This window comes from Azospirillum sp. FG154, from assembly GCF_057809575.1.
In genome coordinates, this window is the sequence record NZ_JBMDKF010000009.1 from 112,504 (window position 1) to 220,523 (window position 108,020).

Genomic DNA, 108,020 nt, shown 5'->3' on the forward strand with positions numbered 1-108,020 from the left:
CGCGTCCTTCTTTGATTTTTCCGAGCCGGGGGTTCTGCTGGCCGGGGATGGCGGCATGATCGTCACCGACGACCGCGATCTGGCCCACCGCCTGCGCTATCTGCGCCGCCGCGAGGTGGAGCACCGCAACACCGTCGTCATCACCCGCACCCTGCCCTGGCAGGTGGGCTTGAGCAACCTCAACGCCGCGCTGGGGCTGGTGCAGTTGAAACGGCTGCCGGAGATTCTGGCCCGCCGCAACAAAGTCATCGGCTGGTACGACGCGGCGATGGCGAGCTTTGAAGGCATCAAGCCGCCCTATCGCGGGGCGGGCGCGGAAATCGTCAACCCGATGCTCTATTGCGTGCATCTCGGCACCCGCTTCACCGCGTCGGGTCGCAAGGCGATCATCGAGGATCTCGACGGGCAGGACATCGACGCTTCCGATTTCGGCCAACCGCTGCACACCCAGCAATATTACCAGGAGCGCGGGGCCAGCCGTTCGGCCTGCCCGGTCTGCACCAAAACCGCCGACCGCGTGCTGGCGCTGCCGCTGCACCACGCGATCACCGAGGATCAGGTCGCCTTCATCGTCGAAACGCTGAAGGACGCCACCGTCAACACCGGCGCCGGGGCGGCGATTTACCTTTAAAGGGGATTCTTCATGACCGACACCGCGCTTGCGCCGGACGCCGATTCCGTCACGGTCGCCGACACCGCCGCCGCCATCGCCAGCATCGCCGCCGCGTTGAAGGCCAAACAGGTGGTCCCCTATCTCGGGCCGGGGGCCTTCGCGCTGCTGTCCCCGGACGATTGCCCGATCCCGCGCAATTCGGCGGAGCTGACCCAGCGGCTGAACGCCAAGGTGACGGCGCCGGGTCGCTTCCGCACCAATTTGACGGCGGTCGCCCAATTCATCGAAACCCGCCGCCACCGCAAGACGCTGGACGCCATCCTCAACGAGATTTTCAGCCAGACGGTTCCGCCGACGCCCGCCCACCGCTTCCTCAGCGCCATTCCAACGCCGCCGTTGATCGTCGACGTCTGGTACGACAACGCGCTCGACGCGCTGCTGACCGCCGCCGCCAACCGCCGTTGGGGGCAGATTCAGGGGCTGTCGCACCCGCAATCAACCGGCGAATGGGTGAAATATTACGCCGCCGACGGGTCGGAAACGACCGCCGCCGCCGCTGAAGCCTGGGACACCGTGCTCTACAAGCCGTCCGGCGCGGTGACGCCAGCCGGCAATTATCTGATTTCCGACAGCGATTTCGTCGAACTGTTGACCGAAATCGACATCCAGACGCCAATCCCCCCGGTGGTCAAGGACCGGCGCGCCGGGCGGCATTTCCTCTATCTCGGCTGCCGCTTCGACCATGAGATCCAGCGCACCTTCGGCCGCCAAATCTCCAAACGCTCGACCGATCAGCATTGGGCCGTGATCCAGGGCGAATTGTCGAAGAACGAGGAGCGCTTCCTGTCCCAAATGGGCATCCAGCGCCTGGACCTACCGCTCGACGTCGCGGTGGAGATGTTGCAGGGGGCGTTGGGGTGAGAGCGCCGCTTTCCCCCTCCCCGGCCCTCCCCCGCTCACGCGGGAGAGGGAGCATGCGCTTTGCCACGATACGCTTTGCCAAGATACGGCGGAGTTCCCTCTCCCGCGAAGCGGGGGAGGGTTAGGGAGGGGGCGACGGATCAAGCGCTTGGTCAAACCCCCGGCCCCGCGACGAGCGCAAGACCGGGGCGCGTCCGCTTTTTACGCGGCCACGAGCAGATCGGCGATGGCCTGATCGGCCTTGGCGAAAGCCGCCGCCTTGGCGTCCGGCCCCATGCCGACGCCTTCGACGCGGATGAAGGTCACGTCGGTGATGCCGAAGAAGCCGAACACGGTGCGCAGATAGGCTTCCTGGTGATCCAGACCGGCCAGCGCCGGGTTGGTCGAATAGACGCCGCCACGGCCCGAGGCGACGATGACGCGCTTGCCGCCCGCCAGACCTTCCGGCCCCTTTTCGGTGTAGCGGAAGGTGCGGCCCGCCTGGGCCAGACGGTCGATCCACGCCTTCAACTGGGTGGGAACCGAGAAATTGTACATCGGCGCGCCGATGACGACGGTGTCGGCGGCCAGGAACTCGTCCACCAGCTCGTCGGTCAGGGCCAGTTCGGAACGCTGACGCTCGTTCAGGCCGTCGAGGTTGCGGAACTTGACGACCTGGAGCAGTTCGCCCGACAGGTGATCCGGCGGGTTGGCGGCGACGTCGCGGTAGGCCAGGGTCGCGCCCGGCTCAGCCTTGCGCAGAGTCTCGACGATGGAGGCGGTCAACTGGCGCGTGACCGAGGCGGCGCCGAGCGGGCTGGAATCGATGTGCAGGATCGTCGTCATGACGTAAGGCCTTCTGTTCGGTGGCGACCGGCGGTCTCGCCGGTCCGTTTCTGGGGCCGAACATGAACGACGAACAATGATCTGAGAAGCCAGCGGCTTAGCGACAGATCGTTGTTGAAATCACAACAATGACGTCAACGCCCCACCCGCTCCCCGGCGCGGAACACCACCATTTCGCCGGGTTTCATCACCGTCCACGCCTCGTTCACCGTCAAGGGGCGGGTGGCGACGACGGTGACGACGTCGTTCGGCGTGGTTTCCTGGGCGAAATCGACGCTCATGTCGGCGTCGAGCAGGGTGGCGGCGCCGAAGGGGGCCTTGCGCGTCAGCCAAGCCAGATGGGTCGCGCAATGGCACCACAGGTTCCGCCCGTCGCTGAGCAGCATGTTGAAAACGCCCAGCGCGCCGAGATCGGCGGCCAGATGGCGGATCAACCGCATCAGCCCGGCGGTCTTCTTGGGCGGTTCCGGGTACTGCATGCGGATCTGGTCGAGCAGCCAGCAAAAGGCGTGCTCGCTGTCGGTGGTCCCCACCGGCTCGTAAAAGGTCAGGAGACGGTCCTTGATGCCTTTGAGCTGGCCGTTGTGGGCGAAGGTCCACACCCGCCCCCACAATTCGCGGGTGAAGGGGTGGGTGTTTTCCAGCCCCACGCGCCCCCGGTTGGCGCGGCGGATGTGGGAGATCACCGTGCGGGACTTGATCGAATAGCGGCTGACCAGTTCGGCGATTTCGGACTCGCAGCTTGGCGCCGGATCATGAAAGGTCCGGCAGCCCTTGCCCTCGTAAAAGGCGATGCCCCAGCCGTCGCGGTGCGGGCCGGTCTGGCCGCCGCGCCGCATCAGGCCGCGAAAGCTGAAACAAATGTCCGTGGGCACGTTGGCGCTCATGCCCAGGAGTTCGCACATGGTGTCCTCGTGACCGCTCGTCGTCGTGAATCGTGTCGGATTCCCAGCCTACGACAGACAACGCCGCCGCGTCACCCCTTTGCGGGCACAGGACAGGGCGGCATGTGCGGACGCACGCACCCCTCCGTCGCCCCATCCGCCCCGCCATCCGCCAAACCGATCCAATCGGCGATCAGCGCCGTGTCGAATCCGCATTCGCGCCGCTCCCCCACCTGCAACAGCGGGCGGCGGATCAACAACGGGTTGGCGATCATCGCCGCCAACGCCGCCGCCTCGTCCATCGCCTCCGGCGTCACCTCCCCCGCTTTCACGGCGGGGGCGGCGCGGTTGAACCAGTCGGCCACCGGGCGGGCGCCAAAAAAGGGGCGCAACTCCTCCGCCGTCCAGGGCGCGCTCAACAGGTCGCGGGCCTCCACGCGGTGGCCGGAGTCCTCCAACCGCTTTTTCTGGCGGGCGTTGCCCCCGCAGCCGGGCTTTTCATAGAACACGACGTCGGCCATCGGATCACTCCTGTCGGAAGAGCGGCGCGCGGGCGAGCAGCGCGTCGGTTTGCTGACAAATCTCGTCGTACACTGTGCTGTCCAGCTTGCGCAGCCAGCGGCTCGGGATGTCCTCCACCCCATAGGTCGCCCCGGCCAGCATCCCGGCGATGGCCCCGGTGGTGTCGGCGTCGCCGCCCTGGTTGACGGTCTCGACCACGCAGCTTTCCACCGAATCGGTCTGGAAATAATGGTGGAAGACCGTCTGCACCGTATCGACGACGTAGGCGGTGGCAAAACCCCGGTAGGGTTGGAATTTGAATTGGCGGTGCTGGGCGATCAGGGCGTTGGCCTCCGCCCGCGCGGCGACGACGCCGCCGCCCTGGATCAGCCGGTGGACCATGCGCCCCAACGCCAGAACGGCGGCGTCGGACATCAGGTTGCTGTGGGTGATGCGCGATTGCTCGCGCGACCACAGGGCCAGCGCCGAATCGTCGCCCAGCGTCGCCAGCGCGACTGGAAGATTGCGCATCGCCGCGCCGTTGCCCGCGTGATACTCGGACTCCGGCTCCTCCAGCGTGCCGTTCATGATGTAGCGGCGGATGCCGCGCCGCGTCGTGTCGCCGACATCGACCGGAACCGATTTCAGCCAGACGGCGAACTCGTCGGCCGCGCGGCGTACGTCCCACCCCGGCCCGGCCAGGATGGCCCGGCCCAGATGCAGCGACATTTCGGTGTCGTCGGTGACTTGGCCCGGTTGCAGCTTCAGCCAGCCCCCGCCCTTGATGTGCCGGTGCACGCCATACTGGTGGGCGATCTCGCCCTTGGTGAGAAACTCCACGGTCGCGCCCAGCGCGTCGCCGCAGGCCAAACCCAGATAGGCGCCAAGCGCGCGGGATCGGATCGTCGGATCGGTCATGCCATGAGCGGGAACCTCCCGCCCTTTCCTGCTGAGCTTGAACGGGCGCGCGCGCCGCCAAGCCGTGTGGTTGTCAAAGAAGCGACACGCCCACCCGATAATCCCCGCCGATGACCAGATACTCCCCTTCGCCCTGAAAGGGGTAGCGGGGCAAAATGTCGCGGAAGAAGACCACCTTGGGCAAGGGAACCCAGGCGTCGAGGATGTAGTCGCCGAATTGCCCGGCGATGTCGCGTTGGATGGAAAAGGAACAGAGGTTGTTCAGCCGCAGCACCGCCGTGCGTTTGTCGGGCCGCGCGACGATGTGGTGTTCCTCGAAATCATTGACGCCGCGATAGAGCCGGATGTGCGACGCCCAATTGGGCATCGGCGCGTCCGGCCAGCCCCGGCGGATCGTCCATTGGCAATACTCGTACAACAGGTCGAGTTGCAGATGGATGTTGTTGTTGTGGAACCGGGTTGACAGTTTTTCCTCGCCATAGGCCGCCCAGGCGTCGGAGGCGAAGCGGCGGATCGGTTCCTTGTGATAGGTCGGCAACAGGCCGAAACGGCTTTCCACCCAGCCCTTCAGCACCGCCCCTTCGGCCCGGTTGCTGTCGAACATCCAGCCCTTCAACAGGCGCAGATAGCTGGCGCGAAAGCGCCGCTTGCCGTCCGCCCCCTCCGCCCCGGAAAAATCCGGATTCACCCCGAAACGGTCGGCCATATGCCGTTGGAAGATGTCCGAGGCGGTCAGCGCGTCAGGGGATTCGTCCAGCGCCTCGAACAGGGCGGCGTGTTCGCTGCGGGTGGCGCCGATGCGCAGACGGCGCGGCTCGTCGTTGTAGGATTCCGAACACAGGGTCGAAGCCGCGACATTGACCAGATTGGTGCGAAGCGCGCGCAGGGCCAACGGCGATTCAGGATCGACCGTCCGCCCGTTCGCGTCCCGCAGCGCCGCGCCGTCCGCCATGCCCGCTTCCTTCGGCTGAAGACCATTATTTTTTTATGGATAAAGCGAATCCACGATTCCGCCAAGAGGCCATGCACGCCACGCGCCACTCCCGCCCGTTTTTCATCGACCGCTTGCCTTGCCGCGATTGCCAGCGGACAAAGGGGAGAACATCGCGGCGGCGAATCCCGTTTTGCGGGCTGTTTGACGCCCATGATCCAACAACGCCCTCTGGCAACGTCATCAGGAAGAGCGCCATGACCGACATCGCCGCCGTGCTCCTCAAAGTCGCGCCAAACATCAAGCCGAACTATCTGGAAGCCTTCCAGCAGAGCGGCGATTTGTTCGCCCAATTCGGCATCACCACGCCGCTGCGGATCACCCATTTCCTCGCCCAGATGATGCACGAGACCGGCGGCGGGCGGGTGCTGTACGAAAGCCTCTACTACACCACCAGCGACCGGCTGCTGGCGATCTTCGGCGTCGGCAACCATTCCGCCGCCATTCGGCCTGAGGAGGTCGATGGTCTGTTGAAAAACGAACAGGCGCTGGCCGAGCGCGTCTATGGCCTTGGCAACCCGCCCAAGGCCAAGGAGCTGGGCAACAGCCGCCCCGGCGACGGCTATCTGTTCCGGGGCAGCGGGCTGCTGCAAACCACCGGCGGGTCGAATTTCCAGCGGATGGGCGACAAGGCCGGGGTTGATTTTTACAACCATCCCGACCTGATCGTCGCCCCCGAACACGCCCTGAAACCGGCCCTGCATGAGTGGGACGAGGGCAACCTGAATGCCGCCGCCGACGCCAACGACATCCGCGCCATCACCCGCCGGATCAACGGCGGCTACAATGGCCTGGACGACCGGCAAGCCTGGTTCGACAAAATTTGGCCGGAAATCAACGGCGATGACGCCGCCCCCGCGACCGGCGGCTCCCCCGCGTTGGGGGAAGATGACGGCTCCACCAAATGGCTGCAAGCGGCGCTGAACGCCGCCGGAGCCAAGCCGCCCTTGACGGTCGACGGCGTGAGCGGCCCGGCCACCACCGCCGCCATCCGCGCCTTCCAGCAAAGCGCCGGTCTGAGCGTGGACGGCATCGCCGGCCCCAAAACCCGCGCCGCCCTGCAAAGCCATGTGACCGCCACGCCGTCGGCCTGACCGCGCGGCGGTTGTTGGTCGGTTGACGTCAAACCGTCACGGCGCCTTAGGCCCGTGACGGTTTGTTGACGGCGCTGACGTCATCATCCTGGATCTGGAGGATTATCACTGATGGCCGAGCTTCGTCGAAATCGCCGCCCCACCGCGCCCGGACTGATTCTCAAGGCCCATTATATGGAGCCGCGCGCCATCAGCGTGACCGACATGGCCGCCGCCCTGGGAATGAGCCGCAAGCATGTCAGCCAGATCGTCAATGGCCACAAGAGAGTCGAACCGACCACCGCCGCCCGCTTGGCCCTGGTGCTCGGCACAACGCCGCGTTTTTGGATGAATCTGCAAGCCGCCGTCGATGAGTGGGACGCTTCCATCGAAATCGCGGGCTGGACTCCCAGCGCCATCTTCGCGCCGCCCGCGCCAACAGGAAACGACACGGCGGTTCCCGGCGCATAAACAAAGCCACCGCATCCAGACCGCGCAAACCAAAACCCAGCGTCAGACTCCCAACAGGTCACAAAAATATCCGTTTGAACCGGAGAGACTCGCTGCCCATAGTTGATGGTGCGACTCTGTCTTTCCGGTGAAACGCACATGGCCTTTTGGCCCACCAAATACGATGAGTCCCAGAAACGGCGCGGGACGGCGCGGCCCGTCAACCCCGCCCTTGCGCCCGCCATCCTTGCGCCCGCAGCCCCCCCGCCCGCCCCATCCCAACCCGACCAGCCGCCGCGCGCCATCGTCGAGGCCCGCGTCATCCTGCGCCTGAACACGCTGTTGCGCGGCGTCATCACCCCGCTGCGCGCGGACGACGTGCTGGCGTTGCTGGAGCCGCACCGCCCCCGGCTGACGCCAAAGCCGTTGAATCCGCTGGCGGGCATGGTCGGCCAGCCGCAGGGGCGGATGCACGACGCGCTGTTGCGCTCCATCGGGCAAATCATCACCGACGTGTTGCTGCCCGGCGTGCGCGATCATCTGATCGACCGGCTGGTGAAAAACCACACCCTGCGCGAAGACAGCCTGCCCAGCGCCGTTGATCTGGCCGAGGCGATGCGGGCGCTGGTCGGGCGGATGCGCGGCGGCGGGCGTGGTCATCTGATGGCCGTCGTCGCGGCGGTGGAGGCCGACGCGCGGGCCACCGCCGACCGCGTGACGCGCGAAACCGCGCCGATCGACGTCGGCGGCATCGACCGGCTCGCCCGCGCGCTGTTGCGCTTTGAGGTGCGGCGCATGGTGCTGGAGGCGCTGGGGGCGACCAGCGCCTTGAACGAGTCCGTCTATCAGGCGCGCCGCCTCGCCCGTTTCGCCCTGCGCCGGGCGACGGAGGCCATCGACGGCTTTTCCGCCGACCGGGGTTTGCGGGCGCTGCACGCCAGCCTCGCCACGCTGGCCCAGGCCGACGGGCTGATCGTCATCGCTCTGCGCAACCTGGACGACCAGGGCGAGACCAAGGAGGAAAGCGGCCCCTTCGTGGAACCCGCCGACCGCAAGGCGATGAATGATTGGCTGACGGCGGCGTGGCGTCTTTCCGACACATTGTTCGATCTTGTCGAAAAGGCGGCGGCGGGCGGCGACCTCGACGATCTGCTGTTCGCCGCGATGCTGCGCCAATTGCGCAGCCTTCATCATTTCTGCGCCGATCTGACCCATGACGGACGCCCGGCCACGGTGGACACGCTGAAAGGCCGCCTGATCGCCCGCAGCGCCGACGCCGCCCAAAGCGTCGGCGATCATCTGATCGCCACCCTGCTGGCCCGCCCGCCCGACCGGGACAAGGCCCGCCGCCTGCTGACGCGCGGGCGCATGATCGCGCAACTGCTCTACGACATGGAACAGGATGACGTGGTCGAGGATTTGGCCCTGCGCCTGCTGCTCGCCGAACAGGCGTTGGCGCAGGACGGACAGGCTTCGGGTGAAAGACCGGACAAAATGTCGGGCTTTGTCGGGGCTGTGACATACCCGACAAAGGGGTCCGACACGGCTTACCCTTAATAAATTTAATTATATCAATAGTTTAAAATTTTTCTTCGCTCTGGCACGGCGCGTGCAGTCCTGGATATCCGAAGCGGTCACGAGACAGACCGCCCCGAAATCCCAGCACCCACGACCCCAGCACAGGAGCGACATTCCATGAGCAAAGCGCCTCTGCGTCAGATCGCCTTTTACGGCAAGGGCGGTATCGGCAAGTCCACCACCTCGCAGAACACCTTGGCCGCCCTGGTCGATCTCGGTCAGAAGATCCTGATCGTCGGCTGCGACCCGAAGGCGGACTCGACCCGCCTGATCCTGCACGCAAAGGCCCAGGACACCGTCCTGCATCTGGCCGCCGAAGCGGGTTCGGTCGAGGATCTGGAACTCGAAGACGTTCTGAAGATCGGCTACAAGAACATCAAGTGCGTCGAGTCGGGCGGCCCGGAGCCGGGGGTTGGCTGCGCCGGTCGCGGCGTCATCACCTCGATCAACTTCCTGGAAGAAAACGGCGCCTACGACGACGTGGATTATGTGTCCTACGACGTGCTGGGCGACGTGGTGTGCGGCGGTTTCGCCATGCCCATCCGTGAAAACAAGGCCCAGGAAATCTACATCGTCATGTCCGGCGAGATGATGGCGCTCTACGCCGCCAACAACATCGCCAAGGGCATTCTGAAGTACGCCCACAGCGGCGGCGTCCGCCTCGGCGGCCTGATCTGCAACGAGCGTCAGACGGACAAGGAATGGGATCTGGCCGACGCGTTGGCCAAGCGTCTCGGTTCCAAGCTGATCCACTTCGTGCCGCGCGACAACATCGTCCAGCACGCCGAGCTGCGCCGCATGACGGTCATCGAATACGCCCCGGACAGCAAGCAGGCCGAGGAATACCGGCAGCTCGCCAGCAAGATCCACAACAACTCGGGCCAGGGCACCATCCCGACCCCGATCACGATGGAAGAGCTGGAAGAGATGCTGATGGACTTCGGCATCATGAAGTCCGAAGAGCAGCAGTTGGCCGAACTGGCCGCCAAGGCCGCCGCCGCTGGCGCCAGCGCCTGATCTCAGGGCTGTTTCTTGAGTGCTTGAGTACCGGCAGCCCCGCCTTCGGGCGGGGCGCCGCCTGAACACTGACCCTGCTCCCCAGCCCCGCCACGACATCGCCCCTTTTCCCTAAAAGGGCGTCCGCGAGGGAGGGACAGGTCGGTCCCGCGCTGTAGGGCGCGCTGAATCAATGCAGGAGGCTGGGCGCTATGAGCCTGTCCGAGAACACCACTGTCGACGTCAAGGCGCTGGTCAACGACGTCCTCGAGGCCTATCCCGAAAAGACCCGCAAGCGTCGCGCCAAGCACATCAACGTGCTGGAAGCCGAAGCCAAGGATTGCGGCGTCAAGTCGAACGTCAAGTCGATCCCCGGCGTCATGACCATCCGTGGTTGCGCCTACGCCGGTTCCAAGGGCGTGGTGTGGGGTCCGATCAAGGACATGATCCACATCTCCCACGGCCCGGTCGGCTGCGGCTATTACTCGTGGTCGGGCCGCCGCAACTACTACATCGGCGACACCGGCATCGATAGCTGGGGCACCATGCACTTCACCTCGGATTTCCAGGAGAAGGACATTGTGTTCGGCGGCGACAAGAAGCTGCACAAGGTCATCGAGGAAATCAACGACCTGTTCCCGCTGGTCAACGGCATCTCGATCCAGTCGGAATGCCCGATCGGTCTGATCGGCGACGACATCGAGGCGGTCGCCCGCGTCAAGTCGGCGGAAATCGGCAAGCCGGTCATCCCGGTGCGTTGCGAAGGCTTCCGTGGCGTGTCCCAGTCGCTGGGCCACCACATCGCCAACGACACGATCCGCGACTGGGTGTTTGAAAAGACGACTCCGAAGGCCGATTTCGTCTCCACCCCGTATGACGTCACCATCATCGGCGACTACAACATCGGCGGCGACGCCTGGTCCTCGCGCATTCTGCTGGAAGAGATGGGCCTGCGGGTGATCTCGCAATGGTCGGGCGACGGCACGCTGGCCGAGTTGGAGAACACCCCCAAGGCCAAGGTCAACCTCATCCACTGCTACCGCTCGATGAACTACATCGCGCGTCACATGGAAGAGAAGTACAACATTCCTTGGATGGAATACAACTTCTTCGGGCCGAGCCAGATCGCCGAATCCCTGCGCAAGATCGCCGCGCTGTTCGACGACAGCATCAAGGAAAAGGCCGAGGCGGTCATCGCCCGTTACCAGCCGATGGTGGACGCGGTCATCGCCAAATACCGCACCCGCCTGGAAGGCAAGAAGGTGATGCTGTATGTCGGCGGTCTGCGTCCGCGCCACGTCGTTGACGCCTACCACGATCTCGGCATGGAGGTCGTCGGCACGGGCTACGAATTCGCCCACAACGACGATTACCAGCGCACCCAACATTACGTCAAAGAAGGCACACTGATTTACGACGACGTGACCGCGTTCGAGCTGGAGAAGTTCGTCGAGGCGCTGCGTCCCGATCTCGTCGCTTCGGGCATCAAGGAAAAATACGTTTTCCAGAAGATGGGCCTGCCGTTCCGCCAGATGCACTCCTGGGACTATTCGGGTCCGTATCACGGCTATGACGGCTTCGCGATTTTCGCGCGCGACATGGATCTGGCCATCAACAACCCCGTCTGGGGCGTGATGAAGGCCCCGTTCTGACCAACGGCCTCTGGAAAAGGAAACATTGACGATGACCGATAACGTTTCGCAGAGCGCCGACAAGGTTCTCGATCACTACACGCTCTTCCGTCAGCCTGAATACAAGGCGATGTTCGAGCGCAAGAAGGCCGAGTTTGAATACGGCCATTCCGACGCCGAGGTCGCCCGGGTGTCCGAATGGACCAAGACGGAAGAATACAAGGCGAAGAACTTCGCCCGCGAGGCCGTCGTCATCAACCCGACGAAGGCGTGCCAGCCGATCGGCGCGATGTTCGCCGCCCAGGGCTTTGAAGGCACCTTGCCGCTGGTCCATGGCTCGCAAGGTTGCGTCGCCTATTACCGCACCCATCTGACCCGCCATTTCAAGGAACCGAATTCGGCGGTCTCCTCGTCGATGACGGAAGACGCGGCGGTGTTCGGCGGCCTGAACAACATGATCGACGGCTTGGCCAACGCCTATTCGCTGTACAAGCCGAAGATGATCGCCGTGCTGACCACCTGCATGGCCGAAGTCATCGGCGACGATCTCCAGGGCTTCATCGCCAACGCGAAGAAAAAGGACAGCGTCCCGGAAGATTTTCCGGTGCCGTTCGCCCACACCCCGGCCTTCGTCGGCAGCCACATCGTCGGCTACGACAACATGATTAAGGGCGTTCTGACCTATTTCTGGGGCGCGTCGGAGCAGTACGACACGCCGAAGAACGAGACGATCAACCTGATCCCCGGCTTTGACGGTTTCGCCGTCGGCAACAACCGGGAACTGAAGAAGATCGCCGGTCAGTTCGGCATCAACCTGCAAATCCTGTCGGACGTGTCGGACAATTTCGACACCCCGATGGATGGCGAATACCGCATGTATGACGGCGGGACGAAGATCGAAGACGTGAAGGCGGCGGTTCATTCCAAGGCCACGATCTCGATGCAGGAATACAACACGCCCCAGACCTTGCAGTTCATCAAGGAAAAGGGCCAGGACGTCGCCAAGTTCAACTACCCGATGGGCGTCACCGCCACCGACGAGCTGCTGATGAAGCTCGCCGAACTGTCGGGCAAGCCGGTGCCGGACTCCCTGCGTCTGGAGCGCGGTCGTCTGGTCGACGCCATCGCCGACAGCCACACCCACATGCACGGCAAGCGCTTCGCGGTCTATGGCGACCCCGATTTCTGCCTGGGCATGACCCGCTTCCTGCTGGAACTGGGCGCGGAGCCGGTGCACATCCTGTCCACCTCCGGCTCGAAGAAGTGGGAAAAGCAGGTCCAGAAGGCTCTGGACGCCTCGCCCTTCGGCGCGTCGGGCGCCGCCCATGGCGGCAAGGATCTGTGGCACCTGCGGTCGCTGATCTTCACCGACAAGGTCGATTACATCATCGGCAACAGCTACGGCAAATATCTGGAGCGTGACACCAAGGTGCCGCTCATCCGCCTGACCTACCCGATCTTCGACCGTCACCACCACCACCGCTACCCGACCTGGGGCTATCAGGGCGCGCTGAACGTTCTGGTCCGCATCCTGGATCGGATCTTCGAGGACATCGACGCCAACACCAACATCGTGGGCGAGACCGATTACTCGTTCGACCTGATCCGCTGATCGCTTGTTGTCCTCCCGGCGGGACGGGGCGTCCATCCCCTTGATCCCGCCGGTTCCCTGCTGAAAACCGGGGGGCGCCCGTTGAACGGCGCTCTCCGGTCTTTTTGCGTGGCGGCGAGGCGCGCGCCTGTTCGGCCCAACCCTGACTGGTCAGATGAACCGGCATCGGCGGCAACTGGGTTGACACCACCCCACGCCCGCCCAGAACGGGCGCGACGCGCAGCAGCAGGCGCGGGTTTCGCCCCCCCGGATCCGCGCGCATCTCCATGCTGACCACCAGCACCGGGTAGGTTGGCGGCGCCATCGATTCATCGCGAAAATCAAGACGCGCCACGCTTCGCCCAACCCCAGCCCCAGCCCCAGCCCCAGCCCCAGCCCAACGCACGCCCTCTCGCTCTGATACGAAACAACCGCTTCCGTCCAGAGCGTCGCGTGTTTTGCAATGCGGGAACAATTTCCCCGAACATCCACAATGGGATTCCTCAATCACAACACTGTTGATGCAGAACAAACCCTAAAGACAACAACGCAAACATCATCAAACGATTCTTACTTTTCCTCTCATTTTGCAAATTGCCTCTCAAAATGAGAATATATCTATCAATTGATATTAGTGCTTAACCTGATTGCGCCAAGCCTCTTCATATGATTTTATGGACGGACATTAAGAACACAAGCGATGCTTTGGCGAAGAGGAGTGATAAGCGCCATGTTCGGATTCATCAAATCAGTGACGGGCGCCGCCTCCGACGCTCAATCCACCCTGTCCGCGTTGGATCGGTCCCAAGCGGTGATCGAATTCAAGCCGGACGGCACGGTCCTGACCGCCAACCAAAATTTCCTCAACGCCATGGGTTACGCGTTGACGGAGATTCAGGGCAAGCATCACAGCCTGTTCATGGAGCCAAGCGTCCGCGACAGCCAGGATTACCGCGATTTCTGGAACCGGCTGAAGCGTGGCGAGTTCCAGGCCGGGCTGTTCAAGCGCATCGACAAGAGCGGCAAAGAAATCTGGCTTGAAGCGTCCTACAACCCGATCCTCGACAAAGCGGGCCAGGTCATCAAGGTCGTCAAATTCGCCTCCGACGTGACCAAACGGCAAACCGAACACGCTGATCTGTTGGGTACGGTGAACGCCGTTCAAAAATCCCAGGCGGTCATCGAATTCAAACTGGACGGCACGGTCATCACAGCGAACGAAAATTTTCTGAGCGTGCTCGGCTACCGCCTCGACGAGATTCAGGGGCGCCATCACAGCATGTTCGTCGATCCGGCGGAGCGTGACGGCGCGGCCTACCGCCAGTTCTGGGCAACGCTCAATCGCGGCGAATTTCAGGCCGCCCAGTACAAGCGGATCGGCAAGAACGGCAAGATCGTCTGGATTCAGGCGTCCTACAACCCGATCCTTGACCTGAACGGCAGGCCTTGCAAAGTTGTCAAATTCGCCACCGACATCACCGCCCAGATCGCTCTGCTCGACCAGTTGAAGCGGATGATCGACACCAACTTCGCGGAAATCGAAGGGGCGCTGGACGCCGCCCGCCATCAGGCCAACGAGGCGTCCAACGCGTCGGGCCTCACCCAATCCACCGTGCAGACGGTGGCCGCCAGCGCCGAGGAATTGGCGGCGTCGGCCAAGGAAATCGCCGACAGCATGGCGCGTTCCCAACAGGCCGCCGACACCGCCTATCGCGAAACCGAAAACGCCGACCGGGCGGCCGGGCGGCTGACCGAAGTCGCCAAGGCGATGGGCGGCATCGTCGATCTGATCCGCTCCATCGCCGGGCAGATCAATTTGCTGGCGCTGAACGCCACCATCGAAGCCGCGCGCGCCGGTGAAGCGGGCCGGGGATTCGCCGTGGTCGCCACCGAGGTGAAAAACCTCGCCAACCAATCGGCCAACGCCACCGCCCAGATCTCCAAGGAAATCGACGGCATGCAAAACGTGTCAACCGACGTGGTGGCGTCGCTGGGCACGATCCGGCAGGCCATGACCAATCTGCGGGAGTTCGTCACCGTCACCGCCGGCGCGGTGGAGGAGCAGAGCGCCGTCACCGCCGACATGTCCCTCAACATGCAAAGCGCCTCGGCCTCCGTCGGCGCCGTCGATCAGAACATCGGCTCGATCAGTTCGGCGATCACCCAGGTCTCCAACGCGGTCGCCCAAACCAAAGAGGCCGCCCATGTTCTGGCGCGCTGAGCGATAATCCGGGACAGGCGCGCGCCGTTCAGAACATCGGCGCGCGCACCTCCCGACTGTACAGCCACACCCGCATGACAGGCACCCCGACCATCACCGCCGCCACGCCATAGCGAACCACCCAGCCCGGCGCGTGCAGCGCCAGCAACGACAGAGCCAAGCCCGCGATCACGGCGATTTCGGCGTAGAGGCTGCCTTTCAGGATCGGGTTGTGGGCGTCCGCCCGCACCACGTCGCGCAGAATAGCTCCCAAGCTGGCGTTCATCATCGCGAAGGTCGGCCCCCACAATTCCAGCGGATGGCAGTTGAACTGAATGGCGGTGAACACGCCGGTCACGGTGAAGCCCGCCAACCCCACGGCGTCGAACACCACCAGCAAAGTCGTCGGTTTCAAACGCCGCGCCACATGCAGATACCAGCGCACAATGTCGAAAAAGAACAGCCAGCGCCCGCGCGCCAAATCAATCAGCCACAACCCGGCGCGGACCGCCAGCACCGTCGTGATGATCGCATACATGTAAGCCGGTTGCGCCAAGATGCCCGGCGGATTGCGCCCCGCGATCACATCCATCACCAGACTGCCGCCCAGCGCGGGCAGCCACGCCAGCACCAAGGCGCCGAAGATCGAATAGCGCTCCGCCCGCGCGATGGTGATCCCCGACAGGGCGAAGGCCACGGTTCCTATCAGGTCAAGGAACAGAAACCATGGCGCGTTGACCACCTCGCCAAACGACGCTGACGCCCCCATCGCGGCACGCTCTCCCTCAAGACGGAATGTCCATGGGACTTGCCGGGTTTTTCGGCGGCGCGTCAAGCGCTTGCGATGATTGACCTCCTCGGCGCTCCTATCCAGCGACGCCGCTGGGGGCCGTCACCGCGTGTTCCTTCAAGATGGCTTCGGACACCGACGACACCTCGACCAACTGCACCTCGTAACCCCAGAGGTTGGCGATGTGGCGCAGCACCGCCTTGGCGTCGCTTTCGTCCAGCAAGACGCCGTTGGTGACGCGGTGGTGCAGGATCAGCTTGCGGTCGCCCGCCAGATCGACGTCGACGATCTGGATGTCCGGTTCCAGGAAGCCCAAATCATACTGCCGCGCCAGCATCTTGCGGATGGAGCGGTAGCCGCGTTCGTTGTGGATGTGATCGACCAGCAGATAGGGGTCTTCGGCGTCGTCGTGCACGCTGAACAGCTTCAGCTTCCGCATCAGATGCGGGCTGAGATATTGCAGGATGAAGCTCTCGTCGCGGAAATTGGCCCAGGCCTCGCGCACCGCCGCCATGCCGTCGCCCCGCCCGGCCAGATCGGGGAACCATTGCCGGTCCTCATCGGTCGGTTTTTCAGCGATGCGAACGATGTCCTGCATCATGGCGAAGCCCAGCGCGTAGGGGTTCAGACCGGAGAACCGCTTGTCGTCAAACTCCGGCTGGAACACCACCGAGGTGTGGGAGTGCAGGAACTCCAGAAACGCCCCTTCGCTGATCTGCCCGGTTTCGTGCAGGCGGGTCATGATCTGGTAATGGGTGAAGCTTGCGCAGCCCTCGTTCATCACCTTGGTCTGTTTCTGCGGGTAGAAATATTGCGCGATGTGACGGACGATGCGCAGCAGCTCGCGCTGCCAATGCTCCAGACGCGGCGCCTTCTTTTCCAGGAAATAGAGGATGTTCTCCTCCGGCAGCCCCAGCATTTTCTTGCGCTCCGACACCGATTTGGGCGCGCGCTGACCGGCGACGGGTTTGGGGACCGTGCGCCAGAGGTCGTTGAAGGTTTGCTCCTGATACTCCTGCCGCTCGCGCTCCCGCTTCTGCTCCAGCCGCAGATCGAGCGTGCGCTTTTTCGGGTATTTGTGGACGCCCTGGCTCATCAGCGCGTGGGCGGCGTCGAGCACCCGCTCCACCGCCGCGTAGCCGTAACGCTCCTCGCACTGGCTGATGTAAGCCTTGGCGAATTCCAGATAGTCGAGGATGCCTTCCGCGTCCGTCCATTGCTGGAACAGTTGGTTGTTCTTGAAAAAATGATTGTGGCCGAAGGCGGCGTGGGCGATCACCAGCGTCTGCATCGTCATGGTGTTTTCTTCCATGATGTAGCTGATGCAGGGGCTGGAGTTGATGACGATCTCATAGGCCAGACCGCGATAGCCCTTGCGGTACAGCATCTCGTCGCGGGCGAAATGCTTGCCGAACGACCAATGCTTGTACATCAGCGGCATGCCGATGGACGAATAGGCGTCCAGCATCTGTTCGGCGGTGATGACCTCGATCTGGTTGGGGTAGACGTCGAGGCCCATCTCCTTCAAGGCGATGTGTTCGATGGCGTCGTAGACGCGCTTGACCTTGTCGTAATCCCAATCGACGCCGTCATAGAGCAGCGCGTCCGGTTTGGTGATGACAGCCGTCATTCTCGACCCTCCTCCGTGTTCAGCACGGATGACGTTCAGGCGATGATGCTCCAGGCGGATGGCGCCGCGCGTCAGGCTCCGACCTTGTCGCGGGCGAAGAGGTCGCGGAAGACCGGGAAGATCTCGCGGCGCGAGCGCACCCGCCGCATGGCCAACGGACGATCCGGCCCCTGAACCTGCTTGTAGGTCCGCCACAGCTCCGTCTCGCGGCCCAGCGCCGACAACCCCATATTGTGCTCCGCCGCCACCTCGATGTAGGCGAAATACTGGCAGAGCGGCAGGATGGCGTCACGCAGCAGCCCTGCCGATTTGGCGTTGTCCGACGACATGTTGTCGCCGTCCGACGCCTGCGCGGCGTAGATGTTCCAATCCTGCGCCGGATAGCGGTCCGCGATCACCTTGCGCATTTCCTCCAGCGCGGTGGACACCACGGTGCCGCCGGTTTCCGCCGAATAGAAGAAGGTTTCCTCGTCCACTTCTTTGGCCTCGTGGGTGTGGCGGATGAACACGATGTCCACCGCCCCATAACGGCGTTTCAGGAACAGGAACAGCAGCATGAAGAAGCGCTTGGCCAGATCCTTCATATGCTCGGTCATCGACCCGGACACGTCCATCAGGCAGAACATCACCGCCTGGGCGATCGGCTTCGGCACCGAATCAAAGCGGTTGTAACGGACGTCGATGGGGTCGATGAAGGGAATGCGTTTGGAGCGCAGGATCTGCCGCTCCAACTGCTCGCGCAGCGCCTGGATCTGCTCCAGATCCTCGCCCGCCTCCTCGGCCTCCTTCAGCAGAGCCTGAAGCTCCTGGATTTCGGCGGGTTTGGGGCGGCGCAGGGCGATGCGGCGGGACAGGCTGTTCCGCATGGTCCGCACCAGGCTGAGATTGGCAGGCGATCCCGACACCGAATAACCGGCCCGCGTCAGCGTGTGCGATTCCGTCTGCTTGACCTTTTGCTTCACCAGATCGGGAAGCTCCAAATCCTCCAGGAAGATGTCGAGAAACTCGTCGCGCGACAGGACGAAACGGAAATCATCCTCGCCCTCGCCGTCGGCGCTGCCCTCGTTGCCGCGCCCACCGCCGCCGCCGTCCGGGCGCTGGATGGTGTCGCCCTCGACATACTCCTTGTTGCCGGGAACGACGTAATCGCGCACGCCGCCGGAGCCGGAGCGGTGGAAGGAGGGTTCGCGCACGCCGCCGGCGGCGATCGTCACCTTCTCGCCATTTTCGATGTCCGTGATGCCGCGCTTGCCCGAAGCGTCGCGCACCGCCTTGACCACTTGCTCCTTCGCACGCCGCAAGAAACGCTGGCGGTTGGCCAGACTCTTGCCCTGCGGGTTCAGGCGACGGTCGATGATGTTCATCAAGGGACTGGCCCTCCCACCCGTTGCTTCACGCACCCTTGTTCCTATGTGGGGGGCGGCGGGGCGGCGCACAGCCCCACCCCGCCGCGATCCCGCAAACGCTCACCCCGCCTGCTTGACCCGCATGTACCATTCGACCAGACGGCGCACCTGCCGTTCGGTGTAACCGCGCGAGGTCATGCGGGACACGAACTCGGTGTGCTTCTTCTCCGTCTCGCCGTCTTTCTTCGAGCCGAAGCTGATGACCGGCAGCAGATCCTCGACCTGGCTGAACATCCGCTTTTCGATCACCTCGCGGATCTTCTCATAGGACGTCCAGGACGGGTTGCGCCCGGAATTGGCCGCCCGCGCCCGCAGGGCGAATTTGACCACCTCGTTGCGGAAGTCCTTGGGATTGGCGATTCCGGCGGGCTTCTCGATCTTGGTCAGCTCCTGATTCAACAGCTCGCGGTTCATCAACTGGCCGGTGTCGGGATCCTTGAAATCCTGATCCTCGATCCAGGCGTCGGCGTAATCGACATAGCGGTCGAACAGATTCTGGCCGTAGTCCGAATAGCTTTCCAGATAGGCTTTCTGGATTTCGTTGCCGATGAATTCGGCGTAGCGCGGCGCCAAATCCGCCTTGATGAACTCGATGTATTTCTTCTCCATCTCCTCCGGAAACTGCTCACGCTTGATCGACTGCTCCAGCACATACATCAGATGCACAGGATCGGCGGAAATCTCGGTGGAATCATAGTTGAAGGTGGAGGCGAGAACCTTGAAGGCGAAGCGGGTGGAGATCCCGCCCATGCCTTCGTCCACCCCGGCCTGATCCTTGTACTCCTGCATGGATTTGGCTTTGGGGTCGGTTTCCTTCACGCTTTCGCCGTCATAAACCCGCATTTTGGAATAATAGCTGGAATTCGGATGCTCGCGCAGCCGCGACAGCACCGAGAAGCGGGCCAGCATTTCCAACGTCGAGGGCGCGCAGGGCGCGGTGGCCAGATCGGAGCTTTGCACCAGCTTGTCGTAGATCTTCTGCTCTTCCTGCACGCGCAGGCAGTAAGGCACCTTGATGACGCAAATCCGGTCGATGAAGGCTTCGTTGTTCTTGTTGTTCTTGAAGGTCTGCCACTCCGCCTCGTTGGAGTGGGCGAGGATGACGCCCTGAAAGGGGATGGCGCCGATGTTTTCCGACCCGACATAGTTGCTTTCCTGCGTCGCCGTCAGCAACGGGTGCAGCATCTTGATCGGCGCCTTGAACATCTCGACGAACTCCAGCAACCCCTGGGTCGCCCGGTTCAGGCCGCCGGAAAAGCTGTAGGCGTCGGGGTCGTTCTGGCTGAAAATCTCCAGCTTGCGGATGTCCACCTTGCCGACCAGCGAGGAGATGTCCTGGTTGTTCTCGTCGCCCGGTTCGGTCTTGGTCACGCCGATCTGGCGCAGCTTGCTGGGGTGCAGCTTGACCACCTTGAAGCGCGAGATGTCGCCGCCGAACTCGTCCAGCCGCTTGACCGCCCACGGACTCATCAGCCCGGTCAGGCGGCGGCGCGGGATGTTGAAGCGGTCTTCCAGCGCCTCGCCCATGTCCTCGGGGCTGAACAGGCCAAGCGGGCTTTCAAAGATCGGGCTGATCTCCTTCCCCGCCTTCAGGACATAGATCGGGCATTTCTCCATCAGCGTCTTCAAACGCTCGGCCAGAGAGGATTTGCCGCCGCCGACCGGACCCAGCAGATACAGAATCTGCTTGCGCTCCTCCAAACCCTGGGCGGCGTGGCGGAAGAAACCGACGATGCGTTCGATCGTCTCCTCCATGCCGTAGAATTCGGAGAAGGCCGGGTAGATCTTGATGGTTCGGTTCATGAAGATCTTGCCCAACCGGGGGTCGCGGGCGGTGTCGACCACCTCCGGTTCGCCAATCGCCGACAGCAGCCGCTCGGCCGCCGTCGCGTAGGCCATGGGATCGTCGCGGCAGATCTGGAGATAGTCCGTCAGGGACATCTCGGTCTCGCGGCGACCTTCATAGGATTGCGCGTAGCGCGTGAACAGTTCGTCAGCCGGGAACATTGGTCGCTCCGTCTTATCTGATCCGATGCGTCAAGCCGTCGGTGAACCCGAACGGCCCTGGCGGCTTTCGCCGCAGTCCATGGAACAAGCCAAGAGGCAACACGGGGCGCTGTGGGCCGCGCCCCGCTCACCGGAAGAAGTCGGCGCCGTGATCCGATGGAGAACCATCCCGGCCCGGCGATGACCCAAGCCTGCGGGGTTCCCCCAAAATCTTAATCTATGGCGAAGCCCGCCCGATTCCAGGAGACGGGCCGCAATACGGCAAGAGATCCTGCGCGCCACGGCCTGTGGTTGCGGAAAACCCGAATTGGCGAGGTTTTGGTGTGTGTCACGGAATTGACCGGCGGCGTCGTCAAACGCCCATCCAGTCAGAACATGTTGCCCGGCGCGGATCGACTGGGCGCCCGTGTTCACGCCATAGCCCCCCTCAAGGTTGTTGTCCCGCAAAACCGACTGTGTCGCTGTGGTTACACCTGACTCTGCGCTGCAATGATTAACAAAAACTCGCTTTCCCGCTGCGGCTTATCCCGATCACCACGTCATTACCATGACGATGCAAGAGTTTGCCCAAAACGAGTGGGCCTGCGCGAGGCCTGCCCTTGAATGAATGGTGCGGCTCAATTCCCAACCCGCCAAGCTGGAAATTGCGGGACGGTGGGGCGCAGGCTCCGCAAACCCCTCGTCAACAGCCGTTAAAAATATTGAAAATCAATGGATTGGCCGTCTTGCCACAGGGTGGCAAAAAAAATGCTGCACCCCCGCCCCGAAACGCTTCAGCGCTCAGTTGCTGACAGACAGGCGCTCGCTCAACACGCGGCGCAGGGTGTCCGGCGTGGCGGGCTTCGCCAGAATCGCGTCGGCGCCGCTGGCCTCCGCCTCGGCCAAACGATCCTGATCGGCCCTGTTGGTCATGAACACGACGGGAAGCGCGCGGCGGCGCGGATCCGAACTGCCGCGCAGACTGCGGACGAAACCAAAACCGTCCATCGGCTGCATTTCAACGTCGCACAGGATCAAATCCGGCGCGTGAGCCTCCACGGCGGCCAGACCGCTTTCACCATCGGCCGCCTGATGAACCACCGCCACGCCCAAGCCGGTCAACATGCGGACCAGAACCATGCGCGTGAAGGATTCGTCTTCAATCACCAGCACCGACACACCGTTCAACGCATCACCCGCCGCCATGCCGTCGCCCTTTCCACAGCGGATCGTTTGCGCGCCGCCTGCGAATTTGTGTGTACGATGGCACTTTTATTCATGCAAGCGATTCGCAAGGAAAGATCGCATCATCGCCAAACCGTTGCGCGACCGGGTCCCCTGCGGTTAGATCAGGCATGAGCTTCCTTGACCACATCCGCGCCTGCAACGCGCATGACCTGTCCGGATTCCGCCGCTTTGAGCTGGATGGGCAGTCGTTGGGTTGGATTCGCCACGCGTTGGCCGAGGATCTGGCCGCCGCCCTGCCCGGCTTCGTCACCACGCCACGCCGATTGACCATGGCCCCGGAGGTCGTCGGTTTCGCCGCGCGCTCCGCCCTGCTCGACCGCGCCGCCCGGCGATTGGCGGGGCAAGGCGTCATTGCTCCGCTGCGCGGCGAGCATTATCCGGTGGGAACGGGTTGGGGCGTTCCGCCGCTGGCCCAATTGGACCGCGCGGCGGCGGCGGTCTTCGGCACGGAATCCTATGGACTGCACGTCAACGGTTTTGTGCGCGGCGAGGACGGCGGCCTGTCGCTGTGGATCGCCACCCGCGCCCGCGACCGCGCCATCGCGCCCGGCCAATACGACAACATGGTGGCGGGCGGCCAGCCCATCGGCCTGTCGCTGGCCGACAATCTGCTGAAAGAGGCGCAGGAGGAGGCGGGCCTGGACGCCGCGCTGGTTCGTCGCGCCACGCCGGTCGGCGCCCTGCGCTATTGCCTGGAAACCCCCGAAGGACTGAAGCGCGACCGCCTGTTCCTGTATGATCTGGAGCTTCCCAACGGCGTCACGCCGGTCAACACCGATGGCGAGGTTGAATCCTTTGCGCTGCGGTCGCTTGATTGGGTTGCGGAGTCCGTGCGAGAAACATTAAATTGGAAATTCAACGTAACCCTTGTAATCGTTGATTTCCTGATCCGTCATGGCTATTTGACCTCCGAGAATGAACCAGACTACTTGGAGATTATTGATAGCCTTTAGAGGAATAAGTCTATGAAAGTGGGTTACACGACGATCCTCATGATTCGGAGCCCCCTATGAACACTGAGGAAATTTTATCAAACTGGTATAATGGATGGCTTTTTTGGTCGTCTTTTTATTATATTACAGGATTTTTATCAATATTGCTTCCAGCAGTGCTGGCCGCTGGATTTCCTGAAAAAGACAAACCGAAAAGACTGGTTTCCGCCTTAATCGCCGTATTGCTTTCAACAATCGCTTGGCTTCAACCCGGCTATCGCGCCACAAAAAAAGCTGATGGACTCGCCTGCCTACGGAATTTAATTGCCACAAGCAATCTTTCCGCCCCTGAGAAATTCAAAGAATGCCTTGACGCATACAATTACAAATATGTTGAGGTCGATGTCGGCACGATTAAAGGACTGACTGAAAAATCCAGCCCGTGATTTACATGGAAAATCCGGCCATCGCCCGCACCGCCGCCGGGCTGTGGCCCTCCTCGCGCAGGGAGCGCAGGGATTGCGCCCGGTCACGCTTGGCCAACCGCTCGCCCGCCGCGTTGCGCAGCAGCGGATGATGGTGGTGGTCGGGCGGATCGAAACCAAACAGCGCCTGCAACAGCCGGTGCAGATGGGTGGCGAAAAACAGATCGACGCCCCGCGTCACCAGCGTCACCCCCTGCCGATGGTCGTCCAGCGTGACGCTGAGATGATAGCTGGTCGGCGTGTCCTTGCGCGCCAGCACCACGTCGCCCAGCAGCGCCGGGGTCGCCTCCTGCCAGCCTTCGGCGCGGTCGTGCCAGCGCAGCGGCCCGGCAAGCTTTTGCGCCTGCGCCACGTCGAGCCGCCACGCCCAGCTTTCCCCCGCCGCCATCCGCGCCGCCCGTTGGTCGTCGGACAGCGCCCGGCAGGTTCCGGGATAGAGCGGCCCGTCGGGGCCGTGCGGGGCCGCGCCAGCGCGCGCGATCTCGGCGGCGATGTCTTTCCGGGTGCAGAAACAGGGGTAAACCACGCCCATCGCCTGCAACCGCGCCAGCCCGGCGCGGTATTCCTCCAGATGCTCGGACTGGCGGCGCGGCGGCCCATCCCAATCCAGGCCAAGCCACGCCAGATCCTCGATCAGGTCGCGCTCGAAGGCCGGGCGGCAGCGGTTGGGGTCGATGTCCTCAATGCGCAGCAGAAACCGCCCGCCCGCTGACCGCGCCGCCGTCCAACCGAACAGGGCGGAATGGGCGTGGCCCAGATGCAGATGCCCGGTGGGGCTGGGGGCGAAGCGGGTGACGGGAGCGCTCATGCCCGGTTTATACCCAGCCGTCGCCGCGATGCCCATAGGGACAAAAAGGTTACACGCCCGTGAAGTTTGTCGCCGACAACACCCCAGCGTGTTGTGCCACCCTGCTCAATCCACTATATCTGTGATGGTCCTGGCGCAGCGATTCGGCGACGGCGGGGCAGAGCAGACCTTAAGATCCCGCAAGGCTGGGATCCTGTGAGGAGGGAGTGGCCGTTGGTTCCACCACCCAATCATTGTCCGGCTCTGGTGCTGAACGCGGATTTCCGTCCGCTCAGCTACTTCCCCTTGTCGCTGTGGTCCTGGCAGGAAACGGTCAAGGCGGTGTTTCTGGAGCGGGTGAACATCGTCTCGCACTATGACCGCGTGGTGCGCTCCCCCAACTCCGAATTCCGCCTGCCCAGTGTCATTTCCTTAAAAGAATTTGTTCCGGCAAGCCGCCGCCCCGCCTTCACCCGCTTCAACGTGTTCCTGCGCGACCGATTCACCTGCCAATATTGCGGGCGTCCCTTCCCGACCCACGAATTGACCTTCGACCATGTGATCCCGCGTTCGCGCGGCGGGCGGACGACCTGGCAGAACGTCATCACCTCCTGTTCCGCCTGCAATCTGGCCAAGGGAAACCAGATGCCGCAGGTTTGCGGCATGGTTCCGCTCAGTCCGCCCTTCCAGCCCAGCGCGCACGAACTGCAAGAAAACGGACGAGCCTTCCCGCCAAACTTCCTTCACGAAAGTTGGCGGGATTTTCTTTATTGGGACACCGAACTCGATCCGTTGTGAGTGGTCGGGCTGGGCGCGCGCTCCGCGTCACACCCGCTCGGCCACCCAGATGACGGCCTTGGTTCCGGCCTTGATCGCGGCGGACAGGACGGGATAGGCCGGGGCCTGTTCGGCCTCGTTGGCGAGACCGATGTCGCGGTGCTCGACCTCTTCGGCCTGGAACACGCGGATGCTGTCGGCCAGTTCCGCTTCGTCGGGGCCGAGATGCTTCAATTGCTCCTCGTAATGGCCCTCGATCACCTCTTCGACGGCGACGGTGCAGGCCATCGCCGCGCGCTCGCCCAACAGCGCCGTGCCCGCGCCCAGCAGAAAGCCGGTGAGATGCCACAGCGGTTGCAGCAACGTCGGGCGCACCTTGCGGGCGTTGAGCTGCTTTTCAAAATAGTGCAGATGCACCAGCTCCTGGTCGGCCATGTGGCGCAGCGTCTTGCCGTGCCGCCCCTTGCCCAGAACGGAAATCTGCCCTTCGTAAATGCGCTTGGCCCCATATTCCCCGGCGTGATCGACGCGGACCATGCGGGCCAGCCGCTGGCGCGGCGTCGGATCGCCGGGCAGCGACCCAACCATACGGGAAGCGGGGGAGTTCAGCGTGGTGGATTCGGTCACAATGCGGTCCTCGACACCGGGGTGCGGGTGTAGGCGACGCGGGCCGCGACGAAGGCGAACACGGCCAGCCCCAGCGAGATGACCACGTTGTAGCCCGCCATGGAAACCCCGAACAGCGACCACGCCACTTCGTCGCAGCGGGTGACGGGGGCGGCCATCACCTGGGCGCGCAACGCCTCCAGCGAATTCGCCATCGCCGCGCCGCCGCAGGACGAGGTTCCGGCCCACCAATGCTGCTCCACCCCGACGTGATAGGCGGCGATGCCCGATCCGGCCAGCAGGGCCAGCCCGCTCGCCACCAGCAGAGCGTCGCCCAGCCCCTTCCATTGGCGGAAGACCAGCGCGGCGATGGAAAACACCACCACCGCCACATAGGGCCAGCGCTGCATGACGCACAGCACGCAAGGCTGGTAATCCAGCACGAACTGAAAGAACAACGCCGAGGCCAACACGCCGACGCTGGCCAGCGCCAGCAAGATCGTCGGAAGGCGCGGATCGTCAAGGGAGTGAGGGATCGTCTTCATGCCCGACAGAGTAGCGCGCGGCGGCCCGTTCGGCCAGCGATCCGCGACGCGCGCGCCCCGCTCACCGGCATGGCTGGGTCGCCGCCGACGTCAGGGAATAGATCGGCGCGCGCCATCGTCGCCTCACTCAAAAATCGCGCATGCGCTGTTTTCCGCGCAAATTTACCCTTTGCGTTTTCCCGCGAGTGCGCTAGAAGGAGCGCCGTTGCGGGCGTGGTGGAACTGGTAGACGCGCCGGACTCAAAATCCGGTTCCGAAAGGAGTGTCGGTTCGATTCCGACCGCCCGCACCACCTTCTTCTGAATGATCGTTTGGTCGAAACGGCTTCGCCGACTGGCCCCATGGGGTTGGTCGATGGCGGGCCGTTTGGCGTTTTGGGCCTCTTTCAATCATCCCTCATCGCATCACCGCGCAAAACGGCCAGACTCGTGGCGAGGCAAGGCGCGCTCCGCCCTTGACCAATTAATTAGAAATCACTAATTTATAACCCAGCAAGACCGCAAGGCGGCCTCTCCGCCGATCACAGAAGGATGATGGTTCATGCACAAGAATTGGCCGCAAATGGCGGGTGAGTTGTCCGGCGCCATCCGCGATCTGCGCGGCGGCGCGCCCGAGGTGATGAAGGCCTTTTCCGGCATGGCGCAAGCCGCGCTGAAAGCCAACGCGCTCGACACCAAAACCAAGGAGTTGATCGCGCTGGGCATCGCCGTCGCCATCCGCTGCGACGGCTGCGTCGCCTTCCACGCCGAAGCCGCCCTGAAGCAAGGGGCCAGCCGCGACGAGGTGATGGAAACGATGGGCATGGCCATCTATATGGGCGCCGGCCCGTCGGTGATGTACGCCGCCCAAGCGGTCGAAGCCTTCGACCAGTTCGCGGCCAAAACCAAGGATGCGCCCTGACGCCAAAGCCTGAAGATGGTGCGGGCGGCGGGACTCGAACCCGCATGCCTAACGGCGAGGGATTTTAAGTCCCTAGCGTCTACCAGTTTCGCCACGCCCGCGCCTATCCACGGATCACCGGGCCGCTGCCCGCCGGGGTTGAATACAGATGCATGCAACGCGCCGTCCCGTCGTCATGACTTAGACAATTGCCGGGGGTTGGGTCAAGCCCCCCTGCGCATCCCGACGATCATTCCCATATGAGTGGGGTTGCAACCCTGGGCATGGGCATTTCGTATGGAAACGGTCGATTGGCTGTCGCTGACCGCGTTGGCGATGGTCGCCATCCTGGTCGTCCCCGGCGCGCTGCGCCACAACCGGGGCGTGGTTCTTCGCAACGCCGCGCTGTGGTTGGCGGTGATCGTCGCCCTGGTCTGGGGGTATGAACGCTTCGGGCCGTTCGGCTTCTAAAGGACGCGCGCGCCGTTCAGAGTCGCGTGTCTTCGTTCAGCGCCATGATGCCGATTCCCATGGAAACGCTGCCAAAGGTCAACATCAGGCTGGCGTACAGCATGACGACCGCCTCCACCGCGTAATCGCTGTTGCCGATCAGCGTCGCCAAATGGGCGACGTCGAACCACAGCAACCCGCTGGCCAGAACCACGGCCCCGGCGAGGCCCGCGACCAGATGGCGCAGCAGGAAAAGGATGGCGGTTTTTTCAAATGGTTTCATGGCGCGATGCGTCACAGCGGCGGCCCTTGCGTCAACAACAAGATAGGTTGGATGTCGGGGCGGACAACCCGCCCCGCGCGAATCATCCCTTGGTTCCAACGGTCACGTTCGGGGTTCCGCCCAGGCGGCGGACGATCTCGGCCAACGCGTCGGCGGCGGCGATCACCTCCGCCTCGTCGGTTCCGCGCAGCACCAGGCTGACGCCGAAATAGCCGGAGCGGAAATAGGGATAGCTCCCGATCTCCAGATTCGGATGACGGTCTTGCAGGGCGCTGAGGTCGGCGGCGATGACGCCCTCCCCCAACTCGCAAGCCACGGTGCGGGCGTGCAGCTCCGGCCCGCCGACCAGACGCGGCAGCACCCCGTCCAGCATGGCCCGCATGATGTTCGGCACCCCGGCCATGACGAAGACGTTGCCGATTTGGAAGCCCGGCGCCTGGCTGATCGGGTTGTCGATCAGGATTCCGCCCGCCGGGATGTTGGCCATGCGCAGCCGCGCCTCGTTCAACTGACCGGCGGCGTAATGGCGCTCCAGCCGGGCCACGGCCTCCGGGTTGCGTTCCAACGCGACGCCGAACGCCTTGGCGACACAGGCGGACGTGATGTCGTCGTGGGTCGGCCCGATGCCGCCGGTAGTGAAAACGTAATCATACCGGGCGCGCAGCGCGTTCACCGCCGCGACGACCTCCTCCTCGACGTCCGGCACGACGCGGGCCTCGCGCAGGCGGACACCGATTCCCGACAGGGTTTCGGCGATGTGGCCAAGGTTGGCGTCCTTGGTCCGACCCGACAGGATTTCATTGCCGATGACGAGGACGGCGGCGGTGGGGTTCATCGAAACTCTCTCCGGTGTGACATGAGGCCGGGCGGTGTGGCGCGGGGATGGGGCTTGCGCAAAGCCGGGGGCAACGGTTAGCGTCGCGCGACACGATGCGCTTTCCGACCCCTCTTCTTCAAGGCCGACTGATCCGGCGTTACAAGCGTTTCCTCGCCGACGTCGATGTCGGCGGCGAGACGATGACGGTTCACGTCCCCAACTCCGGCAGCATGATCGGGTTGGACGAGCCGGGATCGCGGGTCTGGCTGTCGCGCTCCGACAATCCCAAACGCAAGCTGGCCTGCACGCTGGAGCTGATCGAACCCAGCCCGGCCTGGGGCGCCGGGCTGGTCGGCGTCAACACCGGGCATCCCAACGCGCTGGCCGCCGCCGCCATCGCCGCCGGGACCATCCCGGAATTGGCGGGTTACGCCCGGCTGCGGCGCGAGGTGAAATACGGCGTCAATTCCCGCATCGACCTGCTGCTGGAGGACGAATCCCGCCCGCCCTGCTACGTCGAGATCAAGAACGTCCATCTGCGCCGCCCGGATCGCGGCGACGGGCTGGCCGCCGAATTTCCCGATTGCGTCACCACGCGCGGGGCCAAGCATCTGGCCGAACTGTCGGCGATGGTGGCGCAGGGCTGCCGCGCCGTGATGCTCTATCTGGTCCAGCGCACGGATTGCGCCCATTTCAGCACGGCGCGGGATCTGGACCCCGCCTATGATTCGGGCCTGCGCCGGGCGTTGGATTCCGGGGTCGAGGCGCTGTGTTGGTCTTGCGCAATCACGCCGGACGCGATTGAATTGGATCGCCCGTTGCCGTTGCGGCTATAGGCCGCATATTTGTTCATCACCTGTGATCGCTTGGTCTTGCTTGGGGGCTTACCGTCTTGGAACACAACAACGTCGAACCCAACCGCGTGCGGCTGCATGGCCCAGAAGGCTTCGAGGGCATGCGCAAGGCCGGTCGTTTGGCCGCTTTGACGCTGGATTTCATCGGCCCCTACGTCCAACCGGGCGTCACCACCGGCGAGCTTGACCGGATCCTGGAACAGTTCATCCGCGACCATGGCGCCATCCCGGCCCCGCTGGGCTATCGCGGCTTCCCGCGCGCCAACTGCATTTCGGTCAACCACGTCGTCTGTCACGGCATCCCCGGCGACAAGCGCTTGGTCGATGGCGACGTGCTGAACATCGACGTCACCCCCATCGTCGATGGTTGGTATGGCGATTCCAGCCGGATGTATCTGTGCGGAAATGTCGGGGTGAAGGCGCGCAAGCTGATCGACGTCACCTATGAATCGCTGATGCTGGGCATCGCCGCCGTCAAACCCGGCGCGACGCTGGGCGACGTCGGCCATGTCATCCAAAGCCACGCCGAGGCGAACCGCTTTTCCATCGTGCGCGATTTCTGCGGCCATGGGTTGGGTCGCGTCTTCCACGAGCCACCGTCGGTCCTGCATTTCGGCAAGCCGGGCGAAGGCGTCGTGCTGCGCGAAGGCATGATCTTCACCATCGAGCCGATGCTGAACGCCGGACGGCCCGACGTGAAGATTCTCAGCGACGGCTGGACCGCCGTGACCAAGGACAAATCCCTGTCCGCCCAATTTGAGCATTCCATCGGCGTGACCGCCGCCGGGGCGGAGATCTTCACCCTCTCCCCCGCCGGTCACACCAAACCGCCCTACCCCGAGGCGGACGCCTGAGTCGTCACTCTTTTTACGAGCGCGCCATCTGGGCGCGCTCGCACCAAGGCCGTATAGTGTCGCCACACAAACCTATGGCGATTGGGGCGATGGCGGCGGGCAAACAGAGCAAGAGCGGAACGGGAAAGCGCGCGACCGGCGGCGGTCTGGGCGACGCCGGAGTCTCGCCCGATCTGCTGGCGGAGGTGGAGGCGCGGGCGTCAACCACCGCCACAGTCCAACCGACGCCCACAGACGCCGACGACGAACCCCATCACACCGGCCACCGCGAGCGTCTGCGCAGCCGTTTCTTGGATCGGGGCGCCGACGCGTTGGCGGATTATGAACTGCTGGAAATGGCCCTGTTCGCCGCCATACCACGCTGTGACGTCAAGCCATTGGCCAAGACGTTGATTCAGGCCTTTGGCGATTTGTGGGGCGTGGTCAACGCGCCGCCCGAACGGTTGCGCGGGTTTAAGGTCGGCAAGGCGTCTATGAACAGCGACAACGCCGTCGCCACCTTGCGGGTGATTGGGGCGGCGGCCTTGCGGGCGATGCAACAGCGGGTGATCGACCGTCCGGTGTTGGCCTCGTGGCAGGCCCTGTTGGATTACTGCGCGGCGGCGATGGCGCATGAGCCGACCGAACAATTCCGCCTGCTGTTCCTCGACCGCAAAAACATCCTGATCGCCGACGAGGTGCAGCAGCGCGGCACCGTGGACCACACCCCGGTTTACCCGCGCGAGGTGGTCAAGCGCGGGCTGGAACTGTCGGCCAGTTCGGTGATTTTGGTCCACAACCATCCCACTTGGCCTTTTTGATCACGTTCAATCACGCTGCATCACCTTGAAACACAAGATATTTTTGACTTGCCGCAGAGTCGGTCATTATAGCATATTGGGGTCGGTTTTAAGGAGATTGAGGCCCTTTTTAACCCCAGTCGCCGACCCCAGGAACCCGTCGAGCGACCCCAGTTGAAAGCCGATGGAGAACTCCAGTGCCAAGCCTTACAGATGGAGAAATTCGCCGAGCCCTGAAGCAGGTGGAATCGACCGGCAAGCAGCTCAGCCTTGTCGATGGCGAGGGTCACGGAACCGGCCGGCTGGTGCTCGTGATGAAGCCCATGCCTACGCGCGTGACGGCAGACTGGATGGCGCAGCAATGGCGCGATGAGAAGCGCCTCAAGAAGAAGCTCGGCTCGTATCCCTCGATGCCCCTCAGCAAGGCCCGCGAGATATTCAACCGCGACTTTGCGGATCTGATCCAGAAAGGCCGTAGCATCAAGATTGCCGGTGACACGCGACCGGGAACCGTCGCCGACCTCTTCGAGGCGTATGTCGCCTACCTCAAGGAGGGTGGGAAGTCGTCTTGGAAGGAGGCGCAAAAGGGCCTCAACAAGATCGCCGATACGCTCGGACGCAACCGCCCGGCCCGCGATATCGAACCGGATGAGATCACAGCGATCATTCGCCCCATCTATGAGCGCGGCAAGCGTTCAATGGCCGATCATGTGCGCAGCTACATTCGATCCGCGTTTAGCTGGGGCCTGAAATCCGAGCACGACTACCGCTCCACCGCCGCGCGTCGCTTCCGGTTGACCTACAACCCCGCCGCCGGCATACCGACCGAACCCAAGACCATCGGAACACGCTGGTTGAGCGAGGAAGAGTTCGTTCGGCTCTATCGTTGGCTCGAATGCCCCGACACCCCGATTCATCCCGCCTATGCCCGCGCTGTCCAAATCATCATGCTGACCGGCCAACGGGTCGAGGAAATCGCTCGTCTGCATGTCGATCAATGGGACGCTAAGGAACGAATCGTCGACTGGACCAAGACCAAAAACCTTCAGCCGCACGCTGTTCCAGTGCCCTCGTTGGCTGCCGAACTGATCGAGTCGATTATGCCGAACGAACATGGCTGGTTCTTCCCCTCCGCCAAAGACCCGTCGAAGCCCGTCAGCCACGGCACCCTCTACAGCTTCATCTGGCGCCAACGGGATCGCGGGGTGATCCCCCATGCGACCAACCGCGACCTCCGTCGCACCTTCAAGACCCTGGCCGGCAAGGCGGGCGTCCCGAAAGAGATCCGCGACCGCCTCCAGAACCACGCCTTGCAGGACGTCAGCTCCAAGCACTACGACCGCTGGAACTACATGGTGGAAAAGCGCGCCGGCATGGCGAAATGGGACAAGTTCGTCCGTGCCATGCTCGCAAAGAAGCGCCTGAAAACGGCGGCATGAGCCTCCGCCATATCATAGGGCAATCGTTAGTGGGATAGAGGCCGTCATCGAAAGGAGACGGGCGGATGAGGCGCAGCCGGTTCAATGAGGAGCACATTGACATGGCGGAAGGCTCGGGGAAGCTATAAAGCGCCGGAGTGGGGAAAGACTGAAGGGGACGGAACCCCCTCGGCCTTTAAGTGCGTACAGGACGCGTTCAAATATCCGGCTTAACGCATCAAGTTAGATCGACACATAAGGCAACCGCCACCTTCAACACATACTACAGTATGTAATTTCATCATCTTGACACATCCCGATTTTCCCTGGATTATATCTTTAGGTATAGCGCCTACGCTCGGCGACGGGCATATGTGAAAATCAATAGTTCAAATGGATAACTATTAATTATCCCTAACGCCATGGTTCAAGAGAATGCCAGACGATCCATTCTCACATATGTCGTGGAAGGAATTTGAAGATTTTGTTATCGATCTTCTTGATCGAATATACATTACCTATGGGGTAAGAGTCGAAAAGACACCGTATCAGAACGACGGAGGTCGTGACGGCTACGGCAGTCTTTTCATTGCGCCCTTTCACCAGGACATAGGAGCAGATCTTTCTCTTGCGCTGCGTTTCTGGGCAGAAGTAAAGAAAAGATCATCCGGAAAAGTCGATATCGACGACATTGGTGGCCACCTTATTCTTGCGATTCACAGAAGTGTGAATAAGATAATATTTATCACAAATGGGAATTTTTCCGAGCGGGCCTTGCATGTATGTGCACAAGTTGGCCGCCGCCTGAATGTCGCCGTGGCTTTCATCAATGGCACAACCCTGAATCAACTGAATCATCATTATTCGACGGAGACGTCTCCGGTCCCCTCCTTTACAAGCACGAGCGAATTTCCAGGAAAACCGGATAGGACTAAAGGCCTATCTCTCCGGACCGGCTTCGTCGCCGGCCCGGAAGATGAACTCGACACGGCCGGTTTCGACTTGATGCTCGAAAGGGGGGAAATCGGATATTGGGTCTGTGAAATCTCCGGTCGGATGACGGGGCTCGACGGCGGCATCGCCCTTACCTGGCCGTCGGAAACCGACGGCGGTCTTCAGACGGCCTGCCTGTCACAGCGCCATTTCGATGTCGAAGCGCTGGACATGCTCCAACGTTTCGTCTTCGCCTGCTGGAGCAATGAGTCCGGTCGATTCGCCGCGGCCCTCCCCACGGTCATCGAAACCGGGACCGGACAGGTCCTGCCGGTAACCGTTCAACACGGTCACGGGATGCTGGTCGTGAACCAGACGATCCTGGTCGGCGACCTGCCATCGTCGCGTCTGAACATCATCGCGGACATTGAAGCCGATTTCACTCTTTCGCCGGGGCAAACCGGTGTGAGCTGCGCGATGATCGAGGCGAACGCCGGAACCGGCAAGTCCTTCCTCGTCGATCGGTTGCGGCAGAAGATCCTCAAGGAAGGCATCCGAGAGGTCCGGCTGGACGGAGAACGCCAAAGCCGGGTCGACGCGGTGGTCCAGGCCGTTCTGCGCCAGGCGTTTCCGCTTCCAGCCGATATGCTGCCTTCGGTGTCGGCCGCCGCTCTGCAGGGCTGGCTGCAGATGGCGGAGCAGCCCGATGATCCCGACAGCGCCATGGGCCGTTCGGCGGATGCAGCGGATATCATTGCCCTGATGTCCGGATCCGACGCCCAGGCGACCGATCCGGAGGTCGTCAACCTGATCGCCGCCACGCTCATCAACGCATCGGCTTCCGGCAGCGTCATGCTGACGTTCGAGGATCTGCACAAGGCCAACGCATCGGTCCTGGATTTTCTTCAGCGCCTCGTCGCCGCTCTCACGGCGCGCAAGAAAGGCAGGGTGCATCTGCTGCTCACCACCCGTCCCTACATCGCACCCGGAATCAAGGAAGGGGAGCGGGGTGAGTGGGAGAAGGCGCTGCGCGCGTTCGATTCATTCTCCGGCCGGGTTTCCATCCATCGGTTGCAGGCGCTGTCGGCACCGGAAGCTCGTGCCCTGCTCCAGGCTTCGCTGCAGCATCTGTCCGCCGCGGAGGCGGATATGATCATTGGTCAGGTCGGCACAAGTCCATTTTTCCTGAAGGAAACCCTTCAATTCCTCCGAACCACGGGCACTGTTGCCCTCGACGGCACCGGTCGTGCCTGGCTGGAACGACCGGAAGGAATCCATGATGCCGTCCGCCGCAGCGCCCTGCTGACGGCGACCGAGGCACGCTTGCAGTGGCTGGTCTCCCGGACAGGCGGTTGGCTCGAACGTTTCCTCGTCGCCGCGGCCTGCCTCGGCAAGCAATTCGGTCTTGCCGACGCGTTGGCCACCTGCAACGGCGACGGCGCGGACCTCGATCGCGGATTGAAGCTCTGCGCCGATCACGACGTCCTGCACCGCGTTCCTCGGGCTGTGGGAGAGACGGTGGCGAGTCTTTCCTTCGATCACGACCTGATCCGCATGGCGGTGTTGCGCAACGCCGGTTCGTCCTTCATTGCCGAGACGGCACAGCGGCTTTGCGACCTACCCGCCCGGCAAGCGCCGGATGGCAGCCGGCTCGTGCTGTCCTATCTGGCCGGTGTCGGTGGCACCTGCCTGCAGACCGCCCATCTGCTGCTGAAGGAAGGGAAGACCAGACGCAATCACTGGGAAACGCTCCAATATGCCCTGATAAGGGTGTCGGTGCTTTTCGCCAGCGATGGGGTCTGGCGAACGGAGACATTTCTTCGCCCGCATCTGGAAGGCTTCGACGACGCCTTTGCCTTTGTCGAGCCGCCGCGGCTGCCGCAGACCCCGGCGCCATCGGAAATGATCGGAGGCATCCTCGACCTTCTGGAACAGATGGAGCATGTCGGCATGCTCGAAAGCGAACTGTCCGCCCGGTTGATCACGCTCGGCGCTATCAAGGCCGAATACGCTGGCGACTGGCACGGACAGGCACGCTTGAAGTTCTTCGATGGCCGGCGCCTCTTCGGCCGGAACCAGTACAAGGACGCCTATGGTCTCTTCCAGGAAGCGGAAGCCGACTGGCCCGCAGGACCAGCGGCGAGCGATCCGATGCTGGCGAAAATCCGCTTGCGAATTGCCATCTGCGAACGTCACCTCGGGCGGTTGGACGATGCCCGGGCAACAATGGTGCGGGCGTTGCGCCTGCGTGGCGGCTCCGACTGGCATCTGTTCGAACAGGTGGCGGCCAATCTTGGGGCCTTCTACATGTACACCGACCAGAAGCGTGCGCAGGGCTATTGGGAAAAAGGCCTGCGTGTTGCCCGACTGTCGGGCCACGCCGACGAGCTGGTTCACTTCACCAACGATCTGGCCCATCTCAAACTGATGCAGGGGGATTATCGCGGCGCCCTGGTCAGCGTCAACGAAGTCGACGAGATGGTCCGGAACCATAGCCTGCTCAAGGAAGGGATCCGGTGCAACATCTTCCGCGGATGCGCTTTCCTTGCCTTGGGGCGCCTGTCCGCAGCCCGGCACGCCCTTGCGCAGGCCGAGGAGCAGGCTGTTGCCAACAATGATCTGCGACGCCTGTGGCGGGTGCGGGCGAACATGGGAACATTGGCCGAGCTCGAGGGCGACGCGGGGCAGGCGATGATCCGCGATCGCCAATCGCTCGTGCATATGCCGATCCACACGGAGTTTCGATACCCGATCGGCGTCCATGACCGCGGCAACCGGGTTGTCGGTGCCTTGATCAACATCGTCTCGCGGTATCGCTCCATGCCGGACGCCTACCACGCCATTCCCGACGTCCTGGGCGAGCCTGCATGGTCTGCGGCGGTCGCGCTGGCGAATGAACTGGACGGCACGGAAACCGGTTCACAGAGCTTCGCCGGCGGAATCCTGTGCCTCCATCATCCGGTCGGCGACGGCATGCGGCGCCGTTTTCTCATCACGGAATAAGGCGTCACCCCAAAGCCAGGATGAAATCCGACAGCGTGCGGCGAAGCCGTCTGGTCGACTCCGTGATCTTGCCGTGATGGACCCGCGTCAGATATCCATACACGAGGAAGCAGAGAGTCCATTGCAGGGCGGTGAGGGCGGCCCCGTCACCGTCGGTGCAACGTCGGATACCGGCGATCACGGAGGCCGCGTTGACGCCGTGATGCAGTTGATCGGCGGCGAACGTCCCAAGATCCCGCTCGCCCGCGGCGTAGACGGAATGCTCCGTGTCCAAGGTGGACAGGCCATGCTCCGACACCAGGACATGGCGCCCTTTCAGGTCGCCGTGGCAAAGGCGCAAGGGCACATCGGGGTGCGCTCCCCGCCCGGCGGGGTGCTGGAGGATCAGCAGAACCGCCGTGCGTATACGGTCCACGACGCTTGTCGGCAACGGCCATCCGGCGAGGTCCGCACTCATCAATATGCGGTGCAGTTCGGCGACCGGATGATTGGCGCGCAGCCCGAAATCTATGCCCTGGGCCCGCCGGTTGAGCGCTGCGGCTTCATCGTCCAGGGCCGCCAGGGTGTTCTCGTCCCCGCTCCGCAAGAAAATCTCCAGCGCCGTGCGGTAGCCCGCCGTGTCGACCGCCGACAGCGGAGCTTCTCCATAGGAAAAAAACCCTTCGATGAGAGGGCGCAGGTCCGGGTAGGAGGGAGCCGCCAGTTCATCGTCATTCCATGCGAAGACCGCATATCCAGCTTTGCGGTCGGCTGCAAGCAAGGATGGGACGAGGGAATTGGTGCGATGGAACAGCGTGTTGTCGACGAAGTCGCCGGCTGTCCGCCCGAAGAACGGCCGCCCCACCGGCAGGACTGCGGCGGCGAGGCTGGGGCGGTCGCGAAAAATCTTGAGGGCGAGAGGTCCCCGATCGGTGTCGATCCGGGCAACCAGATGGTAGCGGTCGGCGATCACGTTTGATCGCGAAATCCGCCGGCCGATGGCATTCTCGACGGCGGGCAGCAGCGCTTCGATGGTGGCTTCGCTAAAACGGGCGCGCAGATCCCAATCCGGCTCGCCCAGGGGAGCGGGGGGTGGATCGGTGTAGAGGCGAGCGATGCGCCCATAGGCATCGGCTTTGGAAAACGCGCTGACCGCCCATTGTCGCGCCAGTTTTCCTCGGACCTCGCGCAGGACGGGATTGCGGAGATAGAGCAACACCGCACCAGCCAACGCTTCGGGATGGTCGACCTCGACGGTGGCGCCGGTTATGCCTGCCTGGACGGTGTCACCGATTCCGCCTTGCCGCGTGCCGATGACGGGACAACCGCAAGCCATGGCTTCCACTGCGACGAGACCGAACGGTTCTCGGAACGAGGGCATGACCACGACATGGCTGCGCCGATAAATCTCCGGCAGAGCCAAGCGGGCAAATTTGCCCCAGATGGTGATTCGCCCTTCCTTGAACTCATGGTGCAAGCGTGGATGAGCAAGGACGAGGCGGCGCACATGAGGAAGTTCGTCGGCATCACCGCCGACGACCCAGACCGAGAAACGCGGCGGATTCGGTAACGAAAGCAGCAGTTCGAGCGCGTCCAGAAGTGTGGCCAATCCCTTTGCCGGATCAAGCGGGCGGCCGACGAAAGTAATGATAGGAATTATGTCATTATGGAATGAATACATCTAGATCTATTCCATGAGGTATGACGGCAATGCGGCGATGGTTTATTTCCGGGTACAAATTCATCAGATCCAGAGATTCTGACGGGCATTGCGCAATCAGAAGATCGGCTGCAGTGAAAACTTTGCTTTCGCATTCATCTCTTAAAATATCTGTGGAGCGAATTTGCTCTCCCAGAGAGCGCTTCTGCCGACCAAAGGAAAGCATATGATGAATCTGACGCAATTTCAGGGAGGCGTTGATTCGACGGCAGACCTCGCCTGCAATCCAATATTGCGAATGCAGAGCGGCGAGACCGCCGATCCGTTCCTGCAGAATAGGGCGGGTTGCCGCTTCCAACTCGTCAAGCATCGCTCCGACATCGCCGGGGGACATTTCCTGGGGAGGTCCAACGGCGACGCGGAAAATTCGGGATCGGGGCCCGAGCGTCTTGAACACCGGTTTTTGCGGGTCGTTCAAGCGGGTTATGAAAGTGACGTCAAATCCCTGGCAAACAAGGAACTCTCCAAGTTCCCGCAGCACCAGGTGGCCGCCCCCGATGCGCTTTCCTCCTGGAATGTCGAACGGATCATTGATGAAACAAACGATCGCGACGCCAATGGGATTATCCTGATTTTCTTTGTCGTCCATATTGATAATTAATAGTTATCCATCTCCTTTCATCCGCCCGATGGCCTTGGTGATGGCCGCTTTCAGACTGGCATCGGTGACCGTCGTGTAGAGCTCCGTCGTCGAAATGCTCTGGTGGCCGAGCAGGCGCTGGACGAAGCGGATGTCTACGCCGTTCTCGATCAGCCGGGTCGCTGCCGTGTGGCGCAGCATGTGGGGGGTGACGCGGCGGGACAGTTCCGCCTCGGTTGCCGCCGTGCGGACCAGGGTGCGAATGTGCTGCGTGGAGGCCGGGCCGCCTCGCGCCGTGATTACGAAGTGCTCGTGCCCCTTGCGCCGCTCTGCCGTCACTGTGCGGTAGGCCGACACCAGCGTCGCCGTCTCGTCGTCGGGCAGGAACACACGTCGCTGACGGCTGCCCTTGCCGACGACGGTCACCACCCGCTCGATCAGGTCGAGGTCGTTCAGGCGCATGCTCGCCAGTTCGCCGACCCGCAGGCCGGTGCACAGCAGGACTTCCAGCACCACCAGCGTCGTGACGGCGTCGAAGTCGGCGCGGCGGGCGATGCGCAGGGCCTTGGTCTCGGTGACGCGGCCGGACAGGCCCACGCGCTCCAGCGCCGTGCGGCGCAGGCGGCGGACCTCGTCGTCGGTCAGGTTGCGCGGCAGGCGCTTGGGCAGGCGGATGCGGGCGTCCAGCCGGTGGAAGGGACTGATCTCGATCGTCTCGTCCAACTCCAGCCAACGGAACATCACCTTCAGGCAAGCCAGCCGCCGCTTGACGCTGGTTTCCTTTAGACTGCGCGCCTCGAACAGGTGGTTGAGATAGCGGCGCAGCAAGGGCCGGTCCACAGCGGCCACCGGTGTGCCAGCCTCGGCGAAGCGCTCGAACTCGGCTAGATCGATGGTATAGGCGCGCAGACTGTGCGGCGACAGGTTCTTGGCCACCCGGCAATGGGTGAGGAAATCGGCACAGGCGCGGGCAACGTTCATAAGGGACTCACCGGAGCGGCAGAGGCACGCGCGCGAGGTCTGGCTGTTCTTCTGACGTACGTGCGTATGCGTTTTGCCCGTTGGTCTAGAAACCCATCGCGGCTCTGGCAAGGCTTAAGATTTCGTATACCTACGTTTTCTGGCATAGGAGGAGCGGGCCATCCGCGCACTCCCGCAACGCGGCGTGCAGCGGCCGTCAAGCTCCCGCAATCGGGTCGCGGTTTGCCGCCAACTCACGGACACGTTCGCCACCCAGCCGGCAGGCACTCCGTTTTCAGCCCAGTGCCGTTTGCAGGTTTTAGTGATTCGTGGAAGCCTGTTTCATGGAGGTGATTTTGGCGATGATGCTCCCTGTCCTTTCCCTCGCTCAGGTGCTACGGACGGAGTTCGAGCGTCCCAGGTCGAGCATGCGGTTGAGAGCTGCGCCGGCGATCACGACCTCGGTGGCGCGGGCGTCGGCCCAGTGGCGTCGGCCCGGTGGAATCGCTGACGGTCGCCGATAATCTGCTTGAAGCGGCCGATCTGGTTCTCAACCCGGGCTCGGATCGTGTAGCCGCTGTCCCGCAGTCAAGCCCGGCGCCCGGTCTTGACGATCGCCTGGATGTGCCGGTCACGCTGGCTTGGCGCCGTCGACGCCGTGGTGCTGGGAACCGCGTCCGCTCGCGGCGGCACGATGACGTCGGCGGCGGGATGGCGCTCATGCACGGCGGTATAGACGGTGGTGGGACGGTCGTAAGCGCCGTCCCCGGTGAACGAAGCCATCGGACCCTGGATCTGATCGAGCAGCGCCGCAACTTCGGCGGCATCGTCACGGTCGCGATCGGTCAGGGTGGCGGCGACAATCTGACCAGTGGTGACGTCGCACCTCCTGCGTCATCGCGGACAGCCACCTCATGGACTTGCAAAAGCCGTGGCGGCGCGTTCGTGAGACGGCCGGACTTGAAGGGGTGCGAATCCATGACCTGCGGCACACCTTCGCTTCCGGCGGACTGCTGGTCGGCGAGGGGCTGCCGATGATCGGCAAGCTGCTGGACACACCCAGATCCAGACGACCGCTCGCTATGCCCATTTGGCGGACGATCCGATCAAAGCCGCCGCGACCCGCATTTCCGGCAGGCTCGCCGCCGCGTTGGGAAACCCAGAAGGGTAATGAGCGTGGCCGCCCCCTTCGCGCCGGATCGGTGTGGCCGAGGGGAGTGAGAGGGCGGACGGGATTCCGGTGACGGGTTGAGAGCCGGAGGAAAGGCTTCCGGCGCCTGTCGCGGAGGTTTCCGCCATGTCCAGACCATCCGCCCCGCCCGGTGCCGACCGGGCGAGCCTGTACGATGACATCACCGGCACGATCATCGCCCAGTTGGAGGGTGGATGCGTGCCCTGGGTTCAGCCCTGGGGGACGGCGGCGGCGAAAGCGCCGCTCGCCATGCCGAAAAACGCCAGCACCGGACGCTGCTATTCCGGGATCAACGTGTTGATCCTGTGGGGCGCGGTCATCCAGCACGGCTTTCCGGCCCAGACCTGGTTGACCTTCCGCCAAGCCTTGTCGTTGGGCGGCGCCGTCCGCAAGGGCGAACGCGGCGTCACCGTCGTCTACGCCGACCGCTTCATTCCCGACGACGAGAAAAAGCGGGCGCGCGACACCGGGGACGATCCCCAGACGATCCCGTTTCTGAAACGCTTCACCGTCTTCAACGCCGCCCAGTGCGATGGGCTGCCGGACGGCCTCGCCGCCGTCGTTCCGCCTCCCCCGAGCGACCTGATCGAACCCACCATGGACGCTCTGATCCGGGCCTCCGGCATCGAGGTTCGCATCGGCGGCGACCGCGCCTTCTATGCCCCTGCTGGCGATTATGTGCAGGTCCCGCCGCCGCAAGCGTATTTTGAGCCGATCAACTGGAGTCGCACGGCGCTCCATGAATTGGGCCATGCGTCCGGCGCGCGACACCGCCTGAACCGCGATCTCTCCGGGTCGTTCGGCTCGAAAAAATACGCTTTCGAGGAGCTGGTCGCGGAGATCAACGCCGCCTTCTGTTGCGCCGCCCTGGGCATCGTGCCGACCGTGCGCCACGCCGACTACATCGGGGCGTGGCTGGATGTGCTGCGCGAGGACAACCGGGCGATCATCCGCGCCGCCTCCCAGGCCAGCAAGGCGGCGAACTATCTGCTCGGCTTCTTGCCGGAAACCGGCGTCGGGGTCCCGCTGGAACATGGGAGGGCGGCATGATCCTCCTCACCGATGATCTGCGCGCCCGGCTTCTGGCCAACGGACTTCAACCCGACACCGACCATGTCCCGGTGGTGAAATTCTTCAACCCGGTGGGAGCGGCGACCTGGCTGGCGACCGAACTCGACCAGGTTCGCGACACCCTGTTTGGCCTCGCCGACCTCGGGATCGGTTGCCCGGAACTCGGCGTTTTCAGCCTGTCGGAACTGGCGTCGCTCCGCCTGCCCTTCGGGCTGGGGATCGAACGCGACATCCTGTTCGAGGCGACCTACCCGCTGTCCGTCTATGCCGACGCCGCCCATCAGGTCGGCAGCATCATGGGCGGCATAGGCCTGCTCACCAAAGCGGACGGCTTCAGTCGAGGAGATCGATGATGCGCGTTCGCCGTTGGTCCGCAGCATTCGCCGAAGACGACACGGCGCGCGAACGCGCCGCCTTTCCCACCCAACCCTTGAGCCCCGCTCCGCTCAAGGAGACATCACGATGACCGACGCAAAGCGCTACGCCGTCGAATGCTATGGCGGTGGCGAGGGGCTTGGCGCCCCGGCCCTGGCGGTGTTCGACCTTGATCGGGAAACCGCCGCCTTCATCGTCACGATGGCCCACCTGATCAGGCAACACCAGATCTATACAATCGAACGCTATGATTTCCGGGTCTGGTACTTCGAGACCGACCCCCGCGACGATCTCGACGAACCACAGCGGACGGCGGCGGACGCTGATCCGAACCTGATCGACCTGCGGAACGACGACCAAACCCTGATGCGGTCGGAGGCTGACCGGCTTTGCGTCACGGCGGATCGTTTCCGCTTCCTGACCTATCGAAAGCACTGCGGCGAAGAAATCGAAACGGCGGGACAGTCGATCGCCACCTTGGCCGCGCATTTCAACATCCCCTGGGAGTTCGGCGACCCGGACGGCCACCTTCAGCCCAAGCACGGCGACGAGGGGCTTGCCGCTCAGGACGGCGGCGTGCTGGAGACCAACGCCCAGGACTCGCTTCACACCCTGCGGAACTGACGGAGGGCGGAGCCGATTACCAGGTTCCTTTTCCGTGCTTCCGCCCATCCACCGTTCCGGCTTTCCACGCCCTCACATCTCCGGTCCTGCGGTTTTCCGGTTCCATAGAAAGCCGCCGCCCCGCCTTCCTGGCGATCAGGGTGCGTGGGAGGCCGGAGGAGAGGGCGAGGAAGGCCGGGATTGTCGTGACGGGTTGGAGGCCGGAGGAGAGTCTTCCGTCCGCCCGTCGCGGAGTTCCACCCGATGGCTGCCGTCCAGAAGATCACTCTGTCACCCTCCCGCGACATCCCCTTCAACAAGCTGGTCCTTTCCCAGGCCAATGTCCGCCGGGTCAAGGCGGGCGTCTCGATTGAGGAGCTGGCCGAGGACATCGCGCGGCGCACCCTGCTGCAAGGGTTGAGCGTCCGGTCGATCCTCGACGCCGACGGCGCGGAAACCGGCATGTACGAGGTTCCGGCTGGTGGTCGCCGCTACCGGGCGCTGGAACTGCTGGTCAAGCAGAAACGCCTGCTAAAGACCGCGCCCATCCCCTGCGTCGTCCGCGACCGTGGCGTCGCCGAGGAGGATTCCCTCGCCGAGAACATCCAGCGCGCGCCGCTCCACCCCCTCGACCAGTTCCGCGCCTTCTTCGCCCTGCGCCAGAAGGGCCTGTCGGAGGAGGAGATCGCCGCCGCCTTTTTCGTTTCGGTCGCCGTCGTCAAGCAGCGGCTGCGCCTGGTGTCGGTGTCCGAAACCCTCCTCGACGTCTACGCCGCCGACGGCCTGTCGCTCGACCAGTTGATGGCCTTCACCATCTCCTCGGACCATGCCCGCCAAGAACAGGTGTGGGAGGCGATCCAGCGCGCCTACAGCCGGGAACCCTATCAAATCCGCCGGATGCTGACCGAGAACACCGTGCGCGCCGCCGACAAGCGGGTGCAGTTCATCGGCATGGCGGCTTACGAAGCGGCGGGCGGCGCCGTGCTGCGCGATCTCTTCCAGTCCGACGATGGCGGCTGGATCGAGGATGTGGCCCTGCTCGACCGCTTGGTCGCGGAGAAACTGAAGGCTCTGGCCGATCAGGTCGCAGGGGAGGGTTGGAAATGGGTCGCCGCCGACATGAGCTTCCCCTACGGGCACAGCCAGAATCTGCGGAAGCTGACCGGCACAGCGGTCGATCTGACCGCCGAGGAGCAGGCGGCCATCGACGCCCTCGAATCCGAACGCGCGCGGATTGAGAACGAACACGCCGAGGCCGAGGAACTGCCCGACGAAATCGACCGTCGGCTCGGCGAAATCGAAACGGCGTTGGACAGTTTCGCCAACCGACCGATCCGCTTCGATCCGAGCGAAATCCGCCGCGCCGGCGCCTTCGTCAGCGTCGGCGCCGACGGCATCCCGGTGATTGATCGCGGCTATGTCCGCCCCGACGATGAACCGCCGGTCGCCGCCGACCCCGGCGGGGAGGACAATCAGCCGGCTGCCGTCCCGACTGGAGCCGCTCCCCCATCACCCCCCGTCACCGTGGTCACGGTCGGCGGTCAGCCCGCCACGGTCGATGAGGAGGAGGACGGCGTCCTCAAACCCCTGCCCGACCGGCTGGTGATGGAGCTGACCGCCTACCGTACCCTGGCCCTGCGCGACGCCGTCGCCGAACATCCCCAGGTCGCGATGACCCTGCTGCTGCACAGGCTGGTCAGCGACCTGTTTCGCCATGCCGGATCGGGAGCCTGCCTGGACGCCTGTGTCCGCACGGTTTCCTTTCCTGCCCAGCCTGCGGATCTCGCCGACAGCCCGTCGGCCAAATCCGTCGCCGAACGGCATGCGGCCTGGAGGAGCGATCTGCCGGAGGACGATGACGCCCTGTGGAGTTGGCTCGCCGCCCTCGACGACGCCAGCCGTCTCGCCCTGTTCGCCCATTGCGTCAGCTTCGGAATCAACGCCCTGCACGAGAAGGTGGATCGCTTCGGCGGAGCGGGCCTGTCACAACACGGTCTTGACCGCCGCCTCCAGCAGGCGGAACGGCTGGCGACCGCCGTCGATCTCGATCTGGTGGACGTCGGCTGGCGCCCCACCGCCGACAATTACCTGGGACGCGTCACCAAACCGCGCATCCTGGACGCGGTGCGGGAAGGCGTCGGCGACCGCGCGGCCCAGCTCATCGAGCATCTGAAGAAGAACGACATGGCCAAGGAGGCCGAACGGCTGCTCGCCGACAGCGGCTGGCTCCCCGAACCGCTGCGGCGGAGGGATGACGACGCGCCGACGCCGGAAACCGAAGGAGAGGCCGTCACCCTGCCCGATTTTCTCACCGGCGACGACGAGGCGTCGGACCCGCCAGCCGCGTCCGACGACGCCCACAGCATCGCCGCCGAGTAACCCACCCGGCCCGGCCTCCCCCAAGGAAGCCGGGCCTTTTCATGTCCAAGGGTCCGATCATGCCCACGACCATCCAGACCATTGTCTACGCCTTCGATGAACTGTCCGACCCTGCGAAGGAAACCGCCCGCGCCTGGCATCGTGAAACCGGCCTCGACCACGCGTGGCACGAGTTCGTGTACGCGGATTTCGAGGCGGTTTGCGCCATCCTCGGCGTCAGCCTCCGAACCAGCCCCGCCCGTCTGATGGGCGGCGGGTCACGACCAGAACCGCATATTTTCTTTCGCGGCTTCTGGAGCCAAGGCGACGGCGCCTGCTTCGAGGGCACGTACGCCTACGAACGGCGCGCGCGCACCCGAATCAAACAGCATGCGCCCCAGGATCCCGAGCTTCACCGTATCGCCGACATCTTGCAGACCATCCAGCGGCGGAACTTTTACCAGCTCCGCGCCGAGGCGCGTCATCGCGGGCATTGCCATCACGAACACAGCATGGCGATCTCGGTTGAGCGCGACAGCCCGGGGCGCCAGGACATGACGGCGGACGCCGAAGAGACCATCTCGGACGCGTTGCGTGACCTCGCACGCTGGCTCTACCGGCACCTTGAACGGGAGTATGATTACCAGACCTCTGACGAGATGGTCGACGAGGCGATCCGCATTGGCGGCTACAGCTTCACCGAAGATGGTGGCCGGTTCGGATAGCGATGTGCCTGACACCATCGGACTGCACCTCATCTCGGCATCAGCAATTACGGTAATGTTTTCTGTTTCCCAACGACCAACATCTCCAGAAACCGCCCGGGAAGTCGCATTTGCGCCAGGAGCGGACTTTGAACCTCGCCGACAACCGGAAAGTCGCGCTCAGTAACTTCAGCTCCGTGCATGGTTCGGGTGTTTGAGGTTGCACTGACATTCCTTGGCAACCGGACTTTCGTGTCGGGCGCTGCTGCCAATTCCGCTAGCCCGCGCGACGTCCGCTCAATGCTATACCCCACGCGCTCGTCCAGTAGCGAAGTGATCCCGGGGGATCAGGATGAAGGCAATGATGCAATGCGGTTGCGGAAGTCCCGCAGGTAGGCTCTGGCGACCGCTGAATGGGGTGCAGTGGGCGCGGCAAGCGACTGCATCTGATCTAGTATGCGGCGCTGGAGCCGGTCGAGACGATCTGTGGCATCAGCGAGTTCTTTGCGTTCAACCGTAATATTCACCGCCGCGAGGTCGCGCGACACCTCACTGATGTCCAGAAACACGCTTTCGAGAAAGCGGAGTTGCTGCAGCAGCCGTGCGCGCTCCTGAACGAGGCGAAGGCGGTTCAGGCCGTACACCTGAATTGATACGGCTCCGCGCACGCTTACCCCGGCAGCGGCGGCGTGGCCGGCGATAGCAGCAGCATCCTCGACCGTTCGTGGCAGAATCAGAGGTCCTGCCGCCGCGCCAACTGTTGGCGCCGGGTAGATTACCCCTGCAGCGCGGTCGCCACCCAGCCAGAAGGCAAGGTGTTCATCAGGATCATCGCGTGTAGGATCCAAGAGCAGTGCCCGCTCGGCAGCGAGGTCTTCGGGTTCCTGCGTCGCGCGTACACCGAGCACTGGGAAACTGTCCTGTTTGCCAGTCTTCATCGCTTGGTAAAGCACCGTTAGGTCCGCCGAGATGGTGGGCGCGAGCTGCTTCCGCCGACGATTGCAGTCCAGGCAGCTTGGGAGAAGGTTGGTCCACTCAGCCGCCAGCCACCAATAGCCTGGATGCGCAGGTTCGCCTTCGACCTGTCCCTTTGGCCGGTAGTGCTCTACGTCGACCGGCGCTTGGGAGGCGTAGAGTGATTCACAGTATGCGCACTTGCCGTGGAAAAGCTCTTCTAGACGTTTCTTTACGTTTTCAGCCTTGTAGGCTTTGAATGGAAATGCCTTCCGCTTCACGTCAGGAGGGAGAGCCTCCTCCATGTGCTTGCGCACACGCTCAAGCTCGGTGCCCTGCTTGCTTCGTGTGGCCAGGGCGGCCGGCGGTGGCTTGTCCCCTCTCGAGACCCGACGCATGTCAGTACGCCTCCAGAGCTTTCACTATGAGTTCGCGTGTGTCGGCCTTGAGGGTCTCAAGCTGGGCGGATCGCAATCCACGCCTTTTCTGGAGGTAGGTGAAAACAGCCTCCTCGACCAAGCGCTGCACCTCCGAGGAGCCAAGCGGAAGCGCATCCATCACCTCATTGCGGAGCTTTCTGAGCGTGGTCCATTCGGACTCGGTCAGTACTTCTCCGCGCGCCTCTCGCGCGATGAGGTTGCCAAGCTTCGCAAGATTATACTCGGCTGCGGGTGAGTCAGTGCTGAATATTGAGAAAAAATCTGACGTTAGGAGTTGCTCCAAAGTCAGGTTCTCCACGTTTGGCAGCGCCAGAATCGTCTCGACGAAGACCGGTAAGTCGTCTGAATTTACTCCATCATTCTTCAGAGTGCGATTGAAGACGACCACCTCCTGGTGATGCATTCCCCGCAGACAGAGTGGGTCGTGGGTCGTTGCGATGATGATAGATTTAGGCAGAACTCTCCGTAGCGCCGCCATGATCTGCATCTTCCATCGCGGATGGAGATGAGCCTCAATTTCATCGATCAGAAGTACGGCCTCGAGTTCTCCGAAGCTCTTGCGTCCAGACGTAGGCTGGAGTGCGATCAGCCCGGCCAGTATGTCGCAGACCATCGCCAGGACCGACCGGAACCCGGAGGAAACCACTTTCAGCGGTGTGCTAATCAATTGCTCCTCAGGCCCTTCTCCGACCTTGGTGACGATCAGGCATCGTCGATTGGCAATATCGCGCCTCACGACCTCAAGGTCGCCCTCAATCATCAAAATGCGCTGGAGGGCGCGGACGACCATCGCGAATTGATCATCGGGCAGGTTGAGGAGCCACTCTTCTGGGTTCGGAAGCAACGTCTCTGATCTGAACAGCGTGACGATGTGGCCCTTCGCAGACCGCCTCGGGGAACGGCTTGCGTACTGCCGGAACGCACCGTAGGCGAAGACAGGCGGCAGATTGTCGGTAGCTCCCGCTTCATCGAATCGGTTGCTGATCGTCAGGGTAAGTTCATCGCTCCCCTCAAAAATGAGGCGTACGGTCGCCGCTGGCGGCGGCGGTCGGTCCTCAGAACCCATCAGCGTCGGATCGAGGATAAGGCTGGCTGGCGAGCGGGCGACCGTATTACGGGTACGCTCATCCGTGAGGGCAAGTGCCATGGCCTCTAGAATCGAGCTCTTGCCCGTCGCATTTTCCCCAAGGACCAGCAGAGCTGAAGCCTCTGCTTCCCTCCCGACACTAGCGTCCTGCGGTACAGCCGCTGGAAGCCACAGATCGAGATTCTCGAGAGCCTTGAAGTTGCTGACTTGAACGCCAACCAAGCGCCGCGGCTCGCCTTGTCCCACCGGGCGGGCCACGGTGGCCCGCGTCACCGGATGCCGAACATCTTCCAGCGCATCATGGACTGCTTGTTGGCCAATGGGAGTGCTCCAGAGGCGCTCGATTATACTGGCAATACGATCTGCGCGAAAACGGAATGTCTGATCAAGCCGGCGACCTACCCTGTCGATGAGCCGTCGGAGCAGGAGACTCCAAGCGCCCCCGTACTCGAGAGAGGGAAAGTCGAAGACGTTGGGGGATACGCCGCGCGCGAGTTCGTTCAGAAGGAGTTGAACATAGGACCCGAATGCCTCCGCCCGGGAAGAGACAAGTTCTCTACGATCAAGGTTAAAGATGGCAATCGTCTGGGCACCTGCTCTGGAAAAGGCTTGGATTTCACCGGAGAGGCTGAAGCTCAAGTGGCTGGCAAAGCTGCGATCCTCGCAAGGGTCCAAAAGCAGCCGTTGGTCACGATGGCGCCATCGCCAGAGGCCGTAGTTCTCGTTGGCGAACGCCTCTAGTTCCTCGGGAGCCGGCAACAGACCTCGGTCGAGCTTGTCCACCGGGAACTGGTTCCGGGCGGCCATCGCGCACGCGCTGCAGAATGCATAAACATTCCCCCAGTCTGTTCGGAGCCATACATAATAGAGGTGCGCAAACTCCGATTTTGCCAGGGGTTCAGCTTCTTCTGCAGGTCTAAAGAGTCGAGCGCTGAGGGGCGCGCTGCTCTCGCAGAAGGCACACTTGCCCATGAAGAGTTGATCAAGCGCCAAGAGAATCTCTTCATCAGCTAGATTGAATCGCTGTGAAGGCGGCTTGATTTGGGAGCGGCGCTCTGGGGTCTCACGCATTATGCGGAGGAACTCGTTCCGTTCAGCTTGCGCGATTGTGCTCCGGAACGGCGCTGGAGGCTGAACCGACTCTCGATTGACGTACTGCACGTCGTCTCCTGCAAAATCGGCTATAATTATAAGCTTTGCCTGCTATGATAGCAATCGGTTTGGTACGTGAGGATGTCAGGAATGAAACGTCAGGTGGGAACCCTGGATGCGGTACCGTCCAAGCGGCTCTTTCTTTCTATCATCGCCGACTATGACTTGAACAAATCGATATCCGAGCTGATCGACAACGGGTTTGATGTCTGGACCCGCGCCGGCCGGAAGAACGCCATCAACATCAAGGTATTGCTTGATGGGGAGCAGGGTACAATCCGAGTGGAAGATGACGCAGGCGGCCTACCTCGAAACGAGTTGCGCTTTATTGTTGGGCCCGGTCAGTCTGGATCCTCTCCAACAGATGAGACCATTGGAATCTTCGGAGTTGGAACGAAACGTGCCGTCGTGGCGCTGGCACAAGACATCAGAATTCGGACACGGCATGGCTCCGGGGATACGTTTCAGGTTGAGTTTGATGAAACTTGGCTCAATGATGACGGTTGGGAACTGCCGCTCTTCAAAACCGACGCTATTCCACCGCGCACAACACATGTTGAGCTCCAGAAGCTGCGCGTGAGGATCTCGGACGATGCTATCGAACTCCTTCAGAGCCATCTCGGCGCAACTTACGCGAAGTTTCTCACTTGCTCCGGCGTATCGCTCAAGCTGAATGGCACGCCGGTTACGCCGCGCTTCTTTAATAACTGGTCGTTTCCGCCACACTACGAGCCTCGGCGCTATACCGGAAAGCTTGAGACTCCGAAGAAACGCATGGTGGACGTTGAAGTTCTGGCAGGCCTTAGCAGCGAATCCAGCCCTGCGGCGGGCGAGTATGGTGTTTACTTTTATTGTAATGACCGGCTCGTAGCTCCCGCCATGAAGAGCTTCGACGTTGGGTTTACAAAAGGCCAGGCGGGTCTTCCGCATCCGAAGATTTCTTTGACAAAGGTGATTGTCTCCCTTCGCGGCGACGCCTGCGAAATGCCCTGGAACAGTAGCAAGTCAGATATCAGCACGAAACACCACGTCTTCATGGCGCTGCACGACTGGCTGGTCAAAGTGGTGGCCGATTATGCACGTATCTCGCGCGTCTGGATGGGTGACTGGCCCGACAAGGTATTTTCCTATGGTGAAGGCAAGATCGTCGATATACCGATTGCCGACTTCCCCACCGCTCGGAAATCCTTTCTTCCTGACGCTCCGAAGTCACGCCCGAGGCTTGCCGAACGCGTGGCCATCAGTAACCAGCGGTTGGCCAAGCGCAAGCCGTGGGTGAAGGGACTCTATGAAGGGATGGTTGCCGCGACGACAGTGGCCAAACAGCCGCTGGAACAAGCTAACTGGTTTGCATTCAACCTGCTAGATCTGACCCTAACCTCGGCCTTGCGTACATATTTGGTGAACGAACTGGAGCAGGGCTCAGACGAGCAGAACCTGAAGTCACTTCTGCGGCGCGCACCACGGGTGCCTGCGGGCCTTAGGGCTCTCATAGCGCTGTCCGACGACATCTGGGGGCAGATGGAGAACATGGCGAGACGACGCGAAGATCTCACCTATGGACGCTCGGTTCCCGTGATCACCGACGCCGACCTGCAAGAGGCAGAGGAACTGGTCAAGTCAGTATTGGTAAGGCTCTACCGCATCCAGCTGGATTCGTAAGCCATATCGCTGCCGCCATTCCGGTTCAGCTGATAGCATGTGAGATGGTTCCTGTTTTCCGGTCAGTTGAAAAAGCTTGGTTCGCCCATGATAATGGACGGACCCGATGACGGGGAATCGGAAGCGGTATTCGACGGAGTTCATGTCGACGCAGACCATAGCTTCCCAAAGCCGCTGACGCGGCTCCGGATCTTTGTGACAGTAGCGTCCGGTTGTGGCGCACTTCTGAACCGCGCCGGGATTGTCGGCGGCTCCCACTCCTGAGAGGATGGAGCGACGATGAGCAAGACAACGAACAAATTTTCAGTTGAGGTCCGCGAGCGTGCTGTTCGGCTGGTCCTGGATCACGAGAAGGATCACCCGTCGCGATGGGCGGCGGTGTCGTCCGTAGCGTCCAAGATTGGCTGTTCGGCACATACGCTGAACGAATGGGTCAAGAAGGCCGAGGTGGAAAGCGGCAACCGCGCGGGCATTCCGCTGGATGTGCTGGAGAAACTGAAGGCGCAGGAGCGGGAGATCCGGGAACTGCGCCAGGCGAATGAGATTCTGCGCAAGGCATCGGCGTATTTCGCGATGGCGGAGCTCGACCGCCGACCGAAATGATGCTGGGCTTCATTGATGCCCACCGCCAGGAATACGGGGTCGAGCCGATTTGCGACGTTTTGCCAATCGCCCCGTCAACTGTGCGTCTGCATGTGGCTCGCAAGGCTGATCCGGCCAAGCTGTCGGCGCGGGCACAGCGCGATATCGGCCTTAAGGCCGATATCCGGCGGGTGTTCGATGAGAATTTCCAGGTTTATGGGGTGCGCAAGGTGTGGCGGCAGTTGCAGCGCGAGGGCATCCAGGTAGCGCGCTGCACGGTCGCGCGGTTGATGCGGGAGATGGGCCTGCGGGGCGCCATTCGCGGCAAGCCAGTGAAAACTACCATTGCCGACAAGGCCTTACCCTGTCCGCTGGACCGGGTGAACCGGCAATTCCGGGCCGACAGGCCCGATCAGCTGTGGCTTTCCGATTTCACCTATGTGTCCACCTGGAGCGGGTTCGTCTATGTGGCTTTCATCATCGACGCCTTTGCCCGGCGGATCGTCGGCTGGCGGGTGTCCCGCACGGCCGACGCCGGCTTTGTCCTGGATGCCCTGGAGCAGGCCCTGCATCAGCGCCGGCCGGTGGGGAAGTCCGGATTGATTCACCATCCGGACAGGGGCAGCCAATATTTGTCCATCCGGTACACGGAGCGGCTGGGCTTGGCCGGCATCAAACCGTCGGTCGGCAGCGTCGGCGATTCATACGACAATGCCTTGGCTGAAACCGTCAACGGCCTCTACAAGGCGGAGGTCATCCACAGGCGGGGACCTTGGAAATCCTTTGAAGCCGTGGAATATGCAACCCTCGAATGGGTCGACTGGTTCAACAATCGCCGCCTGCTCGAACCAATCGGAAATATTCCGCCAGCCGAGGCTGAACAACGCTATCATGACGCCGTGAGCACTCAGCAAATGGCGGCGTGACTCACGAACAATGGCCGCCGACAATCCCGGCGCGGTTCACTTCCGCCTGTGAACCGGCCCCTCCACCGATCCTCAATGGTTCTATCCGATCCTTAGCGGACCTTTGACCACGAGCGCAAAGCGCCAACACCGGACGCGCCGCTCAGTCGAATGCGGATGGAATGTTTACCCCAATCTCTGCATCGATCATTGCTGATCGGCAGCTTCCCTATTGTTTTCGGGAATCCATGCCGAAGGGATCAGAAAGTCTACGTCACTACGCCAGTTGGCAACCTCCACAACTCCGTCAATGGCTCCCCAAGCGTGTTGATCAGCATGATCTAGTATTATAATTTGTAGGTGCCCGCCAAATGCAGCATTGGCTCTTGCTAAACTTGAGAAGATGCGGATCGTGCTTTCGATATCCGATAGATGACGCCGCCTTCTCGGATGTTCATCAGATTGCCCCTCTTCCTTTTTTTTGATGAAACCCTCAAAGGTGTCGCTTGGAAAATAAACTTGGCTTGGCTGATCGATCACCAAGAACGTCGGAACTGGGTTGTTGATCCCTCGGTTGAGAAACACTCCGTGAAGCGCCAGCAACGCTGCCAGATGGTAGGCCATCCAGTTTTCGCCGCTGCCAATCTCCCATAAATAATCAGGTCGGGTCGCCCCATCACGCTCAAACCTAATATTTAATTCACGCTCGTCTAGGACAGGTTTCCCTTCTGCGCCTGATACGCCGAGCGCTTCAATAAATTTGGGAATGTAGGCTGATATCTGATTGTGCACACGTTGAGCTCGGCGCTGCCGCTCCTCTTCATTTGCCAACGCGTCGAAGTCACGAATTTCCTTACGCAATGTGTCAGCGCGGTCGGCTAGTCCACCTTCGCCTTCGACCTCGCTCAACATTCGGAGGGCCTGCTCGGTCGAACCAATGAATCGGTAGACGCTTTCAAGGCTTTGGCTCTGGCCGCGCTCCGCATCCACCTCTGCTTCAAACCCCTGACGTATCTGCCGCAAGGCCAGGAGGTCGCGCTCGTCCTTCAGGAGATTTTCCTGGATCTTAACGATGTCGCGGTCAACCATGGGCTTCGTGGAGGTCGCGCCGGCAGACAAGGCCGAAAGTTCGGCAATTGGACCATCAAGTTCCGCAAGCGCCTGCTTCGCAATGTCCGTTTCAGAGCCGCAAAGAATGCAGCTTCCTGCGGGTGTGTGCGCCTTAAACCATCCAACTCCAACGACGCTGGCTGATTGCTCCCTCAAAATCTCATCATAGTCGTAGACAGAGCACGAAAGGCTTCTGAGCTTCCGAAGACGACGCCGATCCGAGGCGATCTTGACGTCCAGTGCTTGCTCACGGTTTCTGATCTCTTCCAGACGATTGACAGCAGCCGTCACCCGCCCCGCTGCGGCTACCGTTCGTCCGCCAGCTCGGACCACCTCTCTGAGCAGCTTAATCAAAGCGGGCAAATTGTCTGGAGGCTCGCCTGGAGGCAATAAACTCAGTTCCTGGGCGCGGAAGAACGCTCCATGTGCTGTGGCGCGCCAATTGTCGATGGCGTTGCGGCGCGTACGAAGCTCGGTCTCGACCCGCCGTAGTTCGTCACGCAGGAGCCGTATCCTATGGGTCCGGACAAGATCGTCGTTGGTAATCACGCCCATCGCCAACGGAAGCACGTGCTGTAGTTTGCTGCGATGATCGGATGAATCGGCCTTGAACAACAGCGTGTAGGGATTGGCGACAACATGCTGCGGCAGGAGATTGAAGGACGCCATATCCCGAAAGCTCGCTCGATCTTGAGCACCTTCCGGTACAACGCTTAGGTTGGACAAACCCGACAACGCATCGAACATCGCTTTGAGGCGTATGGTGTTGGTCGTTGCCGTCGGACGTCGCGGCAACGGGTTCTCCGTGTCCGTGCCTTGTTGAAGCCAGATGTCTTCAGACACTTGGCGGGCTGCCGGCTTGGGACGCGCGATCCGCATGAGCCCGACGTCGGTTTCTATTTCCAGGCCATACCAGGAGGCCAGATCACGGATGACGCCAACCGGGATCGAGCATGTACCTGAGCCAAGAACATAGTTGATGATGTCGATGATCGACGATTTTCCCGTGCTGCTCCAGCCGGTGACAATGGAGACGTGAGACGGATCAAAGGTCAGCACCCTTGGTTCGTGATTGGGATCTTCGGGCCAGATGATGACCGACCGTATGAACAGCTTCATGTCTTAAAACTCTATGGTCAATTGGCGCTGAATGATCTCGAAGGGCTCCGCTGCGAACCACGCTCCGAGCCGCTTCGCTGCGGCAATCATTGGGCCAAGGGGTGAATTTGCCTCGCGAAGAGCGGCTGGCAGGTCGGTGCCGCCGTTTGCCCGGAAAGTTGGAAATCCTTTACCCCCATCACGCTGAAGCAAGCCCGAAGAAACGCCCAGTTGGAGGCCGCGCAACGCAGCCGGCATAGCGGCTTCGACGCGTGTCTGGAGCCCTCCAATGAGATCGGGACGTTCAACTAGGACTTTCAAGAACCGGCTGTCAAAGTTCATTCCGTGAATTTTCTCGACGGTTTCCTGATGGAAGAGCAAGCCGGTACTCACCAGAAAAATTGGCAAGGATGGGGACGCGCCTTCGGATATTTCGCTATATTTTCGCGCTAAATGCCAGTAGAGCCGTGCAAGCAATGCCGGGTTTCGTGCCAGCAATTCTTCGTGGTCATCCCTCAATTAAGTCTCTCTTCTGGAATGTTGGATCCCACCAGACCTCGTCTTCGTCCGCAAGACGATGATAGTGACCCGAAGTCATGTAGAGTTCGTCACAAGTGTGGCCGTCGAGATTTTCGCGATGCTCATAAGTCACATCAGCCAACACGGTTTGGCCAATTTCCGTCTTCGATTGGCCGGCGAGTTCGCGCTTCTTGCGGCGCATCACCCCTGCCCATCGCTCGCGCAAACGTCCCGAACGGTGCCTCCATTCCGCATCCGGCACGTCGCCCGCCCGCACAAGCCGGTGCTTTTCCATGTTGAATTTCAAGAAATGATCGACGGCTTGAACTACATCCTCATTTTCGGCATCGATCCTTCCCAGGTGCTCCACAAAATTCTTCGAGAGCGCACCTTTCCTCACCTCTTCGTCGATAATGATCTCTGCGGAGGCACGGGGAAGGAACCGGCTGTTAGCCTGCTTGGTTTGCAAAATAAAGCTCTGAGTAAGGATTTCTTTTCGGGTGATCACACAGATCCGCCCCTCGGAACAATCAATGCGAACGCGATTCGTCAACCAACCAAACAAACCATTGAAAATATCTTCAGCATCAGCACGAGGATTGAGGCCCAAACCATTTGCCATCGAGCTCCGATCACTGGCCGGCTCACAAGATTCCACGATCTCTATCTTAGAGACTATCGCCTCTAAAACATCGTTTTCCCGCACCAGTACGTCGTCTATTATCTCTTGAATTTTCGATGAACTGCGCTTGCTGCCAATTTTGCGCAGGGCTTGAACGACTTCAGCCGCGCGCACCTGACCGGCGCATCGCTGCTTCAGCAACAACGCAACTGGCGATGAGACCCGTTGGTTCACGAAGAAGATGTAATGCATGCAGTGCCCGCCGTCGGGCGACTCGTGGTGCCTGAGCCAAATCTGCAAGGTGCGCCATACCGCACGAGTGCGGTCGCCTAGAAGGCGTCCCGTTGCACGGGTCGAACTCTTGTCTTGTTCGAGAAGGACGACCTTGCCCTCCTTCATAACAGCAACGTCGTCAATGTGCTCGACAGCGACAGCAATCTCCCCGCTCGCCGCATGCGCGAGGTGGTGGAGGGCCCTGTCCAGCTGAAGGATGTAGCCTGCGGCCTGGGCGGGTGCAGTGTTGTCGGCCGATCGTCTCAAATTCGCTTTTACCGATGCAGTTTCGCTCAAAACAATGACCAATTGTAAGTCATTTTCGCTAAGATGCAATCGACGGCTCATGAAGCCCAGGGCAATCGCTTGAGAACGAGGGGGATTCCGGTACGGTGCTTGCTGTGATTCATAGAGAGCCTCGAATCGGAGGCTCATCCCATGCAGGCACGGTCGCTTTGGGATCATTTTTCGGCGTTGGAGGATCCGCGCCAGGCTTGGAAAGTGGTGTATCCGCTGCCGGAAATCCTATTGGTGATCCTGTGCGGCACGATGGCGGAAGGAGAAGATTTCGTTGAAATCGAACGCTGGGCGCCGCGCAAAGAGGCTTTTCTGCGCAGCCTTTTGCCCTTTGAGCGAGGTATTCCCTCGCACGATACGCTCAACGACGTGATGAACGCTCTGCCAGCCAAGCTGTTTTCCGCCTGTTTTTCCGCTTGGGTGGCGGATCTGCGCGATGGCGCACCGGACATCGTCGCCATCGACGGCAAAACCTCGCACCGGGCGCGGCGGACTGAGGAAAGCCCGCTCCACACCGTGTCGGCCTGGGCCAGCCGCCAGCGTCTGGTCTTGGGGCAGGAAGCCGTGGCGGCCAAGAGCAACGAAATCACCGCGATCCCGGCGCTGTTGGAGCGTCTTGAACTCAAAGGAGCCTTGGTCACCATCGACGCGATGGGCTGCCAGCGGTCCATTGCCGAAGCCATCCGCGCCAAGGACGCCGATTATCTCCTTGCCCTCAAAGACAACTGGCCGACCCTGGCCGAAGACGTGCGGTTGTTCTTTCATCAAGAACCGCAAGACGCCTTCGACCGCCATGAAACCACCGATGGCGACCATGGCCGGATTGAGATCCGGCACCACGCCGTCAGCCATGACGTCGCTTGGCTCACCACCAACCGTCGCTTTCCCGGCGAACCCCGCTTCCCTGGCCTCGCCATGATCGGCATGATCGAGGCCGACGTCGAAAAAGACGGAAAAATCAGCACGGCCCGACGCTATTACCTGTCGTCAGCGCCGCTGTCCGCCGCTCAGTTCGCCCGAGCCGTCCGCGCCCACTGGGGCATCGAAAACCGCCTCCACTGGGTCCTCGACGTCGTCTTCCATGACGACCTCATGCGCCTGAGAACCGAAAACGGACCCGCAAACATGGCTGTGATCCGTCATTCCGCTCTCAACCTCTTCCGCGCAATTCCTGACAAGGCAAGCCTGAAAGTCCGACGGAAAACAGCCGCTTGGGATGACGACTACCTGCGAAAAGCCATCACTCAGGCGGGCGGATAGCTTTCAAGCGATTGCCCTGTCATGAAGCCGTTCACAGAGCAGCTCCGGCTTCCGGTCAGGGATAGATTCTGCGCGCCTTTTGGAACTGGACTGCGTCTACCCCGGCGGCTTCCTCGAAGGTCATTAGCGACAGATGCAGGGGAAGGCGGAAGTCATCCGGATCGATTTGCCGGCGAAGTGCATCAGCCTGAGCATCGTTGATGCATAGGATCAGGAGGTCAATGTCCGAGGCAGCAGCTGCTTCGCGGTCGATTGAGCCGAAGAGGTGCCACGCGCTTCCGTTTGCGGTCGCCCCCAGGCTGACCGCAAGACTGACGAGGCTTTCCACGATTCGCTCACGGATCATCGTGCGAGGCACCTCAGCATCTCCCCGAATATCAGGGCTTCGGCCCCCATTGACTCGGCAGCCTGTCGAGCTTCCGGTGTGATAGCACCATAGCTGGTTGTTTTGACTGCGATGTCGAACTTCCCATAACGCTGCCGTACGTTTCGAACATCCTCGGCGCTCATATTGTATGCCTCGACGAGCGCAATCGTCAGGCTGTCGCGGGCACCGCGGTGTGCCACGAACACCGCGTCGTAAAGACGAGTGACGCGGTGCACCTTAGAGTGATTCCGGATCGCCTTCTCGAAGAAGTCATGGGTCTGGTTGCGGTATCCCGGCACATAGCCGGTCCGGGCCGCCTTCCAGATCTCACCCATCGTGCCGAAGGCCGCGGGTGTCGCATGAACCAGCCCGATCGCCGACCCGCTCCACATCGCCTTGGAGGGCACGTTCACAATGAACGATGGCTTCGTCACATGGGAGAGCGCGGGCCGCACATGATCGGGCAGGACAATGTTCTGTTCGCCAATTACCGCCACCGTAAAGGTTCCCGCATCGTTATGCCGGATAAGCAGGAATTCCTCATCCGTTCGCCCAACCAGTTCCAGTCCATTATGGCCAGAGCCAATCCGGTCGGCCACCCAGTCGGTGACGCTGTCTACCATGTTTAGTCCTCCAAAATATTCGTCATAGAAATGGGAAAGCGTGAAGCGTCCTCCTTGATCTGCTCGATGTGATAGGCATAAAGATCGTCGATATGTTGGCGGAAAAGCTCAAGGGTGTATTTCTCAGCGCCATGGAGTAGTGCCCGGTTAGCATCCAAAACAGCGAGCACCCGATTGTTGTTCGGCAGGATGCGTGTGAGCATCTTACGCTGCCAGCGCTCGGCCGCGCCGCTCTCGGGATTGACTGCGGCGTCTATGTGGGGGCCATAATGCTCAAAGATGGTTCGGTTTTCGTAGAGTAGCGGCTCAATTGCAGCACGCGCGTCGGAACGGCGTTCATATTTGACGACACCGAAAATGGCCTTTAGTTTCTCTGCATGGCTGCACTTCCATTTGAACATCATTGTGTCAGGATAGGCACATGGAGCCTTGTCAACCTTGGTATGGCAATTCGCGCATAGCAGGATGAGATTGTCGAACGATCCCCGTTGCGCCTTAGTCATTTTGGCATTGGAGCGTGGGCCATTGCCGCTTGCTGCAAAGATATGGGCCATTTCAGCGATATGAACTGATTTACCCTCGGCATCGACGAAGAGTTCGCAAGCACAGCCCGGGTTCTGACAATAGCCGCCCGACGCCGCGAACAGGCGCTTTTGAGTGTGCGCGTCCGGCGAAGCCGCACCTCGAGAGCAGCTCAAATCAAATCTCCGCACTGGTTGTGGCCTCGAGCAGAGGTCATCCGTATCAGGTGAGTTTATATGTGGATTGACCCAGTGAATTGAAGCCGCTTCGCACCACGTACGGGTAAGACAACAGACCCGCCTACGCCAACTCCGGCGGCTCCGGCGGTTCCGGCGGCTCCGGCGGCTCCGGCGGGGGCCGGCGGGGGCCGGCGGGGGCCGGCTCCCCACGGCTCCAACACCATGCTCACAGACGCAGCTAAGTAGACACACCAAAATAACTGCTCTGTTTGTTGCGAGGAAACCTGAATAGCAGAAAGCCATTCAGTGGAATACAATCGCTCAGTTATTTTGGCATGTCTCCTAACCAGCTTCTGATACTGGTACCCGATGGCTGCCTATGTCCGCTGTTGGCGCATAAGAGACGCCACTTATGCCGAGTTCAACATCTGGTTTCCCCCAAAATTACGGGCCGCACGCCCCAAACACACGCGCCTGCCTTGAGAGTCAGAGGGGCGCCGGAACGGGATTGAGCCGGAGCGGTCGAGAGAGCGCCGGATCGGCTCGTCTCGTTTCCGCTCTCCCGAGGCGTTTCCATGTCCGCGTCATTGTTTGCCGCAGCCGTTCCGGCCGCGCCGCCCGCTCGTTCTGTCATCGCCGATCCGGTCGAGGCCATCCATCGGGCGGCGCGCTGCCTCCTGCCCCATCTCGAACAGGGCCGACGGATCAACGCCGCCCTGTTGCGTGACGCCCTGACCCGCGCCTTCGATGGTTCCGACGCTGATGGCGCTTGGGACTGGAAGACCGCCTACGAGGCTGGCGAAGCGGCGACGGTTCTGTTTCTGCGCAAATACGGCGCGGCGCTGTTCCGCACAGCCGGTTCTCCGGCGGCGGCCCTGCCGCTGTTGGCTCGAATCGCCGGGTTGCTGCCCACCCACACCCGCCGCTCCGAGGACAGCCAGAGCTACCAGCAATTTTCGACGCCGATCCCCTTGGGGCTGGCGGTGGCCACGGCGGCGGCGCTCACCCCCGCCGACCGGGTGCTGGAACCCTCCGCCGGAACCGGCCTCCTCGCCATCTTCGCCGAGATCTCCGGGGCCGCCCTTGCCCTGAATGAATTGGCCGACACCCGCGCCGGGCTGCTCGCCCGCCTGTTTCCGGCGGTCGCCGTCACCCGCTTCGACGCCGCCCAGATCGACGACCATCTGGCCACCGACATCAGTCCTACGGTCGTGCTGATGAACCCGCCCTTCTCGGCAACCGTCCATGTCGCCGGGCGGAAGGCCGACACCACGCTCCGCCACATCACGTCGGCGCTCGCCCGGCTGGCCGATGGCGGTCGGTTGGCGGCGATCACCGGCGCGGGCTTCGCACCGGACGCGCCCGCTTGGCGCGACGCCTTCGTCCGCTTGCAGGAACGCGGGCGGGTGGTGTTCACCGCCGCCATCGACGGCGCGGTCTACGCCCGGCACGGCTCCAGCGTCGACACCCGCCTGCTGGTCATCGACAAGCGGCCCGCCGACGACCCGACCGCCTTTCCGCCCTCCCCCGGCGTCGCCCCCAACGTCGCCACCCTGCTGGGCTGGATCGCGGCCCAACTGCCGCCGCGCCTGACGCTGCCCGGCGGCGGTTCCACCCTCAAACCGGAGGCCCTGTCCCCATCCCGCCGCCCCATCAGCTTTCGGCCCGCCAGAGTGGCCCGCCACCCCGCCGCCGATGAAGCGAAAGCGGTCGATCTCGCTTACGAAACCATCGACTGGTCCCCGCCCGAGGGCGTGCGCCTCACCGACGCCCTCTATGAGGAATACGGCTTGCAGTCGATCCGCATTCCCGGCGCCCAGCCCCACCCCACAAGGCTGGTGCAGTCGGCGGCGATGGCTTCGGTGGCGCCGCCCAAGCCCACCCATCGGCCACGCCTGCCGCCCCGCCTGATCGACGACGGTCGGCTGTCCGACGCCCAGCTCGAAACTGTGATCTATGCTGGCGAGGCCCATGCCGACCATCTTGCCGGGGCGTGGGTGGTGGACGCGACCTTCGACAGGGTGTCGGCGGCTCCAGACGATGCTCCCAACGCCGTGCGTTTCCGCAAGGGCTTCATGCTGGGCGACGGGACCGGGGCCGGGAAAGGCCGCCAGTCGGCGGCCATCATCCTCGACAACTGGCTGCGCGGTCGCCGCAAGGCGCTGTGGATCAGCAAGTCCGACAAGCTGATCGAGGACGCCCAACGCGATTGGTCGGCGCTGGGGATGGAACGGCTGCTGGTCACGCCGCTGTCGCGCTTCGCCCAGGGGCGGCCGATCACCCTGTCGGAAGGCGTCCTTTTTCTAACCTACGCCACGCTGCGCTCCGACGACCGTGGCGACAAGGTTTCGCGGGTGCGCCAGATCGTGGAATGGTTGGGGGCCGACTTTGACGGCGTCATCATCTTCGACGAAAGCCACGCCATGCAGAACGCCGCAGGCGTCGCGTCCGACCGGGGCGATCCGGCGCCCTCGCAGCAGGGGCGCGCCGGGCTGCGCCTTCAGCACGCCCTGCCGGACGCCCGCGTGGTCTATGTCTCGGCCACCGGCGCCACCACGGTCCACAACCTCGCCTACGCCCAGCGCCTTGGCCTGTGGGGTGGCGAGGATTTTCCCTTCGCCACCCGCGCCGAGTTCGTCCAGGCGATCGAGGCGGGCGGCGTGGCGGCGATGGAGGTGCTGGCCCGCGACCTGCGCGCGCTCGGCCTCTACACCGCCCGCTCGCTGTCCTACGACGGCGTCGAGTATGAGTTGGTCGAGCACGCCCTGACGCCGGAACAAGCGGCGATCTACGACGCCTATGCCGGGGCCTTCGCCATCATCCACAACCATCTCGACGCGGCGCTGCGGGCCGCCAACGTCACCGGCGACAGCGGAACCTTGAACCGACAGGCCAAGTCCGCCGCCCGCTCGGCCTTCGAGAGCGCCAAGCAGCGTTTCTTCGGTCATCTGCTGACCGGCATGAAGACGCCGACCCTGATCCGTTCCATCGAGCGCGACCTTGAACAGGGTCACGCCGCCGTGGTGCAGATCGTCTCGACCGGAGAGGCGTTGATGGAGCGCCGGTTGGCCGAGATTCCCACCGAGGACTGGGCCGACATCCAGGTGGACATCACGCCCAGGGAATATGTCCTCGACTATCTCGCCCATTCCTTCCCGGTGCAGCTTTATGAACCCTTCACCGATGGCGACGGCAATCTCTCGTCGCGGCCGGTGCGCCGTGACGGCCAACCGGTCAACAGCCGTGAGGCGCTGGCCCGCCGCCAGGATCTGATCGAACGGCTGGCCGCGTTGCCGCCAGTTCCCGGCGCCCTCGACCAGATCGTCCAGCGCTTCGGCGTCGATCTGGTGGCCGAGGTGACGGGGCGGTCGCGCCGGATCATCCGCAACGGCCACCGTTTTCAGGTCGAAAGCCGGGCCGACGCCGCCAACCTCGCCGAAACCCTGGCCTTCATGGACGACCGGAAACGCATCCTGGTGTTCTCCGACGCGGGCGGCACCGGACGGAGCTATCACGCCGACCTGACGGCGAAGAATCAACGGCTGCGGGTGCATTACCTGTTGGAGCCGGGTTGGAAGGCGGACGCCGCCATCCAGGGGCTGGGGCGCACCAACCGCACCAACCAGGCCCAACCCCCGCTGTTCCGCCCCATCGCCACCAACGTCAAGGCGGAAAAGCGCTTCCTGTCCACCATCGCCCGCCGCCTCGACACGCTGGGCGCCATCACGCGCGGCCAGCGGCAGACCGGCGGGCAAGGGCTGTTCCGGCCCGAAGACAATCTGGAATCCTCCTACGCCCGCGACGCCCTGCGCCAGCTCTACCAGTTGCTGGTCCTCGGCAAGATCGACGGCTGCCCCTTGTCGGTGTTCGAGGCGGCGACGGGCTTGACGCTGACGGACGAGGGCGGCCTCAAGGATGTTTTGCCGCCGATCACCACCTTCCTCAACCGGCTGCTCGCCCTCACCCTCGATTTGCAAGGCGTGCTGTTCACCGCCTTCGAGCGTCTGCTCGACGCCCGCATCCAGGGGGCCATCGCCAGCGGCGCCCATGATGTCGGGTTGGAAACGCTGCGGGCGGAAAGCTTCACCGTCACCGAACGCCACAGCATCCACGTCCATCCCAGGACCGGGGCGGAAACCCGCCTGCTGACCATCCGCCAACGGCGGCGCAATCACCCGCGCCGCCTGGAGGAGGCGTTGGAGGCGTTGAGCGATCCCCGCGCCCGCTTGCTGGTCAACCAACGGTCGGGTCGCGCCGCCGTGCAGGTTCCGGCCCGCAGCGTCATGCTCGACGACGGCGAGATCGAACGCCGCGTCCGCCTGCTGCGCCCGATGGAGGTCGCCACCCTGCCGCTGACGGCGATGGCGGAGACCCATTGGGTCGAGGCCGACCAGGAGGCTTTCGCCGCCGCCTGGACCGCCGAGGTGGCGGAGGTTCCAGAGTTCACCGACAGCCTGCTGCGCATGGTCACTGGCCTGCTGCTGCCGGTCTGGAAACGCCTGCCCGCCGGTTCGACACGGGTCTACCGGCTCCAAACCGACGACGGCGAACGGATCATCGGACGCGCCGTTTCTCCCGCCTGGGTGACGGGCAGCGAGGCCATTGACGCCACCACGCTGCTCCCGCCGGACGCCTTCGCCGCTCTGATGGAAGGGCGAACCATCCTCGACCTCGCCGAGGGCCTTCAACTTCGTCGGGTTCGGGTGATGGCCGCCCATCGTCTTGAACTGTCCGGCTTCACCGACGCCATGCGCGAACGGCTTTCCGCTTATGGCCTGTTCCACGAGATCATCGCCTGGAAGCTGCGCCTGTTCATTCCCACCGATGCGAATGGTCCGGTGGTGTTGGCCCGGGTGCTGAAGCGCTTCCCGATCCAGCGCGTCGGCGAACGGGGGGCGGCGTGACGACACGCGGCGACGCCGCCGACCTCTCCCGCCGCCTTGGCGGTCAGGCGGAAGCGGTGTGCCGTCGCTATCTTTCCGCCGGTCGCCGCGAAGGGCGCTACTGGCTGGTCGGCGACATCCTCAACAGCCCCGGACGCTCGCTGTTCGTCCGCCTGACCGGGCCGGAGAGCGGCAAGGGAGCGGTCGGCAAATGGACCGACGCCGCCACCGGCGAGCACGGCGATCTGCTGGACCTCATTCGCCGATCCTGCGGTCTGTCGAACTTCAAGGACGTCGCCGACGAGGCCCGCGCCTTCCTCAGCCTGCCCCGAGAGGCCTCAGACACACCCTCCGCCCCTCGCTCCCCTCCGGCGCCGTCCGGGTCGCGTGAGGCGGCCCGACGGCTGTTCGCCATGTCCCTCCCGATTCATGGCGCCGTCGTGGAGACCTATTTGCGGAATCGCGGCATCACGGCTCTGCACGACGCCGACAGCTTGCGTTTCCACCCCCGCTGCCACTGCCGCCCGGACGACGCCAGCCCGCCCGAGGCGCGACCAGCGATGATCGCCGCCGTCACCGATGTGAGCGGTCGTTTGACGGGCGTTCACCGCACCTGGTTGACCCCCGACGGCGCGGACAAAGCGCCCATCGCCACCCCGCGCCGGGCGATGGGCGACCTGCTGGGCCACGCCGTCCGCTTCAGCGCGGTTCGTGACGTCCTGGCGGCGGGCGAAGGGATCGAGACCATGCTGGCGTTGCGCATGGCCCTGCCCCGCCTGCCGATGGCGGCGGCCTTGTCCGCCGCCCATCTCGCCGCCCTGCGGTTCAGCGCCGGGCTGCGTCGCCTCTACATCGCCCTCGACGCCGACCCGGCGGGCGAGGCGGCCCAGAGCGTCCTGACCGCAAGGGCCGTCGAGGCGGGGATCGAGGCGATCCCCCTGTCGCCGACGCTGGGGGACTTCAACGACGATCTGCGCCGCCTTGGCCTTGACGCCCTCCGCGCCGCCGTTCGGATTCAGATCGCGCCGGAGGATGTCGACCGTTTCATGCGCGGATCGGTCTTGCCGGAGACGGGTTGACCGGAAACCGGTGACGGCGCGCGGTCATCGCTTCGGCGCGACGCTGTCCTGTCCCGCCAAGGCAGCCGCTCCCCGGCCTTCAAGAGGGCGATCGGGCCGCAGGCGTCCCGGCTCCCGCAACGGCTCCGGTCGGCTATTTTCCGGCGGCGCTGCGCGCCGTTCCATCGCGACACAAAATAGCCGCCCTCCGCCGTCCTCCGCTGACGCTCCGGCCCCACTGGGGTGGGGTGCGGGACCGTCCCTGCCTGCGGCTGTCCGTCGCCATGAAGGCCGCGAGGGGCGCGGCCAACCCGGCAAAGGACAGCGCCATGACCACCGATTGTGACCACGAACCGCCGCACGCCGCCAGTTCCACCGCCCACCTTCTCGACGAACTCCAGCTCTATGGCTGGCGTCCTTTCCAGGACGACCCCGATCCCCGACCGCTGCCCGACAGCGCCCTGATCGTCGGGGCCGTCTCCGACATCTTCGACGCCCTGGCCGGAACCCTGGGCGACACCCGACTGGAACCCGACCTCGAAAACCTGCTGTGGTCCGCCGTCAACCTGTTCCACCGCGCCGTCGCCCGGATCGAACGGGAACTGGACGACAACGAGCAGGCCCAGCGGCGCTCACAGCGGGAGCAGGACGGTTCGGAGGTGAAATCGGTGGAGCTGGAGCGCCTGACTGCCGAGGGGATGACCCTGCTCGAACGCCGCGACGCCATGGAGATCTTCCGCGACGCCGCCGCCGAACGGTTCGAGCGCCACACCGGCTCAAGCTGGCGGCCACACGCCGGTTCGATGGTCAGCCACCGCGCCCTGACCGCCGCGATGATCGACAGCCGCGATCACCTCGCCGCCCGCAGGCGGGCCGAGGCCGAGGTCATGCTGCCGCCCGGCCCCAAGATCGCCGTCACCGGCGGCCTCGACTTCAACGACCACCGGCTGATCTGGGACACGCTGGACCGCGTCCGAGCCAAGCACCCCGACATGGCGCTGCTGCATGGCGGCGGTCCGAAGGGGGCCGAGCGCATCGCCGCCGCCTGGGCCGACAACCGCAAGGTTCCTCAGATCGCCTTCCGCCCGGAATGGAACAAGCACGCCAAGGCCGCCCCCTTCAAGCGCAACGACGCGCTGCTGGCGGTTCTGCCGGTGGGCGTCATCGTCTTCCCCGGCAACGGCATCCAGGACAATCTCGCCGACAAGGCCAAGGCCCTCGGCATCCCGGTGATGCGGTTCGGCAAGGGCGGCGCGTGAACGCCATCACACCGCCCTGTGACAAGAGGCGGACGCCGACGAGCGAAGCGGGAGCCTTCCGGGTTCCCGCTCGCGCCGCGCCGTCCGCGTTGGTAAACTCTGTCACGCGCCGTGGAGGTGGTGGAAGGCGCGATCCGTTGGAACCCTTTCACGGAGACGCCGCCATGTTTGTCCTCGGCCCCATCATCGTCCTGAGCGCCATCGGCTTTTTCTGCTGGCTGCTGTTCACTCTTGCCGTATACGCCCTCCCCGCCGTCGTCGGCGTCCATGTCGGCGTCTGGGCCTGCCAGACGGGGGCCGGGCTGTTGGGCGGCGTCATCGTCGGTCTGCTGACCGGCGGAGCGACCTTCGGCGTTGGGCAATGGTTGCTGATCGCCGTGCCCTGGAACTGGGCGCGGCTGCTGATCGTCGCCATCTACACCGTCCCGGCGGTCGTGGCTGGCTACAGCGCCACCCACGGCGTCACCCAGATGGCCATGCCGTCCCCCGTCTGGCAGACGGTCTTCTCCGTCGTCGGGGCCATCGCGGTCGGCGTCACCGCCCTGCTGCGGATCAGCGGCATGACCGCCGTCACGGCGCAGCCGGGGACATGACCAGGGCCTGCATTCCACCCTGCCCGCCCGGATAGCGGAACCAACGGACGACGGCATACAACCACACCCGTCAAGCCGTCCGGTGGCACGAGCGCACCGAAACGGTTCGTCGCCCGCCCCGGATTTGTCCTCATCCGCCGGCCCCGTTCTGGCGGACACCCTCATCCCGCACCGCCCAGCGCTCACGGTGGAACCTGGGGTTTCACGGCAGGGCTGGCAAGAAGGGCGATACGGTTCTCGCCGTCCTGGGCGGGAGGAGGCCCCCGTCGGATGGGAGCGCCGTCGGTCTTGCTGGCCCCGGTGGTGGTCGCCATCGTCTCCCTGACCATGGCCGTCCAGTCCGGTCTCCCCAAACGGCCTCTCCGATGGGCTGATCTGGCCCAAGAGCGGCTGACGCCTCGACCGCCTATGGCGCAACGGCGGCGTTGAAACTTTCTTCCCCTGGGCTGCGCCCATTCCTCGCGCCTCAAGAAAGTTCCCCCCGCCGCCGTCCTCCGCTGCGCTGCGGCCCGCAAGGGGTGCGCCGCCAGTCGTCCTGGGCCGGGCGATCACCATCGAGGCCGCATGGGGCGGCCCCGAAGACAGACATCACGGAGACGGATTATGGCGACCATCGGCACCTTCAAGAAGACCGGCGGCAACGACTACACCGGCGAGATCGTCACCCTCAGCGTCCAGGCCAAGAACGTCCGCGTCGTCCCCGACGCCCGCGCCACCGGCGAGAACGCCCCCAGCCACCGCGTCTTCATCGGCCGCGTCGAGATCGGCGCCGCCTGGTCCAAACGCTCCGGCGAAGGCCGCGACTATCTGGGCCTCAAGCTGGACGATCCGAGCTTCACCGCGCCGATCTACGCCAACCTGGTCGGCGACGAGGATGGCGAGGGCTTCAGCCTCATTTGGTCCCGCCCCCAGGGCCGCCGCAACGGCGAGTGACCACCCGGACGACGCCCCGCCCGGTCCATCCGGGCGGGGTCGGCCATTCCCTCACGCAGGAGCGCAGATGATGAGCCGCTACGACATCGAAGCGGACGACGCCGTCCACAGCCACCTTGACATCGCCATCGGTTGGGATCGCCCTCTCGGCACTTACTTCGTCCAGGTCCTTGACCCGACCCGCGACGAGGGGGAGGACGGGCACGAGATCCTTTGGCGCGGCGCCAGTTTCAGCGACATCCTCGCGGTGGACGACGCCATCGCGCTGATCGCTCCCTGGGCCACCATCCCGCCCGATCTGCGGGCGTTGCTGATCCTCGACCGCATCCGGTCTGTCTGACCGCCGCCGCCTGACGCGCCCTCCGAGGCGCGTCAGGCGGCGGTTTGATGTGGGCGACACGGCCAAGACTCACCGCCGTAGCCGCCAAAAGACAACACCGTCTGCTCAGATCGCCCCAGTGTGCCAGGCGTCAGCCGGACGCCTCAAGGCCGCGCGGCCCCTCCCATTTTGTTGGGGATCGTCGAAAACGACGCCCCCCAACAAAATCGGCTCCTCCGCGCGCCGGCTGCGCCGGTCGCAGGCGCGAGCCTTGACCCGTCCCCCTCCCGCCCAGACGCGGGCGTCGTCTTTCACACCCGTCGAGGGAGATGACGATGACGCTCGAACAGCACATCGAGGAACTGCGCGCCGAACTCCGACACGGCGCACGCCAGGAGCGCCGCCAGATCGAACGTGAGCTGAAGGCGGCCTGCGAGGAACTCGCCCGCCGTCTGGCCAGGGAGCCGCGATAGCGCCTCCCAAACCAGCGGCGCCAGGGGGTGGGCGGAGCGGCCCGACCTGTCCGACCTACCGGGGCAAAGCCGAAAAGGGATCGATCACATCGACGCCCAATGGCGCGAAATGCCGAAGATTGCGGGTCAGGATGGTCAATCCGTGATGCCGCGCCGTCGCCGCGATGGCGATGTCAGCGAATCCCGGGGCTTGGCCTTGACCCCGCGCCTGATCGGAAAGCCGCCCCGCCACCCGGGCCACCGCCAGATCGAATGGCAGGATGCGGCGGCTGTAGAGATGCAGCAGCGCCTCCAGCCACGCTTCCAGATCGGCGGCCTTGCGCGTCGCCCCTTCCCGCCGCAGCTTGGCGACGCCGTCCTCGACCTCCGCCACCGTCACCGCCGACAGGTAAAGCCGCGCCGACCGCTCGTCCATCCAGGCCAACAGGTCGGTCGACGCGACCTTGGAGGGCGCGCCAGCGGACAGGACGTTGGTGTCGACCAAATACACGGGCGGCGACCTCAGAAGCCGGAGTCGCGCATGGGCGCGGCGTCGCGCGTCGGCACGTCCTCGGGCGTCAGCGGCGCGCTCATCAGCAAGCGGCCAAAGGACGGCGCCTGGGACAAGCGCTCCCATTCGGCAAAACTGAGAACCACCGCTTCCCGCTTGCCATGCCGGGTGATGATGGCGGGTTCGCCGCGCACCGCGTCATCGATCACGGCCGACAGGCTGGCCTTGGCCTCCCGAAGCTGAATTTCACGCATGAGCGCCCCCCCGCAAGATGTGACCACTGTGGTCATATGGGGTCCTGCACCCCCCGAGATCAAGCCGGATCGCCGTCGGTCGAACCGAAAGACGGGCGCATCCGGCCAAGGCCGGACCGGGCTCTGTTCCGCCGGTTGTCCGGCTCCACGAAGCCCCGTGCCGGGTCTTCGCGCCCAGGGCGTGGCGATCCCTTGCGCAAGGCGGGCCGAACCGGCGCCGCGCCGCGAACCGGATGGCCTTGAACGCGCAATCGATTAGAATACCCCATAGGAAGGATACTCTTATGCCTCAAAGCTATCTGGACGAGCCGCCGCAAAGCGCAACACTCACACCGTATGACCGTGAGCATATGACGTTGTATCTGCGTCTGCTGGACGCCGCCACCGACGGCGCGCCGTGGGAGGAAGCCGTTTCTGTCCTGTTCGGCCTTGATCCCCGTCGTGAACCGGAGCGCGCCAAGCGTGTTCACGACTCCCATCTCGCCCGCGCCCGTTGGATGAGCGAGAGCGGCTATCGTCTTCTGCTCCGTTAAGGCTCCCCCAAGCGATCCTGTTGCCGCGCTGGCGACGCCTGTTCACGCCGCGCCCTCTTCAACGCGCGGTTTTGCCCGCCAAACTGTCCTTGCGGGCACCGAGATGTGCGGTGTGGGATGTGGAGATGACCATGACTCCGGACACCTCACAATGGCGGGTTGCGGCAAGCTATGATTACATCGGCGCCATCTCCGCAGCCGAACTCGCCTGGGAATGGCTGCGTCGCAACACCCGCTACCAGATTGACCACCGTGACCATGCCCGGACGCTGGCGTCCCAGCAACGCCACAGTCGCGACACGGTGACGTGGCCGACCTGTTGGGGGTTGCGATTTCCCGATCAGACCCAGCGCGCGCGCCATCGACACGCCAATCTTCTGGACGCCGTCCGACCACACCGCCGTCGTCCTGCTGGTCCCCACCCCGTCCGTCCTGCTTGACCAGGCCGTCCATTTCCAAGCGCTGACGGTCGACGAAGGGCGAACGGACGACCTCGGCCTGCATCTCCATGTCGACCTTGGCGACGGCGACCGGCTTCAACTGCTCCGGCTTGCCCCAGCCACCGCCAATCAACCGCTCGCCGCCCTGGTTCCTCTCGACAACGATGGCCCGGATCGGTTGGTCTCCATCGCCCGGCTGCTGCGCGCCCGGCTCGGTCGCCCGATTCCCTCCGACACCCGTCTGACCGCCCAGCAACGCCGCCGCGCCCGCCACATGCTGCAAGCGGTTGACGGGCGGATGAGCGGCGCTGGCTACCGCGACATCGCCAAAACCATCTTCGGCGTCGAGCGGGTGAACGACCATCCATGGAAGACGTCGCCGCTGCGCGACCTCACCATGGATTTGGTCAAGGACGCGGTCGCCATGATCGCCGGGGGCTACCGCGCGCTTCTTCGCCGCCGACACCGGGGATCATAGCCCATGGACCACCGGCCAGGGGGTGGGAATTAGGCATGGCTTTCTTCCCCCTCCCCCTTCCCGGCCCTTGTTCGCCACCGTGGCCCCTGCCCGCCGCTGACCACCAGCGGCAACGCCGACAGCACGGAGGCACGATCATGAAGCCCGATTTCGCCAGTCTCCCGCCGCGCTTCCTGCGCACCCCCGAAGCCGCGCAATTCCTCGGCCTGTCCGGCCGCACCCTGGAAAAGCACCGCACCTACGGCACCGGCCCCGCCTACCGCAAGCTGGGTGGCCGCGTCGTCTACGCCCTGGAGGACCTCCAGTCCTGGGCCAACCGTGGCGCCGTCACCTCGACCTCCGACCCCAACGGCGCGCTCAGCGCCGCCAAGCCCCGGCCCGCCACCGGCTTTCACGCCACCGGCCAGCGGCTCCGCTGAGGAGCGTCGCCATGGTTGGCCGTCTTCTCGCTTCCAGCGAACGTTCCCGCCTCGACCCGTTCGTCGTGGCCACGGGCGACGCCGCGCCGCGCGACCAGCGCGACCTGATGGAGCGCCCCTTCTTCTCGCTGGCCAAGGCCAAACGGGTGGCGCCGATTCTCTACGAGGCTGGCGCCGTGCGCGTCGAAGTCTTCGCCGTCGCCGAGCACGGGATGGCCACCATCTGGGACGCCGACCTGCTGATCTGGGCCGCCAGCCAGATCGTCGCGGCGGAGACGGCGGGGCTGAAAACCTCCCGTTTCCTGCGCTTCATCCCCTACCAGCTCCTCACCGCCGTCGGTCGCCAGACCGGCGCCCGCGACTACAGGCTGCTCAAGAACGCCCTGGTCCGGCTGCAATCCACTGTGATCCGCACCACCATCCGCCAGGGCGAGCATTGGCGTCTGCGTCAATTCTCCTGGATCAAGGAATGGGAGGAGATGACCCGGCGCGACGGTCGGGCCGAGGGCATGGAGATCGTCCTGCCCGACTGGTTCTATCGCGGCGTCATCGACCGTTCCCTGATCTTGAGCATCGACCCGGCCTATTTCCGTCTCACCGGCGGCATCGAACGCTGGCTCTACCGCGTCGCCCGCAAGCACGCCGGCCACCAGGCGCAGGGCTGGCGGTTTGACATCGCTCATCTGCACCAGAAATCCGGCAGCCTCGCCCGTTTGGCGGACTTCGCCTGCGACATCCGCCGCATCGTCCTGCGGCAGGCTCTGCCCGGTTATCGGCTCGGTCTCAAGCGCGATGGCCAACGTGACGTGCTGCGCATCCTGCCGACCGATTTATCCACAGAATCGGTGGATAACCCGGTGGGCAAGTTTCGTGACCCTGTGGACGGCATCGGGACTTCGGGCGTCGCGAGCATCGGGACTTCAGGCGTTGGGCTATCGGGACTTCGGGCGTGCGAACACCCGTTAACCCTCTGGCCTGACATGAGAATTCGCCCTCGTAATAAAGACTCTAATACAGAGTCTAATAAGAGTCTTTGTTGTGGTCCGGACAAACGCAATCCCGACCCGCCCCTGAAACCCGGCACGCAAACGCGTTCGCCTCCCCGCAAACCGGGAGGGCGGCCATGATCGCCGCCCGGCTCAACCAGGGGGATGGAACCGGAAAAACAACGCGGACCAAGCGCGCGTTCACCACCCGCCCTGGCGACGCCGAACGCACGCCCGGAGATACGGCATGACCGACTCAGCCCTCTCCCATTCGCAGGACGCGGCCACGCCACCGGACCGTCTGACGCATGTCAACCTGATCTGGATCGAACAGCGGGTCGAACACTGGATCCGATTTGGCGACGCGGCCGAGGAACGGATCATCGACCGCCGCCGCCGCGTCCTGTCTTTCTCCCCGGACAGCGTCTTCGCCTTCGTCCGCTGGGTCGCCAACGAGCATGGCACGATCCTGTCCCGCGTCGCCATCCTGCGCGCCGTCACGCCCGGACAGCCCCATCAGACCGTGCCCTCGGTGCGGCCCGGCGGCGAAATCCTGCTCGCCATCGGCGGCTGGCCGAAGGTCGAGCGGGTGCTGCAAGCGATCGACGCCATCGAAGCCATCGGCATCGATCCGACCGAGGTTTCCCCCGATCATTGGCGGCATCTCCACAACCGCCTGACCGCTGGTCAGGAGCCGCGCCCCTACAGCCGCCTCCAGCACCGGGCCTTCCTCCTGCGCCGGAGGGCGGCGCCATGACCCGTTTCGGTTATGCCGTCACCATGTGTTTTTCCGTCCTCGCCATCGGCGGCCTGTCTCTGTTGTCGGTGACGCCGCAACTGCTGTGGAACGTCACGGCCAGCGCGCCGGTCGGCCTCTACGCCTTGCGACCGGATGGCGCTCCGGCGCTCGGCGATCTGGTCGTCGTCCGACCGACCGAGCCGCTGGCCGCTTTCCTCGACCAGGGCGGTTATCTGCCCCAGGGCGTGCCGCTGCTGAAGCGGGTGGCGGCGTTGCCGGGACAGACCGTCTGCCGCTCCGGCGTCACCGTCACCATCGACGGAACCACCGCCGCCACGGCGCGGCGCCACGACCATCTCGGGCGTCCGCTGCCGACCTGGAGCGGCTGCCTGACGCTGCGGCCCGGCGAGATTTTCCTGCTCAACCGTCATCCCGACAGCCTCGATGGCCGCTATTTCGGGCCGGTCCCGGCGGCCACGCTGCTCGGTCGCGCGCAACCGCTGCTCACCGACGAGGCTGGAGACGGCGCTTTCGACGAACGCGCGGCGGCGCGCTGAACGCCCCCCCGTGGCCTACGCCCATGCCCATCCTCCCCTCTTCACCCCCTTTCAGGAGCACACGCCATGTCCCAGATCGGTCACTTCACCCGCAGCCCATCCGGCTTCGACGGTCGTTTGCGCACGCTCACTCTCGACGTCTCCTTGGTCCTGGTTCCGGCGACGGCGTCGGACGCCGAGAACGCGCCCGACTACCGCGTCCATCTCGACACGGAAGACGGGCCGGAGGTTGGAGCGGGCTGGAAGCGCAGCAGCGAAAAGGCCGGACATTTCGTCTCGCTGCTGCTCGACGACCCGGCCTTCAGCCAACCGATGCGCGCCAATCTGTTCCAGTCGCCCACCGACAAGACGCTCTGGACGCTGCACTGGAACCGTCCGTCCAAACGCGACGACCGGGGCTGACGTCATGCCATCGCCGTCCCATCCCCTCACCGTCAAGCGGGCCGCCGTCAACCGTGCCGTAACGTGGTCGCGCACCGCCCGGCGCTCCCTCCCCTTTCTCCTTTCCGGCCTGACCTGCCTGCTCAGCCCGCCCGCCTTCGCCCAGGCGGGCGACGCCGCGCAAACGGCGTCCATGGCGCCGCTGGACCGCCATCCGCCGGACGATCCGGTGGCCGCCGCCATCGCCGAGGCGTCGCGACGGTTCGGCCTTCCCACCACCTGGATACGCGCCGTGATGCGGGCGGAAAGCGGCGGCGATCCGCGCGCCGTCTCGCCCACCGGGGCCATGGGCCTGATGCAGATCATGCCCGCCACTTGGGAGGAACTGCGCGTCCGCCATGCCCTGGGCGACGACCCGTTCGATCCGCGCGACAACATCCTGGGCGGCGCCGGCTATCTGCGCGACCTGCTGGACCGCTACGGATCACCGGGCTTCCTCGCCGCCTACAACGCCGGTCCCGGACGCTACGAGGAGCGTCGCAGCGGACGTCCCTTGCCAGACGAGACGCGCGCCTATCTGGCGACGCTTGCCCCCCTGCTTGACGGCGCCGGACAGCATAGCGCCGGACAGCCGGTCCCGGTGGGAACAGAAGGCGCGACGCATCCCCCAACCTGGACCGCCGCGCCGCTGTTCGTCGTGCTGGTGGACCGCAGACCGACCGTCAATCCGGCGCGGTTTGGTCAACCGTCCAACGGCCTGACAGCGGTCTCCGCCACGCGCGATCCGTCCGCCATCCTGCCACAACCGGAGGGGCTGTTCGTCGCTCCGTCCCGTGCCGATCTGTCGGCAAGCCGTCCCCGCGCCCTGACGAACCCTGGCGCGCCAACGGATGGGACGAACGGTCAGGCGGGAGGATCGGACGACCACGACCACCGGACGGCAAGATAAAAGCCGGTCGCCGCGATCATTTCAAGCCCTTGACAGGGCTTGCAATTCCGCGAGCCGGTCGGTCGGAGCGGGGCCGCTTCCGCCAAATTTCCCCATGATGTCAACGGCCCAACCGGCTCCCGGCGAGCAAACCAAAGCGAAAGCCGCCCCCGATGAACAAAGACGACGGTGACGTCAAGGTCCGCCCAGGACGCATCCGCTCCACCCGCTCGCCGCAAGCCAAGAGCTTTCTCAATCAGGTGCTGCGCGCCGCCAAAACGGCGGGACATGTCTCCGGCCAGACGGGCGGCGGCAAAGGCTCCGTTGGGCGTTCGGGCTTCGGGCGCGGACGGATCCGCTTCAGCCGATCCCGCCTGTTCACCCCAACCCGGCGCGTCGTCGTCAAGGCGCGCGTCGTTCGCCACCAGGGCAAAGCCTTCCGCTCGGCCCCGCTCACCGCGCATCTGTCCTATCTCAAGCGCGAGGGCGTCACCCGGGACGGCGAAAAGGGCGTGATGTTCGACGCCGGGTCGGAGCGCGCCGAGGACGCCGCCTTCGCCGAGCGCTGCCAGGACGACCGCCACCATTTCCGCTTCACCGTCTCGCCCGAGGACGCCGGAGAGATGGTCGACCTCAAGGCCTTCACCCGCGATCTGGCGCGGCAGATGGAGGCCGATCTGGGAACCACGCTGGATTGGGTCGCCGTCGACCACTGGAACACCGACAACCCGCATGTCCACCTGCTGGTGCGCGGCGTCGATGATGCCGGGGCCGATCTGGTCATCGCCCGCGACTACATCAGCCACGGGCTGCGCTCGCGCGCCGAGGATCTGGTGTCGATTGAACTCGGCCCCCGCCCCGAACACGCCATCCGCCACGCCCTGGAACGCGAGGTCGGCGCCGAACGCTGGACCCGCCTCGACGCCGAGATCCGCTTCGCCGCCGACGATCTGGGCGGCATCGACCTGCGGCCCGACGCCTCCAGCGAATCCGATTCCGACATCCGCCGCCTGATGGTCGGTCGGCTTCAGCGCCTGGAACGGATGGGGCTGGCCGCGCAAAGCCGCCCCGGCGAATGGGTGGTGGCGCTGGAGGCCGAACAAAAGCTCCGCGACCTCGGCCTGCGCGGCGACATCATCAAGACCATGCACCGCGCCTTCACCGAACGGGGCCAGGACCGTGGCGTCGCCGATTACACCGTCGACTGGATTGGCGGCGACGCGCCGATCATCGGTCGGCTGGTGGGCCGGGGGCTGCACGACGAACTGACCGGCGAAGCCTACGCCGTGATCGACGGCATCGACGGTCGCGCCCATCATGTCCGCTTCCCCAGCGTCGCGGCCTTCGCGCACGCCCCGCCGCCGGGCGGCATTGTGGAGGTGCGCCGCTTTGGCGACCCGGAAGAGGAACGCCCCACCCTGGTCCTGGCCCACCGCTCCGATTTCGATCTGGACCGCCAGATCGCCGCGCCCGGCGCCACCTGGCTCGACCACCGTCTGGTCGAGCGCACGGCGACGCCCCTGGCCATGGGCGGTTTTGGCGCCGAGACGCACACGGCGCTGGATGCCCGCGCCGAGCATCTGATCGCCGAGGGGTTGGCCCGGCGCCAGAAGGACCGGATCGTCTTCCAGCCCAACCTGCTGGCCACCCTGCGGCGACGGGACCTGGACGCGGCGGGCGCCGAACTGGCCGCCAAGACCGGACTCCCCCACCAGAGCGCCGACGCTGGCGACCCTGTTTCAGGCGTCTACCGCCAACGCCTGACGCTGTCGTCCGGGCGCTTCGCGATGATCGACACTGGACTGGGCTTCCAACTCGTCCCCTGGTCGCGCGAGATCGAAACCAAGCTCGGCCAGCGCGTCTCCGGCGTCGCCAAAGCCGGTGGCGGCATCGAATGGAGCATCGGGCGGAAACGGGACTTGGGACTTTGAGGCTCAGAGAATGGCGATGCGGCAGCGATCAAGAACCAGCGCCAGTTCGGGGCAGGCGGACAGCTTGCGCCGTGACCCGGCGGCGAGCTTGAACAGAGCGCGGTCATAGACCGCGATGTTGTACCGCCGAACATCGCGTTGCGCAGCCCGTGCCCGTCCTTCTCCTGTATCTGCGCCCTCCCGCATCCGGTTCCACGACACGCGACCGTCACGGCTTGAAATCACGGTTTCCTTCGGTCGATGTCATGGTCTGTCATGATGGAGGCGATCATGTCCGCCACCAGGATCCTTTGGGGTCAGATTATCGCCGTCCTGCTGATCGTGCTGGCCGCCACCTGGGGCGCCACCGAATGGACGGCCTGGCGGCTCGGCTTTCAGCCTGAACTCGGCTCCCCCTGGTTCACCCTGTTCGGCTGGCCGGTCTATCACCCGCCGATCTTCTATTGGTGGTGGTACGCCTACGACGCCTACGCGCCCGATGTCTTCACCGAGGGGGGCTGCGTCGCCGCGTCGGGCGGCATCTTGGCGGTCATCGTCGCGATCACCATGTCGGTCTGGCGGGCGCGTGAGATCAAAAAGGCCGAAACCTACGGCTCCGCCCGTTGGGCCAACCAGAAGGAGGTGAAAGCCGCCGGTCTTCTCGGTCGGGACGGTTTGGTGCTGGGAAGGCTGGAGCGCGCCTATCTGCGCCACGACGGGCCGGAGCATGTGCTGTGCTTCGCGCCCACACGCTCCGGCAAAGGCGTCGGCTTGGTGGTGCCCTCGCTGTTGACCTGGCCCGGATCCGCCATCGTCCATGACATCAAGGGCGAGAATTGGCGGATCACCGCCGGCTTCCGCGCCAGCCACGGTCGGGTGCTGCTGTTCGATCCGACCAACCCGCGCTCCGCCGCCTACAACCCCTTGCTGGAGGTGCGACGCGGCGCTGGGGAGGTCCGCGACGTGCAGAACGTCGCCGACGTCCTGGTCGATCCCGAGGGATCGCTCGACAAGCGGAACCACTGGGAGAAGACCAGCCATTCCCTGCTGGTCGGCGCCATCCTGCATGTCCTTTACGCCGAGGCGGACAAGACTCTGGCCGGTGTCGCCGCCTTCCTGTCCGATCCCAAACGTCCCATCGAGAAAACCTTGCGGGCGATGATGACCACCCGCCATCTCGGCGAGGCCGGGCCGCACCCGGTGGTCGCCTCGACGGCGCGGGAACTGCTCAACAAATCGGACAACGAACGCTCCGGCGTGCTGTCCACCGCCATGTCGTTCCTCGGCCTCTACCGCGACCCGGTGGTGGCCGACGTCACCCGGCGGTGCGACTGGCGGATCGCCGATCTGGTCGCCGACCGCGCCCCGGCCACCCTCTATCTGGTGGTGCCGCCATCCGACATCAGCCGCACCAAGCCGCTGATCCGTCTGGTGCTCAACCAGATTGGCCGCCGTCTGACCGAGGATCTGCACGCCAAGGACCAGCGCCACCGCCTGCTGATGATGCTGGACGAGTTCCCCGCCCTGGGCCGTCTCGATTTCTTCGAAAGCGCCCTGGCCTTCATGGCGGGCTACGGGATCAAGGCGTTCCTGATCGCCCAATCGCTCAACCAGATCGAGCGGGCCTATGGCCCGAACAACGCGATCCTCGACAACTGCCACGTCCGGGTCAGCTTCGCCACCAACGACGAGCGCACCGCCAAGCGGGTCTCCGACGCGCTGGGCGCCGCCACCGAGATGAAGGCGATGAAAAATTACGCCGGCAGCCGCCTGTCGCCCTGGCTAGGCCATCTGATGGTGTCGCGCTCCGAAACCGCGCGGCCCTTGCTCACCCCCGGCGAGGTCATGCAATTGCCCCCCACCGACGAGATCGTCATGGTGTCCGGCGCTCCGCCGGTGCGGGCGAAGAAAGCCCGCTATTACGAAGACCGACGATTCGCCGAGCGCGTTCTGCCGCCGCCCGATCCCCGATCTTGCGGAGTCTCGTCACGGGGCGATGGTTGGTCGCCCCTGCCGCCGCGCAACCCCGATCCGGGCTTGCTGGCCGAAATCGAGAAAGCCGAGGAAGACGGCGCCAACGGCGGCCTGCGCCGCGAGCCCGACCTTCCCGAGCATGTCGACATCGCCGCGAAACCGCGTGACGCAAAGCCCGTGAACGAGTTCGCCCTGGTCCAGGACGACGCCCCGGAAGACGCCGCCCGACAGCGCCAAGCCCTGCGTCGGCGCATGCAAGGGGTGGCTCGCCAAGCCGCCCTCGATCCCGCCGATGATCTTGGCCCAACAATCTAGGACTGTGAGGCCCCATGCGCAGCCGACTGAACGTCTCTTTTCCTCCGGCCATGCTGCGCGAGATCGGCGAACTGGCCGACCGCCGCAAGCTCTCCCGCTCGGCCATCGTCGAGGCCGCCGTCGCCTCCTTCCTCTCCCCCGACGGCGCCGACCGGCGGGAGGCGGCCTTCACCCGCCGCCTCGACCGGCTGTCGCGTCAAGCCCAGCGGCTGGAACGCGATCTCGGCATCACCGCCGAAACCCTGGCGCTGTTCGTCCGCTTCTGGCTGACCGTCACCCCACCCTTGCCCGAGGACGCCCAGGCCAGCGCCCAGATCAAAGGCCGGGCGCGTTTCGAGAATTTCATCGAGACCTTGGGGCGGCGGCTCCAGAAGGGCCAAAGCTTCCTGCGGGAGATTCCCGAGGATGTTGACGGGTGGGAGTCGGAACTGAATGAGCAAGGGGGCGAGGGTGACGCTTAACATTCGCTCCTGGCTTCACCGTCGCCCACCCTCGCACGTCCTCAACCGTCAGCAATTCCGCCAATCCCCTGTCTTTGCGCGCCAAGGCCCTACTACCACCAAGCCCATGTTGCGCCTGACTGAATTCTGGTTCTTCTAATCATCCCCGTCACCGATCCCACCCTCACGGGATCGGCCCAGACCGGGGATGATCATGACCCCTGCCGCCACCCAGTCCGAAGCCTTCGCCCGCAGCACCCGCATGCTGCGCACCGCACTGGGATCGGCCATCGCGGCCTTCCTCGAAGACCCGGCCGTCGTCGAGGTGATGCTCAACCCCGACGGCAAGCTGTGGGTGGATCGGTTGACGGACGGGCTGGCCGACACCGGGGCCACCCTGCCGCCGACCGACGGCGAGCGCATCGTCCGGCTGGTGGCGCATCATGTCGGCGCCGAGGTTCACCCCGGCGCCCCCCGCGTCTCCGCCGAACTGCCGGAAAGTGGGGGGCGCTTCGAGGGACTGCTGCCGCCGGTGGTCGCGGCCCCCTGCTTCGCCATCCGCAAACCGGCGGTGGCGGTGTTCACCCTGGACGACTATGTCGCCACCGGCGTCATGGCCGCCGGGCAGGCCGAAACCCTGCGCCGGGCGGTCGCCGCCCGCAAGAACATCCTGGTGGCGGGCGGCACCTCGACCGGCAAGACCACCCTGACCAACGCGCTTCTGGCCGAAATCGCCACGACCGCCGACCGGGTGGTGCTGATCGAGGACACCCGCGAGTTGCAATGCCGGTCGCCCAATCTGGTGGCGCTCAGGACCAAGGACGGCGTCGTTTCGTTGTCCGATCTGGTCCGTTCCGCCCTTCGTCTGCGCCCCGACCGCATCCCCATCGGCGAGGTGCGCGGGGCCGAGGCGCTCGACCTGTTGAAGGCCTGGGGCACCGGCCATCCCGGCGGCGTCGGCACCATCCACGCCGGGTCCGCCCTCGGCGCGCTGCGTCGTCTTGAACAGCTCATTCAAGAGGCGGTGGTCGTCGTGCCCCGCGCCCTGATCGCCGACACCATCGACCTCATCGCCGTTCTGGCCGGTCGGGGACGGAATCGCCGCCTGGTCGAACTGGCCGAAGTCGCCGGTCTCGATCCCCTCACCGGCGACTACCGCGTCCTGTCCCTCACCGCCACTGGAGACGTCTCATGAGCCGATTCGCCCTGCGCGTCCGCCGCCATCTGGCGACCGCCGCCGCCGTCACTTTTGTTGCCCTGGCCTGGACTCCCGCCGCCCACGCCTCGGGATCCTCAATGCCGTGGGAGACGCCGCTGCAACAGATCCTCGAATCCGTCCAGGGGCCGGTCGCCAAGATCATCTCGGTCATCATCATCACCGTCACCGGCCTGACGCTCGCCTTTGGCGACACCTCGGGCGGCTTTCGGCGGTTGATCCAAATCGTCTTCGGCCTGTCCATCGCCTTTGCCGCCTCCAGCTTCTTCCTGTCCTTCTTCTCCTTTAGCGGCGGAGCGCTGATCCGATGATGGACGCCAACCCCGTTCCCGGCTTCCACGTTCCGGTCCACCGGGCGCTGACCGAACCGATCCTGCTGGGCGGCGCGCCGCGCGCCGTGGCCATCGCCAACGGGACCCTGGCCGCCGCCATCGCGCTGGGCCTGCGGCTGTGGATCCCTGGCCTGATCCTCTGGGTCGTCGGGCACGCCGCCGCCGTCTGGGCGGCCAAGCACGACCCGCAATTCGTCGAGGTGGCCCGCCGCCACCTCCGTCACCCGGCCCATCTCGGGGTGTAGGCGATGCTGAACCTCAGCGAATACCGCCATCGCCCGGCCAGTCTCGCCGATGTCCTGCCCTGGGCGGCGCTGGTGGCGCCGGGCGTGGTGCTCAACAAGGACGGCAGCTTTCAGCGCACCGCGCGCTTTCGCGGGCCGGACCTCGACAGCGCCACCCCGTCCGAACTGGTCGGCGTCACCGCCCGCCTCAACAACGCCCTGCGCCGCCTTGGCTCCGGTTGGGCCTTGTTCGTCGAGGCCGACCGCCGGACGGCGACGGACTACCCGGACAGCCGGTTCCCCGATCCCGCCTCGGCCCTGGTCGATCTGGAGCGGCGGGACGGTTTCGAGCAGGACGGGCTGCATTTCGAGAGCCGCTGTTTCCTCACCATCCTGTGGTTGCCGCCAAGCGACGAGGCCGGACGGGCTGAAGGCTGGCTCTTTGAGGGCAAAGCGGCGCGCGGCGTCGATCCGTGGGACTGGCTGCGCGGCTTCATCGACCGCACCGACCGGATGCTGCGCCTAATCGACGGTTTCGTCCCGGAGGTGGCCTGGCTCGACGACGGCGAAACCCTGACCTATCTGCATTCGACCATCTCCACCAAGACGCAGCGCGTGCGGGCGCCGGAGATCCCGATGCATCTCGACGCGCTGCTGGCCGACCAGCCCTTGATCGGCGGGCTGGAACCCAGGCTCGGCGCCGCCCATCTGCGCACCCTGACGGTGACAGGTTTTCCCACCGCCACCCATCCGGGGATTCTCGACGACCTCAACCGGCTCGCCTTTCCCTACCGCTGGTCCACCCGCGCCATCCTGCTCGACAAGACCGAGGCGACAGCGCTGTTGACCCGCATCCGCCGCCAATGGTTCGCCAAGCGGAAATCGATCGCCGCCATCCTGAAGGAGGTGATGACCAACGAGGCCGCCGTCCTGGTCGATTCCGACGCCGCCAACAAGGCCGCCGACGCCGACGCGGCCTTGCAGGAGTTGGGCGCCGACGATGTCGGGCAGGCCTACGTCACCGCCACCGTGACGGTCTGGGACGAGGATTCCGGTCTCGCCGCCGAAAAGCTGCGGCTGGTCGAGACGGTCATCCAGGGCCGCGACTTCACATGCATGCCCGAATCCCTGAACGCGGTGGAGGCCTGGTTGGGGTCGCTGCCCGGCCATGTCTACGCCAACGTCCGTCAGCCGCCGGTCAGCACCCTGAACCTCGCCCACATGATCCCGTTGTCGGCGGTGTGGGCTGGGCCGGAACGGGATGAGCATGCCCAAGCCCCGCCGCTGTTCTTCGCCAAGACGGAAGGGTCGACGCCGTTCCGCTTCGTCCTGCATGTCGGCGATGTCGGCCACACGCTGGTGGTCGGCCCGACCGGGGCCGGAAAGTCGGTGCTGTTGGCCTTGATGGCGTTGCAGTTCCGGCGTTACCCTGGATCGCAGGTCTTCGCCTTCGATTTCGGCGGGTCGATCCGCGCCGCCGCGCTTGGGATGGGCGGCGACTGGCATGATTTGGGCGGCGACGGCGGCGTCGCCCTCCAACCGCTCGCCCGCATCGACGATCCGGCGGAACGGGCGTGGGCCGCCGCCTGGGTGGCCGGGATTCTCAGCCGGGAAGGGGTGACGGTGGACGCCGCCGTCAAGGAGCGTCTGTGGTCGGCGCTGGGATCCCTGGCCTCCTCCCCGGAGCAAGAGCGCACCCTCACCGGCCTCGCCGTGCTGCTGCAATCCACCGCCCTGAAACAGGCCCTTCAGCCCTATTGCGTCGGCGGCCCCTTCGGGCGGCTGCTCGACGCCGAAAGCGAACGGCTGGGCGACGCCGACGTTCTGGCGTTCGAGACCGAAGGGTTGATCGGCGGCGGCGCGGCCCCCGCCGTGCTGACCCATCTGTTCCACCGCGTCGAGGGGCGGCTCGACGGTCGCCCCACCCTGCTGATCATCGACGAGGGCTGGCTGGTCCTCGACGATCCCACCTTCGCCCAGCAGCTCCGCGAATGGCTGAAGACGCTGCGCAAGAAGAACGCCAGCGTCGTCTTCGCCACCCAGTCGCTCTCCGACATCGCCGACAACCCCATCGCCCCGGCCATCGTCGAAAGCTGCCCGACCCGCGTCTTCCTGCCCAACGACCGCGCCATAGAACCGCAAATCACCGCCATCTACCGCCGCTTCGGCCTCAACGACCGCCAGATCGCCATCATCGCCCGCGCGACGCCGAAGCGCGACTATTACGGACAATCGCGCCAGGGCAACCGGCTGTTCGAGCTGGGTCTGGGGCCGGTGGCCCTCGCCTTCTGCGCCGCCTCCGGCAAAGCCGACCACGCCGCCATCGACAGGGTGATCGCCGAGCATGGGCGCGACGGTTTCGCCGCCGCCTGGCTGCGCGAGCGCCGCCTCGGCTGGGCCGCCGACCTCATCCCCAACCTGACCAACCTGGAGGCCGCGCCATGACCAAGCGCCGTTCCCGTCTGTGCGTGCCGCTGCTGACCGCCGGACTGACGCTGTCGTCCGCCCAGGCCCTGACGGTCTTCGACCCGAGCAACTACGCCCAGAACGTCATCCAGGCCGCCCGCGCCCTGGAGCAGATCAACAACCAGATCGCCTCCCTGACCAACGAGGCCCAGATGCTGGCCAATCAGGCCAGGAATCTGGAACGCCTGCCGACCTCGACGCTGTCCGGCCTGCTGACCTCGGTTCAGCGCACCCAGCGCCTGATCGCCCAGGCCCAGACCATCGCCTACGACGTCGAGCGGATCGAAACCGCGTTCTCCGGCCCCTACGGCGCCGCCGCGCCGTCCTCCTCCGACGCCGCCCTGATCGCCGACGCCCAGACCCGTTGGAAGACCTCCGTCGGCGCTTTCGAGGATTCCCTGAAGACCCAGGCCGTCGTGGTCGGCAACATCGACGACGCCACCGACGCCATGACGGCGCTGGTCTCGGCCAGCCAGTCGGCCAGCGGCGCGCTCCAAGCCGCCCAGGCCGGGAACCAGCTCCTCGCCCTGCAATCCCAGCAGCTCTCCGACCTGACCGCCCTGCTGGCGGCCAAGGCGCGCGCCGACGCTCTGGAACAGGCGCGGACCGCCAGCGCCGAATCCCAGGGCCAAGTTCAGTACCGGCGTTTCTCCACCCGCAGCGGCTACGCCCCCCACGCCGTGACCATGTTCGGGGAGTGACCCGCGATGAACAACGTCGGCGTCATCGACCTCTTCCTCGCCACCTTCACCACCTCCATCGACAGCGGCTTCGGTTTGCTGAAGGGGGAGATGGCCTCTCTGTCGTCGACGCTGATCGCTCTCGACGTCACGCTGGCGGCGCTGTTCTGGGCCTGGGGCGCCGACGAGGACGTCGTTCAGCGCCTCGTCAGGAAAACCCTCTCCATCGGTTTCTTCGCCTATCTCATCGGCAACTTCAACGGCCTCGCCAAGCTGCTGTTCAACAGCTTCGCCGGTCTCGGCCTGCTGGCGGGCGGCTCCTCGATCGGCGCCGCCGAATTTCTTCGGCCCGGCCGCCTCGCCCAGGTCGGGCTGGACGCCGCCCAGCCGCTGCTGGACGCGGCCAGCACCATGATGGGCGTCACCGCCTTTTTCGCCAACTTCGTCCAGATCGCCGTCTTGATGGTGTCCTGGCTGATCGTGCTGGTCGCCTTCTTCCTGCTCGCCGTCCAGCTCTTCGTCACCCTGATCGAATTCAAGCTGACCACGCTGGCCGGCTTCGTGCTGATCCCCTTCGCCCTGTTCGGCAAGACGGCGTTCCTCGCCGAGAAAGTGCTGGGCAACATCGTCGCCTCGGGCGTCAAGGTGATGGTGCTGGCGGTGATCGTCGGCATCGGAACCGGCCTGTTCGGCCAATTCACTGCGGGTTATGGCTCCAGCCACCCGACCATCGAACAGGCGCTGTCCGTGGTTCTGGCCGCCCTGGCCATGCTGGGTTTGGGGATCTTCGGCCCCGGCATCGCCACCGGCCTGGTCTCCGGCGCGCCGCAGCTTGGGGCCGGGGCGGCGGTCGGCGCTGGCCTCGCCGTGGCCGGGGTCGCCGCCGGAGCCACCGCCGCCGTCGCGGGGGGAGGAGCCGCCCTGGCTGGCGCCGGTCGCGCCACCGCCGCCGCAGCGCAAGGCGCCGCCCGCACGGTGGGCGCGGCCTCCAGCGCGTACGCTCTCGGGTCCGCCGGACAATCGGGCGTGGCCGGGGTGGCCTCCGGTCTGGCCGGGGTCGGCAAGGCCGCTGGACAGGCCGCCGCCGCTCCGATCAAACACGCGGTGAAGAGCGCCGCCGACAGCCTGAAAGAGCAGCATCAGGCGGGCGCCCGTTCCGCCGTCGCCGCCACCGGCGGGGCTTCGACCATGGGCGCCGTCGCCGACGCTGACGGCGCCACAGCCACGTCCGCCCCCGACACGGCCACATCCCCGCCGGACTGGGCCAAACGCCTGCGGCGCAGCCAAACCATGAGTCATGGCGCTTCCGCCGTCGCGCACGCCATCCGCTCCGGCGACAGCGGCGGCGGTGGTCATTCCGTCGATCTCTCCGAAAGGGACCGCTGATGACGCCCTTCCATTGCGCCTCGGCGCGCTACGGTCGCACCCCCGAACCGGAAACCCCCTACCAGAAGGCCGCCCAGGCCTGGGACGAGCGCATCGGCTCGGCCCGGGTCCAGGCCCGGAACTGGCGGCTGATGGCCTTCGGCTGCCTGTCGCTTGCCGCCGGGTTGGCCGGAGGGCTGATCTGGCAGTCCGCGCGCGGCAGCGTGGTTCCCTGGGTGGTCCAGGTCGACACGCTGGGGGAGGCTCAGGCGGTCGCTCCCGCCGAGGCCGATTACCACCCCACCGATCCGCAGATCGCCTGGCATCTGGCCCGCTTCATCGACGAGGTGCGCGGCGTCCCGGCGGACCCCGTGATCGTCCGCCAGAACTGGCTGCGCGCCTATGATTTCACCAACGCCGCCGGCGCCGCCGCCTTGAACGATTACGCCCGCGCCGAGGATCCCTTCGCCAAGGTTGGCCGCCAGCAGATCGCCGTCGACGTCTCCAGCGTCATCCGCGCCTCCCCCACCAGCTTTCGCGTCGCCTGGACGCAGCGCCGCTATCAGGACGGGGCCTTGACCGACACCACCCGCTGGTCGGCGATCCTGTCGGTGCTGATCCAACCCCCGCAAGACGCTGACCGGCTGCGCAAGAATCCGCTCGGCGTCTTTGTCACCGCCATCAACTGGTCGAAGGAGTTGGGACCATGATCCCTGTCCGCGCTGTCGGCTTGCCTGCCCTGCTGCTGCCCGGCCTGCTGCTCGCCGCGTGCGCCGGAACGGCGCCGCCGCCGGACATCCGTTACGACGACGCCACCCCAGCGACAGCGATCCTGGATCCGCCGCCGCCCGTCACCCTGGTTCCAATCCCGGCCCCCCTGCCCTTGCCCGGCCAACTGAAGCGGATTCCCGGCGGCGCAGCCCCACCGGAACCCGGAACCCCAGCCCTCCGCGTCGAGCAGGCCAACGCCGCCGCCCGTGTTCAGCCGGTCCGCGACGGCTTCATCAACGCGATCCAGGTCTACCCCTATTCCAGCGGCGCCCTCTACCAAGTCTACGCCGCCCCCGGGCGGATCACCGACATCGCCTTGCAGGAGGGCGAGCGGTTGGCGGGGGCCGGTCCGGTCGCCGCCGGCGACACCGTGCGCTGGATCATCGGCGACACCGAGAGCGGCGCCGGGGCCGCGACAAGACTCCACATCCTGGTCAAGCCGACACGGCCCGACATCCAGACCAACCTCCTCATCAACACCGACCGCCGCACCTACCATCTGGAGCTGCGCGCCACCGCCGCCACCTACATGGCCTCGGTGTCCTGGCAGTATCCCGAGGATCAGCTCATCGCCCTGCGCCGCCCGAACAAGGAGGCGGACGCCCGACAACCGATCGCCACAGGCGTCGACATCGCCTCGCTCAATTTCCGCTACGTGATCGATGGCGACGACGCGCCATGGAAGCCGGAGCGCGCCTTCGATGACGGAGCGAAGGTCTACATCGAGTTCCCCTCCGGCGTCGCCCAGGGCGAGATGCCGCCCCTGTTCGTGGTCGGTCCGGCTGGCGGCCCGGAACTGGTGAATTACCGGGTGCGGGGCCACCACATGATCGTCGACCGCCTGTTCGCCGCCGCCGAACTGCGCATGGGCGACGAACACAGCCAGCGCCGCGTCCGCATCCGCCGCATTGACGGAAGGCGGCCATGACCACGCCAACCACCGATCCACCTCCCCCCGCGCCGCAAGCGCCGACGGCGGAACCAAACCTGCGCCTGCGCGCCGAACATCCCCGCGTGACCCGGCTGTCGCGCCGTGCGCTGGTCGTGCTGGGCGGAATCTCCGCCCTGGCGGTCGCCGCCACGCTGGGGTACGGCCTGCAAAGCCGAAAGAACGCCGGACCAGCGCCGGACCTGCTGGGAGCGCAGGGCCGACCTGCGGCGGAGGGCTTGGCCGGACTGCCGCAGGATTACGCCACCGTGCCGAAGCTCGGACCTGCCCTGCCCGGCGATCTCGGCAAACCGATCCTGAGCGCTCAGAACCAGGGCAAGCCGGTCAGCGTTCCAACGCAAGGCCCCTCCCCCATCGAGCAACGCCTGGCCCAAGAGACCGAAGCGGCCCGCGTCAGCCGCCTGTTCGCCCAGACCAGCCAGAGACGGGAGAACGCCGTCCCCCCGCCGCGAACCGTCGATACGGAAACCGTCAAGGCGAACGGCACGCCTCCCGTCGAGGCGGACATCTCCCAGACCACGCAGGACCGCAAGCTGGCCTTTGTCGCGGGTGGCGTCGACCGCCGCGCCGATCCGGCGTCACCCTATGCGCTGCAAGCCGGGGCCGTCATTCCAGCCGCCCTGATCACCGGCATCCGCTCCGATCTGCCCGGCCCGATCATCGCCCAAGTCACCGAAGCGGTCTATGACAGCCCCACCGGCCGACATCTTTTGATTCCCCAAGGCGCACGGCTGATCGGCCAATACGACAGCTCCGTGGACGTCGGCCAAAGCCGAATTCTGCTGGTGTGGACCCGCCTCATCCTGCCAAACGGCAAATCCATCGTGCTGGAGCGCCAGCCCGGCGCCGACCCGCAAGGCTATGCCGGGTTGGAGGACGGTGTCGATCACCATTGGGGGGCGCTGCTCAACGGCGCGTTGCTCTCCACCCTGCTGAGCGTTGGCGCCGAAGCCGGATCCTCCGGCCAGGACGACGCCATCGTCCGCGCCTTGCGCCAGGGGGCCTCCAACAGCGTCAGCCAGACCGGCCAGCAGATCGTGCAGCGTCAACTCAACATCCAGCCGACCTTGACCATCCGACCCGGCTTCCCCGTTCGCGTCATCGTCACCCGCGATCTCGTTTTGGAACCCTATGGAGGCTGACCCATGGACAGGCTGAAGCTGACCGTCATCCCCGACGACAAGCCGGTGAAACTGACCATCGCGATGCCAGCGGCGGTGTTCCGCGACCTCGCCGCCTACGCCGAGGCGATCCGCCGGGAGGGCGGACAAGCGGCGGGGCCGGAACCGGCGACGCTGATCGTCCCGATGATCCAGCGCTTCATGGCGACAGACCGGGCGTTCGCCAAGGCCCGTCGCAAAAAGGTCGGCCCGCTCGATTCTCCGGGTGAATTGTAGAGCAGGGCTTGGCCCAACCTCACTCCATCGGAATATTGCGCAACAGGCAATCGACGCAGCGGGTCGACAGGATCCGGCCCAAACGCTCCTTCAGCACGGCAACCCGATCATGACTTGCGGCGCCCGCTTCGGGTTTACCATCCTCTTGCGGTTCGGAGCGATCCATCCGGGCCACGCAGTCCGCGCAGGGTTTCGCCAGCACCCTGGCCAGACTGAGGAAACGCCGCAAGGCAGGATTGTCGTTCTCCGGCAGCCACACGGCATGAAAGAACAAGCTTTCACCACGGATCGGTCGGTACGCCACCCCACGAAACGGCTCGGTCGCCCGCGCCTCGCCCACCACCGTCACATCCGCGCCGTCCGCCACGACATGCATCACCGTGTCCCGGTAAACCGCCAACAGAGCGACGTTCGGCTGGACGCCAAGACCCATGAGCCGCTTCGTCACACACTGTTGAAGCTCCGGCCCTGGAGGCGTCGCGCTGAAGATCAGACGCCGCCCGTCGAGATCGCTCCATTGAACGCTTTCCCGATGACAAAGGGAGTTGTTCGTCGCCATGGCGACGAAGACCCGCTCGCTCCACAGACGGACGCTGTCACACCCCTCGCCCTCGACGGCGTGAGCCAGAAAAGCGATGTCGAGCCGATTCTGGCGGATGGCGAGAATATGGTCGACCGTGCTCGCCTCGGCATAGACGGTTTCCACATCGGCATAAATCGCCCGATGGACGTTGATCAGCATCGCTGGAAACGCGCTGGTCGGCGACGACAGCACACCAATGCGCAGGATTCCCTCCCGCCCGGCGCCAGCAACCTCGGCTTCATGCAACGCCTCATTGAGATCGGCCATCAGCCGATCCGCACGCTGGATGAATCTCTTTCCCGCGAAGGTGAGCTGCACACCATGGGAACGCCGATTGAACAGGGAGGCGCCGATCCTGTCCTCCAAATCACGGATGCAACGGCTCAGAGCCGAGACTTGAATCCCCAGGATCGCCGCCGCGCGGCGGAAGCTCCCCTGTTCCGCCGCCGCGATGGCGTACCGGAGATGGCGCAATTCGATCCCGCTGTCCATCGCCCCCTCTCGACAGGACGTTCACGCTGACGCTCCCTTTGGTAGCGATGGGAGAGCGCAGATTACCCCCCCCCCTCGATTATCGACAGAGTTTTCTCATGAGCTGCGACTGTTGGAGAGACTTGCCAATTGGCAGAATAACGTGGTTCCGCCTCAGCCATTGGGACAATTTTGATGAATCTGAACAGGTAGGTGCTGTTAAAATAGGCGGCGTTCACGAGTCTGAGGGAAATTTGTCAGACTACCTGGGCGGCATGGTGCCTTTCGAGGCGGTTCTCCGACAAAGGGAAACTCCAGTACGCACCGCAGGAATGAACGGAACGTTCGCCGCCGATCACGCCGCCGCCGAGCCATACGCCTGCCGACCCTTCCGCCTTGCAGCATGAAGGCCCCCCAGGTTTGCGACGGTCTCGTTGGAAGAAGCTATCGCTATTTTTAAACAATGGAGCTCTGCGAATCGGCCCGCCAGTCCAACGGATCATCCTACAAGCCAAGAGCTCCAGCTGATCCTTCTCCTATCAGCTCCGGCGCCACAGGAAATCCGTTCTGCTGCCGGATCCTCCATTTCCCAACCATTGTCGCCCGCTTCGCCAAACAAGGCCATGACACGTTGCCACCGGTAACAAGGTCGATGAAGGCGGAGTCAAAAGATTGTGCATGATATTGACCGTCTCTCCATTTGCGCGCAATTTTGGAAGCGTGGCAGAGGGGAAGCCAAGATGCGGGCGATTGGGTACAGTTTTCTAGCTGCGATTATCGGGTTCGGAGTGGCTGGTGCGGCCGGTGCCCGAGATCTCTCGTTGTCTAACGACGACATCCGCTCCCGCATGATCGCGGAATCCATCAGGGGCTATGCCGGCAACTGCCCATGCCCCTTCAGCACCATGCGAAATGGACGGCGTTGCGGCGGCAACAGCGCCTACAGCCGACCGGGTGGCCAGAAACCGCTCTGCTTTGCGGACGATGTCTCCCCAGCGATGATCGAGCGTTACCGCAAGACTCACGCCCAGCCAACTGCGGGCTAATCGGCATGTTGAACCCCTCACGAATCAGCCTTGGAATCGCTCTCGGGTTGCTCGGCACCTTGGCGGTTACACCGGCGTCGGCGGACGGCGTGCCGAACTGGATGCGGGACGCCGGTAACGGTCCGCATCCGTTTCGGGCCTTCCAAGTGCAGGAGAACGGCCAAATCGCCGCCACCGCCATCATCGGAGGCACGGCGTGGCCGCTGCGCTGGAAGCTCCGGGGAATTGAGACACCGAAGCCGGGCGGGTTGGCAGAATGCTCCGACGAACGTGAGCGCGCCGCCGCGATGGCGCGCGGCGTCCGCTTCTTGATCCAGTTCAAGCCGACCTCGATTACCGACATTGCTCCAGACCACGAGCCCGGTGTGCTGACGGGCCGTGTCCTCCTGGACGACGGTCGCGACCTTGGCGACCTGTTGGTCGGCTTCGGCTTCGCGCGCCGCGAAACTGTGGCCCCCTGGCAAGAGCCCTGGTGCGGCTGGTAGGGAGGCTTGTCCCCGTGTCTCTCACGATCATCGCCAACCGCCGCCTCTGGCCAGCAGTGTCGGCGCCCCGCTGGCCCAATGGTTGGCGTGCTCCCGCGTTTCGCCAGCGGTGTCGGGAATGCGGATGGACCAAACCGTCATTCGGTCTTTACAGAACCGGCGGCCTCGCGGAAATAGCGCGTGATGAACAGCCGAACCGCGCCGCTGACTGTCAAGCCCTTCGGACGCATTCGGGCGACCTCGGTGCATAGGCTGTCGATGCCACGTCCCTCCCGCTTGGAAATGTCCTTCAGCGCATCCCAGAGCGGATCCTGGAGACGAATCGAGGTGCGTCGACCGTCGATCTTTATACAGCGCCCTGGAGTGATATCGAAATCCTGGCGCACCTGTCCAAGCGCCGCCTCCATCATCGGCGACAGTGGCTTTCCGGCTGGGCGGGATAATTTGCTCTCCCGACCGCGCGTTTTCCGTCCAGCTCCTTCGCCATCGCCGGATGCGGTTGACATCTTTTCGTTCATGGTTCGACCCATTCGGTTGGCGAGAAGGCCGCTGGTTGGCGCCGTGGCGGTTTGTGACCGCCTCGGTGACGATCCAGCGCGCCGTCAGGTGCCGGTTGGAGTGTCGGAGCTGGTAAATTGGGAGCGGCGGATGATCCCTTTCGCGAGATAGGGGATGCTGAACACGATCACCGCGTAGGCAAGCCCCCAGCCGTATGCCTTGGCGAACACCAAGCATCCGACGACGGCCAAACCACCAAAAATCCGGCTTACGGCATCGCGCCCGAGAGCCACATAGACGGCGACACTGGCGAGATACAGCAGGAAGAAGTTCTGCCCCGCCGTCATCAGCAGCGTCTCCAGCGAGACGATTCCCATGGCTTGCGCGATCAACACCACCCCGAACATCAGCGTTATCCCGCCGACCGCAGCCCGCGGTGTGCCACTTCCATTTACGGCGCCAAGACGGAGGGATGCCGGCGCCCACCCGCGACGGCCGATGTCGAACAGAAGGCGCGACGCCGCCCAACACGCCCCGTTCAGGTTCACCACGATGATGCCCGTCACCAGAACCGCGACGGTCGCACCCGGCGCACGGCCACCGGCCAAACTCTCCACCACCGCGAGGAATGGCGCACCCGCGAGCCTCGGGCTGTCGAGCGGCACCAGGGCCTGCACCGCCGCCGAAATGCCCAGGTAAAGCCCGGTCACGATCAGGAAGCTGAGGATCACGGCGATCGGAAAGTCGCGCTTGGGGTTCTTGAATTCCTCGGCCGTGAAGGCCAGCATCTCCCAACCCGTGAAGGCGAAGAAAGCCAGAGCCGCACCGCTCCACACACCAGACAGCGAGGGTGAGCCCGCGCCGAAGTTGATCGCTTCCCAACGCGGCGCCGCTCCCAAAGCCACCAAAACCAGACAGCCGACCAGCACCATGACCACGATGTCCTGGAGCCGGCCAGCGACCTTCGCGCCAGCCCAGGAGGCGAGGAGGCCTGTGGCGAGAAGGAGCGCGCCCACTGCGGCGGTCAGCGTCGGCGCGGTGGCGGAGTCGATCCCGAAACCCTGGACGATGTAGGTGGCCCCGGTCAGCGCGATGGCCGGGATGCCCAGCGCAAAGGTGCCCAGCAGCAGGTAGGAGGTGCCGATGGCCGCCCCAGGGAAGGCCTCCGCCACGAAGCCCGACACGCCGCCAGCGGACGGAAAACGCCGGCCCAGACTGGCGAAGACCACCAGGAGCGGTGCGACGATCACCGCGTCCAGGCACCACGACCAGAGCGCCCACCCCCCAGCCTGCTGGTAGACCAGCCCGGGAAGCGCCAGCATCCCGGCGCCGACGACGATGCCGATTGCCAGCGTCACCGCGCCGAAAAGGCCGATGGTCGGTCGCAGGGCGTTCGAATCAGGAGCGCTCATTGGCGATGATCCTCTCGTGATGGTAGGGAGCCAGAACAGCGTCGTCGGGGAGGTCGAACACGGCGGTCACACGGTCGCCGATCATCACGGCGGGAACGCTTTGCTTTTCGAGGGTCGCTCGCGGGAAGGTCGTCTCGTGCCACGGACACGTGATCGACCCGGTCTTATGGTTGCCGGCGCCCAGGAACAGCGGACCACCGCGGTGCGGACATTTGCCACCGCACAGCAACGGTTTGTGCCCCTCATGGGCGAGCAGGAAGTAGTGGACTTCGCCCGCCAACACGCCGTTGTTCTGCGTGCGATCAAATTCAACGACTCTCATGCCACCAGCCCCAGGCCGGCAGCCTTACGGATGCGGTAGGTGCAGGTGTCGGACAGCACCCTGGTGCCGTGCAGACGACCGCCGGGAATGACGATGGCTTGCCCCGCCACGAGTTCGATCGAATGCTGGGGGCCAACGGTGAACTCGACAGCGCCTTCGGTGATCTCGAACAACTCAGGCTCGTCGTGGATGTGCGGCACCGAGATTTCACCCTTCGGCTCGGTGAACGTCAGTATGTTCGGACCAGTCCAGGCATCCGGATGCGCGGCGCAGTAATCGCCGGCCATGGGCGCCTTGAACAGCCGGTCGGCAAAGGTGAGTTGCTCGATCAGATCCCGGTCGGCCAGCGTCTGGAGCAGTTTGAACTCCTCGAAGCCACGCACGATGTCCGGCAGAATCCACTCCCCGCACCGCTCGACCAGCGGTACGATGACGCGTTCCATCGCCATGCGTCCGTGGTGGACGTCAATTTGCTGGTGCTCGTCAAAATAGCGGGTGTCCACCTCGTCGCCGAAAATATGACGCAGCATTTCGGACTGCTGACGATTGGCCTCAGCAAGCGTCGCCTCGGTGTAGAGCAGCGCGCCGACATAGCGACCGATATGCTTATGATTGCGCGAGACGAGGTGAAAGTAGTTCACCAGAGCCAGCGATGAGGGTAGGAAATATTGCCAGTAGGCGTGCGCCCGATGATCGAGGCTGCGGCTCTTCAATGTGGTTTCGAAGATCGTGGAGTGCTTTGACGACGACACCCCATAGCCGTATTCGTCGATCAGAATCGTGAAAAGTCCTGATTGCGCCGGTCCGTAGTTGCCCAGGACGTTGCGCGCCATGGCCGACGCCTCGGTGATGAAGTCAGACGCCAGTTGCACCAGGAACTCATCGGCGAGCGCCGCCGGATTGCGCGCGTTGAGAATCGCGCGTACGACCGCGCTCTCCCCGGTGTTGGCCTGGGCCAAGACGTGTTCCGCGTAGGCGCGGAACGACCCCAGGCTCCAGTTGCCGGTGATGTCGATTTCGGCGTCGAGAAAGCCGAACAACTGGCGCTCCAGGCCCGGACGCATCTGTTCACCGAGACATTTCAGATCGTCGTCATAGAAGCTCGCGAACGCGTCGCGCCGGTGCCGGTCCATGGTTTCCGGCAGGAACAGCAATTCCGCCTCATAGACCGTGGTGAGCAGGCGGTGCCCGAACAGGGCCGCGTTGCAGGCGACCCGCGACCGGTCGAGCTTGGCCGTCAGGTCGATGGTCGGGGCGTCCTGCGGGCGGAGCGGCCGGTGGAACGGGTTGTCGTCGCTGTGAAACGACAGCGGCTGGCCGAACAGGGGGTGGGCGGAAAACGAAGCCGCCAGACCATTCAGATCGGTGTACGGATCCGAATTGCGTCGGCGGACGGCATGACCAGACATCGCGGACTATCCTCGTCTTGGTGGTGGTGACGAGGACAGTACAAATCTGATTGTCCAGTTTGACCGATCAATGCGTCCAACGGTAACGTCATTTCGTCGGGATGATGCATACAAAGGGGTGCAAATTGGTGGTTAAACATCCTTTGGACGTGGATGCGGTGGATGAGCTGATTCTGTGCCATCTGGAGGCGGACGGTCGGCAATCCGTCCAGGAATTGGCCCGCAAGGCCAAGCTTTCCCGCAGCGCGGTCTACGCCCGAATGCAACGTCTGATCAGTACCGGGGTGATTGCCGGGTTCACGATCCGCCGTGGTGGTGCCATGCTGAAACCAATTGTATCAGCTTATATGTTTCTCTACCTGACAGGACCCATCTGTGAAAAGGTCGCGAAGGATGTCGAGAAAATTCCGCAGGTTAAACTCAGCCAGTCCATTGGTGGAGAGATCGACATGATCTTGACCGTGGAGACAGGAAGTCTTGAGGAATTGAACGATGTCCGAAACCAGATCGAAATCATCAAGGGTGTGCTCAGGGTTCATACGAGCGTCATTCTCAAGGAGCGCTTCAACCGGCTCCGGCGCTGATCCCGCTCGGTCAGTTCATGTTTGGAGGCGCTGCGGTGATGGACGTCGGCTCCGCCTTCGCCTCGTCTTGAATGTTCTTGACACGTTCGGGAGGCGCGACGGCCAGCCGGTTGTAGGAGACGATGAACACCTCGGCGGCTCTACCCAGGGCCTTGGCGCGGGTGGACCGGCAGCGATCCGAGAGCGCTTCGAACATCTCATCCAGGCCCAGGCTCTCCTGCCGACAGATTTCCTCAAGAATCACCCATACAGTGCTGTGCAACTTAATATTCCGAATGGATTTTCCGAGGTCGATCCGACGGATCTCATGTTCGCCTTCCAACCAGGACGAGGCGTTCGTTGGATCCAATTCCAAGGCGGGGGCGGGTTTCGCAGTCATGCTGATACTTTCCATTCCTCTCAGCGGAATCGGCGAAGTCAATGGCGTCATCCCTCGGGTCGCCGCCTGTGCGGAGACAGCAATGAGGGCGAGCGATATCGCGGCGATCATGGACTTGAGCATCATCGCTTGATTCCCCTGCGCTTGGCCATCTGCTGATCGGCGGAATTCATCCGACAGCATAAGCACTTGGGACAGAAAGGGGAACGACCGAGGTTGGTGCATCGAGGGCGGCACGGACATTATCTTCGGATATTTTTTCCTTCATAGGTCTCCTTTTCTGGATTCCCGTTCGGTCATACGGCAACCGATGAGCCGCCAATCTTATCGGTTGGCGCCTGGATTCCGAGTTCGTCGAGGATATGTCGATACTCCGCCAGTGAAAGAGCCCGCCGATCCTCGGCCATAAGACGCAGAGCGGCAAGCCCGGCGCTGGTAAAGCGCGCCCTCAGCCAATGGCCACCGTTGTCGGGAACTCCATCAGGCCGCGGTCAATCATCCCCTGGATGGTTGCGCCTGGCTTCGGCTTGCCCTTCTCCGGCCCCGTGGCCCAGCGCTTTACCAGGATCCCATCGGCCAAGCGTGGTGGAGCCGAGAAGCGCGCCATAAACTCGTGGCGGATCAGCGCCCGCTCCTTTGTCGTCAAGGTCATCTCGCCCATCGCCGCCCCTCAATCCTGTCCCCGCGAGACGCGGAACCAGTGCCCGGCATACTGCCGACACCGCTCGGCCTCCACCCCATCACCTGCGCGTTCGGCGTCGGCCGCCCGTGTGAGCCATTGGCCCTGCTTCTGCAATGCGGATCCATTGGCCTGGGGTGGCGGCCAGCCTGCGGCTGGGTTTGATTCACTGTACGGCCGTGGCTTGGTAAAATTCGGCTTGGGCGGTCGGCCCCTGTTGGGAAACGGGGGCGCCATTCAGGCTGCGCCGTTCATGGCGATCGGCATCCCCGGCTTCTCTCGGTCCGGATCACGCTTCGGTCGCATCGCAATCCGCCAGTTCATAGTGTATCCTGACTTGCTTCCCGAAAGGCTTCAAAGCCTGATTGATGCGGTTCCAGCTGAACAGGTCCAGTTCGCCCCGCACGAGGGAGGACACGACCGGCTGCTTCCACCCGATCCGTCGACCAAATTCGGCCTGCGACAGGCCCTGGTCGTGCAGCCCCTTGCTCACCACCAGCACGGCCTGGGTCTTGACCGCCAATTCCTCGGCGTCGGCCAAGCCGACCTCCTCGAAGAACCCTTGCACGTCAGCCTTCGACATCGACACGCCTCCTCAGTTCCTCTTCGTACGCCGCCCGGATGTCGTTGCGGTCGCGCAGCGAGAGATTGCGGCCTTCCTTGATGAACAGCACGACGGTGACGCCATCGTTGAACTCGACGACGAACGCCGCAGTGATACCGATGGCCCGGACGCCTCTGCGCACCACCACCTTGGTGCAGGGGAAGCCGAGATCGGACAGATCGCTGAACTCGGCCTCGCCGGTGGAGATGTCAGGCCGGTCCCCGTGAAGCGCAACCGCGACCACGACAGCCTGCAAATCCGTCCGCGACAGAGCGGCGAGTTGGTTGCGGACCAGCCAGGATGCGGGGCGGATGCAAGGTGCGCGGGTATCGTTCATGACGGTAACTATAACAGTAACTGTTATATGGCGCAACCTTTCTCCTGACCGTGGGCGGACCCGCCTTGCTCACCTGCCAAAACTGGAGATGAGATCACCCCACCGCCGACCGGGCAGATGCGGTCCAAAAGAAAGGGGCCGGTCGATGGGGTGCGCATATCAGCGCTCCCTTTCGCGACACCCCTTCACGGGAGAACTCTACCTCGCGTATCGCCGGATGCGCGAAAAATCTGATCGCGTCCGGCATGCCGGCGAGCGGATCACCCAGGGCGGCGGCACGTCGTCGGCACCATACAGTCGGCACTAGGCGCAGGGCATCGACGCCGACCTGCTGGCGGCCGCAGTGGAGATCGAAGAGCCAGCCGGGCCAGTGCTGGCCAGCTGATCGCCGCCGACATGCGGGCGAGGCGGCCATGGCCCTTTGCGCGACACCCTCAAGCGTCCGCTTCTGACCCAGAGCGGCGGACCTCTGATGTTGGTCTATGGTACGCCCATCAAGCCATAGTTTCAGGCAACGGAATTAATCCTACTGTGTCATAAAACTTGGAATGGGGTAACGATTTGTTGTAATAAGGGGATTCATGCTTCGTTCAGAGAGGCGGTATGGATCCCCTTGGCACCGCAAAAGGCATCGAATCACGGTTCGCGGCGTATGTCGAGCGCTTGGCGCCGGCTTTGGGCCACGCTGATCGCGCGGCGCCGTTTCGTGCCTATTGCACTGGATTGATCCTTCCAGGCGACCGCAAGAGCGTCGAGCCGATGGCCGCGCGGGTGGAACCGGGACGTGTCGGCGCCGCCCATCAGTCCTTGCACCATTTTGTCGCCAAGGCGGCCTGGGACGATGCCGCTGTGCTGGCCGGGGTGCGCAATCTGGTTTTGCCGGCGCTGTTGGAACGCGGCCCGGTCCGCGCCTGGATCATCGACGACACTGGCATGCTGAAGAAGGGGCACCATTCCGTTGGTGTGACGCGCCAGTACTGCGGCCAGATCGGCAAGCAGGACAATTGCCAAGTCGCCGTGTCGCTGTCGCTGGCAACCGACCACGCCAGCCTTCCCGTCGCCTTCCGGCTGTACCTACCGGAGACATGGGCCGACGACGCGGAGCGCCGGGCGCGGACCGGCGTCCCGGACGGGGTCCTCTTCCAGACCAAGCCCGCCATCGCGCTGGACCAGATCCGCACGACCATGACGGCGGGGCTGCCGCCGGGCGTGGTCCTGATGGACGCAGGCTACGGCAACGACACCGCCCTGCGCGAAGGCGTGACCGCGCTGGGGCTGACTTACGTCGCCGGAGTCCAGTCCTCGCTGACCGTCTGGCCGCCCGGTGTGGAACCGCGGCCACCCAAGCCGTGGAGCGGCAAGGGGCGGCCGCCGAAGCTCCTGCGCCGCGCCCCTGGACATGAACCGATCTCGGTAAAGGCTCTGGCCGAAGGGTTGGCACCGGAGGCTTGGTGCTCCGTCACCTGGCGCGAAGGCACGAACGCGCCGCTGGCCTCCCGTTTCGCCGCCGTTCGCGTTCACGCCGCGCACCGCGACGAGGAGCGGGCGGAGCGTCGCCCGGAGCAGTGGCTGCTGATCGAATGGCCCGAGGACGAAGAGAAGCCGACCAAGTTCTGGTTGTCCACGCTGTCGGAGACAATGTCGCTCAACGCCTTGGTGGAGACCGCCAAGTTGCGGTGGCGCATCAAACGCGACTACCTCGAACTCAAACAGGAACTCGGTCTCGGCCATTATGAGGGCCGGGGTTGGCGCGGATTCCACCATCACGCGACGCTGTGCATCGCCGCCTACGGTTTCCTGATCAGGGAACGGGCGGCGATTCCCCCCTCAGGACCACCTCGCTCCGGGCGCCTCCAAGCGCCTGACCTTCCCGAAAGCTTCCGACCCCGCGGGGCCGCCGCTGCGCCCTGAGCGCCACGTCCCGACGTCCATCGCAACCCTGCGCATCGCAATCGCCAGAATGCTCGCCAAAACCCTTCAGCGATGTCCATGCTGCCATCAATTGCGCACTTTATGACACAGTAGAATTAAGCACGTTTGAGAAATTTGGATCTTGCATAATATCACAACATCGTGATATCACAATTTTGTGATCGTTCTTGGAGATCGAAAATGCCTTCCCCCACGAAGTCGAGTCCATTGCGTGAAGCCCGGTTAAATAGGGGGCTGAGCCAAAGCGATTTGGCCGCTATGAGCGGCGTAACTCAGTCCGCAGTTGCAATGTATGAGAGCGGAGAACGTAAAATCAGTCTGGAGGCAGGTAACTCTTTAGCAAAGTCGCTTGATATTCATGAAGATGATTTTTCGGCGTTTTACACAAGCATGCTTGATTTCTCAGGGGGGCTTAGCTTGCCATCTCAACGCTTGAAGGTGGTGGTTCAACAGACGCACCTCGATACTCTCGATTTGATGGATGCACTTGGGAATGTGCTAGGTGAGAAAACCCGTGATGAACTTCTGGGTGAAGATTTGAGCGGACTAAGCAATGTGCTTAGGCAAGCGCTTGAAATTCGCCTGAAGAGTGCTGGTGAATCTGATCCAAGGGTCCCATTCTTTCGATATTGGCTCGAGCGAACGGAAGCCGGATGTGTCGATCCAGGGTTCAAGACGCTGAGCGAGATTCAACGAGTTCGCGCGGCGGCGCGAGCTAGGTGGTTTGATTATCTGCAACACGGCAACTAGACAGACCTCATGGTCATGAAGGACGCAGCTTGTCTGCTCTTGGCTGATTGCAGCCTGACTGGTGCTGGGAAGATGCCCATCGAAGCGGACTTTCAGCGATGAACCGCCCGGTGCAGACAAGCCGCTCTATCGCTAACGCGGTCTGGCCGATTGTGCTTTGGCAGGGGTCAGACGTCCGGACGCAGATTGCGAACAGTCACTCAGATAATCGTGCATCAACCAACATTCAGAACCGGTCGATTCTATTTGTCGACGTCGTCGAATATCGAGCGGGTCGCTGGAGGAACAGCTGAGGCGGTTGCGTCCTCCTTCTTCTGCGTCACGATATGAGTCCAATCCGTGTCACTGTCCGTCTCTTCATCGTGCTCCCGCTTACGCCCTTCGATTTCTTCAACCGAGCGCCTGATCTGGTCCCGCGCATCTTCGATCAACGCTGCGGCATCAGCATCGACGCCGAAAGCCTCCACGCGTTCCAAAATATCCAAGAGCTTCTTGAAGTGGCTATCGGGCTCTTCGTCGAGATCTGCGACTGCCGCAATTTCGTCGATGCGCTCCTCGAGCGATGGCAGGACCGTCGTGCGTAACGCCATTCCCATGCCAACGAGGCGCAATGGCGACAACAGAGCGAGCATGTCCTCTTCTTCAAAGAAGGAAAAGTCCAGCGACGAGCGCGCAGCCCTTTCAAGCCTGTCCGCCGCTTCCAGCCGCAGGTCGTTGGGTAACAGAGCAAGACAATTTGCACGGCCATAGGTGGTAAGTTGGGAGTCATTTCCAATTGGCTCAGTCCGCCAGCAAGATCGCCGGAGCAACTCCGGAAATTGCTGGACAGCCTTTGCGAAAACAATCTCGCTAGCGCGGTAGGACAGAAAGTGGAACAAAAGCCAATTGCGGTGCGGCTCGTCTGGCGTACGCTCGAGGCGAGCGACCAATGCATCGTCAAGCACGGCTGGTATAACAAGCGCGTCTCGAATGAGCGGCGATCCCTCGCAGGTGAAACTGCCGAGAATGGTATCGATCGGCGCACCGCGAATCAGCGCGGCCATCATATGCGGCTTCTGCCGCAGGATCTCCGTCAACGCGTCCGAGATCGTTGGGTGTGCGAAGGTCCATCTGGGTCCAGAGAGCTTTAGGAAAGATCCTTTCAGCTCAGCGAAGCAATCCTGGATCTTCGTGATCGAGTAGCCGGTGAGTTCGGCGACCGCCTGCGCCGCGAGTGAATCGTGATCGCCTGGATTGAAGCCGCCCTGATGCACATAAACGAGGATGAGTGCCGCTTGCAGTCGGTCGTCCAGCGCGTTGACCGTACCGATAAGATGTTCGGTCGGCGCCTCCATGAACCGGATGAGCGAATTCTCGCGCGGCGCCAGCCCTTTGGTGAAATTCGGGTCTCCAAGCCGCTCGGCAATGCCGGGAAGAAAGTTCTCAACGGCGGCAACGGCCGCGAGATGGGGCTTCACGCTTGATCGCCAGCTCTGGCTCTGCCCGCCAAAATTAACATGATTATAGAGGATCTGCGCTTTCTCCTCGAAGGACAGGTCGCCGACGTCGACGACGGCGCTGCCGTCAGAAAACTGCGCGAGGTTTCGCTGACCGAGTCGGCGTCGCGCTCCTTCATAGATGTGCTTGCGCGAAGTCAGGAGGAAGCGGTTCCCATGATTGATCGCCGCGCGGAGCTTCGAAAAATCGGAAGCCCAGTCTTGGACGTAGTCCTCGCGCAGCACGTTTGAACCAAATGCATCGTCGATCCAGAAGAAGCGGCCCGGGTCGTTCGGATTCCATCCCGCCTCAAAATCGCGCGGGCTCGTCAGGGCGAGGACGGTATTGTCTGGGTTCTCCGAGGCGATCGTGGAAACGATGGCACCGATCGCCGATTTGCCGCTCGACGGATTGCCGAGGAGGAGCACCACGCCATGGTCCGAGATCGCGTTGACGGCGTCGCGATGGGCCTTGGTTGGGACATAGGTCCGCAACTTTGGAACCCAACTGTCGAGCAGTGCCCGGCTCTGTTCGCTCAACCGTTCATCGACGATCGAGGTGAGATCGCCAAGGCCATACACCTGTGGGACGAGCGCACGCAAACGTGCACTGCTTCTTATCACGCGTACAATATATTGGCGGCCCAGAATATGAGGCTTGCGCACGCCAAGGGCGCGCAGTCGCGCGCGCATCGCGGCGGCGACAGGCGCATCCACGCTCATGTTGGTCATGAACGCGTAGGTATCGGCCTGACCTGCCTTGACCAACTCCTCGACGTTGTCGATCTCGCCGGAGAGGTCGCCTGTCTTCAGCGCTTTTCCCGCCTCCGAGGAGTGCTTGCACTGAACCGTGCCAATCGGCGGCGCTTTCGATCCTGAAGGGATAAGGAATACTGCGTCCTGGCCGCCATCCTGGGCCTCCCGAAAAATTTCAACGGGACGACCCAGCACGACTTCACAGACCTGCGAACACAAGTCCTGAAATGCTCGCCACCCGATCGTATGGAGCGCGAGATCGCTCCATGGGCCATGAGCGCGACGGTCATGCGCAAGCGCGCGTTCACTGGAACCCTCCTCGACTTTCATGCTGCAGCTACCGGCGCGTGCTGCCGGGCTTCCCCCGGAAGATCTTCGTCGCGGAAAAAGCGCCACATCGAACGGATAAGGTTCTTAAGCATCTCGCTCTCGCGACCCTGCTCCTTCGCACGCCGCAGTGTCTCGTAGACCACTTCGGGAATCTTCTGCGTGTCATTGCTGGGGTTCACGCCGAACGGCTCGCAGGCCGCGGCAAGACATGCCGCATGCACCCCCGGTGTGAGGTCCTCCTTCAACCGATGTTCCAACGTCGCACCGAAATGCGCATAGCAATCGCCGACGAAATCGACGATCGGAGCGGCGTCGAACACGTTCTCTGGCATTGCGAGCTTGCTCAGAGCAAGATCTGTTGTCGGCGTTCGTTTGTCTTCGCGCAGATTCTGGTCGCAATCCCACAACAGGAAGGTCGGAATGCCCAACTCCCGATAGATCGCGTAGGGACGATCGAGATTGGCTTTGCCTTCGGCCGAAAGGATCGCGATCCCGGCCGCTTCGAAATTCACGCCGAGCATCCGTGCCGTCGCGGTAAGCGCCGCCTTATCGCTACGACCCTCAACCAGAATGACGCCATTGGCGAAGAAACCTTCGGCTAGTTCGGCGCCGAGAATGTGGAGTCGCGGCATCAAGGTCTGTGCGCTGTATGAGCCGGCGGGCTTATCCCAGCCGCGCTCGAGCTTCTGTGCGACGATATCAAGGTCGAGCGCCTGGAAGCTGCATTGCTTGAACGCGCTGTCAGCGCAGACCGAACGCCGGGTAAGCCGGATTTCGTCCGCCTTGCCCATCGAGATGAACATCGGCGAATGCGACGCGAAAATGATCTGGGTGTGCCCCTGGACACCCGGTAGGGTGCCACTGCTCAGACCGCGCAGCACCTCAGCGAAATGCCGCTGCTTGGTTGGGTGCTGATAGAGTTCGGGCTCTTCGATCGCGAGAATCAGGGTCGGCGCTTGTGCCACTACCGCCGCAGCGTCATGCGCTCCGTCGCCGCCACCCGCGAGGGCATCGTCGGCCTCCGGCACCGCCGTGCGTGCCAGATGCTGGAGCAAAGTGAAGATGAACGCGCGCTGGAGACCGTGCCCTTGCCGATCCACCGGCCCGCCGAACCCGTCATCCTTGAGGAGGACGTCCGCCATTGGCAACGGGACCGGCATTTCTCCGATCTCGCGCCAGTTCAGCGCCACTTCGGCGTCTTGGTACAGGCCGCGTAGGTCGGCGGTGAGGGTGCGCGCCAAAGTACCAAGCTCGGGCATGTTCTCGGCGGAAACCAGCGCCTGGTACGCCTCGGTCATTTGCGCCTTGAAGGTCTGAACATCCGGTCGTTGCAAGATCTGACTGCGCACCAGAAGCTCAAGAAGCTTGCCAATTGCACTCGTCTTGCCGTCCGCGGCATCCGCCGACGCCTCGCGCACGGCCGGAATGAACACGAAACTCGTGTGGCGCTGAAGCTTGCCGCGGCTGTTGTTCTGGAAGCCGAAGAACTGACCATCGTCCGGCAACAGCACTAGTTGAGCAGGATGGTTAGCCTCCCAATCCATTAGTGCTTGGTCGACGGCAGCCGCGCTTCCGACGTTAGGCAATGCCGCATAGAGGGGATTCGTCTCGCGAAGGTTATTGTAGGCGGTACGCTTGGGGCTTGCCGCGGTGTGCGATCGGATCGCTACGAAATCGGGGTTCTGAGGAACCACACCGTGATAACGTCCGCTCGACGTGCCACCGTCGAAAATGCGGGTGACCACCAGCTTGCCGTCGCGAACCCGGTCCTCAAACGATGCAGCCTCTTGATCGCTCAGCTGATGGAAGGTCAGCTCAATCTCAATCGGTTGCCCTTGATCTCGTCCGAAATAATCATCGGCGTCACAACTCTTCGATGTTGAGTAGAACCTCTCAATCGCCTTCAGGATTGACGATTTACCGGCACCGTTGCCCCCGATAAATGCAGTGTGTGCGCCAAAAGCCACTTCGACATCCCGAAGTGATCGAAAGTTTTTGATGCGCGCGCGCTCGAGCTGCATTGGCCCTCCCCAGGATCCTTACTGCTCCATCTCGATCAGTTGGATGCAAGGGCAATTGCAACCATCTGGACCGCCACTGCAAAGTTGAATTGAACAATAAACGCGCATCGGCCGCTGTGCAACCGGCTCTTGAGAGAACGTCAAGCTTTCAGATTCATCTCAGGGTCGCTGCAGATACGACAATGGTGCCTTTTCGCAACAGAACTGTATAGGGTGTATTCTGAGGTGATGTGGTGGACGGCCCTTCCACCTTCTGGGATCGGTGGCAAGCTAATGCCGTCGAAGAAACCATGTGTGGACGGCCCCTCTGGCGCAAGAGGGAAATCCGCGCTGACTGGCCGAAAAGGATGCATCCATGTGTCCGGCCTGTTGTCGCAGCCGCTGGCTGCTGGCCTTGATGAATTCCGCGGATCGGCGCCCAAATCACCTCATCGCGCTCCGTGGCGCTTGGTCCCCGTGGGTTTGGCCGATCCCCGGTCCTGCCGGTTCGTCATCACGTCTCACCACCCTTGCCCCACCCCGCCGAGCCATCCGATGCCGGCGAGGTGGATTCTGTCTACGCCGCGTTCGGCGCTGCGTAGGTCACTCCCCGCGTCATCACCACCCAGGCGATACGCGCGGTTTTGTTGGCCAAAGCCACGGCGGCCAGCTTTGCGGGCTTGCGCTCCAGCAGCTTCGTCGCCCAACTGCGGCTGGCGTTGTCTTTGCGGGCTAACCGCATCACTGCGGTTGCGCCGACGACGAGCAGGCGCCGAAGATAGCCGTCGCCCTGCTTGCTGATGCCGACTTGGCGCTCCTTGCCACCGCTGCTGTGGGCCTTTGGCGTCAGGCCGAGCCATGCGGCGAACTGCCGGCCGGAGCGAAACAACGTGCCGTCCGGCACGGCCGCCGCAATGGCGCTCGCGGTGATCGGTCCGATGCCGGGAATGGTCGCCAAGCGCCGGCTGACGTCGCTGGTCCGATGCCAGGCAAGAATATGTTTCTCCAGCCGTTCGATCTCGGCCTCAAGCTGCCGGAGTTGCTCGACGATGCCGTGCAACGCCAAGCGCGCCAGTTCCGGTAGACGATCTTGCTCCTCATTGAGGGCCTCGGTCACCGCCTTCACGCCGCCAGGCCCCTTGGCCGCAATGATCCCAAACTCTGCAAGGTGCTCACGCAACCCGTTGATCAGCATGGTTCGCTGCCGCACCAGCAAGTCGCGGGTCTTGTGCAGCATCAGCGCGGCCTGCTGGTCCACGGTCTTGATGGTGACGAAGCGCATGGTCGGGCGCGTGACCGCTTCGCAGATCGCCTCGGCATCGGCGGCGTCGGTCTTGCCCCGCTTCACGTACGGTTTGACGTAGGCGGGCGGCATCAGCTTCACCGTGTGCCCCAACGCCGCGATCTCCCGAGCCCAGTGATGTGCCGTGCCACAGGCTTCCATCCCGACCAGGCATGGCGGCACGCTCTGGAAGAACTTCACTACCTCGCCCCGGCGCAATTGCCGACGGACCAGGATCTTTCCATTCGCAGCAATCCCATGGACCTGGAAAACAGTCTTCGCCAAGTCCAGACTGATCGTCACCACCTCTTTCATGGACGGCCTCCCTGAGCTGGTTTCTTCGACGGCATTAGCTTGCCACCGATCCCAGAAGGTGGAAGGGCCGTCCACCACATCACCTCATTCTACCTGTGCATTCTCTGATGCGCGAAAATTTTAGCGCCTGGCTGCGGCGCCGACCGGCGGGCGATTCCGCTCTTCTTCCGCTGCGCGCCAGAAGCGGACAAGTTTGGGTATGTCTGCTACTGGCGCTTTGCGGACGGTCGGAGGCGAACGGTCGGGATGGCCATCCTGCCAGACTGGCACCGAGGGGGCTGGCCAGCCTGATATGCGAAGCTGCGCCGGCTGGCGGGCTGATTGACGAGGGTGGCGTCGGCGGTGCCTCTTTACGACGAAGGAGCTTGGACGGGCCGTGCTCCAAGTTCACGGAATAATGTCCGCCTTGACTGGAGTTGCCCTGGAAAAGTGGAGAGCCTTTTGCTTTGGGCTATGCGGCAGCCTCGAAATCGCATGGGCTTTTGTAGCCAAGCGCCGAATGTCGCCGGACAGGATTATAGAACCCGTCGATGTAGCGTCCAATGGCAATTTCTGCCGCTGATCTGGAAAGGAAAATTGTTCTCCAAATAAGTTCAGTCTTCAGCGTCTTGAACACCGTTTCGACCATGGCGTTGTCGTAGCAATTCCCTTTTCCGCTCATTGATATGACAAAGCCGCCATCTTTCAGTATTTTCAGATAATCAGCAGAGCAATATTGGCTCCCATGATCCGAGTGATGAACAACGTCTTTCGGGGGACGGCGCAAGGCGATGGCTCTTTG

At 63.7% G+C, this 108,020-nt stretch carries 105 protein-coding genes, 2 tRNA genes and 1 other annotated feature (1 of these 108 running past the window's edge); of the genes, 62 read left to right on the forward strand and 45 right to left on the reverse strand.

Going from position 1 to position 108,020, the window contains the following annotated elements:
* Positions 1-631 carry the 3' portion of a DegT/DnrJ/EryC1/StrS family aminotransferase gene (locus ACODS4_RS12865; protein WP_488864184.1) on the forward strand. It extends 581 nt beyond the left edge of the window, so 631 of the gene's 1,212 nt are visible here — the last part of the coding sequence; the start codon falls outside the window, past its left edge; the stop codon is at positions 629-631.
* A 12-nt stretch (positions 632-643) separates the two neighbouring features.
* The gene (locus tag ACODS4_RS12870) at positions 644-1,534 is read left to right on the forward strand and encodes an SIR2 family protein (RefSeq protein ID WP_488864185.1); all 891 of its coding nucleotides are present in this window, start codon (positions 644-646) and stop codon (positions 1,532-1,534) included.
* Positions 1,535-1,735: 201 nt separating this feature from the next.
* Here ACODS4_RS12870 and ACODS4_RS12875 read toward each other — a convergent pair whose 3' ends face one another.
* From ACODS4_RS12875 to ACODS4_RS12895, 5 genes are all read right to left on the reverse strand, one after another.
* A complete protein-coding gene (locus tag ACODS4_RS12875) occupies positions 1,736-2,359 on the reverse strand; it encodes an FMN-dependent NADH-azoreductase (protein ID WP_488864187.1) in 624 nt (207 codons plus the stop codon).
* A 134-nt stretch (positions 2,360-2,493) separates the two neighbouring features.
* Positions 2,494-3,264 carry a class II glutamine amidotransferase gene (locus ACODS4_RS12880; protein WP_488864189.1) on the reverse strand — a complete coding sequence of 257 codons (771 nt, stop codon included), beginning with the start codon at positions 3,262-3,264 and terminating at the stop codon, positions 2,494-2,496.
* A 71-nt stretch (positions 3,265-3,335) separates the two neighbouring features.
* Positions 3,336-3,764 (reverse strand): ArsC/Spx/MgsR family protein, encoded by a 429-nt coding sequence (locus ACODS4_RS12885; protein WP_488864191.1) that lies wholly within the window; start codon positions 3,762-3,764, stop codon positions 3,336-3,338.
* 4 nt (positions 3,765-3,768) lie between these two features.
* A complete protein-coding gene (gene draG / locus ACODS4_RS12890) occupies positions 3,769-4,662 on the reverse strand; it encodes an ADP-ribosyl-[dinitrogen reductase] hydrolase (RefSeq protein ID WP_488864193.1) in 894 nt (297 codons plus the stop codon).
* Positions 4,663-4,735: 73 nt separating this feature from the next.
* Positions 4,736-5,614 (reverse strand): NAD(+)--dinitrogen-reductase ADP-D-ribosyltransferase, encoded by an 879-nt coding sequence (locus ACODS4_RS12895; protein ID WP_488864195.1) that lies wholly within the window; start codon positions 5,612-5,614, stop codon positions 4,736-4,738.
* 236 nt (positions 5,615-5,850) lie between these two features.
* On the opposite strand from ACODS4_RS12895, the gene ACODS4_RS12900 reads away from it, so the two are divergent.
* The 7 genes from ACODS4_RS12900 (at position 5,851) to ACODS4_RS12930 (ending at position 15,193) form a co-directional block, all read left to right on the forward strand.
* The gene (locus ACODS4_RS12900; RefSeq protein ID WP_488864196.1) at positions 5,851-6,747 is read left to right on the forward strand and encodes a peptidoglycan-binding protein; all 897 of its coding nucleotides are present in this window, start codon (positions 5,851-5,853) and stop codon (positions 6,745-6,747) included.
* A 111-nt stretch (positions 6,748-6,858) separates the two neighbouring features.
* Positions 6,859-7,197, forward strand: a complete 339-nt coding sequence (locus tag ACODS4_RS12905; protein WP_488864198.1) for a HigA family addiction module antitoxin — start codon at positions 6,859-6,861, stop codon at positions 7,195-7,197.
* A 138-nt stretch (positions 7,198-7,335) separates the two neighbouring features.
* Positions 7,336-8,733, forward strand: coding sequence for a hypothetical protein (locus ACODS4_RS12910; RefSeq protein WP_488864200.1), 1,398 nt, complete (start codon positions 7,336-7,338; stop codon positions 8,731-8,733).
* Positions 8,734-8,871: 138 nt separating this feature from the next.
* Complete coding sequence (nifH, locus tag ACODS4_RS12915) at positions 8,872-9,771, forward strand: nitrogenase iron protein (RefSeq protein ID WP_488864202.1); 900 nt, start codon at positions 8,872-8,874, stop codon at positions 9,769-9,771.
* A 191-nt stretch (positions 9,772-9,962) separates the two neighbouring features.
* Entirely contained in the window at positions 9,963-11,402 is a 1,440-nt protein-coding gene (nifD, locus tag ACODS4_RS12920) for a nitrogenase molybdenum-iron protein alpha chain (RefSeq protein WP_488864204.1), read from the forward strand.
* Positions 11,403-11,433: 31 nt separating this feature from the next.
* On the forward strand, positions 11,434-12,993 hold the full coding sequence (gene nifK / locus ACODS4_RS12925; protein ID WP_488864206.1) for a nitrogenase molybdenum-iron protein subunit beta: 1,560 nt from the start codon (positions 11,434-11,436) through the stop codon (positions 12,991-12,993).
* Between the two features lie 709 nt (positions 12,994-13,702).
* A complete protein-coding gene (locus ACODS4_RS12930; RefSeq protein ID WP_488864208.1) occupies positions 13,703-15,193 on the forward strand; it encodes a methyl-accepting chemotaxis protein in 1,491 nt (496 codons plus the stop codon).
* A gap of 28 nt (positions 15,194-15,221) precedes the next feature.
* Here ACODS4_RS12930 and ACODS4_RS12935 read toward each other — a convergent pair whose 3' ends face one another.
* From ACODS4_RS12935 to ACODS4_RS12955, 5 genes are all read right to left on the reverse strand, one after another.
* On the reverse strand, positions 15,222-15,941 hold the full coding sequence (locus ACODS4_RS12935) for a trimeric intracellular cation channel family protein (protein ID WP_488864210.1): 720 nt from the start codon (positions 15,939-15,941) through the stop codon (positions 15,222-15,224).
* 97 nt (positions 15,942-16,038) lie between these two features.
* Complete coding sequence (locus ACODS4_RS12940; RefSeq protein WP_488864211.1) at positions 16,039-17,592, reverse strand: SpoVR family protein; 1,554 nt, start codon at positions 17,590-17,592, stop codon at positions 16,039-16,041.
* Between the two features lie 71 nt (positions 17,593-17,663).
* Positions 17,664-18,956, reverse strand: coding sequence for a YeaH/YhbH family protein (locus ACODS4_RS12945; protein ID WP_488864213.1), 1,293 nt, complete (start codon positions 18,954-18,956; stop codon positions 17,664-17,666).
* Positions 18,957-19,058: 102 nt separating this feature from the next.
* Positions 19,059-21,005, reverse strand: a complete 1,947-nt coding sequence (locus ACODS4_RS12950; RefSeq protein ID WP_488864215.1) for a PrkA family serine protein kinase — start codon at positions 21,003-21,005, stop codon at positions 19,059-19,061.
* 780 nt (positions 21,006-21,785) lie between these two features.
* Complete coding sequence (locus tag ACODS4_RS12955; protein WP_488864217.1) at positions 21,786-22,190, reverse strand: response regulator; 405 nt, start codon at positions 22,188-22,190, stop codon at positions 21,786-21,788.
* A gap of 149 nt (positions 22,191-22,339) precedes the next feature.
* On the opposite strand from ACODS4_RS12955, the gene ACODS4_RS12960 reads away from it, so the two are divergent.
* Both ACODS4_RS12960 and ACODS4_RS12965 read left to right on the forward strand, forming a co-directional pair.
* A complete protein-coding gene (locus ACODS4_RS12960) occupies positions 22,340-23,185 on the forward strand; it encodes an NUDIX hydrolase (RefSeq protein WP_488864219.1) in 846 nt (281 codons plus the stop codon).
* 56 nt (positions 23,186-23,241) lie between these two features.
* Positions 23,242-23,610, forward strand: coding sequence for a hypothetical protein (locus ACODS4_RS12965; RefSeq protein WP_488864221.1), 369 nt, complete (start codon positions 23,242-23,244; stop codon positions 23,608-23,610).
* A gap of 1 nt (position 23,611) precedes the next feature.
* Here ACODS4_RS12965 and gluQRS read toward each other — a convergent pair whose 3' ends face one another.
* Positions 23,612-24,457, reverse strand: coding sequence for a tRNA glutamyl-Q(34) synthetase GluQRS (gene gluQRS, locus ACODS4_RS12970; RefSeq protein ID WP_488864223.1), 846 nt, complete (start codon positions 24,455-24,457; stop codon positions 23,612-23,614).
* A 213-nt stretch (positions 24,458-24,670) separates the two neighbouring features.
* Here gluQRS and ACODS4_RS12975 point away from each other — a divergent pair, with 213 nt between their 5' ends.
* Positions 24,671-25,234: an HNH endonuclease gene (locus ACODS4_RS12975; RefSeq protein WP_119830147.1), complete on the forward strand. Its 564-nt coding sequence runs from the start codon at positions 24,671-24,673 to the stop codon at positions 25,232-25,234.
* Positions 25,235-25,261: 27 nt separating this feature from the next.
* Here the strand turns inward: ACODS4_RS12975 and ACODS4_RS12980 are convergent, their stop codons facing one another.
* Together ACODS4_RS12980 and ACODS4_RS12985 are read right to left on the reverse strand one after the other, a co-directional pair.
* Complete coding sequence (locus ACODS4_RS12980) at positions 25,262-25,801, reverse strand: demethoxyubiquinone hydroxylase family protein (protein WP_488864378.1); 540 nt, start codon at positions 25,799-25,801, stop codon at positions 25,262-25,264.
* A 35-nt stretch (positions 25,802-25,836) separates the two neighbouring features.
* Positions 25,837-26,364, reverse strand: a complete 528-nt coding sequence (locus ACODS4_RS12985; RefSeq protein WP_488864225.1) for a disulfide bond formation protein B — start codon at positions 26,362-26,364, stop codon at positions 25,837-25,839.
* Positions 26,365-26,571: 207 nt separating this feature from the next.
* Between ACODS4_RS12985 and ACODS4_RS12990 the strand changes: the two genes are divergently transcribed.
* Together ACODS4_RS12990 and ACODS4_RS12995 are read left to right on the forward strand one after the other, a co-directional pair.
* Positions 26,572-26,656, forward strand: a tRNA-Leu gene (locus ACODS4_RS12990).
* A gap of 248 nt (positions 26,657-26,904) precedes the next feature.
* On the forward strand, positions 26,905-27,264 hold the full coding sequence (locus ACODS4_RS12995; RefSeq protein ID WP_488864227.1) for a carboxymuconolactone decarboxylase family protein: 360 nt from the start codon (positions 26,905-26,907) through the stop codon (positions 27,262-27,264).
* A gap of 16 nt (positions 27,265-27,280) precedes the next feature.
* On the opposite strand, the gene ACODS4_RS13000 is transcribed toward ACODS4_RS12995, so the two are convergent.
* Positions 27,281-27,365, reverse strand: a tRNA-Leu gene (locus ACODS4_RS13000).
* 175 nt (positions 27,366-27,540) lie between these two features.
* Here ACODS4_RS13000 and ACODS4_RS13005 point away from each other — a divergent pair.
* Positions 27,541-27,714 (forward strand): hypothetical protein, encoded by a 174-nt coding sequence (locus ACODS4_RS13005; RefSeq protein WP_488864229.1) that lies wholly within the window; start codon positions 27,541-27,543, stop codon positions 27,712-27,714.
* Positions 27,715-27,730: 16 nt separating this feature from the next.
* Here ACODS4_RS13005 and ACODS4_RS13010 read toward each other — a convergent pair whose 3' ends face one another.
* Complete coding sequence (locus tag ACODS4_RS13010) at positions 27,731-27,976, reverse strand: hypothetical protein (protein ID WP_488864231.1); 246 nt, start codon at positions 27,974-27,976, stop codon at positions 27,731-27,733.
* An 82-nt stretch (positions 27,977-28,058) separates the two neighbouring features.
* Positions 28,059-28,811 (reverse strand): competence/damage-inducible protein A, encoded by a 753-nt coding sequence (locus ACODS4_RS13015; protein ID WP_488864233.1) that lies wholly within the window; start codon positions 28,809-28,811, stop codon positions 28,059-28,061.
* Between the two features lie 95 nt (positions 28,812-28,906).
* Between ACODS4_RS13015 and sfsA the strand changes: the two genes are divergently transcribed.
* The 5 genes from sfsA to ACODS4_RS13040 all read left to right on the forward strand — a co-directional run bounded on the left by sfsA (position 28,907) and on the right by ACODS4_RS13040 (position 36,634).
* Positions 28,907-29,629 carry a DNA/RNA nuclease SfsA gene (gene sfsA / locus ACODS4_RS13020; RefSeq protein ID WP_488864235.1) on the forward strand — a complete coding sequence of 241 codons (723 nt, stop codon included), beginning with the start codon at positions 28,907-28,909 and terminating at the stop codon, positions 29,627-29,629.
* Between the two features lie 56 nt (positions 29,630-29,685).
* The gene (map, locus tag ACODS4_RS13025; RefSeq protein WP_488864237.1) at positions 29,686-30,501 is read left to right on the forward strand and encodes a type I methionyl aminopeptidase; all 816 of its coding nucleotides are present in this window, start codon (positions 29,686-29,688) and stop codon (positions 30,499-30,501) included.
* An 89-nt stretch (positions 30,502-30,590) separates the two neighbouring features.
* A complete protein-coding gene (locus ACODS4_RS13030; RefSeq protein ID WP_488864239.1) occupies positions 30,591-31,301 on the forward strand; it encodes a JAB domain-containing protein in 711 nt (236 codons plus the stop codon).
* A gap of 176 nt (positions 31,302-31,477) precedes the next feature.
* Positions 31,478-32,719: a tyrosine-type recombinase/integrase gene (locus tag ACODS4_RS13035; RefSeq protein WP_488864241.1), complete on the forward strand. Its 1,242-nt coding sequence runs from the start codon at positions 31,478-31,480 to the stop codon at positions 32,717-32,719.
* 414 nt (positions 32,720-33,133) lie between these two features.
* Entirely contained in the window at positions 33,134-36,634 is a 3,501-nt protein-coding gene (locus ACODS4_RS13040; RefSeq protein WP_488864243.1) for a restriction endonuclease, read from the forward strand.
* 4 nt (positions 36,635-36,638) lie between these two features.
* On the opposite strand, the gene ACODS4_RS13045 is transcribed toward ACODS4_RS13040, so the two are convergent.
* The 4 genes from ACODS4_RS13045 to ACODS4_RS13060 all read right to left on the reverse strand — a co-directional run bounded on the left by ACODS4_RS13045 (position 36,639) and on the right by ACODS4_RS13060 (position 40,737).
* Positions 36,639-38,294 (reverse strand): glycosyltransferase family 4 protein, encoded by a 1,656-nt coding sequence (locus ACODS4_RS13045; RefSeq protein ID WP_488864245.1) that lies wholly within the window; start codon positions 38,292-38,294, stop codon positions 36,639-36,641.
* Positions 38,278-38,922 carry a glycosyltransferase gene (locus ACODS4_RS13050; RefSeq protein WP_488864246.1) on the reverse strand — a complete coding sequence of 215 codons (645 nt, stop codon included), beginning with the start codon at positions 38,920-38,922 and terminating at the stop codon, positions 38,278-38,280. Before ACODS4_RS13050 ends, ACODS4_RS13045 begins: the two co-directional genes overlap by 17 nt.
* Before the next feature lie 15 nt (positions 38,923-38,937).
* A complete protein-coding gene (locus tag ACODS4_RS13055; protein ID WP_488864248.1) occupies positions 38,938-39,894 on the reverse strand; it encodes a tyrosine-type recombinase/integrase in 957 nt (318 codons plus the stop codon).
* Between the two features lie 567 nt (positions 39,895-40,461).
* The gene (locus ACODS4_RS13060) at positions 40,462-40,737 is read right to left on the reverse strand and encodes a hypothetical protein (RefSeq protein ID WP_488864380.1); all 276 of its coding nucleotides are present in this window, start codon (positions 40,735-40,737) and stop codon (positions 40,462-40,464) included.
* Positions 40,738-41,170: 433 nt separating this feature from the next.
* Between ACODS4_RS13060 and ACODS4_RS13065 the strand changes: the two genes are divergently transcribed.
* The 5 genes from ACODS4_RS13065 (at position 41,171) to ACODS4_RS13085 (ending at position 46,197) form a co-directional block, all read left to right on the forward strand.
* Positions 41,171-42,115 (forward strand): ArdC family protein, encoded by a 945-nt coding sequence (locus ACODS4_RS13065; RefSeq protein ID WP_488864250.1) that lies wholly within the window; start codon positions 41,171-41,173, stop codon positions 42,113-42,115.
* Positions 42,112-42,489, forward strand: coding sequence for a DUF2958 domain-containing protein (locus ACODS4_RS13070; RefSeq protein ID WP_488864252.1), 378 nt, complete (start codon positions 42,112-42,114; stop codon positions 42,487-42,489). Before ACODS4_RS13065 ends, ACODS4_RS13070 begins: the two co-directional genes overlap by 4 nt.
* A gap of 109 nt (positions 42,490-42,598) precedes the next feature.
* A complete protein-coding gene (locus ACODS4_RS13075) occupies positions 42,599-43,135 on the forward strand; it encodes a hypothetical protein (RefSeq protein ID WP_488864253.1) in 537 nt (178 codons plus the stop codon).
* A 243-nt stretch (positions 43,136-43,378) separates the two neighbouring features.
* Positions 43,379-45,493 (forward strand): ParB/RepB/Spo0J family partition protein, encoded by a 2,115-nt coding sequence (locus ACODS4_RS13080; RefSeq protein ID WP_488864255.1) that lies wholly within the window; start codon positions 43,379-43,381, stop codon positions 45,491-45,493.
* 59 nt (positions 45,494-45,552) lie between these two features.
* Positions 45,553-46,197 (forward strand): hypothetical protein, encoded by a 645-nt coding sequence (locus tag ACODS4_RS13085; RefSeq protein ID WP_488864257.1) that lies wholly within the window; start codon positions 45,553-45,555, stop codon positions 46,195-46,197.
* Positions 46,198-46,523: 326 nt separating this feature from the next.
* Here ACODS4_RS13085 and ACODS4_RS13090 read toward each other — a convergent pair whose 3' ends face one another.
* Together ACODS4_RS13090 and ACODS4_RS13095 are read right to left on the reverse strand one after the other, a co-directional pair.
* The gene (locus ACODS4_RS13090) at positions 46,524-47,528 is read right to left on the reverse strand and encodes an HNH endonuclease family protein (RefSeq protein ID WP_488864259.1); all 1,005 of its coding nucleotides are present in this window, start codon (positions 47,526-47,528) and stop codon (positions 46,524-46,526) included.
* Position 47,529: 1 nt separating this feature from the next.
* Complete coding sequence (locus ACODS4_RS13095; protein WP_488864261.1) at positions 47,530-49,818, reverse strand: AAA family ATPase; 2,289 nt, start codon at positions 49,816-49,818, stop codon at positions 47,530-47,532.
* An 81-nt stretch (positions 49,819-49,899) separates the two neighbouring features.
* On the opposite strand from ACODS4_RS13095, the gene ACODS4_RS13100 reads away from it, so the two are divergent.
* Together ACODS4_RS13100 and ACODS4_RS13105 are read left to right on the forward strand one after the other, a co-directional pair.
* The gene (locus ACODS4_RS13100) at positions 49,900-51,471 is read left to right on the forward strand and encodes an ATP-binding protein (protein WP_488864263.1); all 1,572 of its coding nucleotides are present in this window, start codon (positions 49,900-49,902) and stop codon (positions 51,469-51,471) included.
* A 279-nt stretch (positions 51,472-51,750) separates the two neighbouring features.
* Positions 51,751-52,979 (forward strand): IS3 family transposase gene (locus tag ACODS4_RS13105; RefSeq protein WP_488864265.1). Its coding sequence is split into 2 segments (ribosomal slippage): positions 51,751-52,045 and positions 52,045-52,979, totalling 1,230 coding nucleotides; the frame shifts between segments, so codons are not numbered across the junction.
* Positions 52,032-52,148, forward strand: a sequence feature (AL1L pseudoknot). Its footprint overlaps the gene before it by 117 nt.
* 186 nt (positions 52,980-53,165) lie before the next feature.
* Here ACODS4_RS13105 and ACODS4_RS13110 read toward each other — a convergent pair.
* From ACODS4_RS13110 to ACODS4_RS13120, 3 genes are read right to left on the reverse strand one after another with little or no spacing between them, the layout of a single operon-like run.
* Entirely contained in the window at positions 53,166-55,187 is a 2,022-nt protein-coding gene (locus ACODS4_RS13110) for a DUF3732 domain-containing protein (protein ID WP_488864267.1), read from the reverse strand.
* 3 nt (positions 55,188-55,190) lie between these two features.
* The gene (locus tag ACODS4_RS13115; RefSeq protein WP_488864269.1) at positions 55,191-55,685 is read right to left on the reverse strand and encodes a three component ABC system middle component; all 495 of its coding nucleotides are present in this window, start codon (positions 55,683-55,685) and stop codon (positions 55,191-55,193) included.
* On the reverse strand, positions 55,675-57,015 hold the full coding sequence (locus ACODS4_RS13120; protein WP_488864271.1) for an ABC-three component system protein: 1,341 nt from the start codon (positions 57,013-57,015) through the stop codon (positions 55,675-55,677). The genes ACODS4_RS13115 and ACODS4_RS13120 overlap by 11 nt, the downstream gene beginning before the upstream one ends.
* Positions 57,016-57,018: 3 nt before the next feature.
* Here ACODS4_RS13120 and ACODS4_RS13125 point away from each other — a divergent pair, with 3 nt between their 5' ends.
* Positions 57,019-58,137, forward strand: coding sequence for an ISAs1 family transposase (locus ACODS4_RS13125; protein ID WP_488864273.1), 1,119 nt, complete (start codon positions 57,019-57,021; stop codon positions 58,135-58,137).
* 55 nt (positions 58,138-58,192) lie between these two features.
* On the opposite strand, the gene ACODS4_RS13130 is transcribed toward ACODS4_RS13125, so the two are convergent.
* From ACODS4_RS13130 to ACODS4_RS13140, 3 genes are read right to left on the reverse strand one after another with little or no spacing between them, the layout of a single operon-like run.
* Complete coding sequence (locus ACODS4_RS13130; RefSeq protein WP_488864275.1) at positions 58,193-58,495, reverse strand: hypothetical protein; 303 nt, start codon at positions 58,493-58,495, stop codon at positions 58,193-58,195.
* On the reverse strand, positions 58,480-59,127 hold the full coding sequence (locus tag ACODS4_RS13135; protein WP_488864277.1) for a hypothetical protein: 648 nt from the start codon (positions 59,125-59,127) through the stop codon (positions 58,480-58,482). Before ACODS4_RS13135 ends, ACODS4_RS13130 begins: the two co-directional genes overlap by 16 nt.
* Positions 59,128-59,129: 2 nt before the next feature.
* The gene (locus ACODS4_RS13140; RefSeq protein ID WP_488864279.1) at positions 59,130-59,825 is read right to left on the reverse strand and encodes a hypothetical protein; all 696 of its coding nucleotides are present in this window, start codon (positions 59,823-59,825) and stop codon (positions 59,130-59,132) included.
* 578 nt (positions 59,826-60,403) lie between these two features.
* Here ACODS4_RS13140 and ACODS4_RS13145 point away from each other — a divergent pair.
* From ACODS4_RS13145 to ACODS4_RS13180, 8 genes are all read left to right on the forward strand, one after another.
* Positions 60,404-64,732: a strawberry notch-like NTP hydrolase domain-containing protein gene (locus tag ACODS4_RS13145; RefSeq protein WP_488864281.1), complete on the forward strand. Its 4,329-nt coding sequence runs from the start codon at positions 60,404-60,406 to the stop codon at positions 64,730-64,732.
* Complete coding sequence (locus ACODS4_RS13150; RefSeq protein WP_488864283.1) at positions 64,729-65,790, forward strand: DUF7146 domain-containing protein; 1,062 nt, start codon at positions 64,729-64,731, stop codon at positions 65,788-65,790. Before ACODS4_RS13145 ends, ACODS4_RS13150 begins: the two co-directional genes overlap by 4 nt.
* A 308-nt stretch (positions 65,791-66,098) precedes the next feature.
* Positions 66,099-67,028, forward strand: a complete 930-nt coding sequence (locus ACODS4_RS13155) for a DUF2493 domain-containing protein (protein WP_488864285.1) — start codon at positions 66,099-66,101, stop codon at positions 67,026-67,028.
* 164 nt (positions 67,029-67,192) lie between these two features.
* On the forward strand, positions 67,193-67,621 hold the full coding sequence (locus ACODS4_RS13160) for a hypothetical protein (RefSeq protein ID WP_488864287.1): 429 nt from the start codon (positions 67,193-67,195) through the stop codon (positions 67,619-67,621).
* Between the two features lie 270 nt (positions 67,622-67,891).
* The gene (locus tag ACODS4_RS13165; RefSeq protein WP_488864289.1) at positions 67,892-68,050 is read left to right on the forward strand and encodes a hypothetical protein; all 159 of its coding nucleotides are present in this window, start codon (positions 67,892-67,894) and stop codon (positions 68,048-68,050) included.
* Between the two features lie 174 nt (positions 68,051-68,224).
* The gene (locus tag ACODS4_RS13170; RefSeq protein ID WP_298367242.1) at positions 68,225-68,554 is read left to right on the forward strand and encodes a DUF736 domain-containing protein; all 330 of its coding nucleotides are present in this window, start codon (positions 68,225-68,227) and stop codon (positions 68,552-68,554) included.
* 67 nt (positions 68,555-68,621) lie between these two features.
* Entirely contained in the window at positions 68,622-68,894 is a 273-nt protein-coding gene (locus ACODS4_RS13175; protein WP_488864291.1) for a hypothetical protein, read from the forward strand.
* Between the two features lie 314 nt (positions 68,895-69,208).
* Positions 69,209-69,346 carry a hypothetical protein gene (locus ACODS4_RS13180; protein WP_488864293.1) on the forward strand — a complete coding sequence of 46 codons (138 nt, stop codon included), beginning with the start codon at positions 69,209-69,211 and terminating at the stop codon, positions 69,344-69,346.
* A gap of 55 nt (positions 69,347-69,401) precedes the next feature.
* Here ACODS4_RS13180 and ACODS4_RS13185 read toward each other — a convergent pair whose 3' ends face one another.
* Both ACODS4_RS13185 and ACODS4_RS13190 read right to left on the reverse strand, forming a co-directional pair.
* Entirely contained in the window at positions 69,402-69,836 is a 435-nt protein-coding gene (locus ACODS4_RS13185; RefSeq protein WP_119830172.1) for a type II toxin-antitoxin system VapC family toxin, read from the reverse strand.
* Positions 69,837-69,847: 11 nt separating this feature from the next.
* Positions 69,848-70,090 carry a type II toxin-antitoxin system Phd/YefM family antitoxin gene (locus ACODS4_RS13190; RefSeq protein WP_488864296.1) on the reverse strand — a complete coding sequence of 81 codons (243 nt, stop codon included), beginning with the start codon at positions 70,088-70,090 and terminating at the stop codon, positions 69,848-69,850.
* A 284-nt stretch (positions 70,091-70,374) separates the two neighbouring features.
* Here ACODS4_RS13190 and ACODS4_RS13195 point away from each other — a divergent pair, with 284 nt between their 5' ends.
* From ACODS4_RS13195 to ACODS4_RS13240, 10 genes are all read left to right on the forward strand, one after another.
* Positions 70,375-70,623, forward strand: coding sequence for a DNA -binding domain-containing protein (locus ACODS4_RS13195; protein ID WP_119830174.1), 249 nt, complete (start codon positions 70,375-70,377; stop codon positions 70,621-70,623).
* 125 nt (positions 70,624-70,748) lie between these two features.
* Complete coding sequence (locus tag ACODS4_RS13200; protein WP_488864298.1) at positions 70,749-71,063, forward strand: transcriptional regulator domain-containing protein; 315 nt, start codon at positions 70,749-70,751, stop codon at positions 71,061-71,063.
* Positions 71,064-71,208: 145 nt separating this feature from the next.
* Positions 71,209-71,541 carry a DUF2285 domain-containing protein gene (locus tag ACODS4_RS13205; RefSeq protein WP_488864382.1) on the forward strand — a complete coding sequence of 111 codons (333 nt, stop codon included), beginning with the start codon at positions 71,209-71,211 and terminating at the stop codon, positions 71,539-71,541.
* A 137-nt stretch (positions 71,542-71,678) separates the two neighbouring features.
* Entirely contained in the window at positions 71,679-71,960 is a 282-nt protein-coding gene (locus tag ACODS4_RS13210) for a helix-turn-helix transcriptional regulator (protein WP_488864300.1), read from the forward strand.
* A gap of 11 nt (positions 71,961-71,971) precedes the next feature.
* Positions 71,972-73,087, forward strand: a complete 1,116-nt coding sequence (locus ACODS4_RS13215) for a replication initiator protein A (protein ID WP_488864302.1) — start codon at positions 71,972-71,974, stop codon at positions 73,085-73,087.
* Positions 73,088-73,193: 106 nt separating this feature from the next.
* Positions 73,194-73,703, forward strand: a complete 510-nt coding sequence (locus ACODS4_RS13220) for a DUF2840 domain-containing protein (protein WP_488864304.1) — start codon at positions 73,194-73,196, stop codon at positions 73,701-73,703.
* Positions 73,700-74,242 (forward strand): S26 family signal peptidase, encoded by a 543-nt coding sequence (locus tag ACODS4_RS13225; protein WP_488864306.1) that lies wholly within the window; start codon positions 73,700-73,702, stop codon positions 74,240-74,242. Before ACODS4_RS13220 ends, ACODS4_RS13225 begins: the two co-directional genes overlap by 4 nt.
* Before the next feature lie 66 nt (positions 74,243-74,308).
* Positions 74,309-74,644: a DUF736 domain-containing protein gene (locus tag ACODS4_RS13230; RefSeq protein ID WP_488864308.1), complete on the forward strand. Its 336-nt coding sequence runs from the start codon at positions 74,309-74,311 to the stop codon at positions 74,642-74,644.
* A gap of 4 nt (positions 74,645-74,648) precedes the next feature.
* Positions 74,649-75,572 carry a lytic transglycosylase domain-containing protein gene (locus ACODS4_RS13235; RefSeq protein ID WP_488864310.1) on the forward strand — a complete coding sequence of 308 codons (924 nt, stop codon included), beginning with the start codon at positions 74,649-74,651 and terminating at the stop codon, positions 75,570-75,572.
* Between the two features lie 152 nt (positions 75,573-75,724).
* On the forward strand, positions 75,725-77,482 hold the full coding sequence (locus ACODS4_RS13240; protein WP_488864312.1) for a relaxase/mobilization nuclease domain-containing protein: 1,758 nt from the start codon (positions 75,725-75,727) through the stop codon (positions 77,480-77,482).
* A 3-nt stretch (positions 77,483-77,485) separates the two neighbouring features.
* On the opposite strand, the gene ACODS4_RS13245 is transcribed toward ACODS4_RS13240, so the two are convergent.
* Entirely contained in the window at positions 77,486-77,707 is a 222-nt protein-coding gene (locus ACODS4_RS13245) for a hypothetical protein (RefSeq protein ID WP_488864314.1), read from the reverse strand.
* A gap of 45 nt (positions 77,708-77,752) precedes the next feature.
* Between ACODS4_RS13245 and ACODS4_RS13250 the strand changes: the two genes are divergently transcribed.
* The 12 genes from ACODS4_RS13250 to ACODS4_RS13305 all read left to right on the forward strand — a co-directional run bounded on the left by ACODS4_RS13250 (position 77,753) and on the right by ACODS4_RS13305 (position 89,590).
* A complete protein-coding gene (locus ACODS4_RS13250; protein ID WP_488864316.1) occupies positions 77,753-79,750 on the forward strand; it encodes a conjugal transfer protein TraG in 1,998 nt (665 codons plus the stop codon).
* Positions 79,751-79,764: 14 nt separating this feature from the next.
* Positions 79,765-80,211 (forward strand): ribbon-helix-helix protein, CopG family, encoded by a 447-nt coding sequence (locus ACODS4_RS13255; protein WP_488864318.1) that lies wholly within the window; start codon positions 79,765-79,767, stop codon positions 80,209-80,211.
* A gap of 193 nt (positions 80,212-80,404) precedes the next feature.
* Positions 80,405-81,385, forward strand: a complete 981-nt coding sequence (gene trbB, locus ACODS4_RS13260; protein ID WP_488864320.1) for a P-type conjugative transfer ATPase TrbB — start codon at positions 80,405-80,407, stop codon at positions 81,383-81,385.
* Positions 81,382-81,717, forward strand: a complete 336-nt coding sequence (locus ACODS4_RS13265) for a TrbC/VirB2 family type IV secretion system protein (protein WP_488864322.1) — start codon at positions 81,382-81,384, stop codon at positions 81,715-81,717. Before trbB ends, ACODS4_RS13265 begins: the two co-directional genes overlap by 4 nt.
* A complete protein-coding gene (locus ACODS4_RS13270; protein ID WP_488864324.1) occupies positions 81,714-81,983 on the forward strand; it encodes a VirB3 family type IV secretion system protein in 270 nt (89 codons plus the stop codon). Before ACODS4_RS13265 ends, ACODS4_RS13270 begins: the two co-directional genes overlap by 4 nt.
* A gap of 3 nt (positions 81,984-81,986) precedes the next feature.
* The gene (trbE, locus tag ACODS4_RS13275) at positions 81,987-84,407 is read left to right on the forward strand and encodes a conjugal transfer protein TrbE (RefSeq protein ID WP_488864326.1); all 2,421 of its coding nucleotides are present in this window, start codon (positions 81,987-81,989) and stop codon (positions 84,405-84,407) included.
* Positions 84,404-85,129: a P-type conjugative transfer protein TrbJ gene (gene trbJ, locus ACODS4_RS13280; protein ID WP_488864328.1), complete on the forward strand. Its 726-nt coding sequence runs from the start codon at positions 84,404-84,406 to the stop codon at positions 85,127-85,129. The genes trbE and trbJ overlap by 4 nt, the downstream gene beginning before the upstream one ends.
* A gap of 6 nt (positions 85,130-85,135) precedes the next feature.
* Positions 85,136-86,494 (forward strand): P-type conjugative transfer protein TrbL, encoded by a 1,359-nt coding sequence (trbL, locus tag ACODS4_RS13285; RefSeq protein WP_488864330.1) that lies wholly within the window; start codon positions 85,136-85,138, stop codon positions 86,492-86,494.
* On the forward strand, positions 86,494-87,183 hold the full coding sequence (gene trbF / locus ACODS4_RS13290; protein ID WP_488864332.1) for a conjugal transfer protein TrbF: 690 nt from the start codon (positions 86,494-86,496) through the stop codon (positions 87,181-87,183). The genes trbL and trbF overlap by 1 nt, the downstream gene beginning before the upstream one ends.
* Entirely contained in the window at positions 87,180-88,172 is a 993-nt protein-coding gene (gene trbG / locus ACODS4_RS13295; RefSeq protein WP_488864334.1) for a P-type conjugative transfer protein TrbG, read from the forward strand. Before trbF ends, trbG begins: the two co-directional genes overlap by 4 nt.
* Positions 88,169-89,335, forward strand: coding sequence for a TraB/TrbI/VirB10 family type IV secretion system protein (locus tag ACODS4_RS13300; RefSeq protein ID WP_488864336.1), 1,167 nt, complete (start codon positions 88,169-88,171; stop codon positions 89,333-89,335). Before trbG ends, ACODS4_RS13300 begins: the two co-directional genes overlap by 4 nt.
* 3 nt (positions 89,336-89,338) lie before the next feature.
* Complete coding sequence (locus ACODS4_RS13305) at positions 89,339-89,590, forward strand: DUF2274 domain-containing protein (protein WP_488864338.1); 252 nt, start codon at positions 89,339-89,341, stop codon at positions 89,588-89,590.
* A 19-nt stretch (positions 89,591-89,609) separates the two neighbouring features.
* Here ACODS4_RS13305 and ACODS4_RS13310 read toward each other — a convergent pair whose 3' ends face one another.
* Positions 89,610-90,665, reverse strand: coding sequence for a LysR family transcriptional regulator (locus tag ACODS4_RS13310; protein WP_488864340.1), 1,056 nt, complete (start codon positions 90,663-90,665; stop codon positions 89,610-89,612).
* A gap of 1,072 nt (positions 90,666-91,737) precedes the next feature.
* On the opposite strand from ACODS4_RS13310, the gene ACODS4_RS13315 reads away from it, so the two are divergent.
* On the forward strand, positions 91,738-92,175 hold the full coding sequence (locus ACODS4_RS13315; protein WP_488864342.1) for a hypothetical protein: 438 nt from the start codon (positions 91,738-91,740) through the stop codon (positions 92,173-92,175).
* Between the two features lie 137 nt (positions 92,176-92,312).
* Here the strand turns inward: ACODS4_RS13315 and ACODS4_RS13320 are convergent, their stop codons facing one another.
* From ACODS4_RS13320 to ACODS4_RS13335, 4 genes are all read right to left on the reverse strand, one after another.
* On the reverse strand, positions 92,313-92,693 hold the full coding sequence (locus ACODS4_RS13320) for a ribbon-helix-helix domain-containing protein (protein WP_488864344.1): 381 nt from the start codon (positions 92,691-92,693) through the stop codon (positions 92,313-92,315).
* A gap of 84 nt (positions 92,694-92,777) precedes the next feature.
* On the reverse strand, positions 92,778-94,085 hold the full coding sequence (locus ACODS4_RS13325) for an APC family permease (protein WP_488864346.1): 1,308 nt from the start codon (positions 94,083-94,085) through the stop codon (positions 92,778-92,780).
* Positions 94,072-94,407, reverse strand: a complete 336-nt coding sequence (locus ACODS4_RS13330; protein ID WP_488864348.1) for a Rieske 2Fe-2S domain-containing protein — start codon at positions 94,405-94,407, stop codon at positions 94,072-94,074. Before ACODS4_RS13330 ends, ACODS4_RS13325 begins: the two co-directional genes overlap by 14 nt.
* On the reverse strand, positions 94,404-95,816 hold the full coding sequence (locus ACODS4_RS13335; RefSeq protein WP_488864350.1) for an iron-containing redox enzyme family protein: 1,413 nt from the start codon (positions 95,814-95,816) through the stop codon (positions 94,404-94,406). The genes ACODS4_RS13330 and ACODS4_RS13335 overlap by 4 nt, the downstream gene beginning before the upstream one ends.
* A 128-nt stretch (positions 95,817-95,944) precedes the next feature.
* Between ACODS4_RS13335 and ACODS4_RS13340 the strand changes: the two genes are divergently transcribed.
* Complete coding sequence (locus ACODS4_RS13340) at positions 95,945-96,400, forward strand: Lrp/AsnC family transcriptional regulator (protein ID WP_488864352.1); 456 nt, start codon at positions 95,945-95,947, stop codon at positions 96,398-96,400.
* A gap of 10 nt (positions 96,401-96,410) precedes the next feature.
* On the opposite strand, the gene ACODS4_RS13345 is transcribed toward ACODS4_RS13340, so the two are convergent.
* The 5 genes from ACODS4_RS13345 to ACODS4_RS13365 form a co-directional block, all read right to left on the reverse strand.
* Positions 96,411-96,905 carry a hypothetical protein gene (locus ACODS4_RS13345; RefSeq protein ID WP_488864354.1) on the reverse strand — a complete coding sequence of 165 codons (495 nt, stop codon included), beginning with the start codon at positions 96,903-96,905 and terminating at the stop codon, positions 96,411-96,413.
* A gap of 322 nt (positions 96,906-97,227) precedes the next feature.
* On the reverse strand, positions 97,228-97,440 hold the full coding sequence (locus ACODS4_RS13350; protein WP_488864356.1) for a hypothetical protein: 213 nt from the start codon (positions 97,438-97,440) through the stop codon (positions 97,228-97,230).
* 9 nt (positions 97,441-97,449) lie between these two features.
* Positions 97,450-97,695: a DUF4167 domain-containing protein gene (locus ACODS4_RS13355; protein ID WP_488864358.1), complete on the reverse strand. Its 246-nt coding sequence runs from the start codon at positions 97,693-97,695 to the stop codon at positions 97,450-97,452.
* Positions 97,696-97,747: 52 nt separating this feature from the next.
* Positions 97,748-98,041 (reverse strand): XRE family transcriptional regulator, encoded by a 294-nt coding sequence (locus ACODS4_RS13360; protein ID WP_488864360.1) that lies wholly within the window; start codon positions 98,039-98,041, stop codon positions 97,748-97,750.
* Complete coding sequence (locus ACODS4_RS13365; protein WP_488864362.1) at positions 98,028-98,399, reverse strand: hypothetical protein; 372 nt, start codon at positions 98,397-98,399, stop codon at positions 98,028-98,030. Before ACODS4_RS13365 ends, ACODS4_RS13360 begins: the two co-directional genes overlap by 14 nt.
* A 603-nt stretch (positions 98,400-99,002) precedes the next feature.
* Here ACODS4_RS13365 and ACODS4_RS13370 point away from each other — a divergent pair.
* Positions 99,003-100,310 (forward strand): IS701 family transposase, encoded by a 1,308-nt coding sequence (locus ACODS4_RS13370; RefSeq protein WP_488864364.1) that lies wholly within the window; start codon positions 99,003-99,005, stop codon positions 100,308-100,310.
* A 201-nt stretch (positions 100,311-100,511) separates the two neighbouring features.
* The gene (locus ACODS4_RS13375; RefSeq protein WP_488864366.1) at positions 100,512-101,081 is read left to right on the forward strand and encodes a helix-turn-helix domain-containing protein; all 570 of its coding nucleotides are present in this window, start codon (positions 100,512-100,514) and stop codon (positions 101,079-101,081) included.
* Positions 101,082-101,323: 242 nt separating this feature from the next.
* Here the strand turns inward: ACODS4_RS13375 and ACODS4_RS13380 are convergent, their stop codons facing one another.
* From ACODS4_RS13380 to ACODS4_RS13395, 4 genes are all read right to left on the reverse strand, one after another.
* On the reverse strand, positions 101,324-103,642 hold the full coding sequence (locus ACODS4_RS13380) for an nSTAND3 domain-containing NTPase (RefSeq protein ID WP_488864368.1): 2,319 nt from the start codon (positions 103,640-103,642) through the stop codon (positions 101,324-101,326).
* On the reverse strand, positions 103,639-105,663 hold the full coding sequence (locus tag ACODS4_RS13385) for an ATP-dependent nuclease (protein ID WP_488864370.1): 2,025 nt from the start codon (positions 105,661-105,663) through the stop codon (positions 103,639-103,641). Before ACODS4_RS13385 ends, ACODS4_RS13380 begins: the two co-directional genes overlap by 4 nt.
* Before the next feature lie 556 nt (positions 105,664-106,219).
* Positions 106,220-107,239: an IS110 family RNA-guided transposase gene (locus ACODS4_RS13390; protein ID WP_488864372.1), complete on the reverse strand. Its 1,020-nt coding sequence runs from the start codon at positions 107,237-107,239 to the stop codon at positions 106,220-106,222.
* 451 nt (positions 107,240-107,690) lie between these two features.
* A partial coding sequence (locus tag ACODS4_RS13395) for an integrase core domain-containing protein (RefSeq protein WP_488864374.1) occupies positions 107,691-108,020 on the reverse strand: 330 nt, incomplete at its 5' end.

Coding starts and splice junctions, on each gene's coding strand:
- ACODS4_RS12870 (WP_488864185.1), top strand. CDS start 644: ATGACCGACACCGCGCTTGCGCCGGACGCCGATTCCGTCACGGTCGCC.
- ACODS4_RS12875 (WP_488864187.1), bottom strand. CDS start 2,359: ATGACGACGATCCTGCACATCGATTCCAGCCCGCTCGGCGCCGCCTCG.
- ACODS4_RS12880 (WP_488864189.1), bottom strand. CDS start 3,264: ATGTGCGAACTCCTGGGCATGAGCGCCAACGTGCCCACGGACATTTGT.
- ACODS4_RS12885 (WP_488864191.1), bottom strand. CDS start 3,764: ATGGCCGACGTCGTGTTCTATGAAAAGCCCGGCTGCGGGGGCAACGCC.
- draG (WP_488864193.1), bottom strand. CDS start 4,662: ATGACCGATCCGACGATCCGATCCCGCGCGCTTGGCGCCTATCTGGGT.
- ACODS4_RS12895 (WP_488864195.1), bottom strand. CDS start 5,614: ATGGCGGACGGCGCGGCGCTGCGGGACGCGAACGGGCGGACGGTCGAT.
- ACODS4_RS12900 (WP_488864196.1), top strand. CDS start 5,851: ATGACCGACATCGCCGCCGTGCTCCTCAAAGTCGCGCCAAACATCAAG.
- ACODS4_RS12905 (WP_488864198.1), top strand. CDS start 6,859: ATGGCCGAGCTTCGTCGAAATCGCCGCCCCACCGCGCCCGGACTGATT.
- ACODS4_RS12910 (WP_488864200.1), top strand. CDS start 7,336: ATGGCCTTTTGGCCCACCAAATACGATGAGTCCCAGAAACGGCGCGGG.
- nifH (WP_488864202.1), top strand. CDS start 8,872: ATGAGCAAAGCGCCTCTGCGTCAGATCGCCTTTTACGGCAAGGGCGGT.
- nifD (WP_488864204.1), top strand. CDS start 9,963: ATGAGCCTGTCCGAGAACACCACTGTCGACGTCAAGGCGCTGGTCAAC.
- nifK (WP_488864206.1), top strand. CDS start 11,434: ATGACCGATAACGTTTCGCAGAGCGCCGACAAGGTTCTCGATCACTAC.
- ACODS4_RS12930 (WP_488864208.1), top strand. CDS start 13,703: ATGTTCGGATTCATCAAATCAGTGACGGGCGCCGCCTCCGACGCTCAA.
- ACODS4_RS12935 (WP_488864210.1), bottom strand. CDS start 15,941: ATGGGGGCGTCAGCGTCGTTTGGCGAGGTGGTCAACGCGCCATGGTTT.
- ACODS4_RS12940 (WP_488864211.1), bottom strand. CDS start 17,592: ATGACGGCTGTCATCACCAAACCGGACGCGCTGCTCTATGACGGCGTC.
- ACODS4_RS12945 (WP_488864213.1), bottom strand. CDS start 18,956: ATGAACATCATCGACCGTCGCCTGAACCCGCAGGGCAAGAGTCTGGCC.
- ACODS4_RS12950 (WP_488864215.1), bottom strand. CDS start 21,005: ATGTTCCCGGCTGACGAACTGTTCACGCGCTACGCGCAATCCTATGAA.
- ACODS4_RS12955 (WP_488864217.1), bottom strand. CDS start 22,190: ATGGCGGCGGGTGATGCGTTGAACGGTGTGTCGGTGCTGGTGATTGAA.
- ACODS4_RS12960 (WP_488864219.1), top strand. CDS start 22,340: ATGAGCTTCCTTGACCACATCCGCGCCTGCAACGCGCATGACCTGTCC.
- ACODS4_RS12965 (WP_488864221.1), top strand. CDS start 23,242: ATGAACACTGAGGAAATTTTATCAAACTGGTATAATGGATGGCTTTTT.
- gluQRS (WP_488864223.1), bottom strand. CDS start 24,457: ATGAGCGCTCCCGTCACCCGCTTCGCCCCCAGCCCCACCGGGCATCTG.
- ACODS4_RS12980 (WP_488864378.1), bottom strand. CDS start 25,801: ATGGTTGGGTCGCTGCCCGGCGATCCGACGCCGCGCCAGCGGCTGGCC.
- ACODS4_RS12985 (WP_488864225.1), bottom strand. CDS start 26,364: ATGAAGACGATCCCTCACTCCCTTGACGATCCGCGCCTTCCGACGATC.
- ACODS4_RS12995 (WP_488864227.1), top strand. CDS start 26,905: ATGCACAAGAATTGGCCGCAAATGGCGGGTGAGTTGTCCGGCGCCATC.
- ACODS4_RS13005 (WP_488864229.1), top strand. CDS start 27,541: ATGGAAACGGTCGATTGGCTGTCGCTGACCGCGTTGGCGATGGTCGCC.
- ACODS4_RS13010 (WP_488864231.1), bottom strand. CDS start 27,976: ATGAAACCATTTGAAAAAACCGCCATCCTTTTCCTGCTGCGCCATCTG.
- ACODS4_RS13015 (WP_488864233.1), bottom strand. CDS start 28,811: ATGAACCCCACCGCCGCCGTCCTCGTCATCGGCAATGAAATCCTGTCG.
- sfsA (WP_488864235.1), top strand. CDS start 28,907: ATGCGCTTTCCGACCCCTCTTCTTCAAGGCCGACTGATCCGGCGTTAC.
- ACODS4_RS13030 (WP_488864239.1), top strand. CDS start 30,591: ATGGCGGCGGGCAAACAGAGCAAGAGCGGAACGGGAAAGCGCGCGACC.
- ACODS4_RS13040 (WP_488864243.1), top strand. CDS start 33,134: ATGCCAGACGATCCATTCTCACATATGTCGTGGAAGGAATTTGAAGAT.
- ACODS4_RS13045 (WP_488864245.1), bottom strand. CDS start 38,294: ATGTATTCATTCCATAATGACATAATTCCTATCATTACTTTCGTCGGC.
- ACODS4_RS13050 (WP_488864246.1), bottom strand. CDS start 38,922: ATGGACGACAAAGAAAATCAGGATAATCCCATTGGCGTCGCGATCGTT.
- ACODS4_RS13055 (WP_488864248.1), bottom strand. CDS start 39,894: ATGAACGTTGCCCGCGCCTGTGCCGATTTCCTCACCCATTGCCGGGTG.
- ACODS4_RS13065 (WP_488864250.1), top strand. CDS start 41,171: ATGTCCAGACCATCCGCCCCGCCCGGTGCCGACCGGGCGAGCCTGTAC.
- ACODS4_RS13070 (WP_488864252.1), top strand. CDS start 42,112: ATGATCCTCCTCACCGATGATCTGCGCGCCCGGCTTCTGGCCAACGGA.
- ACODS4_RS13075 (WP_488864253.1), top strand. CDS start 42,599: ATGACCGACGCAAAGCGCTACGCCGTCGAATGCTATGGCGGTGGCGAG.
- ACODS4_RS13080 (WP_488864255.1), top strand. CDS start 43,379: ATGGCTGCCGTCCAGAAGATCACTCTGTCACCCTCCCGCGACATCCCC.
- ACODS4_RS13085 (WP_488864257.1), top strand. CDS start 45,553: ATGCCCACGACCATCCAGACCATTGTCTACGCCTTCGATGAACTGTCC.
- ACODS4_RS13090 (WP_488864259.1), bottom strand. CDS start 47,528: ATGCGTCGGGTCTCGAGAGGGGACAAGCCACCGCCGGCCGCCCTGGCC.
- ACODS4_RS13100 (WP_488864263.1), top strand. CDS start 49,900: ATGAAACGTCAGGTGGGAACCCTGGATGCGGTACCGTCCAAGCGGCTC.
- ACODS4_RS13110 (WP_488864267.1), bottom strand. CDS start 55,187: ATGAAGCTGTTCATACGGTCGGTCATCATCTGGCCCGAAGATCCCAAT.
- ACODS4_RS13120 (WP_488864271.1), bottom strand. CDS start 57,015: ATGAGCCTCCGATTCGAGGCTCTCTATGAATCACAGCAAGCACCGTAC.
- ACODS4_RS13125 (WP_488864273.1), top strand. CDS start 57,019: ATGCAGGCACGGTCGCTTTGGGATCATTTTTCGGCGTTGGAGGATCCG.
- ACODS4_RS13135 (WP_488864277.1), bottom strand. CDS start 59,127: ATGGTAGACAGCGTCACCGACTGGGTGGCCGACCGGATTGGCTCTGGC.
- ACODS4_RS13145 (WP_488864281.1), top strand. CDS start 60,404: ATGTCCGCGTCATTGTTTGCCGCAGCCGTTCCGGCCGCGCCGCCCGCT.
- ACODS4_RS13155 (WP_488864285.1), top strand. CDS start 66,099: ATGACCACCGATTGTGACCACGAACCGCCGCACGCCGCCAGTTCCACC.
- ACODS4_RS13160 (WP_488864287.1), top strand. CDS start 67,193: ATGTTTGTCCTCGGCCCCATCATCGTCCTGAGCGCCATCGGCTTTTTC.
- ACODS4_RS13165 (WP_488864289.1), top strand. CDS start 67,892: ATGGGAGCGCCGTCGGTCTTGCTGGCCCCGGTGGTGGTCGCCATCGTC.
- ACODS4_RS13170 (WP_298367242.1), top strand. CDS start 68,225: ATGGCGACCATCGGCACCTTCAAGAAGACCGGCGGCAACGACTACACC.
- ACODS4_RS13175 (WP_488864291.1), top strand. CDS start 68,622: ATGATGAGCCGCTACGACATCGAAGCGGACGACGCCGTCCACAGCCAC.
- ACODS4_RS13180 (WP_488864293.1), top strand. CDS start 69,209: ATGACGCTCGAACAGCACATCGAGGAACTGCGCGCCGAACTCCGACAC.
- ACODS4_RS13190 (WP_488864296.1), bottom strand. CDS start 70,090: ATGCGTGAAATTCAGCTTCGGGAGGCCAAGGCCAGCCTGTCGGCCGTG.
- ACODS4_RS13195 (WP_119830174.1), top strand. CDS start 70,375: ATGCCTCAAAGCTATCTGGACGAGCCGCCGCAAAGCGCAACACTCACA.
- ACODS4_RS13200 (WP_488864298.1), top strand. CDS start 70,749: ATGACCATGACTCCGGACACCTCACAATGGCGGGTTGCGGCAAGCTAT.
- ACODS4_RS13210 (WP_488864300.1), top strand. CDS start 71,679: ATGAAGCCCGATTTCGCCAGTCTCCCGCCGCGCTTCCTGCGCACCCCC.
- ACODS4_RS13215 (WP_488864302.1), top strand. CDS start 71,972: ATGGTTGGCCGTCTTCTCGCTTCCAGCGAACGTTCCCGCCTCGACCCG.
- ACODS4_RS13220 (WP_488864304.1), top strand. CDS start 73,194: ATGACCGACTCAGCCCTCTCCCATTCGCAGGACGCGGCCACGCCACCG.
- ACODS4_RS13225 (WP_488864306.1), top strand. CDS start 73,700: ATGACCCGTTTCGGTTATGCCGTCACCATGTGTTTTTCCGTCCTCGCC.
- ACODS4_RS13230 (WP_488864308.1), top strand. CDS start 74,309: ATGTCCCAGATCGGTCACTTCACCCGCAGCCCATCCGGCTTCGACGGT.
- ACODS4_RS13235 (WP_488864310.1), top strand. CDS start 74,649: ATGCCATCGCCGTCCCATCCCCTCACCGTCAAGCGGGCCGCCGTCAAC.
- ACODS4_RS13240 (WP_488864312.1), top strand. CDS start 75,725: ATGAACAAAGACGACGGTGACGTCAAGGTCCGCCCAGGACGCATCCGC.
- ACODS4_RS13250 (WP_488864316.1), top strand. CDS start 77,753: ATGTCCGCCACCAGGATCCTTTGGGGTCAGATTATCGCCGTCCTGCTG.
- ACODS4_RS13255 (WP_488864318.1), top strand. CDS start 79,765: ATGCGCAGCCGACTGAACGTCTCTTTTCCTCCGGCCATGCTGCGCGAG.
- trbB (WP_488864320.1), top strand. CDS start 80,405: ATGACCCCTGCCGCCACCCAGTCCGAAGCCTTCGCCCGCAGCACCCGC.
- ACODS4_RS13265 (WP_488864322.1), top strand. CDS start 81,382: ATGAGCCGATTCGCCCTGCGCGTCCGCCGCCATCTGGCGACCGCCGCC.
- ACODS4_RS13270 (WP_488864324.1), top strand. CDS start 81,714: ATGATGGACGCCAACCCCGTTCCCGGCTTCCACGTTCCGGTCCACCGG.
- trbE (WP_488864326.1), top strand. CDS start 81,987: ATGCTGAACCTCAGCGAATACCGCCATCGCCCGGCCAGTCTCGCCGAT.
- trbJ (WP_488864328.1), top strand. CDS start 84,404: ATGACCAAGCGCCGTTCCCGTCTGTGCGTGCCGCTGCTGACCGCCGGA.
- trbL (WP_488864330.1), top strand. CDS start 85,136: ATGAACAACGTCGGCGTCATCGACCTCTTCCTCGCCACCTTCACCACC.
- trbF (WP_488864332.1), top strand. CDS start 86,494: ATGACGCCCTTCCATTGCGCCTCGGCGCGCTACGGTCGCACCCCCGAA.
- trbG (WP_488864334.1), top strand. CDS start 87,180: ATGATCCCTGTCCGCGCTGTCGGCTTGCCTGCCCTGCTGCTGCCCGGC.
- ACODS4_RS13300 (WP_488864336.1), top strand. CDS start 88,169: ATGACCACGCCAACCACCGATCCACCTCCCCCCGCGCCGCAAGCGCCG.
- ACODS4_RS13305 (WP_488864338.1), top strand. CDS start 89,339: ATGGACAGGCTGAAGCTGACCGTCATCCCCGACGACAAGCCGGTGAAA.
- ACODS4_RS13310 (WP_488864340.1), bottom strand. CDS start 90,665: ATGGACAGCGGGATCGAATTGCGCCATCTCCGGTACGCCATCGCGGCG.
- ACODS4_RS13320 (WP_488864344.1), bottom strand. CDS start 92,693: ATGAACGAAAAGATGTCAACCGCATCCGGCGATGGCGAAGGAGCTGGA.
- ACODS4_RS13325 (WP_488864346.1), bottom strand. CDS start 94,085: ATGAGCGCTCCTGATTCGAACGCCCTGCGACCGACCATCGGCCTTTTC.
- ACODS4_RS13330 (WP_488864348.1), bottom strand. CDS start 94,407: ATGAGAGTCGTTGAATTTGATCGCACGCAGAACAACGGCGTGTTGGCG.
- ACODS4_RS13335 (WP_488864350.1), bottom strand. CDS start 95,816: ATGTCTGGTCATGCCGTCCGCCGACGCAATTCGGATCCGTACACCGAT.
- ACODS4_RS13345 (WP_488864354.1), bottom strand. CDS start 96,905: ATGATGCTCAAGTCCATGATCGCCGCGATATCGCTCGCCCTCATTGCT.
- ACODS4_RS13350 (WP_488864356.1), bottom strand. CDS start 97,440: ATGGGCGAGATGACCTTGACGACAAAGGAGCGGGCGCTGATCCGCCAC.
- ACODS4_RS13355 (WP_488864358.1), bottom strand. CDS start 97,695: ATGGCGCCCCCGTTTCCCAACAGGGGCCGACCGCCCAAGCCGAATTTT.
- ACODS4_RS13360 (WP_488864360.1), bottom strand. CDS start 98,041: ATGTCGAAGGCTGACGTGCAAGGGTTCTTCGAGGAGGTCGGCTTGGCC.
- ACODS4_RS13365 (WP_488864362.1), bottom strand. CDS start 98,399: ATGAACGATACCCGCGCACCTTGCATCCGCCCCGCATCCTGGCTGGTC.
- ACODS4_RS13370 (WP_488864364.1), top strand. CDS start 99,003: ATGGATCCCCTTGGCACCGCAAAAGGCATCGAATCACGGTTCGCGGCG.
- ACODS4_RS13375 (WP_488864366.1), top strand. CDS start 100,512: ATGCCTTCCCCCACGAAGTCGAGTCCATTGCGTGAAGCCCGGTTAAAT.
- ACODS4_RS13380 (WP_488864368.1), bottom strand. CDS start 103,642: ATGAAAGTCGAGGAGGGTTCCAGTGAACGCGCGCTTGCGCATGACCGT.
- ACODS4_RS13385 (WP_488864370.1), bottom strand. CDS start 105,663: ATGCAGCTCGAGCGCGCGCGCATCAAAAACTTTCGATCACTTCGGGAT.
- ACODS4_RS13390 (WP_488864372.1), bottom strand. CDS start 107,239: ATGAAAGAGGTGGTGACGATCAGTCTGGACTTGGCGAAGACTGTTTTC.